The organism is Bacillus cereus group sp. BfR-BA-01316 (genome assembly GCF_022664195.1).
In the GTDB taxonomy this organism is placed as follows: Bacteria; Bacillota; Bacilli; order Bacillales; family Bacillaceae_G; genus Bacillus_A.
Genome location: NZ_JAKUGX010000021.1, coordinates 1 through 86,020 on the forward strand (window position 1 = coordinate 1; position 86,020 = coordinate 86,020).

Sequence of the window (86,020 nt, forward strand, 5' to 3'; positions counted from 1 at the left end):
AACGGGAGCAACGGGAGCAACAGGCCCAACAGGAGAAACGGGAGCAACGGGAGAAACAGGAGCAACGGGAGAAACAGGAGCAACGGGAGCAACAGGAGCAACGGGAGCAACTGGAGCAACGGGAGCAACGGGAGTAACAGGAGCAACGGGAGTAACGGGAGCGACAGGAATAACGGGAGAAACAGGGGCAACAGGAGCAACTGGCACAAGTATAACAGCAACATATGCGTTTGCGAATAATACGTCGGGTGCGGCAATATCGGTGCTTCTTGGTGGAACGAATGTCCCGCTTCCAAATAATCAGAATATCGGTCCAGGAATTACAGTGTCTGGAGGGAACACAGTATTTACGGCTGCAAATGCAGGGAATTATTATATTTCATATACAATTAATATAACGGCTTCATTATTAGTCAGTTCGCGAATTACAATTAATGGGGCACCGCTTGCTGGGACTATCAATTCCCCTGCATTAGCAACGACATCATTTAGTGCAACAATTATTACGACTCTTGCGGCGGGGAGTGCAATTAGTTTGCAGTTGTTTGGATTGTTAGCTGTTGCAACATTATCAACGACTACACCTGGTGCAGTTTTAACGATTATAAGATTAAGCTAAGTAACGTGAACTCTCTTATTCTTTTAAAATTAAGAGAGTTTATACATATAATAAGAAGTTAATGAAGTAAAGCATAGTTATATAAAAGTCAGAATATTATGATTGTAACGCTGTTATGACTATAATATAATGAAAACAACCATCATGAATGAACATTCATTTATTTTCACAAGTATTGGAAGGGGGAATGAGAGTGGAAAAACCTTGGCTGCAGAGTTATCCAGATGAAATTCCAGGGACAATTTCTTATGATATTCAGCCACTTCATGGATATTTAGAGAAAATGGCTGCTCGTTATCCAGAAAAGAAAGCGCTTCACTTTTTAGGTAAAGATGTTACATTTTCAGATTTCCATGACAAGGTAAAGAAATTTGCGAATTACCTTCAAAGGCTTGGTATTGAAAAAGGCGATAGAGTTGCGATTATGCTACCGAATTGTCCGCAATCTGTAATTGGTTATTATGGTACTTTGCTTGCGGGAGGGATTGTCGTACAAACGAATCCTCTTTATACAGAAAGAGAGCTTGAGTACCAACTTCATGACTCAGGGGCAAAAGTTATTCTGTGCCTTGATTTAGTGTTTCCGAGAGTTACTAACGTTCAAACTGCAACAAAGCTTGAGCACATTATCGTAACCCGTATTGCAGATTTTTTACCATTTCCTAAAAATTTACTTTATCCATTTGTACAAAAAAAGCAGGCAAATCTTGTTGTGAATGTGTCGGAAAGCGAAACGATTCATCTTTGGAAATCGGTAGAAAGGGAAAGTAGTACTAATGTTGAAGTTCCATGTGATCCTGAAAATGATCTAGCCCTTTTGCAGTATACAGGGGGAACGACAGGGTTTCCAAAAGGGGTTATGTTAACGCATAAAAATCTGGTTTCGAACACTTTAATGGGAGCGCATTGGTTATATAATTGTAAAGAAGGAGAAGAGGTAATTCTTGGTGTTCTTCCGTTTTTTCATGTGTACGGGATGACAGCTGTAATGAATTTAAGTATTATGCAAGGATATAAAATGGTGCTTATTCCGAAGTTTGATATGAAAATGGTTTTTGAAGCAATTAAGAAACATAAAGTTACACTATTTCCAGGAGCACCAACCATTTATATTGCTCTATTAAATAGTCCTCTTTTAAAAGAATATGATATTTCTTCAATTCAGGCTTGTATTAGTGGTTCTGCACCGCTTCCTGTAGAAGTGCAGGAGGAGTTTGAGAGAGTTACAGGTGGTAAATTAGTAGAAGGTTATGGATTAACGGAGTCATCACCAGTTACACATGGGAATTTTTTGTGGGAAAAGCGTGTGCCGGGAAGTATTGGGGTACCGTGGCCGGATACAGAGGCAATCATCATGTCACTTGAAACAGGAGAGTCATTACCTCCAGGTGAAATTGGTGAAATTGTTGTAAAGGGCCCACAAATTATGAAAGGGTATTGGAATAAGCCAGAAGAAACGGCAGCTGTACTGCAAGATGGCTGGCTCCATACAGGTGATGTAGGATACATGGATGAGGATGGCTTTTTCTATGTGAAAGATCGTAAGAAAGATATGATCGTTGCTAGTGGTTTTAACGTATATCCTCGTGAAGTAGAAGAAGTGTTATATGAACACGAAAAGGTGCAAGAAGTAGTAACAATCGGTGTTCCTGATCCGTATCGAGGGGAAACTGTAAAAGCGTTTGTTGTTTTGAAAGAAGGCGCCGAATGTTCTGAAGAAGAATTAGATCAGTTTGCACGTAAATATTTAGCAGCTTACAAAGTCCCGAAAGTATATGAGTTTAGAAGTGAGTTGCCAAAGACGACAGTCGGGAAAATTTTACGCCGCGTCCTAATAGATGAAGAGAAGAGAAAGAATGAAGATGAGCAAACGGGCTAAGGCCCTTTCTTTTTGAAAAAATAGGATTGACACTTTTCTAAATAGTCAGTATTATAAGAATATGAATGACTATTCATTCAGTCATCTTCTTGAAGGGGACAGTAAAGTGAAGAAAAATAGACCGAAATACAATCAAATTATTGATGCAGCAGTCATTGTGATTGCGGAGAATGGATACCATCAAGCGCAAGTTTCTAAAATTGCAAAGCAAGCTGGGGTAGCTGATGGCACGATTTATTTATATTTTAAAAATAAAGAAGATATATTAATATCCTTATTCCAAGAGAAGATGGGAGAATTTGTTGAAACAATTCGTCAAAAAATAGCAGGAATTGAAAGCGCTGTAGCGAAGTTATTCATGTTGGTAGAAACGCACTTCTTGCTGTTGTCACAAAATGATCCTCTTGCTATCGTTACGCAATTAGAACTAAGGCAGTCCAATCAAGACTTGCGCCTTAAAATAAATGAAGTATTAAAAGGCTACTTACAAGTTATGGATGAGATTTTAGAGACAGGTATAAAGCAAGGTGAATTTCAGGCGGATTTAAATGTTCGCGTGGCAAGACAAATGATCTTTGGAACAGTAGATGAAGTTGTGACCAATTGGGTAATGAGCGATCATAAGTATGATCTGGTCGCACTTTCAAAAACGGTACATGGGCTACTTATTGCAGCTTGTGGTTATCGTAAATAATGGGAGGGATCATGTTGAAATTCCTATCTGTAAAAGTTGAAGATCATATCGCGGTGGCGACGTTAAATCATGCTCCAGCTAATGCGATGTCTTCACAAGTTATGCATGACGTTACTGAATTAATCGATCAAGTGGAAAAGGATGATAACATTCGTGTTGTTGTTCTACATGGTGAAGGACGCTTCTTCTCAGCGGGGGCAGATATTAAAGAATTTACATCTGTTACTGAAGCGAAGCAAGCAACAGAGTTAGCACAGCTTGGACAAGTTACGTTTGAGCGTGTTGAAAAATGCTCAAAACCAGTTATTGCGGCAATTCATGGAGCGGCACTTGGCGGCGGCCTGGAGTTTGCTATGTCTTGCCACATGCGCTTTGTAACTGAAAGTACAAAGCTTGGTTTACCTGAATTAACACTTGGATTAATTCCTGGTTTTGCAGGTACACAGCGCTTACCACGTTATGTTGGTAAAGCGAAAGCTTGTGAAATGATGTTAACAAGTACACCAATTACTGGTGCAGAAGCATTACAATGGGGACTTGTTAACGGAGTGTTTTCTGAAGAATCTATTTTAGAAGATACGCTTAAAATTGCAAAACAGATTGCTGGAAAAAGCCCAGCAACAACTCGTGCTGTGCTAGAGTTATTACAAACGACAAAATCGTCTCATTATTATGAAGGTGTACAGCGTGAATCACAGATTTTTGGTGAAGTATTTACGAGTGAAGATGGAAGGGAAGGCGTAGCAGCGTTTTTAGAAAAACGTAAGCCTTCATTTAGTGGTAGGTAATCCAATTATTTTTTAATAAAAATTAACAGAATTTTAAAATTGATAGAATCTTTCTGAAAAATAAGGGGGTAAATGGAATGAACATCTACGTACTCATGAAACGAACATTTGATACAGAAGAAAAAATCGTAATTAAAAACGGTGCAATTTACGATGGCGAAGCGGAATTCATCATCAACCCTTACGATGAATATGCGATTGAAGAAGCGATTCAAGTAAGAGATGCACAAGGTGGAGAAGTTACTGTTATAACAGTTGGTGGCGAGGATAGTGAAAAAGAACTTCGCACAGCATTAGCGATGGGCTGCGATAAAGCGGTACTAATTAACATTGAAGATGATGTTGAGAATGGTGACCAATTTACAACAGCAAAAGTACTTGCTGAATATTTAAAAGATAAAGAAATAGATTTAATTTTAGGCGGGAACGTTGCGATTGACGGTGCATCTGGACAAGTTGGTCCACGAGTAGCAGAAGCGTTAAATATCCCATACGTAACGACGATTACGAAGCTTGAAATTGATGGTACAAATGTGAAGATTGAGCGTGATGTTGAAGGGGATACAGAAGTAATTGAAACATCGCTACCAGTTTTAGTAACAGCGCAACAAGGTTTAAACGAACCGCGTTATCCATCGCTTCCAGGTATTATGAAAGCGAAGAAAAAGCCACTAGAAGAAGTAGAATTAGATGATTTAGATTTAGAAGAAGATGATGTGGAAGCAAAAACAAAAACAATTGAAATCTATTTGCCTCCTAAGAAAGATGCAGGAAAAGTGTTACAAGGCGAGCTGCAAGATCAAGTAAAAGAGCTTGTATCGTTGCTCCATACAGAAGCGAAAGTAATCTAATAAAATACGAAATTATATATGCAGGAGGGAAAATCTATGGCTCGTAAAGTATTAGTAATGGGTGAAGTTCGTGATGGATCGCTACGTAACGTTTCGTTTGAAGCGGTAGCAGCAGCAAAAACAATTGCAGAAGGCGGTGAAGTGGTAGGTCTTCTAGTTGGAGACAGCGTTGCCTCTTTTGCAAATGAATTGATTCATTACGGTGCAGATCGCGTTGTGACAGTTGAAAATGATAAATTAAAATCATATACATCTGATGGCTATGCACAAGCGTTTTTAGCTGTATATGCTGAAGAAAATCCAGAAAGCATTGTATTTGGACATACAGCACTTGGTAAAGATTTATCACCAAAATTAGCAGCGAAGCTTGAAGCTGGTTTAATTTCTGACGTAACTGCTTTAGAAATTGAAGGTGGCAATGTTATCTTTACTCGTCCAATCTATTCTGGTAAAGCATTTGAGAAGAAGATTGTAACAGATGGTATATTATTTGCGACAGTGCGTCCAAATAATATCGCAACTCTTGAAAAAGATGAATCTCGCATCGGTGATGTGTCTTCTATTACAGTTGATGTGAAAGATCTACGTACAATCATTCAAGATGTTGTCCGTAAAACTGCAGAAGGTGTTGATCTTTCTGAAGCGAAAGTTATTATCGCTGGCGGACGCGGTGTGAAGAGTGAAGAAGGATTTAAACCGTTAAAAGAATTAGCTGACGTACTAGGCGGCGCTGTTGGAGCATCTCGTGGTGCTTGTGATGCTGAGTACTGTGATTATTCATTACAAATTGGTCAAACAGGTAAAGTTGTTACACCAGACCTATACATTGCATGCGGAATTTCTGGTGCGATTCAGCATTTAGCTGGTATGTCTAATTCAAAAATAATTGTTGCGATTAATAAAGATCCAGAAGCTAGTATCTTCAAAGTAGCTGACTATGGTATTGTCGGTGATCTATTTGAAGTATTACCTCTTTTAACAGAAGAGTTTAAAAAGTTAAAAGTACATTCATGATTTGAGTACCCTTGAGTTCCAAGTGAAGTACCCCTATATATAGAAAAAGGTGAGAGATCCCCTGTCTCTCATCTTTTTAGTATTTCATCCATATTTTTATATAGTATAAAGGAACATTTTTTTGTTACAATACATAACGATACATAATATTCGCCACGTATAAAAGTTAATGATATACTCTTGGTAGAATATACTTGAAGGAGGAAATAAAATGGCAATTATAAATGCAAATGACCAAAGCTTCGCAGCTGAAACTAGCGAAGGTGTTGTATTATTAGATTTCTGGGCGCCTTGGTGCGGACCTTGTAAAATGATCGCTCCTGTATTAGAGGAAATCGATTCAGAGTTAGGCGAGAAAGTAAAAGTAGTAAAAGTGGACGTTGATGAAAACCAAGAAACTGCTCGTCAATTCGAAGTAATGAGTATTCCAGCTCTTTTCGTATTAAAAGACGGTAAAGTAGTTGATCAAGCGTTAGGATATAAACCGAAAGAAGCGTTAGTAGAATTAGTTTCTAAACACTTCTAAAATAAAGAAGCTACCATTTGGTAGCTTCTTTTATTTTCTTTTTTACAGCCTTTCCGTTACAATAAAGGAACGTATGTTGGGTGTTTTGATATAGTATGTTTTCGTGTGAAAATAAAAATGATAAGCATGTAGAAATGGAGGGAGACGAGTGCACGAGCATTTAAAAGAGAAGTTAGCAATTTTGCCCGATCAACCTGGTTGTTATTTAATGAAGGATAAGCAGGGAACGGTTATATACGTCGGAAAAGCAAAGGTACTCAAAAATCGTGTGCGCTCGTACTTTACTGGTTCGCATGATGGGAAAACACTTCGGCTTGTTGGAGAAATTGTTGATTTTGAATACATTGTGACTTCCTCAAATTTGGAAGCTCTCATTTTAGAGTTGAATTTAATTAAAAAATACGATCCGAAATATAATATTCAATTAAAAGATGATAAAACATATCCTTTTATTAAAATTACAGCTGAAAAACAGCCGCGCTTACTCATTACGCGAAATGTAAAAAAGGATAAAGGAAAGTACTTTGGGCCTTATCCAAATGCGCAATCGGCACATGAAACAAAGAAATTATTAGATCGTATGTATCCGCTTCGTAAATGTTCAAATATGCCAGATAAAGTTTGCTTGTATTATCATATGGGCCAATGTTTAGCACCTTGTGTGAAAGAAGTAACGGATGAGCAAAACAAAGAAATTGTTGATGAAATTATTAAATTCTTAAACGGTGGGCATAAAGAAATTCGTTCAGAATTAGAAACGAAGATGTATGAGGCTTCAGAGAAACTAGAATTTGAACGGGCGAAAGAGTTGCGAGATCAAATTGCTCATATTGATGCAATTATGGAAAAGCAAAAGATGATTATGAGTGATTTAGTGGATCGTGATGTGTTTGGATATGCAGTTGATAAAGGGTGGATGTGTGTTCAAGTTTTCTTCGTTCGAAAAGGAAAGCTAATTGAACGTGATGTTTCTATGTTCCCGATTTATGATGAACCAGAAGAGGGATTTTTAACTTTTATCGGTCAATTTTATGAAAACAGTAGTCATTTCAAGCCGAAGGAAATTGTTGTTCCAGGAAGTATAGATTCAGAATTAGTAGAGCGCTTTTTAGAAGTTGAAGCGACACAGCCGAAGCGTGGGAAGAAAAAAGATCTTGTGGAATTAGCAAATAAAAATGCAAAAATTGCACTAGAAGAGAAATTTCACTTAATTGAACGTGATGAAGAACGGACGATTAAAGCTGTTGATAATCTAGGGAAGCAACTAGGGATTGAAACGCCATATCGTATTGAAGCGTTTGATAATTCAAATATTCAAGGGACAAATCCTGTTTCAGCAATGATTGCTTTTATCGATGGGAAACCAGCGAAGAAAGAATATCGGAAATATAAAATTAAAACGGTCCAAGGGCCAGATGATTACGAGTCTATGAGGGAAGTTGTGAGACGCCGTTATACGAGAGCATTAAAGGAAAATTCACCTTTGCCAGATTTAATAATTATCGATGGGGGAAAAGGACATCTCACGGCTACAAGTGATGTTCTTGAAAACGAGCTTGGATTATATATTCCAATGGCAGGGCTTGTAAAAGATGAAAAACATAAAACATCACATTTAATTATTGGGGATCCGCCTGAGCCTGTTATGCTTGCGAGGAATAGCCAAGAATTTTATTTATTGCAGCGCATTCAAGATGAAGTACATCGATTTGCAATTACATTCCATCGTCAATTACACGGGAAATCTGTTATTCAATCCGCGTTGGATGAAATTCCGGGAATCGGTGATAAACGAAAAAAGGTATTGCTAAAACATTTTGGTTCATTAAAAAAGATGAAAGAAGCTTCCATATCGGAATTTGTCGAAGCAGGTATGCCGAAAAATGTAGCGGAGACAATTTATACTTATTTAACAGATAAGAAGACGTTGTAGTTTACAACGTCTTCTGTTTTTTGTTATAATTTCTGAAGATTTAAAATAAACATGCCTAAATGAATATACAAAAAAGTCAACTAAACTTATATGTCTAGTTGACTGTAAGTAGATGCTACACTTCAATGAGATCTTTTATATCCCATTTAACAAGAAATGTAATAGAGTCTGAACGTTTTTTCTGTTCCTCATAGGACTCTGCAACGACGTTTCTTTGTCTTTGAATTTGCTCGGCGATAAATCCAGCTTCTAATTGATAAGATGAATGTCTTTTTTGTTTTTGACGCTCAGTAATAAGTGTACCTTTAAGTTGAAACTGCATTTCACGACGTTTATGTTCAATGATGCTTAAAGTGCCCCAACCAGCTTTTTCAAAAAACTGAATGACTTCTTCAATTGTTTCTAGCGGATATTTTCTCGCAAGGTTTCTACCGGCCCAGTATAAAATACCATCTAAATCGTTACCAATTAAATCAGGTAGTAATTCTTCACGTAGCAATTCATAAGCGAAGGCGTTCAATGAAACATCTTCTAAAGATGTTATATCGATTGTATTTTTGCTCACAATATTCCCCTCTTTCTATAGGGATTATTATATAACATTTTTCATTTATAAAAACAGATTTTTCTTTGGGGAAATCTGAATATATAAGAAGACAAAAAGAATTGGCAAATTATATGCAAATTATGTATACGTTTTCTTGACGCTTCGACAAAAATAGGAGTAAAATGAACTTGGTATCAAATTATGCTGAAATATTTCGAATAATTTTTTCAGTTTTTCTTATGCCAATAGTGAAAAAACATTATTGTTGTAAATTAATCTGAAAACAGCAGTCAAACATTCAAGGGGGTAATGGGGACATGAAAGGCCGCGAGTATACGTTTCGTAAGTGGCACTCATTAATGGGGGTCATTCCGGTTGGTGTCTTTTTGACGCAACATTTAATTGTAAACAACTTTGCAACAAGAGGAGCAGAGGCTTTTAACAAAGCTGCAGGCTTTATGGAGCTCCTTCCATTCCGGTATGCGCTAGAAATTTTCATCATCTTTTTACCTATACTGTACCATGCCATATATGGATTATATATTGCATTTACAGCTAAGAACAATGCGGTATCTTACGGCTATTTCCGTAACTGGATGTTCGTCTTCCAACGAATTTCAGGTATCGTTACGCTGATCTTCATTTCTTGGCACGTCTGGGAAACTCGTATTCAAGCATTGTTAGGTAAAGAGGTAAACTATGATATGATGGCAGATATTTTAAACAACCCATTTATGTTTGGTTTCTATTTAGTTGGTGTTGTTTCAACAATTTTCCACTTTGCAAATGGACTATGGACATTCTGTATAAGCTGGGGAATTACAGTATCTCCACGTTCACAAAGAATCTCTACTTATGTAACATTAGCTATTTTCTTAGGTCTATCTTATGTAGGTGTGAGTGCATTATTAGCGTTCATCGATCCACAGCTAGCAAACCAGTAAGGAGTGGGAGAGCATGAAAGGGAAACTTATAGTAGTCGGCGGTGGCTTGGCCGGCTTAATGGCAACGATTAAAGCGGCAGAAGCAGGAGTAAATGTTGAACTATTTTCTTTAGTACCAGTAAAACGTTCACATTCTGTATGTGCCCAAGGTGGAATTAACGGTGCCGTAAATACAAAAGGTGAAGGGGATTCTCCATGGATCCACTTTGACGATACAATTTATGGTGGGGACTTCTTAGCGAACCAACCACCAGTTAAAGCGATGTGTGATGCAGCACCTGGTATTATTCATTTAATGGACCGCATGGGTGTTATGTTCAACCGTACGGAAGAAGGACTTCTGGATTTCCGTCGTTTCGGTGGAACACAACATCACCGTACAGCATTTGCTGGTGCAACAACTGGTCAACAATTACTATATGCATTAGATGAGCAAGTACGTCGTCATGAAGTAGCAGGACTTGTAACGAAATATGAAGGTTGGGATTTCTTACGAGCTGTTGTAGATGATGAAGGTGTGTGCCGAGGAATCGTCGCGCAAGACTTACAAACTATGGAGATAAAAAGTTTCCAAGCTGATGCCGTGATTATGGCAACAGGGGGCCCTGGTATCATCTTTGGAAAATCAACAAACTCTATTATTAATACAGGTACAGCAGCGTCTGCTGTATATCAACAAGGTGCATATTATGCGAACGGTGAGTTCATTCAAATCCATCCAACGGCAATTCCTGGAGACGATAAGTTACGTCTTATGAGTGAATCTGCACGTGGTGAAGGTGGACGTGTTTGGACGTATAAAGATGGTAAGCCATGGTACTTCTTAGAAGAAAAATATCCAGCTTACGGAAACCTTGTACCTCGTGATATTGCAACGCGTGAAATCTTTGATGTTTGCGTAGAGCAAAAACTAGGTATTAACGGTGAAAACATGGTGTACTTAGATCTTTCTCATAAAGATCCGAAAGAACTAGATATTAAACTTGGTGGAATTATTGAAATCTATGAGAAATTTACAGGTGATGATCCTCGTAAACTACCAATGAAAATCTTCCCAGCGGTTCACTATTCAATGGGCGGATTATGGGTTGATTATAAGCAAATGACAAGTATTCCAGGTTTATTTGCAGCAGGTGAGTGTGATTATTCTATGCACGGTGGTAACCGCCTTGGTGCGAACTCATTATTATCAGCAATTTACGGTGGTATGGTAGCAGGACCGAACGCAATTGAGTATATGAAAGGTCTTTCTAAATCATCTGATGCTGTTTCATCTACTGTATATGAGCAAAATGAATTAATCGAAACAGAGAAATTTAACAATATTTTAACGCTTGATGGTAACGAAAATGCATATGTTCTTCATAAAGAGCTTGGAGAATGGATGACAGATAACGTTACAGTAGTTCGTGAAAATAAAAAGTTAATAGAAACTGATGCGAAAATTGAAGAGTTAATGGCGCGTTACAAACGCATTAACATTAACGATACAGCAAGATGGAGTAATCAAGGTGCTTCATTTACACGCCAACTTGCAAATATGTTCGAGTTAGCACGTGTTATTACAATTGGCGCATATAACCGTAATGAAAGCCGCGGAGCGCATTACAAACCAGAATTCCCAAATCGTGATGATGCAAACTTCTTAAAAACTACGATGGCGAAATTTGAGGGAGAAGGAAATGCACCAGCATTCCATTACGAAGAAGTGGATGTTTCATTAATTAAACCACGTAAACGTGACTATTCCTCAAAACATGATGTAGCTGCTAAGGGTGAAGAGAAGGGGGATAAACAACATGTCTGAGAAAACAATCCGCCTCATCATTACGAGACAAGATGGACCAGATGCACAAGAGTTTGACCAAGAGTTTGAAATTCCATATCGTCCTAATATGAATATTATTTCGGCGCTTATGGAAATTCGCCGTAATCCTGTCGACTCAAAAGGGAACCAAACAACGCCGATTGCATGGGATATGAACTGCTTAGAGGAAGTATGTGGAGCATGTTCGATGGTGATTAACGGAAAACCACGTCAATCATGTACAGCTCTTATTGACCAGTTAGAACAACCAATTCGCTTAAAGCCGATGAAGACATTCCCGATTGTACGTGATTTACAAGTTGACCGTAGCCGTATGTTTAACGCGTTAAAACGTGTTAAAGCTTGGATTCCAATAGACGGTACGTACGACCTAGGACCAGGTCCAAGAATGCCAGAGAAAAAGCGTCAATGGGCATATGAACTTTCGAAATGTATGACATGTGGTGTTTGCTTAGAGTCATGTCCGAACGTAAACAGTAAGTCTGACTTTATTGGACCAGCACCGCTTTCACAAGCGCGTTTATTTAACTCGCATCCAACTGGTGAAATGCATAAAGCAGATCGCTTACGTGCAATTATGGGTGATGGAGGACTTGCAAACTGTGGTAACTCTCAAAACTGTGTGCAATCATGTCCGAAAGGTATTCCATTAACAACTTCAATTGCAGCATTAAACCGTGATACAACAATTCAATCGTTCAAAGATTTCTTTGGTAGTGACAATAACTATTAATAAATATTGCCTCTTCATGTTGAAGAGGCAATATTTATAAGTTTATTTTTCTGTTTATTCTGTTTATTTTAAGGGCGAAAAGGAGAGGGAACAATGAAGAGAATTTCTTATATTGAAGACTTTGAGCAATGGGAAAGTGGTTTTTCATTTTATAATCCTGTCAAAGTTCGTTTTGGTGAAGTAGATATGTTTGGACATGTAAATAATGTCGTTGCTTTTACATATTTTGAAGAAGCACGTATCGCATTGTTTAAAGAACTCGGATTTATGCAAGAATGGACACATGAATCTTCAGAAACGATGATAGTCGTCGCAGATTTACAATGTAATTTTATTAAACAAATTTATTTTGATGAGCAGTTGAAAGTATATGTAAAGGCAGGAGCAGTTGGGAATTCTTCTTTAGATCTGCATTATATGGTGAAAAATGCAGAAGGAGAAGTTTGTTTAGTTGGACGCGGTATGATGGTCCAAGCATCGAAAAAAACTGGAAGAGGCGAACCGTGGTCTGAGGAATGGAAGGAATTACTACAACAATAGAATAAAAGAAAAATAAGAGAGCGAATTGCTCTCTTATTTTTTGTCCTTCGTTGCCTCTTCTAATGTTAGGTGGTGCTTATGTATGTATGTGGCATATGGATTGCCAACGTAGCGTAAGTGCCACGGTTCGTATGAATACTCTGTTGTCTCTGTTTTATCCTCTAAATAACGAATGACAAATCCGAACTCATGGGCATGTTCTGCAACCCATTTTCCTTCTGCTGTCTCTCCGAAGATTGGTTCTAATTGGAATTTAGCAGATTTTGAGCTAATATCCATTGCTAGACCAGTTTGATGCTCACTTGTTCCAGGAATTGCACTTACCGAATCAGCCTCAGCTTTTCCTTGGCGTTTAATATATGTATTATGTAATGACTGTTGGCGTTTGTAAGAACGGTAACCTGAAACTGCTGTAAGTTCTAAACCTTCTTCTTTCGCTGCTTGGAACATTTTTTCAAGAGCGTCTGCAGCATCTTTGCGAAGTAATGTTTTCTCTTTATCTTTTGGACTAGTAAATGGTACGTTCGGTTTCGTTAAATCTTCTGGAATGTACCCATCTGGTAATTTACGATGTTTATTGACTAATACAAGAGCAGAATCTGGATTTGTTACAACGGAAAAATTATCATCTAGTTTCTTTGCATTATGATCAGCTTTTGGAAAAGCAGGAATTTCTTCTTTTGGATGGTTACTATGTTTTTGACTTTCTACAGCTTTCGCCTCATTTTGCAGTGGTGATTTAGAACCAAAGTAAGCGAAAGATGTGATACCGATTACAATAGTAGCGGCAGAAATAATTATTATCTTTTTCATGATACCTTGCAATCACTGTCCTTTCTTAATAAAATATGTATCGTTTTTATTATAAGTCTAGTTTATTGAAAAAGAAATATAAGAGTCATAACGTAATAGAAATGCAAAGAAAATGTCAGAAAATGTGTGAAATTGTAGTATTTTTTTATATAATTCATTTCCTATCTTTCATGTAATTCATTTTTTATGTAATATATATACATAAGGAGATGTAGCGATTATCGAGAATGAAGGACTTCTTGTATAGACTAGGAGTGAATGGGAATGGATTTTGCAACAATTATTGGAATCATTTTAGGAGTGTTGGCGGTAGTAGTAGGAATGGTCGTCAAGGGTGCTGACGTAATGGCCTTAGTTAATCCTGCAGCAGCATTAATTATTTTTGTTGGTACATTTGCTGCAGTATGTATCGCATTTCCAATGAATCAACTAAAAAGGATTCCAAAATTATTTAAAGTTCTTTTTGGTTCAAATAAAAAAGATTTAAGTTATGAACAGTTACTAGAATTATTTGCTCATTGGACATCTGAGAGTAGGAAATACGGTATTTTGTCTTTAGAACAACAATTAGATAAAATTCAAGATGAATTTCTCTTGCGTGGTATGAAGTTTGTGATTGACGGTGTATCTGCAGAAGACTTAGAACAAATTTTAGAAGCTGAATTAGAAGCAATTGAAGAAAGACATGCAAAAGGATCTACTATTTTTTCGCAAGCTGGTACATATGCACCTACATTAGGGGCTTTAGGTGCTGTTATCGGTCTTGTAGCTGCACTTGGAAATTTAACTGATATTGAAAAGCTAGGACATGCTATTTCAGGTGCGTTTATTGCAACGATTTTCGGTATTTTTTCAGGTTACGTATTATGGCATCCATTTGCAAATAAATTAAAGCAAAAGTCTGCTGCTGAATTAGAGAAGAAACGTTTAATTATTGATTGTTTATTAATGTTACAAGAAGGTACCATATCCATTTATTATGAAAAACCGCATTTTAGGTGCGCTTTCTGCAACTGAGCGTAAAAAGCTAGAAAAAGGAGCGGAAAAAAATGCGGAGTAGGAAGAATAGAAGAAGTAAAAAGAAAAAGCATGACGAGCATATCGATGAAACTTGGTTAATTCCGTATTCTGATATGCTAACGTTGTTGTTTGCACTGTTTATTGTTTTATTTGCAATGAGTAGTATAGATGCTGCGAAATTTAAACAGATGGCAGTAGCTTTTCGAAGTGAACTAGCAGGTGGAACAGGAAATAAAGAGTTTTTAAGTGATCAAAAACCAAAAGAAGAAAAAGAGCTATCGGCAAGTGGTTTGGAATCTGAGAAAATCAAAAAAGATGCTGAAGCTGAAGTGAAGCAGCAAGAAATGAATGAATTAAAAGCAGTACAACAAAGTATTGACAAGTATATTGAGGAAAAGCAATTATCTTCTTCTTTTAAAACGGATTTAACTGAAAAAGGATTAATGGTAACGATATTAGAAAATGTATTATTTGACTCAGGGAAAGCAGATGTGAAGTTGGAATCGTTAGGGATTGCAAAAGAGATGTCTAACCTACTTGTTTCGGCATCACCTCGTGAGATTACAGTGTCGGGTCATACAGATACGGTTCCTATCGCAAATGCACAGTTTGCATCAAACTGGGAGTTAAGTACACAGCGTGCAGTTAATTTTATGCAGGTGTTACTCCAAAATAAAGAATTGCAACCAGAAAAATTTAGTGCAGTTGGTTACGGAGAATACCGTTCAATTGCACCAAATGATACGCCAGAAGGAAAAGCGAAAAATAGACGTGTTGAAGTGTTTATCTTGCCTTTAACAAGAAATATGCAATAAAAGAGGATGGCGCAAGCCATCCTCTTTGTTATTTTGCATCAAATGATTTTAAGTTGTCATGACGAATTTTGTCTTTTTCTGCATCTGATTTTTTGAAATTATAATCGTATAAAGCACCTTCCCAGTCACCGTACATTGGGTTAGGGAAAATGATGAATTTTTCACCAAATTGTGCTTTTGATTCTGCTACTGTTTCATTGCGATCTTTTACAGATTTTCCATCAAAACCAGTGAAATCAGATAAGTTGTCACCGAAGAATAGGACGATGTCATGTGTTTGAGAAACAAGTTCACGACGCTTTTCTTTCCCTTTTTCTTTCGGGTCCTGTAGTAATATATGTTCTTTCGTTGCTTGAGGAGCCCCTACGCGTTCAAGGTTTTTAATTGTTGCATCTAGTTGATTCGTTTTGCGATTTGAGATGTAGTAAATATCTACACCTTTAGACTCTGCATATTTTAAGAAATCAATAGCGCCTGGAAGAGCGGCAGCTTCAGCCTTATTAATCCAATCGTCCCATTTATAAGGATAGCCTTTTCCTGTTTTTACGCTCATTGCTTGATGAGGACTATTATCTAAAACAGTTTCATCCAAATCAAGTACGATAGCAGGTTTTTTGCCTGTCCCTTTTGCAAGAGCTGCATCAAGCTTCAATTGACCAATATTATATCCTTGGTAGTATAGTGCTTTCGTTTCGCCAGCTGTTTGATACCATAAATCAGCCATCAATTGCTGGTCTGTTAATTTTACTTTTTCTTCTTTCGCCACTGTTTTCTCAGCTGTTCCTGAACATGCTACAAGCGATGTGGAAAGAACGGCTACAGATAATAAAGTGGTAATACCCCTCTTCATCTTCATATGTATCCTCCTTGATGTTAGAAAATCATTTTATATTATATATTAAAATATGATAATTTTTTTATGAATATTTGCATATTGTCTTTTGTATATGTAGTAGTTTGTCCTATATTAGAAAGATGAGTTAAATAATAATAATTGTTTTGACAAGTTTTATTGTCGTAATGACAATTATAATTGACAAAAACAGGATTTTTATTTACAATTTTAACTAAATGAAACAAATGATGGGTTAGGTGTAGTGATACATATAAGAGAATGAAATATAGTACCATACTTCATTCTGAACAATCATAGGCTTTAACAGAGGGTACGAATGATACTAAAGGGGAGGCTTTATACATTGAGTTTACAAATTCAAAAATTAACAAAAATATTCGGAGAATCTAAAGCAGTTAATGGTTTGCAAATCTCGTTACCGAAAGGTGAAGTGTTAGGGTTACTTGGCCGAAATGGTGCAGGGAAAACAACGACAATTAAAATGTTACTAGGTTTATTAACGCCAAATGAAGGTTCTATTACGTGGGATGGAAAATCATTTGGTGATAGCGGGGTAACAATTGGATATTTACCAGAAGAAAGAGGATTATATACAAAAAGTAGAGTAATAGATCAGTTGCGATATTTTGGTAGATTAGAAGGAATGACGAAAAAAGAAGTGGATCTTGCAATTGATCACTGGTTAGAGCGCTTAGCAATTCCAGAATATAAATTTAAAACGGCGGGAGAACTTTCAAAAGGGAATCAGCAAAAAATTCAATTGATTGCTGCTCTTCTTCACAATCCAGAACTCCTTATTTTGGATGAACCATTTAGCGGACTTGATCCAGTTAATGCTGGAATGCTAGCTAGTATTATTGGAGAACAAGTACAGGACGGAAAGACAATTATTTTATCAAGTCACCGTATGGAGCAAGTAGAGGCTTTTTGCCAACATGTATGTATTTTGAAAAAGGGTGAAGCAGTTGTAGAAGGACAGTTAAGTGATATTAAGAAGGAATACGGTTTTCGTAATTTAACGATTGAAGATATAGCAGAGAATGAAAAGGGATTAGAAGCTATACATGTTCCGTATGAAAAACAACAAGGTCTTCTTTATGTAAAAGTACAAGATGATGCAGAAGCTCTAAAGATTTTGCAACAATTGCAAGAACAAGGTGTTAGCTTACGACAATTTAAAATGCTAGAGCCAACGTTGAACGAAATCTTTGTAGAGAGGGCGAAATAAAGATGCGTAAATTTTCTCATGTATTTTCATTTTATTTTAGGGAAGCGTTTTTATCTAAAAAATCATTAATTACGAGTGCGATTTTATTTTTGGTTGTGTTTGGGATTTTTGCATTTAATCATTTTACTTCAGGCGATGATAAAAATAAGGATAAAGATAAAATTGCAGTTGTAGTAGAGAGTTCCACATACAAAGTACAAAAGGAAGAGCTAAATAAGCTATTGCCATCAGCAAAAATAACGGTCGGTTCAAAGGGTGATTTTGATAAACTGCATAAGCAAGTAGAAGAGGGAGATTTAGACGGTCTATTCCATGTGACGGAAAAGGGTGGGGCTCCAGCAGTTACATATATGTATAATGGATTTCCAAGCCAAGCAACTTCTGCGATTATGGCGGGTTATTTAAAACAACAATATACGATGGTGACGATTGCAAAAAATAATGTTTCATCAGAAATTGCGCAGCAATTACAGGCAGAAATTCAAGTGAAGCAAGAAGCGATAAAAGATCGCACATCTTCTTTCGGAATTGCGTATTTCTTTACATTTGCTTTGTATATGTTTATTGTAGCTTTCGGAAATACAATCGCAATGAATATTGCATCTGAAAAGGCGTCACGCGTAATGGAAGTAATGCTTCCGAAAGTAAAGCCTCTTACGATGATGTATGCGAAAATTTTGGCGGTTGTTTCAACGGCGTTATTACAACTTGTAATATTGGCGTGTGGTTATCTTATTCCTTATTTGTTAGGTTGGGTCGATTTAGAAAGTGCTTCATTATTTGGTGTTCCCATTGACTTTACAAAATTAGATGCAAAGGTTATAAGTATGTTTCTTGTTTATTTCATTACGGGGTATTTACTTTATGCGATGATGTACGCTGCGGCTGGAGCTGTTGTGTCTAAGACAGAGGATTTACAAGCTGTATCTTTCCCGGTAATGATTTTGATCATGGCTGCATTCTTCATTAGTATTAAATCATTAAGTGATCCGAATAGTACTATTGTTGTTGTAAGTTCGTATGTTCCGTTTTTCACACCGATGGTTACCTTCTCGCGGATTGTAGCTGGTGAAGCAGGTATGTTAGAGATTACGATAACATTAGTATTTTTATTGGCGACGATTGGTATATTAAATGCTATTACAAGCCGTATCTACGTAAACGGTGTAATGAATTACTCCGACAAAGTGAAGTTTAAAGATTTAGCGAAATTTATAAAGCGTCAATAATGGGAGAAAAGCATGATTTTCTAGTGGAATCATGCTTTTTCTTTATGTATAAATTAAAAATAGTATATAATAATAAGAGTCGTCTTTTAATAGAATGAATAAAAAGGAGGGTGTGCAGATGGGAATTAGTAGTCGTTTTACAGTAGGTGTTCATATGTTAACGTTACTTGCAATAGATCGAAACTCTCGCTGTACCTCTGAATGGATTGCTGGTAGTGTGAATACAAATCCAGTTGTGATTCGTCGCATTACAGGAATGTTGAAGAGAGCAGGACTTGTTGATGTACAAGCTGGTAAAGGTGGTACGACACTTGCTCGTGATTTAGATGAAATTACATTACTTGATGTATATAAAGCTGTGGAAGTTGTAGAAGAAGGACATCTATTTTCTTTCCATGAAAATCCCAACATTGAATGTCCAGTAGGAGCTAATATTCAATCGGTATTAGAGATTGTTTTAATACAATCGCAAGAAGCGATGGAAAACGTACTTGCAAATGTAACGGTGCAGCAATTAGTTTCAAATTTAAAGTCGAAAATTAAAGAATAAAAAAAGCGAGCTTCCTCATGATGAGGGCTCGCCTTTTTTTATTCGGAAATATTGAAAATTCTATTTTTCAGTATTTAAAATAAACTTTCCTACAACAGCTGCTACGATACCACCAATAATTGGGGCAACGATGAACACCCATAGTTGAGAAATTGCTTCTCCGCCAGCGAATAGAGCTGGTGCGATACTACGAGCTGGATTAACAGATGTTCCAGTTAACGGAATACCTAATAAGTGAATTAATACTAATGTGAAACCAATTACTAGTCCAGCTAAAGAAGAACTTCCCTTTTTACCTGTTACAGCAACGATAACTAAAACAAATACGAAAGTTAAAATGAATTCAACTAAAAATGCTCCAGATAAACCAAGAGTTCCAAAACTATTTTGTCCTAAATTATCTAAAGGTAATTTAGCAGATCGTAAAATTGTTACTAACGTTGCAGTTCCTAATAAACCACCTAAAATTTGAGCTAATAAATAATAGCTAAGTTCCATAGCGTTCATTCTTTTATTGAAGAACATAGCGATTGATACTGCGGGGTTAATATGACACCCAGAAATTGTTCCAATACTATATGCCATAGCCACGATAGATAATCCGAAAGCCATAGCGATACCTAACGTTCCAATTCCTTCAATTCCGCCACCAATGACAGCTACTCCAGTTCCGAATAATACAAGTACAAATGTACCAATAAATTCAGCAATTGCTTTTTTTAACATAATTTACCTCCTATTAATGCACATGAAACGTATTATAACATAGGTTTTAGTATAAATAGCTAATGAAATACTATTCTGATAAGGCGAAATAGGGAGACAATAAAAATAGATATGGTTCTATGAAGAAGAACCATATCTATTTTTATGCTGATTTTTTTTGTTTAATGACTGGAACAGAACGGTTTAAAACACTATTTACGATCATTCCTAACATTATAATAATCATCCCAATCAGTGACAGACCGCTAGGGAATGAACCATTTAAGAAAACAATCTCACCAAGCACAGTGAAGACCATCGTTCCAGCTTGTGTTGCTTCAACAGCTCCAAGTAAAGCGAGATTGTCTTTTGCTAAGTCGGTAGCAAAGAAAAATGTCATCGTCGCAATAACTCCGGAACATAATGCTAATAAAAATCCTTGCATCATTTGACTTGATGATGGAATACCGGTAGTGGAAAATCCGTATATACCAAGTAGAATTGTAATAGGGAGACTTCCGATTGCCATTCCTAATACACGTTGGAATGTATCAAGACGCCCGCCAACAAGTTCCATCATTTTTCGGTTACCGAAGGGATATAAGAAAGCTGCTAAAACGACAGGTAAAAAACCAGAAATGAATTGAGTCATTGTAATATGACCTGCTTCAGTAGCTTGCATACAAAGTACACCAAGTAAAATAAATAAAGCGACGTATAAACTGCGCAGTGGAATTTTTCCACGTACAAGTTTTGTACCTGATTTTGTTTCTATTTTAATGAAGAATAATGGCGATAAATGTAAACCTGCTAATATCGTAACTTGCCAAGTTCCAGCAACGAGCCAAGCTGGAGAAAAAACAGCTGCGAAACTTAATAAAGAATAGAAGCCGATGCCAGCGACAGAGCCCCACCCGATCCATACAAATGGATGTTTTTTTAATTCTTCCCATAAAGCTCCTAAGTTTTTGCGAAATAAAACGATAAGGAATAAAATAGGGAGAGCAAATAGAAAACGGAAGGAAGCAGTCCAAGCCCAGCTTGTTCCAGATACATTCATTGCTCTGTTAATAATAAAGGTTGCAGAAAAAAAGGCCGATGATAAAAGACCTAGTAGTATTGCGCGCATGAAGTATGGCACTCCTTTCGGAATTGAGTATTTATGTATAGTATAATATACTTAAAGTGAATAAAAGTAAACTATTTTATATTTTAAGGTGGTTTTTATATATGAAAGAAAATGAAGATATGCAAACGAAAGAAGTAATTCAGCAAGTAGGTCAGTTATTAAGACAAATTCGAAATGAACAAAAATTAAGTTTAGAAGATTTAGCCCAAAAGACAGGTGTTAGTAAATTAACGCTAGGAAAAATTGAAAGAGGTGAAACGAATCCGACATTAGCTGTCATCTGGAAAATTACAAAAGGGTTATCAATCCCTTTATCGAGATTGATGGTTGTTGGAGAGCCTGTAGCTGTTGCGCGCTGCGGAGAAGGCTTTGCAGTAGATGTAGGACAAACGTGGCACTTAGAAACGATGTTCCGTTACACGAAAGAAACGGGGATGGAAATGCACCGAGCTTGTTTAAGAGCGAATAGTATATATGAACCTGAAGCTCATCATGAAGGAGCAATCGAGCTTGTAACAGTAATGAAAGGGAAAGTTTCTATTCAAGTGGAGAACGATGTGTACGTGCTAAATGAGTTTGATTCGATTCAATTTGAAGCGAATAAGAAACATAGTTATAAAAATGAAGAAGATGAAGTGGCGGTATTACATTTAACGATGAAATATTCTTCATGAAAAAATCACCTATAGAAAAGAATTCTATAGGTGATTTTTTATATGTTCTTCTTAAGTATATGGAATGATACCAGTTAGTACGCGCGTGGCATAAGTAATAAACAAATAAAATAAACTAAAAATCCAGTTCCGAAGCATAAAACGGCAATAAGCCAAATGATACGAATGAGAGTAGAGTTAATATCAAAATATTCTCCTAAACCACCACATATACCAAATAACATTTTATCAGTTTCGGATTTATATAACCTCTTCGACATATTATGATCCTCTCCTTTTTATATCACCGCTGTTATGTATGAGTGATACAGTGTACTTTTATTCTATATGGAAATTTATGAGAAGACCATTAGGTTATATTACATTTTTTTTGTGAAGGGGCAATGTAGTATATTAATTGTCTTAATTTTCAGTTGATATTAAAATGAAAATGAGGGTGTGACGTATTTTCTAATATAAGGTGGGGAAGTGGTAATGACATTGTATTGGTTGACTAATGTAAAGCTTGAAACAGGTTATACATATGAAGAAGCGAAAATTTCACAAACGGAAACTGAGATATGCAGTCTTCTTATTGAAGATGGGCGAATTAAAAGAATTATATCGGGAATCGTTCACGAGGAAGGAACGTTAACTTTTGATGCTAATCGTTTATTAGTTTTACCAGCTTTTGAAGAGATGCATATTCATATTGATAAAACATATTATAGTGGGCCTTGGAAAGCTTGTATGCCAGCAGAAAATATTTTTACACGTTTTAATGAAGAAAAAACGATTTTACCAAAGCAATTAGCAACTGCTCAAGACAGGGCGGAAAATATGCTAGAGTTATTGCTTCGAAATGGCGCAACAAATATTAGAACGCATTGTAATGTTGATCCAATTATTGGACTTAGTAATTTGGAGGCAACGTTAGCGGCTTTAGAAACATATAAAGATCGGTTGTCTGGTAGAATCGTCGCATTTCCGCAACATGGATTATTGCACAGTAATTCTGTACAACTTGTGAAAGATGCGATGCGTATGGGAGCACAATTAGTTGGCGGAGTGGACCCAGCTACAGTAGATAATGACATCGAAAAATCATTACATACGATTATGGATATTGCGGTAGAGTTTAATGTGGATGTTGATATTCATTTGCATGATGCGAATAACCTTGGAACGTTTACGATGAAGAGATTGGCAAGCCTAACAGAGGAAGCAGGATGGCAAGGGCGTGTAACAATTAGTCATGCACTTGGACTTGGAGGCGTTACTGATAAAGAAGTTGAAGAAGTGGCAGAAAGACTAGCAGCGTTAAAGATTGATATTACTTCGACGGTTCCAATCGGTAAACAAGTAATCCCAATTCCATTATTAGATCGAAAAGGAGTTAAAGTTTCATTAGGAAATGATAGTATTACAGATCATTGGTCTCCGTTCGGAACGGGAGATATGCTGCAAAAAGCAAATCGACTGGCGGAACGATTTGGTTGGAGTGATGAAAGATCTTTAGGGAAAGCTCTTCGCTTTATTACAGGAGGGAAAGAGACGTTAAATAATGAAGGGAAGCGAGTATGGCCAAATGTAGGAGATGAGGCAAGCTTTGTTTTAACGAACGCAACATGCGTCGCTGAAGCAGTAGCCCGCCAAACGGAGAAGTGTGTAGTTATGCATAAAGGGAATGTTGTTATAGGGAATTTAGAGCAAGTGAAATCAGATAATCTTGTATAGAAGAATCGTTTAAGTGTTTTGAGAAGGGTTCTAATTGTAAAAATAGAACTCTTCTTTGCTGTTTAGTAGAAATAGGGTAACGTTATACTTCCTTATAGGGAAGCTAGAAGGGATAAAAAGTTTGGACAATCAACATAATCAAAATCATATTATGGGAACTTTGCAATGGTTTATTTTTTTATTAGCAAACTCAATCGCGCTACCAATTGTCGTTGGCGGATTATTTCATCTTACGACGGAAGAAGTATTTTATTTAATGCAGCGTACGTTTTTCGTAGTTGGTATATCTTCTTTTTTACAAGGATGGCTTGGACATAAGCTTCCGATTGCGGATGGGCCAGCTGGATCATGGGTTGGTGTATTTACCGTACTTGCTTATGCAACTGTAGGGCAGGATCAATTACATAGTACGTTGCAAATTTTAGAATTAGGAATGATGGTTGCGGGAGTTGTTTTAATAGGACTAGGAGTAACGGGGTTTATCGGGCGTATTTTATTTTTATTTACGCCGCTCGTGACAGGGACGTTCTTACTTCTATTATGCTTGCAATTAAGTGGTGTGTTTTTAAAAGGGATGTTAGGAATTACAGCTACTGTTTCTCAAATCGATGAATTTACAGCGTTGATCGCTTTTGGCATATTTTTGTTCGTTGTCATACTCTCCAATTTTGGAAAAGGTTTTGTTAAAAGTTATGCGGTTTTAATAGGATTGGTTAGTGGTTGGATTATTTTTCTTATTGCAGGAAAAGTGACGATCCCATCTCAAGTAACTCATTTTGTGCAACTTCCACATATATTCGCGTGGGGAATTCCAAAATGGAATACAGGTATGGCGGTATCAAGTTTCGTTATGGTATGTATTTTAGTTTCAAATACAGTGGCAGCTATTATAGCAATCAATCAAGCTACGATTCATAAAGCGACTGTTGAACAAAAACAGTTGAGAAATGGTACGTGGGTCGGAGGGATTTCGCATATGATTTCCTCTTTATTTTCAACTGTAGGTGTCGTTCCGTTACCAGCAACGGCAGGTTTCATACGTTTAACAAATCAAAAGTACATGCGTTCATTCTTATTTGCATGTGTACTATTAGTCGGTATGTCGCTGTTTCCAAGTATTATCCGCTACTTAGCCTCTCTGCCATCCGCGGTCGCATCTGCGGTTTTAATGGCTTCGTTCGTGCAACTTATTGGGATTGGATTTCATAATATAAAACAAGTGCCACTTAGCGAACGAAATGTAACTATTTTAGGGGTTGCGGTATTATTTGGCTGCGGCGTTATGTTTTTACCGTCTGTAGCACTCCAATCATTGCCTTCTGTTATGCAATATATATTTGGTAATGGTTTGTTTGTAGGTACTGTTGTAAGTATATTGCTAGAACAAATATGGCGTACTGAAAAATAAATGTATAAAACAAGTTCATGCAACGTATAAAAGTCTAAAATAACATAAGAAATAAAGCCTATTTTCATTCACCACCTGCACATTTCGTTCATACAATATCTTGACTAAATAAACACCCAACTTACACATACACAGCTCTGGCTTAAGCAAGGAGGGTTATACCAGTTGAAGGAAAAAGCGTATCAATCTAAACCTTTACTCACAAAGAGAGAGAGAGAAGTATTTGAACTACTCGTTCAAGATAAAACGACGAAGGAAATTGCAGGTGAACTTTTTATAAGTGAAAAAACAGTACGCAACCACATCTCAAATGCAATGCAAAAGCTAGGGGTTAAAGGACGTTCACAAGCAGTTGTTGAGCTTCTTCGTATGGGAGAACTCGAACTATAATAAAGAAGCCGACTTTTATACAAGAGGTCGGCTATTTTTCTGTTTATTTATATATGAATGATAAGGATGTTTCATACATAAATAGGTAGTAAGGAGGGGATATGTTGAAAAGGGTATTATTAGTTTCAACAAGCGCTCATGATATGCGTGGACATCCTACTGGATTATGGCTTGAGGAGTTAGCAGCGCCATATAATTTGTTTAAAAAGGCTAAGTTCGATGTTGACCTTGTATCTATAAAAGGTGGAAGGGTACCTATAGATAGAGTATCTATTCCAAATGGCATACCCCGTGAATTTAGGCATGTAGCTACGATATTGCAAAATACGAAGCCGATCTCAACTGTTCATTTTTCGGATTATGATGCAGTATTATTTGGCGGTGGGCACGGGGCGATTGTAGATTTTCCGGGTAATCCATATGTAGCACCTAATTTCACGCCGCATGTTGTAGTAGATGGACATTTAATTACAGGATAAAATCCACAATCAAGTTTGAAAATAGGTAAGGCTATAAAGAACGCGATAAATAAGATATAGAAATAAAACTCCCGCTATTAATAAAGGTAGCGGGAGTTTTATTTTGAATGAGCATTTTATATAGAAGAAACTGACTTTCATATAGAAGGTCGGTTATTTTTCTGTCTTGCAAATTATGAAAAAAAGGAGCAAAATAAAAAAGGTCCTGATCTATACAGGTACAAATGAAAAGTTTTATACAGGGGCATTTTAAGTTAGCGAACTTAAAGTGTGTAAAATATACTGATAAAATAAGATGATGAATGAGAAAACGGGTGATTAAGTTGAATAGAGCGATCGGTGTTATTGATTCAGGAGTGGGCGGTTTAACAGTAGCGAAGGAATTAATTCGTCAGTTGCCGAAAGAGCGTATTATATATTTAGGAGATACAGCACGTTGCCCTTATGGTCCGCGTTCTCGTGAAGAAGTGCGTCAATTTACGTGGGAAATGACGGAGCATTTATTAGATTTAAATATTAAAATGTTAGTTATTGCGTGTAATACAGCAACTGCCGTTGTATTAGAAGAAATGCAGAAACAATTACCAATTCCAGTAGTTGGAGTTATTCATCCAGGATCACGTACAGCTTTAAAAGTGACAAATACGTATCATGTTGGGATTATTGGAACGATTGGAACAGTAAAAAGTGGCGCCTATGAAGAGGCGCTAAAGTCTATTAATAATCGTGTTATGGTAGAAAGTTTAGCGTGCCCACCTTTCGTTGAGCTTGTAGAGAGTGGGAATTTCGAAAGTGAAATGGCGTATGAAGTTGTAAGAGAAACATTGCAACCGTTGAAAAGTACTGACATTGATACGCTTATTTTAGGATGTACACATTATCCGATTTTAGGTCCTGTTATTAAAAAGGTAATGGGGGATCAAGTGCAATTAATTAGTTCGGGTGATGAAACAGCGCGTGAGGTAAGCACGATTTTATACCATAGTAAGATGTTAAATGAGGGAGAAGAACAAAGTGATCACCTCTTCTTAACGACTGGTAAAATAAGTCTGTTTAAAGAAATTGCATCAAAGTGGTTCGGTCAGCCGATTGAAAATGTGAAGCATATTAATTTAGATACAGAATAATAGTAGATTCATATAAGAGAACTCCTGAGAAATCAGGGGTTTTTTCTGTGTAAGTGGCTATAGCTTGTTCTAAAATATGAAACAGCTCGTATACATAATAGTACAAACTTAGATTTTAGGGGGGAATGGCATGCCTAAATCCACTTTTAAATGGGTTGTTGGTGCTACTGTGAGTGCGATTTTATTATCAGGGTGTGGCTTGTTAAATCAAGAGAAAGCGACAGAACAAATTGATCCGCCAAAAAAAGTTACGTATACAGAAGGTGAAAAGAAAGAAACTGCTAAAAAAGATAAACAAGGGCAAACAGTAAATAGAGAGTTATACCTCGTTGATAAAAATGGATATGTCGTACCGCAAACTATTGCAATGCCTACTCCGAAAGCGAATGAAGTTGTACAGCAAACGTTAGAGTATCTCGTGAAAGATGGACCAGTCACAAATTTATTGCCAAATGGATTTCGAGCAGTCCTTCCAGCGAATACGACGATGACCTTGAATTTGAAAAAAGGCGGGACAGCAGTAATTGATTTCTCTAAAGAAATGAAAAATTATTCAAAAGAAGAAGAACGTCAAATTGTTGAATCAGTAGCGTGGACTTTGACTCAATTTACAGAAATAAAACAAGTGCAGTTCCAAATAAATGGTGAAAAGTTAGCGAAGATGCCTGTTGCGGGTACACCGCTTGGTGAAGGGGTAAGTCGTGCGAATGGAATTAATTTTGATGATGAACAAGTAGCAGATGTGACGCATACAAAACCGGTTACACTTTACTTTATGGCGCAAAATAATAATAAGCAGCAATATTACGTACCGGTAACAAGACGCGTTGCAGAAGGAAAAGAAAATGATTACGCGACAATTGTGGATGAGCTTGTAAAAGGTCCGATTCAAGGATCGCTACTAAATGATTTTAATCCAGGAGCTAAGCTTATTACGAATCCGAAAGTGCAGGACGGAAATATTACATTAAACTTTAACGAAAATATATTTGTGAACCCAGACAAAAATATGATTTCAAATTATGTGTTGAAATCGTTAGTCTTATCTTTAACGGAAAAACAAGGTGTGAAAAATGTTTCTATTGAAGTGAATGGGAAAGCAAATCTTATGGATGAGAAAGGTGAAAAGTTAATAAAACCTGTTGATCGTCCACAAAACGTGAATACAGGTAGTTTTTAATCGCGAACAATTTGATATACTTATGTAAGAAAGGGGAATTGCTTTTTGAGTTCCCCTTCTTTTATTGTTATACATATCGTACATTTAAATTTGGCTATACTAATGAGAGTATTTATGAGGGGGTTATTTTTATGCGAGTAGATGGTAGAGGAAAAGCAGAGCTACGCCATATACATATTCATACAAATTATTTAAAACATCCAGAGGGATCAGTACTAATTGAAGTTGGGGATACAAAGGTAATTTGTTCAGCGACAATTGAAGAGCGTGTACCGCCGTTTATGCGCGGAGAAGGAAAAGGCTGGGTAACAGCAGAATACTCAATGATTCCACGTGCGACAGAGCAACGTACAATTCGAGAGTCAAGTAAAGGGAAAGTAACAGGGCGCACAATGGAAATCCAGCGTTTAATTGGACGAGCATTACGTGCGGTTGTTGATTTAGAAGCGCTTGGCGAAAGAACGGTTTGGATTGACTGTGATGTAATTCAAGCGGATGGCGGAACGAGAACAGCTTCTATTACAGGTGCTTATGTAGCGATGGTATTAGCTTTTGAAAAATTATTGCAAGCAGACAAAGTATCTAAAATTCCGGTGAAAGATTATTTAGCGGCAACGTCAGTAGGCATTGTTGAAGAACAAGGTGTCGTTTTAGATTTAAATTATGCTGAAGATTCTAAAGCAGACGTTGATATGAACGTTATTATGACTGGAAAAGGTCAGTTTGTTGAAGTGCAAGGAACTGGAGAAGAAGCGACGTTTAGCAGAGCTGAATTAAATGAATTACTTGATGCTGCTGAACAAGGGATTTTCCAACTTGTTGAAAAGCAAAAAGAAGCGTTAGGTGACATCGTATCTCATATAGAGTAGAGGTGGAAAATATGAAGCAAGTTGTTGTAGCGACGAAAAATCTTGGGAAAGTACGTGAGTTTGCTGAGTTATTTGAGAGATTTGACTTAGAAGTGAAATCTTTACACGATTTTCCTCATATTGAAGAAGTCGAAGAAACTGGTGAAACATTTGAAGAAAACGCAATTTTAAAAGCGGACAGTCTTAGTAGACAGTTGAATTCCATCGTAATTGCAGATGACTCTGGTCTTATTGTAGATGCCTTAAACGGGAAACCAGGTGTATATTCAGCTCGTTTTGCTGGAGAGCCGAAAGATGATCAGGCGAATATAGATAAGGTGTTACAAGGGCTAACCGACGTCGATTTAGAAAAACGTACAGCTCGTTTTTACTGTGCGCTAGCAGTTGCTTTCCCTGAAGCTGATAAAGAGCCGGTTATTGTAAACGGAACGTGCGAAGGAAAAATCTTAGAACAGCGCCGCGGGGAAAATGGTTTTGGATACGATCCGATTTTTTATGTAGAAGAATATAAAAAAGCGATGGCGGAGCTAAGCTCAGATGAGAAAAATGCGATTAGTCACCGCGGGCGTGCTCTTCGTAAATTAGAAGAAAAAATCCCAGAATGGTTTTTAGAAGAATAAGGGAGAGAGATTGATGAAAGCTTTAATCGTAAGCGATAGTCATAGCTCTGTGAAGGAATTACAGCAGTTAAAAGAGAATTACGAAGGGAAAGTAGATGTCATGATTCATTGTGGTGATTCAGAGCTAACGCCTGCTTACGAAGAACTGCAAGGTTTCCATGTTGTAAAAGGGAATTGTGATTATGCTAACTTTCAAGATGAAATTGTAACTGATGTAGATGGAATTCGTTTCTTAGTTGTACACGGTCATCGTCATAATGTGAAAATGACGTTGCAAACGTTAGCGTATCATGCAGAAGAAGTAGGAGCGCAAGTAGCATGCTTTGGACATTCTCATGTATTAGGGGCAGAATTAATTGATGGGATTTTATTTATTAATCCAGGAAGTATTTTGCTCCCACGCTCTCGTGTGGAAAAAACATTCGCTTTATTAGAAATGGATGAAAATCATATAGAAGTTCGTTTTGAAACATTAGACGGACAGCTGGTGGAACAAGCAATTTTTAAAAGAGGATAAGAAAAATTATCCTCTTTTAAAAAAGTGTTGACTTTATAAGTAGTTATGAATATAATAAATATTGTCGATAGGGCAACGGCGCTAACGAAGAAAAATAAAATAACATATGCGGGTGTAGTTTAGTGGTAAAACAAGAGCCTTCCAAGCTCTGGTCGAGAGTTCGATTCTCTTCACCCGCTCCATGTCCCAGTAGCTCAGCAGGATAGAGCAACGGCCTTCAAGAAAATAGGAGCCTTTATAGGGAAACAAGAACCTATAAAGTGGACGACACTATATCGGTGAAGCCTTAACAGTTCGGCTGATGGTAATACCGAGGAAACTTACGATCTTCTAAAGGAGATTAAGGAGTTTTGAATGATTAAGTTAATCTTAATGGTAAAGACTCTGAAGTATGATGCAAATCATCGTGAGGTTCCGTAGAGACTACACGTGTCGCACCTGAAATGGTGAAGATATAGTCCAGACTACAAACAGTAATTGCTGGTAGCGAAAGCTATGGTGGTAAGCTAAGCCGTCGGTCGGGAGTTCGAATCTCTCCTGGGACGCTAAGAAAACCTTGTTATCTTTTGATAACAAGGTTTTTTGTTTGTTTTAAATTAGTTATTAATAAATTTTTCAAAGACAAAACCATAATCTTTTACGTTATATTGCTTTTTCGTATCAACGAGCCAGTTGAAGGCGATCTCATTCATCTCTTTAAATTGCTCTGCCAGATTCACTTGTGCATTTGTAATGCGGCTAAAAGTGTTAGAAGCCATATCTAAACTTTTATGTGCATACTGCAATGTAATATCGTTGTCGTATGAAATTTCTTCGATTTTAAGAAGAGCCTTATATAAATCTTTTAATTCTTCAATATGTTTTTTATGAACATCAATTGAGTAATGCTCATCTCCCATATGAAACTTAATTTCTACATCTAAATCAATCGTGCCTGCAGTTTCGAGTGCTACGTTTTTAATTTGATATTTACTATAGCTATAGCGGCGCAATGTACGCTTTTTGCTTGTGGCGCTTGTACCATCTAGATGAATTAATCCTTTGTTTGTGAAACAATATTCATCCGATTTTGATTTAATAAGAAAATATATTTTCTCCCCATCTTCATGCATGACGTAATCATCAGCATCGACCTTATCGTAATCTTTCGGTGTGATAACGGAACCTACATCGCTTAGTCCTAAAACGTCAGCTGCCATTTTTTTAAACATGTGTAATCCCCCTTGTAAAATAAATTCTTAATTGTACAAAAATATAGTATCATGATTTTAATAAATTGTTTTCTTGTAATCCGAAAATATTTGAAGGTAAGTTAAGAAAAGTAACGAATATTATTTTGAAAATATGTAAAAAGGTGTTGAGTAAAAGTGCACCATCATACAAAAACAAAAGGAGATTTAGCGGTTTTAAAGGCTCAAGTTGACTTGTATGAAAAAGGATATATGATTTTAACACCACAAACAGAGCATTCTTCATTTGATCTTGTAGTGTACAAAGATGGATTGTTTAAGAGGGTGCAAGTTAAATATAGAGAATTGAATTCACGGGGGATACTTGAAGTTAGATTCCGCTCTAGTTATTCTACGGCAAATGGGGTGACCACAAAAGAAGTGAACAAAGAAGAAATAGATGTGTATTGCGTATATTGTCCACAAACTAATTCATGTTATTATTTCGATCCTAAAGTATTTAATAAATCCATTAGTTTGAGAGTGGATTCTCCAAAAAATCATCAAGAGAAAAAAGTTAATTTTGCAAATGATTATAGAGAAATTCCGTGAATTCGCCTCTAGTTACATGAGGTGTTTTTTATGTTTTTTGAAATCTTACAATTCTGTAAGGTAAGTGTAAGGAAGTTCGATGGTAACAAATTACTAATCCTCTATAATGAAGATAACAACGATAAATGAGGAGGAAGAGATGATGAAAGGATTAATCGTAACGGGCTTAACCGTAGCTTTTGGATTTGTAGCGTATGAGAAATTAACGTATGTAGTTGATGTTGTGAAACATTTAATAGCTTAGAAAAAACTGCCATGAGAGGGAAAGGGAATGAGTGAATGAATGGAATGGTTATTTGGAATTATAGGTACTTGTAGTGTAGTTTTATTGTTCTTTGTCCCGAGTGGTATACTTAGTTCGACAACAAGTTTGTTCTTTTTAAGTTTGTTTGCTTGTACGATGCTTATTATTATGTTTTTAATGAAGCGAAGTAAACCGATCTTCTATTTTAGCATGATTGTTATGGCAATTATTGTTCTCCAAATTATTACCCTTGTTATATACCCCACGATTATAAAAGCTTTCCATTAATGATAAATCCTCTGCGTCTGTTGCTGAGGGTTTTTGTTTGTGAAAAATGAATTTTATTTAAAAGTTTGTTGCTTTTTCGTTATAAAAATAGAATATTCCTATATTTCAAATAAATAATTTTGGAGTGTTGTGTTCTCATTACGCATTTGATATATTTACTTTGAAGATCATTAAAATCTAGAAAAAGAGGCGGACGTATGGATAAAAAAGAAAATACGGTCGTATTGTTTCCGCAACTATCAGAACGCTATATTGATAAAGGTTTTTTAGCGTTGAAAGAGCGGGAATTCGAAGATGCATTGCGCTGCTTTGAAGTATTACGTCAGTATAATGCAGAAACGGAACAAACAGAATTAGCTTCAGTTATTTGTTTGCTAGAATTAAAACGTATGGAAGAAGCGAAAGAAAAATGTGAGCAGTTGCTTGAAACGGGAGCTGTATTATTTGGTGATATTCTTGAAACGTATGTAACTATTTTAGTTCAAACAAATGATTATGAAGGTGTCATCGAAACTGTTGAGGAAGTTTTGCAAACGAAAGATATAATTCCTGAGCAAAAGGAAAAATTGGCTCAGCTTGCTTTGTTTGCGCAAGGGATGCTGAATGAAGAAGATATACCGCTAGTGGATTCGAATTTTGAATTAGAAAAATTTACCGATGGGCTTTTTGGAGAAAACTTTGGTCAAAAGCTAAGAGTGATCCAGAAACTTTCGTTAAAAGACCTGGATCTCGCACTTCCTACTTTAAAGAAATTTTTAATAGACGAAGAGCAGCACCCTTATTTAAAAACTTCTATTTTGTATAAAATGGTAGAAAATCAAATAGAAGAAGAGATAGAGGTAGAGAAGTTTGGAAATACGATAAAGGTGATTCCAGCATTTACGGGTCATAATGAGGAGCAATCCGATAAAATTATACATAAATTCTCAAACCGATTAGAGCAAAATTATCCAGATATATTTGATGCGATGGTTACATACTGGAAAGAATTACAAATTAGCATTTTCCCATTCCCTCTATTAATGGACAAAGTAGAAATTTGGGCTGCCGTCTTAGAGAGAATTGGAAGAAAGCGTTTCGGATTGGCTATTGATGAAGAAGAACTTATGACAGCATACAATATTGAGTTTGAGGAATTTCATATTGCCTATCAATGGTTACTGCGAATTGAAAGAGAAGGGTATTTGCCCGTATAATTATGAAAAAGAATCGTTCAGTTATTGAAACGAGCACATTCTATGTTATAATGTAAGGGTTGCAAAAGGCAGAAATCTGCCTGTTTGTAAGAGAAGAGGAGTATAATTCTCTTACTTAATATGTTTCATATTAGTCTCGAACAAAATATACCGTAGTTGTCTTTTAGACAATTAGTAGATTGGAACATTGTATCTGAAAGCTTTTTGCTAGAGGGTTATTTGTACATTTGTTATTTCAAGAAAGAGATAATAAAAATCTTAATCTATAGAGGTATGTGCATACATTATTATAGTTGGAGGGAAAGAATAAATGTCTACAAAATGGGAAAAATTAGAAGGTAACGTTGGCGTTTTAACAATCGAAGTTGATGCTAAAGAAGTAAATAACTCTATCGACGCTGCATTCAAAAAAGTAGTAAAAACAATTAATGTACCAGGTTTCCGTAAAGGAAAAATGCCTCGTCCATTATTCGAACAACGCTTTGGTATTGAATCTTTATACCAAGATGCTTTAGATATCATCTTACCAAAAGCATACGGTGAAGCAATCGATGAAGCTGGTATCTTCCCAGTTGCTCATCCTGAGATTGACATCGAGAAATTCGAAAAAGGCCAAAACTTAATTTTCACTGCAAAAGTTACTGTAAAACCTGAAGTTAAATTAGGTGATTACAAAGGTTTAGCAGTAGAAAAAGTTGAAACAACTGTAACTGACGAGGATGTAGAGAACGAAGTAAAAGCTTTACAAGAGCGTCAAGCTGAACTAGTTGTTAAAGAAGAAGGAACTGTTGCAGATGGTGATACAGCTGTAATCGACTTCGAAGGTTTCGTTGATGGCGAAGCATTTGAAGGCGGAAAAGGCGAAAACTATTCTCTTGCAATCGGTTCTGGTACTTTCATCCCAGGTTTCGAAGAGCAAGTAATTGGTCTTAAATCTGGTGATTCTAAAGAAGTTGAAGTATCATTCCCAGAAGAGTACCATGCTGCTGAATTAGCTGGTAAACCAGCAACATTCAAAGTAACAATTCACGAAATCAAAACAAAAGAACTTCCTGAGTTAAACGACGAGTTCGCTAAAGATGCTGACGAAGAAGTTGCAACTCTTGATGAATTAAAAACAAAACTTCGTACAAACTTAGAAGAAGGCAAAAAGCACGAAGCTGAGCACAAAGTACGTGACGAAGTAGTAGAATTAGCTGCTGCTAACGCTGAAATCGACATTCCAGAAGCTATGATCGACACTGAGTTAGATCGTATGGTTCGTGAATTCGAGCAACGTTTAAGCCAACAAGGTATGAACCTTGAGCTTTACTACCAATTCACAGGTACTGACGCTGACAAATTAAAAGAGCAAATGAAAGAGGATGCACAAAAACGTGTAAGAATCAATCTTGTTCTTGAAGCTATCATTGAAGCTGAAAACATCGAAGTTACTGAAGAAGAAGTAACTGAAGAAGTTGAAAAAATGGCTGAAATGTACGGTATGCCAGTAGACGCTATCAAGCAAGCTCTTGGAAGCGTAGACGCTTTATCTGAAGATCTTAAAGTGCGTAAAGCTGTAGACTTCTTAGTAGAAAACGCTGCATAATAAAATAACAAGGCGCGATTTTAATCGTGCCTTGTTTTATAAATATAGAAATATATTTATAAAACTTTTCGATGAAGAAGGAAAAGTTCCTTTGTAAGTCGAATATACATATTTCAAAAGTTTTAAAATTTTTTATTTGTACATAACTAGTCATATTATTTGTATTTCTCGCCACGTAGTGACATAATATGTATTTACATACGATACATTTATCGTGTACATACGAAGGCAAGAGATTAGCACTTTGTAAGGGGTGTGAAAATATGTTTAAATTTAATGATGAAAAAGGTCAATTAAAATGTTCTTTCTGTGGTAAAACACAAACGCAAGTTCGAAAGCTAGTTGCAGGTCCAGGTGTTTACATTTGTGACGAGTGTATCGAGCTTTGTACTGAAATTGTACAAGAGGAGCTTGCGAAGGACGAAGAAGTAGAATTCAAAGATGTACCGAAACCGGTAGAAATTCGTGAAATCTTAGATGAGTATGTCATCGGACAAGATAACGCGAAAAAAGCACTAGCGGTAGCGGTATATAACCATTACAAACGCATTAATTCTAACAGCAAAATTGATGATGTAGAATTGGCGAAGAGTAATATTTCACTTATTGGGCCAACTGGTAGTGGTAAAACATTATTGGCACAAACATTAGCGCGTATTTTAAATGTTCCATTTGCGATCGCGGACGCAACATCTTTAACAGAAGCTGGATATGTAGGGGAAGATGTAGAAAACATCTTACTAAAATTAATCCAAGCAGCTGATTATGATGTAGAGAAAGCGGAAAAAGGAATCATTTATATTGATGAGATTGATAAAGTGGCACGTAAGTCCGAAAATCCATCAATTACACGTGATGTATCTGGTGAAGGCGTACAGCAGGCACTTCTGAAAATTTTAGAAGGTACTGTAGCAAGCGTTCCACCTCAAGGTGGTCGTAAGCACCCGCATCAAGAGTTTATTCAAATTGATACAACGAACATCCTATTCATTTGTGGTGGAGCGTTTGATGGCATCGAGCCTATTATTAAACGTCGCCTTGGTGAGAAAGTAATTGGATTTGGTGCTGAGAAGAAAAATGCTGATGTAAATGAGAAGCATGTTTTATCTCACGTTTTACCAGAGGATCTTTTAAGATTCGGTTTAATTCCGGAGTTTATCGGTCGTCTTCCAGTTATTGCGAACCTAGAGCCGCTTGATGAAGATGCTCTTGTAGATATTTTAACTAAACCGAAAAATGCACTTGTTAAGCAATTCCAAAAACTATTGGAGCTTGACGATGTTGAGTTAGAGTTTGAAGAAGGTGCACTAGTTGAGATTGCGAAAAAAGCAATTGAACGTAAAACAGGTGCTCGTGGACTTCGTTCTATTATTGAAGGCTTGATGCTTGATGTAATGTTCGAACTTCCATCTCGCAAAGATATCGAGAAGTGTATTCTTACGAAAGAAACAGTAGCTGATAATGAACCGCCGAAATTGGTGTTACAAGACGGTACTGTACTTGATACAAAAACATCTGCATAATGCGAAGAAGAAACAGCAATTTTTATAATTGCTGTTTTTCTTTATGTTTAGCACTATTCCTCCCAGGAAATACTAAAAGGTAAAACATAGCGGGAGGAAATGAATTATGAGCTGGACAAATATATTTTTACTTGTTCAACTTGTTTTTGGCGTAATTGTCGGATTGTATTTTTGGCATTTACTTCGAAATCAGCGAACACAAAAAGTTTCAATTGATCGAGAATCGAAAAAAGAATTAGAGCAGCTTCGTAAAATGCGTGAGGTTTCTTTAACAGAGCCACTTGCGGAAAAGGTACGTCCTACATCCTTTGTAGACATTGTAGGGCAAGAAGACGGGATTAAGTCGTTAAAAGCGGCTCTTTGTGGTCCTAATCCGCAACATGTGATCATATATGGTCCGCCAGGTGTCGGAAAGACAGCGGCAGCACGCCTTGTATTAGAAGAAGCGAAACGAAATCCGAAATCTCCATTTCGTACAAATGCAACATTTATTGAACTTGATGCAACGACAGCTAGGTTTGATGAGCGTGGTATTGCGGATCCATTAATTGGTTCAGTGCATGATCCGATTTATCAAGGAGCAGGTGCAATGGGGCAAGCGGGTATCCCGCAACCGAAAAAAGGGGCTGTAACAGATGCGCATGGTGGTATTTTGTTCATTGATGAGATTGGTGAATTACATCCAATTCAAATGAATAAAATGCTAAAGGTGTTAGAAGATCGGAAAGTGTTTTTGGAAAGTGCGTATTATAGTGAAGAAAATTCGATGATTCCAACGTATATACATGATATTTTTCAAAAAGGTTTACCGGCAGATTTTCGCTTAGTTGGTGCAACGACGCGTTCACCAGAGGAAATTCCTCCTGCAATTAGGTCGCGGTGTTTAGAAGTGTTCTTCCGTGAGTTAGATACAGAAGAAATTCAAAAAGTAGCGAAAAATGCAGCTGACAAAGTGGAGATGCAAGTAGGTGAGAACGGTATCGAAATGATTGGAATGTATGCAAGAAATGGACGAGAAGCAATTAATCTCGTGCAAATTTCTGCTGGTATGGCGATAAATGAAGAACGACCTTTCATTAAAGATGAAGATATTGAGTGGGTTGTTCATTCTAGTCAGCTTACACCAAAGTACGAAAAACGTATTTATCCAATTCCAAGAATCGGTCTTGTGAACGGGCTTGCTGTATATGGGCCGAATACAGGTGCGTTATTAGAAATTGAGGTAACAGCTATTCCTGCGAAAGATAAAGGGTCAGTAAATGTCACTGGAATTGTAGAAGAGGAAAGTATTGGCAACCAAACGAAATCGATTCGTCGAAAAAGTATGGCGAAAGGTTCTGTTGATAATGTGTTAACAGTACTTCGTTCTCTAGATGTGTTGCCAGAAGGGTATGATATACATATTAATTTTCCTGGTGGTATCCCCATTGATGGTCCTTCAGCAGGTATTGCTATGGCAACAGGTGTCTATTCAGCAGTGCATCGTACGTATGTGAATAATGAAGTAGCGATGACAGGTGAGATAAGTATCCACGGAGAAGTGAAGCCTATTGGTGGTGTGTACGCAAAAATAAAAGCTGCGAAAAAAGCGGGAGCTAAGAAAGTCATCATTCCGGCTGAAAACATGCAACCATTTTTGTATACAATAAAGGGAATTGAGATCATTCCTGTTCGCAAATTAAAAGAAGTGTTTGAATTAACATTTATGCAGGAAAATATTCATCGTGAGCTTGATGCACATACTGCTTTGGACGAAACAGATGCACAATCAATGTGAGAATATACAATAATAAAATTTGCCAGACTTCGTTTAAGTTTGTATGCTTAAGCGGAGTCTTTTTTCTTTTCGTGAGGCACAAAAAAACAGGGGATTTACAATTGCGAAGAATCTCTGCAATTGCATCTAGATGTATTGTAATATAAAATAGTTGAACAGGAGTTTAATTTGTTATGGAGGTGCTATGTCTAGTATGAATACGAATGAAAGAATTGTGCCCCTCCTACCATTAAGAGGCATTCTCGTATATCCAACGATGGTTCTGCATCTTGATGTAGGACGTGATAAATCGATACAAGCACTAGAGCAGGCGGCAATGGATGAAAATATCATCTTTTTAGCGATGCAAAAAGAAATGAATATCGACGATCCGAAAGAAGATGACATATATAGTGTAGGTACAGTGGCGAAAGTGAAGCAAATGTTAAAATTGCCGAATGGTACGCTTCGTGTCCTTGTAGAAGGTTTACATAGAGCAGAAGTAGTAGAGTTTATCGAAGAAGAAAATGTGGTACAAGTTTCTATTAGAACAGTAACTGAAGAAGTAGAAGATGATTTGGAAGAGAAGGCTCTTATGCGTACGTTACTGGAGCATTTCGAACAATATATTAAAGTTTCGAAAAAAGTTTCAAATGAAACATTTGCAACGGTAGCTGATGTAGAAGAACCCGGAAGACTAGCTGATTTAATTGCTTCTCACTTACCGATTAAAACGAAGCAGAAACAAGAGATTTTAGAGATTGTATCTGTGAAAGAACGACTACATACACTTATTTCAATTATTCAAGATGAACAAGAGTTACTTAACCTAGAAAAGAAAATTGGACAAAAAGTGAAACATTCAATGGAGCGCACGCAAAAAGAATATTTCTTACGTGAGCAAATGAAGGCGATTCAAACTGAACTTGGTGATAAAGAAGGCAAGGGCGGGGAAGTTGAAGAACTTCGTGAGAAAATTGAACAGTCGGGAATGCCTGAAGAAACAATGAAGGCTGCACTGAAAGAATTAGATCGTTATGAAAAGTTACCTGTAAGTTCTGCTGAGAGTGGTGTCATTCGTAATTATATTGATTGGTTATTAGCTCTCCCGTGGACAACAGCAACAGAGGATATGATTGACCTCGCTCATTCGGAAGAAATTTTAAATAAAGATCATTACGGTCTTGAAAAAGTGAAAGAGCGAGTACTTGAATATTTAGCTGTACAGAAGTTAACGAATTCATTAAAAGGACCAATTCTTTGTCTAGTAGGACCTCCTGGGGTTGGAAAAACTTCGTTAGCACGTTCTATTGCAACATCGTTAAATCGTAATTTTGTACGTGTTTCTCTTGGTGGTGTGCGTGATGAATCTGAAATTCGTGGTCACCGTCGTACATATGTAGGAGCGATGCCAGGACGTATTATTCAAGGTATGAAAAAGGCGAAAACAGTTAATCCAGTCTTCTTATTAGATGAGATTGATAAAATGTCTAACGATTTCAGGGGAGATCCATCAGCGGCGTTACTTGAAGTGTTAGATCCAGAACAAAACCATAACTTCAGTGATCATTACATTGAAGAGCCATATGATTTATCGAAAGTTATGTTCGTTGCAACTGCTAATACACTTGCAAGTGTTCCGGGCCCATTGCTTGACCGTATGGAAATCATTTCGATTGCTGGTTATACAGAACTTGAAAAGGTGCACATTGCTCGTGAGCATTTATTGCCGAAACAATTAAAAGAGCACGGTTTGCGAAAAGGTAATTTGCAAGTGCGTGATGAAGCGCTTCTTGAAATTATTCGTTATTATACACGCGAGGCTGGTGTTCGTACGTTAGAGCGTCAAATTGCAAAAGTTTGTCGTAAAGCAGCAAAAATTATCGTTACAGCAGAACGCAAGCGCATTGTTGTAACAGAGAAAAATATTGTTGATTTACTTGGTAAGCATATATTCCGTTATGGTCAAGCTGAAAAAACAGACCAAGTTGGTATGGCAACAGGTTTAGCTTACACAGCAGCGGGCGGCGATACACTTGCAATTGAAGTGTCTGTAGCGCCAGGAAAAGGGAAATTAATTTTAACAGGGAAACTTGGGGATGTTATGAAAGAATCCGCACAAGCAGCGTTTAGCTATATTCGTTCTCGTGCAGAAGAACTTCATATTGATCCGGATTTCCATGAGAAAAACGATATTCATATTCATGTTCCAGAAGGAGCAGTTCCAAAAGATGGACCGTCAGCAGGTATTACGATGGCAACTGCACTTATTTCTGCACTAACAGGTATTCCTGTAAGTAAAGAAGTTGGTATGACAGGTGAAATTACACTTCGTGGTCGTGTATTACCAATTGGTGGTTTGAAAGAAAAAACATTAAGTGCTCACCGTGCGGGATTAACAAAAATTATTTTACCGGCGGAAAATGAGAAAGATTTAGATGATATTCCAGAGAGCGTAAAAGAAAACCTTACGTTTGTGCTTGCATCTCATTTAGACGAAGTATTGGAGCACGCATTAGTAGGAGTGAAACAATGAAAGTAACAAAAGCAGATATTGTAATTAGTGCCGTTAAACCGGAACAATATCCAGACAGTGATTTACCAGAAATCGCCTTAGCAGGTCGTTCTAATGTCGGGAAGTCTTCCTTTATTAATAAAATTTTAAATCGTAAAAAGTTAGTACGTATTTCTTCTAAACCAGGAAAAACGCAAACGCTGAACTTTTTCTTAATCAATGAAATGATGCATTTTGTTGACGTTCCAGGTTATGGATATGCGAAAGTATCTAAAACGGAGCGCGCGGCATGGGGCAGAATGATTGAGACTTACTTTACAACACGTGAGCAATTAGACGCAGCTGTATTAGTAGTTGATTTACGTCACCAACCAACAAAAGATGACGTGATGATGTATGATTTCTTAAAGCATTATGAAATCCCAACAATTATTATTGCAACGAAAGCCGATAAAATTCCGAAAGGGAAATGGCAAAAGCATTTAAAAGTTGTAAAAGAAACGCTTGCTGTTGAAATTGGGGATGAAATCGTTCTATTCTCTTCTGAAACAGGACTTGGAAAAGAAGAAGCATGGAAAGCAATTCATAAAATGACAAAAACAAAAAACGCGTGACGAATGTCGCGCGTTTTTTTTATTTACTAAAATTTTAGCGTACGTTTAATGTAACTTCAATATTTCCTCTTGTTGCTTTAGAGTAAGGACATACACCGTGAGCGGCTTCTACAAGTTCTTGTGCTTCGGCATGAGAAACACCAGCAACATGTATGTCAAGTACAGCAGATAGTCCGAAACCACCATCTGTATCTTTACCGATAGAAACCTGTGCAGTCACTTCTGTACTTTCCACTTTCACACGTTTTGTACGAATTACAAGTTGCAATGCGCTATCAAAGCAAGCTGCATAACCAGCTGCAAATAATTGTTCTGGATTTGTTGCCTCTCCGCCTGCGCCACCTAGTGCTTTTGGCATTTTTACATCAAGATTTAATATGCCATCATCTGAAACTACCTTACCGTTTCTTCCGCCTGTTGCTGTTACTGAAGCAGTATATAATTTATTCATGTTTATTCCCCTTTTCAATCATTAATTTTTTTCATTGTTCCAATTAATGTGTTTAATTGGATTAATAAAGAATGATATTCTTGCTCTGTAATTCCTAATTTTGTAGCCATCGTTGTCGGTAATGAACAAGCTATTTCTTTTAAATCTTTACCTTGTTCTGTTAATTCAATACAAACTTTTCGCTCGTCTTCTTTTGAACGAACACGTTGTACAAGTTTTAATGATTCCATCCGTTTTAACATAGGTGTTAAAGTACCAGAATCTAAAAATAGACGTTCCCCAATTTCTTTTACTGTTAGTCCGTCTTGTTCCCAGAGTACGAGTAAAGTAATGTACTGGGGATACGTAATGCCCATTTCTTCTAAATAGGGGCGGTAAAAACGGGTAACCTCTCTAGAACAAGCGTAAATAGAAAAACAAAGTTGGTTATCTAGATGCAAAGGATTTTCTTTCATAAGCAACTCCTTGTGTTTTTTAATTTTGCGCAATTTAATTTTGTAAAATCAATATAACGAAAAAGAAATACAATGTCAAATGCATTGCATTGAGAAAGTGAATACTATATTTTGGAACAATCATACATATTTTCCTTCATGATGAAAGAAGATAGAAAAGATGATGTTATAATTAATATGGAATAGTTTCCATCACTTGATTATGAGGACTTTTTTTGGTAACGTACAAATAGAGTTGTTATTTTATAATCATTATAAAGTAGAGAGTTCTTTATTAATCTTACTGAAGCTCCTTTATTACATATGGAGAATAAATAAAAAATAATCAGTTGTTCACACGATTGTCAGATTTATAAGAGGAAAGTTGTATTATGATAGTAGATAAAGTGATAAAACGGGTGAAGGGGGACATGCTGCGTGCATATTCTTGTTGTTAGTGTAAATTATCGAACAGCCCCTGTAGAATTTCGTGAGAAACTCACATTTCAGGCAGCAGAGCTAGAGCAAGCAATGACTACATTACAAAACCAAAAGAGCGTGCTAGAAAATGTCATTGTATCAACTTGTAATCGCACTGAGATTTACGCTGTTGTCGATCAATTACACACGGGACGGTATTACATTAAGAAGTTTTTAGCTGATTGGTTTCAGCTTGAAATAGAAGAAGTCGCACCATACTTGTCTATTTTTGAACAAGATGGCGCAATAGATCATTTATTCCGCGTAACGTGTGGTTTAGATTCTATGGTTGTTGGAGAGACACAAATTTTAGGTCAAATAAAAGATAGCTTTTTAGAAGCACAACAAGTAAAAGCGACAGGTACAATTTTTAATGAGTTGTTTAAGCAAGTGGTTACGTTAGCAAAACGTGCGCACTCAGAAACAACGATTGGTGAAAGTGCGATGTCTGTTAGTTATGCTGCTGTTGAGCTCGGAAAGAAAATATTTGGCGATTTAACAGATTGTCATGTACTTATTCTTGGTGCGGGTAAGATGGGTGAACTTGCACTGCAAAACTTATACGGAAGTGGAGCTCGTAAAGTAACAGTTATGAATAGGACGCTTACGAAAGCGGAAGTGATGGCTGAGAAATATATGGGACATGCAAAGCCTTTAAGTGAATTGCAATGTGCATTATTAGAAGCGGATATTTTAATTAGTTCAACGGGTGCATCAGAATATGTCATTACGAAAGAAATGATGACAAAAGTAGAGAGAATGCGCTCTGGTCGTCCGTTATTTATGGTTGATATTGCAGTACCACGTGATATTGATCCTGCGATTGATGAATTAGAAGGCTCTTTCTTATATGATATCGACGATCTGCAAGGTGTAGTTGAAGCAAACCGTGCTGAACGTTTAAAAGAAGCAGAGAAAATTCAATTTATGATTGAAGAGGAAATGGTTTTATTTAAAACGTGGTTAAGTACGCTTGGTGTTGTGCCGTTAATATCGGCTCTTCGTGATAAAGCGCTAGCAATTCAAAGTGATACGATGGAAAGTCTTGAGCGAAAAATACCAAACCTTAGTGATCGTGAGAAAAAAGTAATTAGTAAACATACGAAAAGTATTATTAATCAATTGTTAAAAGACCCAATTTTAGTAGCTAAAGAACTAGCTGTTGAAGAGGGAGCTGGCGAAAAATTAGCTTTATTTGCGAAGATTTTTGATTTAGAAGTGGAAGAAGCGGGAAATACGGAAGAAGTAGAACATAAAAGAGCGTGGACACCATCCGTTCCATCTTTATAACTTGGAAGGATGATCGGATGAGTTTTTTAAATAACAGTATTATTTATCATATTGCAATTATTTTATATGCTTGTAGCATTAGTTTATATTTTATAGATTATTTTCAAAGTAACCGAAAGGCGAACCGATTTGCTTTTTGGTTACTTTCGATTGTATGGGTATTGCAGTCTATCTTTATGTTGCTGAGGGCTACAGATTCAGAAACGAATCCTATTTTAACTTTATTGTCAGGGATTTATTTTTATGTTTGGTTATTGATTACGATGTCATTAGTCATTAATCGATTTATGCGCATTGACTTTTTAGTCTTTTTTACAAATGTTGTAGCATTTGGCGTAAGCGCTTTTTCTATTTTTACACCGCTCGGAAAGATGTCGCCAGTACTTGCAGAGCAATTAGTTTCAGAACTTGTATACGTGCATGTCGGTATGGCGATTATTTCTTATGCAACGTTTACTGTATCGTTTATTTTTTCTATTATGTATTTATTGCAATATCGGCTATTAAAAAAGAAAAAATGGAATGCGAGATTAAGAAGATTAGGAAATTTACCGAAGCTTGAATCTATGTCTTACGGATTAAATTTATTTTCTGTTCCATTTTTCTTATTAGCAATTATATTAGGATGCATATGGGGATATACAAAATTGGATAATTTCCATTGGTATGATACGAAAGTAATCGGGTCTTTTGTCGTTCTATTTGTATATTGTGCAGGCTTATATTTACGAGCGGCAGATGTGTTGCAAGGTAAGAAAATTGTGCAGTGGAATATCGGGGCATTTCTCGTAATGCTAGTTAACATTTTTCTATTAAGCAGTTTATCTAATTTCCACTTTTGGTATTTATAATGAGGAGAGAGAATTATGCGCAAAATTATTGTAGGTTCACGAAAGAGTAAACTAGCATTAACACAAACAAATTGGTTTATCGATCAATTAAAAGCGCTTGGTTTACCATATGAATTTGAAGTGAAAGAAATCGTCACAAAAGGTGATGTTATTTTAGATGTTACTCTTTCAAAAGTAGGCGGAAAAGGTTTATTTGTAAAGGAAATTGAACACGCGTTACTTACGAAAGAAATTGATATGGCTGTACATAGTATGAAAGATATGCCAGCTGTACTTCCAGATGGATTAACGATTGGTTGTACACCAAAGCGCGTTGACCCTCGTGATGCTTTTATTTCTAAAAACGGAGAATCGTTTAAAGACTTAGCAGAAGGCGCGATCTTAGGGACTAGTAGTTTGAGACGTAGTGCACAACTACTAGCTGCGAGACCAGATTTACAAGTGAAATGGATTCGCGGGAATATCGATACACGCTTACGTAAGTTAAAAGATGAAGATTACGATGCAATTATTTTAGCGACAGCTGGATTACAGAGAATGGGCTGGGACGGAGAAGTTATTACAGAACATTTAGATGAAACGTTATGTGTACCAGCCGTAGGACAAGGTGCATTAGCGATTGAATGTCGTGAGGATGATAAGGATTTACTTCAGTTGTTAGCACATATTAATGATGCAGTAACAGAAAGAACAGTGGCTGCTGAACGAGTATTTCTTCATAAACTTGAAGGTGGATGCCAAGTTCCAATCGCTGGATATGCAACTCTTAAAGAAAATGATGCAATCGAATTAACAGCGCTTGTCGGTTCTATGGACGGTTCTGTTTTATTGAAAGAGATAGTAGTAGGCATTGATCCGAAGCAAGTTGGATTAGAGGCTGCGGACCGTTTAATTAAACAAGGAGCAAAAGAGCTCATCCTTGCTGCAAATAAGGAGCAACAATAAATATGGATGCTCTCGCTGGCAAAATAGTATTGATTACACGTGCCCAGCATCAAGCGAAACAAATGAGTGTAGCAGTGAAAGAAAGGAGCGGAATTCCATTGGAAATTCCGCTTTTGCGTATGGAAGGCACATCTCATAGGCAAATTCAACGTATAACAAGGCAACTACATTCGTATGACTGGGTTATTTTTACGAGTAAAAATGGTGTAGCTTTTTTTATAGATGGTTTGAAAAAGAAAATACCATTAACTATTAAAATCGCTGCGGTAGGCGTGAAAACAAAATTAGAGTTAGAAAAAAGGGGCTATCAAGTTCATTTTGTTCCGACCTCATTTGTTGCAGAAGCATTTGCCGAAGAGTTTCTAAAAGAATTAAGTGGAAACGAGCGTATTTTATTTCCGAAAGGGAATTTAGCAAGAGATGTAATCCCGGTTAAACTTAGGGAGTTTGGTGTTTTTCTAGATGAGCTAATCGTATATGGTACGAAGGTGAATGTAGAGAAAAAACAAGAACTTATAGCAGCATTGAAATTAGGGGAAGTAAATATTATTACATTTACGAGCCCGTCAACTGTTGATAGTTTTGTTCGTTTACTTGAGGGTACAAACTGGAGAGAATGGACGAAAAAATGTACAATTGCTTGTATAGGACCTATTACGGAAAAAGAGGCGAACCTTTATTTTCCACATGTTATTGTGCCGAAAGAGTACACTGTAGAAGCATTACTACAATGCATTTGTGAATCTATAAAGTGAAACTTTAATTAGTGGGGGGGGTTCATCCCCACTAATTATTAGCCTTCACCAATCGGGCGTTTACGGGCAGCAGGGCTTCCACCTAACTTCTTTGCTCCAGCTGAATTTTGAGGTGGGTGTTTTACTGCCCGTTAACGCGGGATAAAATAAAAGAATGGGGATAGAAATCTATGAATTCTTTACAATTTAATCGTCATCGTCGTCTAAGACAAGGCGGGGGCATGCGTGCACTTGTGCGTGAAACATTTTTACATACAGAAGATTTTATTTACCCTATTTTTGTATTAGAAGGAGAAAATACTCGTAATGAAGTTCCTTCTATGCCAGGCGTATATCAAATGTCTTTAGATTTATTGCAAGCTGAAATGCAAGAGGTCGTTGATTTAGGTATTCGTTCTGTTATTGTATTTGGTTTACCTGCTGAAAAGGACGAAGTTGGATCATCGGCATATTGTGAGCATGGAATTGTACAGCGTGCAATTAAGCAAATTAAGGATGAGTTCCCAGAGCTAGTAGTAGTTGCAGATACATGTTTATGTCAATTCACAAGCCATGGTCATTGCGGTGTTATTGAAGATGGCGTTATTTTAAATGATGAGTCTCTTGCAGCTCTTGCAAAAACAGCTGTAAGTCAAGCGAAAGCAGGGGCGGACATTATTGCACCATCTAACATGATGGACGGATTCGTAACAGCAATTCGCCATGCATTAGATGAAAATGGTTTCGCGCACGTACCAGTTATGTCGTACGCTGTGAAATATTCATCAGCATTTTACGGACCGTTCCGTGATGCAGCACACGGTGCACCGCAGTTTGGTGACCGTAAAACATATCAAATGGACCCAGCGAACCGTATGGAAGCATTCCGTGAAGCAGAATCAGATGTAATGGAAGGGGCCGACTTCTTAATTGTAAAGCCAGCTCTTTCTTATTTAGATATCGTTCGTGATGTGAAAAATAACTTTAACTTACCAGTCGTTGCTTATAACGTAAGTGGTGAATATTCGATGATTAAAGCAGCGGCGCAAAATGGTTGGATTAATGAAAAAGAAGTTGTACTTGAGAAATTAATTAGCATGAAACGCGCAGGAGCAGACTTGATTATTACGTATCATGCAAAAGATGCAGCAAGATGGTTACAAGAAGGAGGCGCTAAATAATGAAAAAGTTTGATAAGTCGATTGCGGCGTTTGAAGAGGCTCAAGATTTAATGCCTGGAGGCGTAAATAGCCCTGTTCGTGCTTTTAAGTCTGTTGGTATGAATCCGCTGTTTATGGAGCGCGGAAAAGGCTCTAAAGTATATGATATCGATGGGAATGAATACATCGATTACGTATTATCGTGGGGACCTTTAATTCATGGTCATGCGAACGATCGTGTTGTTGAGGCTTTAAAAGCTGTTGCTGAAAAAGGAACAAGCTTTGGTGCACCAACAGAAATTGAAAATAAATTAGCGCAGCTTGTTATCGAGCGTGTACCATCAATTGAGATTGTGCGTATGGTTAACTCTGGAACAGAGGCGACAATGAGTGCACTACGTTTAGCTCGTGGTTACACTGGACGTAACAAAATTTTGAAATTCATTGGTTGTTATCACGGCCATGGTGATTCTTTATTGATTAAAGCAGGTTCGGGTGTAGCGACGCTAGGTTTACCAGATAGTCCTGGTGTACCAGAGGGTGTAGCGAAAAATACGATTACAGTAGCGTACAACGATTTAGAAAGTGTAAAATATGCTTTCGAACAATTCGGTGATGACATCGCTTGTATAATTGTAGAACCAGTGGCAGGGAATATGGGTGTTGTTCCTCCACAACCAGGATTTTTAGAAGGACTTCGTGAAGTGACAGAGCAAAACGGTGCACTACTTATTTTTGATGAAGTAATGACAGGATTCCGTGTTGCTTATAATTGTGGACAAGGTTACTACGGTGTAACTCCTGACTTAACTTGTTTAGGTAAAGTAATCGGTGGTGGTCTACCGGTAGGAGCATACGGTGGTAAGGCAGAGATTATGCGTCAAGTTGCACCAAGCGGACCGATTTATCAAGCTGGAACATTATCGGGTAATCCACTTGCAATGACAGCAGGTTATGAAACGTTAGTGCAGTTAACGCCAGAATCATATGTGGAATTTGAGCGTAAAGCAGAAATGTTAGAAGCTGGACTACGTAAGGCGGCTGAAAAGCATAATATCCCGCATCACATTAATCGTGCAGGTTCTATGATTGGTATTTTCTTTACAGATGAGCAGGTTATTAATTATGATGCAGCAAAATCTTCAAACTTAGAATTCTTTGCAGCTTACTATCGTGAAATGGTAGAACAAGGTGTATTTTTACCACCTTCTCAATTTGAAGGTTTATTCTTATCGACAGCACATAGTGATGCAGATATTGAGGCGACAATTGCGGCGGCCGAAATTGCAATGTCAAAATTAAAAGCATAATTTCTTAGAGAAAATCGCTCTCCATAAGGGGAGTGATTTTTTTTATTCATAAAGTAGGCCGTAGATACATAAATCTGTAATGACATATAGTTTGGGAGGGGGAAAAGAAGTGGCAACAGATCATTCATTACGATTTTCGTTAAAAGAATCTGTTTGGTTCCAAAAGGGACAGGAAGTCGAAGAACTTTTGTCAATTTCGTTAGATCCAGACGTTGAGATAGAAGAGCTCGATCATGAAGTTATCGTGAGAGGGCAATTAGATTTAACGGGAGAGTACGTTGCAAGGCAAGATGATTCAGCTTATTCATTAAGAGAGCTATCACCAGCAAAGGCAATTGATTATGTAGAAACAAGGGAAGACGGGGTTAATGAGCTTGTCCATTCCTTTCCGCTCGAAATATCAATTCCAAGAAATCGAGTGAAAGTAATTGAAGAATTATATGTATCAATCGAGGAATTTGATTATGAATTAAAGGAAACTGGTTGCTTACAACTGTTAGCGGATATATCTATTACAGGTTTATGTGACGAGGAAAGAACCGAGGATGAAGAGGAAGAGACGGTTTATGCCGAGTTGGAAGCTGATTCGGCTGAAGAGGATGAAAGTAGACCTGCGCCGCACGAAGAGGTACCAGCCTATAAAGAATCAGATGGATGGGAAGATTATGCATTTGAACCGTTTCAGCTAGAAGAAAGAAAAGAGCAAGAAATAGAAGAAGAGGCATTAGAAGAACATGAACTTGTGGAGCGTGAAGAGGAGAAAGAAACGACGCCGCAATTTGAATTGTTCGGGCGGAAAAATTTCAAGAAAGAAAAAGCGAAAAAGCAGGAAGAGCCAGAGGAAGAAGCATATTCACAGCGAGATGAAAATGCACTTTATTTAACGAAATTATTTACGAAAGAACCAGAAGAAGAATTTACGAAGTTAAGAATGTACTTCGTACAAGAAGGAGATACAATTGAATCGGTTGCAGAACGTTATGAAACGACTGTACAAAACTTATATCGTGTAAATCAATCAGAAGATATATATTTAACTACAGGGCAAATTATATATATTCCTGTTTCGAAAGCAACGGCGAAATAAGTGAGTGAGTTTTTTCACTCACCTCTTTTCTTTTCCTAGAAGCTATGTTTTGAATAAGAAAGGGTTATTCGTATGGATATTGAATTACGAAATCGCTATGAACCCATTGTGAGGCAATATAGATTGGACACTCAGCATATGGAAGAGCACGGAAGTGTAATGAAAATTTATACGAATCAAGGTCCGTATGCGTTAAAGAAAATACAAGATAGAAAATTAGAGCGGAATAATTTTTTGCACCATATTCAATATTTGAAGGAGAAAGGTTTTTCGAATTATGTACCTATCTATCATACGACGGACGGGAATTATGTTTTAAGTGATGGGACGTATAGTTATTATTTAATGCCTTGGTTAGAACGTGCGGAAGGAAATGGCGAAGATAATGATCAATACCATAAGATGTTTCAAACGCTCGGGACGTTGCATCAAAAAACGGTGAAAGAGGAGACTTATACAGAAGAAGATTTAGAAAAACATTATACAAATATATCCGACCGTTGGGAGAATGATGGTGAGATATTAGAAGAGTTTCTTTTAGAATCTGAAGCGAAGTGGTATATGTCCCCATTTGAATTACAATATTGTACGTATTATCACCATGTTATGAGAGCGCGTGAGTTTGCAACGAAACAATTAAGTGAATGGCATGATGCAATGAAAGAAAAGGAAAAAACACGTACTACTTTCGTTCATGGAAATGTATCGCTTAATCACTTTTTATTTGATTATGAACGAAACGGTTATTTTATTAGTTTAGAAAAGTCTCAGTTTGCTACACCGGTACAGGATATCGTCAGCTTTTATTCAAGGTCTTTGAACACATATCCAATTGCGCGGAGTGACCGCTTTGAATGGTATCAAATGTATCAAAAAAATTTTCCATTTACGAAAGAGGAGCAGCTTCTTATGTTTGCGTATATGACGTACCCGTCGCATTTTATTCGGCAAATTCAGTCGTATACGAAAAGAAGAAAGAGTCGTAATGAAGAAAATGAGCTTCGCGGGGTGAAAATTCTGCAGCAATCGCATTGGCTCATTAGTAATACAGAATATTTCCTTTCGCAATTACAAGCTGCCCAGCAAGGGAACGGATAAAGAAGATAAGTAGGGAGAACCCTGCTTATCTTTTTTTATTAGTTCCATAAAGAGATAAAGGTCGTAGTTTCAAATTTATCTTGACGAATAAGGTTTCGTTTTTTACACTATTGTATATAATAATTAACAATCACATAAATGCATTGAAGGGGAAGAGTATAACATGAAACGTCTTCAGAGAGGGGAACCATTGGCTGGGAGGTTCTCTAGATAGTTATGTTAGAAGGTAGCCCTGGAGCATCTTTTCTGAACGGAATGATTCTTATTAGGAAAAGACGGATTTGTCCGTTATCAAATTAAGAGTATAAGCAAATTCTGAATTTGTTTGTAAATAAAGGTGGTACCGCGATGTCCCTCGTCCTTTTTTGGATGAGGGGCATTTTTTATTTCAAGGAGGGAAAATAATGTCAAACACGGAAAAGAATTTACCAACTAAATATGATCATATGTCCGTTGAGGAAGGCCTTTACAAGTGGTGGCTTGAAGGCAAATATTTCGAAGCAACAGGAGATGAGAAGAAACAACCATATACAATTGTAATTCCACCTCCGAACGTAACTGGTAAGTTACACTTAGGTCATGCTTGGGATACGACGCTTCAAGATATTTTAACTCGTACAAAGCGTATGCAAGGTTACGATGTATTATGGCTTCCAGGAATGGACCATGCCGGTATCGCAACGCAAGCGAAAGTAGAAGGAAAACTTCGTGAAGAAGGTATTTCACGTTACGATCTTGGCCGTGAGAAATTCCTTGAAAAAGCTTGGGAATGGAAAGAAGAATACGCTTCTCACATTCGTCAACAATGGGGGAAAGTTGGTTTAGGACTAGACTATTCTCGTGAACGCTTCACATTAGACGAAGGTTTATCTAACGCTGTTAATAAAGTATTCGTTCAATTATATGAAAAAGGCTTAATTTACCGCGGTGAGTATATCATCAACTGGGATCCAGCAACACGCACAGCTCTTTCTGATATTGAAGTAATTCATAAAGAAGTTCAAGGTGCATTCTACCATATGAACTATCCGTTAACAGACGGTTCTGGTCACATTCGCCTTGCAACTACTCGTCCAGAAACAATGCTTGGTGATACAGCGGTAGCAGTTCATCCAGAAGATGATCGCTACAAACATTTAATCGGAAAAACAGTTACACTTCCAATCGTAGGCCGTGAGATTCCGATTATTGCTGATGAATACGTAGAAAAAGACTTTGGAACAGGCGTTGTAAAAATTACACCAGCTCATGACCCGAATGACTTTGAAGTAGGTAACCGTCATGACTTACCACGTATCTTAGTAATGAACGAAAATGGAACGATGAACGAAAAAGCTGGTAAGTATAACGGTATGGATCGTTTCGAATGCCGTAAAGAGTTAGTGAAAGACTTACAAGAAGCTGGCGTATTAGTAGAAATCGAGCCTCATATGCACTCAGTAGGTCATAGTGAGCGTAGCGGTGCAGTTGTTGAGCCTTATTTATCAACACAATGGTTCGTAAAAATGGCTCCACTTGCTGAAAAAGCAGTAGAGCTTCAACAAAAAGAAGAAGAAAAAGTAACGTTCGTACCAGAGCGTTTTGAAAACACATACTTACGCTGGATGGAAAACATTCATGACTGGTGTATTTCTCGTCAGTTATGGTGGGGACACCGCATTCCAGCTTGGTATCATAAAGAAACTGGTGAAGTATACGTAGGTACAGAAGCGCCAGTAGATCTTGAAAACTGGAATCAAGATAATGACGTGCTTGATACATGGTTTAGTTCAGCATTATGGCCATTCTCAACACTTGGCTGGCCGAATGAAGATGCAGCAGACTTTAAAAAGTTCTATTCAACAGATGCTTTAGTAACTGGTTATGACATCATCTTCTTCTGGGTATCTCGTATGATTTTCCAAGGTTTAGAGTTTACAGGAGAGCGTCCATTTAAAGATGTATTAATTCACGGTTTAGTTCGTGATGAGCAAGGACGTAAAATGAGTAAATCTCTTGGTAACGGTATTGATCCGATGGATGTTATCGAGAAGTACGGTGCAGATGCGATGCGTTACTTCTTATCAACAGGAAGTGCACCAGGTCAAGATTTACGTTTCAGCATGGAAAAAGTAGAATCTACTTGGAACTTCATTAATAAAATTTGGAACGCATCACGTTTCGTATTAATGAACATGGATGACATGAAGTATGAAGAAATCGATTTAACTGGTGAAAAATCAGTTGCGGATAAGTGGATTTTAACTCGCTTAAACGAAACAATCGAAAGCGTAACACGTAACATGGATAAATATGAGTTCGGTGAAGCTGGTCGTTCATTATACAACTTCATTTGGGATGATTTCTGTGACTGGTACATTGAAATGGCGAAACTTCCACTATACGGTGAAGATGAAGCAGCTAAGAAAACAACTCGTTCTATTTTAGCTTACGTATTAGACCAAACAATGCGTCTATTACATCCATTCATGCCATTTGTAACAGAGAAAATTTGGCAGCATTTACCGCATGAAGGCGAGTCTATTACAGTAGCAGCATGGCCAACAGTTCGCGAAGATTTACAAGATAAAGAAGCGGCAGCAGAAATGCACCTTCTAGTTGATATCATTCGCTCTGTTCGTAACATCCGTGCGGAAGTAAATACGCCAATGAGCAAAAAAGTTCAAATGCAAATTAAAGCAAAAGACGAGGTAGTACTAGCTCAGCTTACGAAAAACAGCTCTTACATTGAGCGTTTCTGTAACCCAAGTGAACTAACAATTAAGATTGATTTACAAGCGCCAGAAAAAGCGATGACTGCAATCGTATCAGGTGCAGAGTTATTCTTACCATTAGCTGATCTTATCAATCTTGATGAAGAGAAAGCGCGTCTTGAAAAAGAACTTGAGAAGTTCGATAAAGAAGTAGAACGTGTACAGAAGAAACTTTCAAACCAAGGATTCGTAGCGAAAGCTCCTGCAGAAGTTATTGACGGAGAGCGTGCGAAAGAGCAAGATTATCTAGAAAAACGCGAAGCAGTTCGTCAACGTCTAGCTGATCTTGAAAAATAAAGTGAAACTTTAATCAGTGGGGGTTTTGTTCATCCCCCACTGATTATTAGCCTTCACCAATCGGGCGTTTACGGGAAGCACGACTCCCGCCCAACTTCTTTGCTCTAGCTGAATTTTGAGGTGGGAGTCTTACTGCCCGGCAAATAGCGGGATAAAAATATTTTTCAGAGACTCACTATATTGGTGAGTCTCTTTTCTTTGCGTATAATAGAATTACGAAGTTTGTCTTTTGAAAGGGGAATAGCAAACGTGATACATACATACGAAGAAGCGATAAGCTGGATTCATAGCCGATTGAAATTTGGGATAAAACCAGGACTAGAAAGAATGCAATGGATGTTAGAAGAACTCGGAAATCCAGAGCGTCATATAAAATGTGTTCATCTTGCGGGCACAAATGGAAAAGGTTCAACTTTAACATATATGCGCTACATGCTAGAAGACGCGAAATATAAAGTAGGATCGTTTACATCGCCTTACATAGAAACATTCAATGAACGTATTAGTGTAAACGGAATACCGATTGCAGATGAAGAGATTGCAGAACTTGTAAATATGGTAAAGCCAGTCGTTGAAAAATTAGATGAGACGGACTTAGGAGAAGCGACTGAGTTTGAAATTATTACAGTAATGGCAATTTGTTATTTCGGTAAAGTTAATTTCTGTGATGTTGTTTTATTTGAAACGGGGCTTGGGGGAAGATTTGATTCTACAAATGTTATTCATCCGGTTCTCACGATTATTACGAATATCGGTCACGATCATATGCATATTTTAGGCAATACACTAGGAGAAATTGCATATGAAAAGGCAGGGATTATTAAGTCTGGTGTTCCAGTTATTACTGGTGTGAAAAATGAAGAAGCATTACAAGTAATTCAAAAGGTTGCTAAGGAAAATCATGCAAGCTTATATGAACTTGGAAAACAGTTTACAACACTACATAAACATTCTAATGAAGAGGGGGAACACTTTGATTTTGCTTGTCCATTCGCCTCGTTTGAAAATGTTCGGATTTCAATGAAAGGTATTCATCAAGTAGGCAATGCAGCACTAGCGCTTATGGCAGTAATGTATTTAAAAACATATTTATCATTTTTAATTGATGAAGAGGAAATAAAAGCTGGCTTACAAGAAGCATACTGGATTGGTCGATTTGAAAAGTTACAAAGTAATCCAGATATTATAATAGATGGTGCTCATAATCCAGAAGGTATTGAAAGTCTTGTAAAAACAGTAGAGGCACATTATAAAAAGAAGAATGTAATAGTTTTATTTACTGCTCTTGGTGACAAACAGTTACATAACATGGTAGGGCAATTAGAAAAAGTTGCTGATGAAATAATATTTACAACGTTTGCCTTTGATCGTGCCATTTCTGCTGACAAGCTTGCATCGTATTCGCAACAAGAGTCAAAATTAGTTTTTGAAGATTGGAAAGAGGCAATTGATACAAAGGTTGAAATGATAGGAGAACATGATGTTTTTATCATAACAGGTTCTCTGTATTTCATTTCCGAAGTTAGAAAATATATTCGCGAGAAAAACTAGATAGTCTTTGCTATCTAGTTTTTTGTTCTACAAATGAAGTCAAATGCATACATATAAGATAATAATATAGGGTTATTTGACGAATTCCTCTGACAAATATCTCGTTTTTTTGTGGAATGAATATGATATGATGCGGACAACGACAAGAGGTGAGGTGTGAGTGTATGGACAAGCAATCACGAACGATCTCGGTGAAAGTAAATGGAACAGAAGCGAAGTATGAGGAAAAAAAGAAGGATGAGTTTGACTGGATGGTAGCAGAAAGTGAAAGGTCACAAAATGTTGTGCCTTTTAAAAAAACAAAGACTCTGCCTATGGAACAGTACAGAAAGAAATGGAGCAATACAATAATCGCAATCGTTGCAACTGCAATTATTATTGGTACGGCGTTTGGAATGGGAATGCTGCATGTACTTAAAGGACAAGGGACGACGGGGGGAAGCGAAGTAACAGCTTCGAGGCAGACGGGGAATGAAGAACTAAAGGTGGGTGGAACGGCAGAACAAACACCAACACCGAAAGAGGAAAAACAAAAAGCACAAGTAGGAGCTGCATTAGAACCAATGAAACTATTTTTCGTTCAAGGAGGGCTTTATTCCTCTGAAGAAAAAGGACAGGCTGCTATTGAAGAGTGGAAAAGTAATGGGGGCGTGGCTACTTTGAAACCGAGTGGTGATAAGTATGCGTTAGTTGTTGCTATTACGAGCGATGAACAGGCTGTTAATCAATTAATAGATCAGTATAAGCAAGATGGTGTTTCAGTTTTGAAAAAAAATTGGGATATTACAGATAAAGTATTGCTCAAAAATGATAAAGAAGTAGGAATGTTTTTAGCGAAAGTGCAGCCATTATATACTCATTTAGCAAAATATGTGTCCAGCGTACAAACTAGTGGAAAAAGTAATCCAAAAGATGTAGAAGCGATTCAAAAAGAGTGGAAAGCTATTGAAAAGGAAGGCAAGAGTATGAAGCGTGAAGATGCGAAGAAGCTTTATACGTATACGTCAGTAGCGGTGCAAACGATTAAGGAAGGGAAGAGCGATAAGGAATCTGTAGCTAAATTAAATCAAGTTATTATTGATGGATTACTTTCGTACGAAAAAATGGTTTCACAAAAAGTAAAATAATAAGATAATGAGATGAAGGGGAAAGAAGTACATATACTTCTTTCTTTTCTTTTGAATTTAGAGCAAAGTGCTTTCTGTATGGGCAGCATATAATCGTATTTAAAAAGAACTATTATTTTGTTTAGAGAAAATGATATTTCTAGAATTTGTGGGGAAACTATTCCTTTGATACGATTGATTTGAATTATTCTGCTTCATGTGAGAAGGGAAGGAGAAAATATGAGGGAAATTATTTTAGCTTCAGGATCACCAAGGAGGAAGGAACTGCTTGAATTAGCAGATGTGCCATTTGAAATCGTTGTTAGTGAAGTAGAAGAGACGATTGGTGCATATTCATCACCTTCTGATATTGTTATGTCGCTTGCTTTGCAAAAAGCATCTGCTGTGGCAGAAAACCATAGTGATCACGTTGTACTAGGTGCAGATACAATTGTTACATATGATTCGCGTATTCTTGGAAAGCCGTCTAATGAGGCTGAGGCGAAAGAAATGTTACGATTATTATCGGGGAAAACACACGAAGTATACACAGGTGTTGCAATTATATCGAAAGAAAAAACGGTAACTTTTTATGAACGTACAGAAGTAACATTTTGGGAATTAACAGAAGAGGAAATAGACGTATACGTTGCATCGAAGGAACCACTTGATAAAGCAGGAAGCTATGGAATTCAAGGTAAAGGGTCTATTTTTGTTCAACATATTCAAGGGGACTACTACAGTGTAGTTGGCTTGCCAATTGCGCGTCTTGTCCGTGAATTAAAACAGTTTGATAGCGATGTAACCCATGCGTAAAATTGCATGGGGTTTTCTTTAGGAGAAATCGTAAAAAAAGGGGTGGAGAGATGAACGGTATTCGTGATGTTGTGAGAGAAGAACAGCCACGGGAGCGTTTATTGTTAGAAGGAGCAGGAAGTTTATCGAATCGAGAACTTCTTGCAGTTTTACTCAGAACGGGTTCTAAAGAAGAAACGGTGTTAACGTTATCAGATAATATTCTACATCATTTTGACGGCTTACGAATGTTAAAGGATGCAACGTTAGAAGAGATGATGAGCATTCATGGTGTTGGGATTGCAAAAGCGTCGCAGCTTATGGCTGCTTTTGAATTAGGTAGAAGAATGGTACGTTTAGAATATCAAAATAGATATAGTATTCGAAGTCCAGAAGATTGTGCGAGTTATATGATGGAAGAGATGCGTTTTTTGCAACAGGAGCATTTTGTTTGTTTATATTTGAATACGAAAAATCAAGTTATACATAGGCAAACGATTTTTATTGGAAGTTTAAATACGTCGATTGTGCACCCAAGGGAAGTTGTGCGCCCATAAGGGCATTTAGAAAATCTGCTTTGGCAAAGCAGTAGGGAAATATCATAATCTTTACCCTATCATCAGCCAGCTTATCCGTAAGGGAAACCGAGCGGGGAGTGTAGCATGCTGGCAAAGCCATAAGTTGTCTAGTTACCAAGACACGACTGAATGGCGAGATGAAACTCATAGACAAGGATGAAAGCTGGATTGCTTAAATGATAGCTCAAGGGGGACTACTGGGACCTTCAGCGGGAGGTAACGATAAACGCTGAATAGAATAAGCAGGTTCCTTAAAGGTTTCGAGGAACCTGAAATGATACTATTCTAACCAACTTCTGTATGGAAGTAACGAGCGAAAGTCACATCCGAAACTATGAATGCCTAAGTTTCTAAATGACTAAATGGGGATTGCCTAAGTTGGAACGCCACAAAGGCTATGACAAATGTGTCTTAATATCCAATAAGGCAACGGAACTCTCGTAGTAGTCCGAGGTAGGGAAAGCCTATTACATGGCGAAGGAGAGTAGTTTATCTAGTTTAATGCAAAATTGGGAAGGAGCGTGAGGCTCTATGAGAAATCCAAAAGTAGTATTAAGCAGTCTAACTTCCAAGGCGATTGAAGAAAATTACACATTTAAGCGATTATATCGGAATCTATATAACATTGAATTTTTCTTAGACGCATATGCCAAAATCTATCCTAATAAAGGAAGTAACACCAAAGGTGTAAATGAAGATACTATAGACGGCATGAGTGTAAAAAGAATAGATACTCTTATTGAAAAGCTTAGAAATCAAACATATCAACCTAATCCCGCAAGAAGAACTTATATTCCAAAAAAGAATGGGAAACTAAGACCTTTAGGATTACCAACCTTTGAGGATAAATTAGTTCAAGAAGTAGCTAGAAAAATTCTTGAAAGTATCTACGAACCTGCATTCTCTGAAAACTCACATGCTTTCAGACCAAACAGAAGTTGTCATACGGCTCTTAAGCAAATTAAACATACCTTTACTGGCACTCGCTGGTTTATCGAAGGTGACATAAAGGGATTCTTTGATAATATTGACCATCACACTCTTATCAACATCTTGAGAAGAAGAATCGAGGATGAAAAATTTATCAACTTGATTTGGAAATTTCTACGTGCTGGTTATGTGGAAGACTGGGTATTTCATAAAACATTCAGTGGAACTCCACAAGGTGGTATCATTAGCCCAACTCTCTCTAATATTTACCTTAATGAATTGGATAAATACATTGAAGAATATACATCGATATTCAATAAAGGTGATAAACGCAGACATAATCTAACCTACCATAATCTAGCATCGAAAATAACTTATCATAAACATAAGAATAAACGTGAATGGTCAAATTTAAACAAAGAAACTAGAGCTGTAAGAGCCAATGAATTGAAAGAACTCTACAAAAAGTTAATCAAACATGACAGTAAGGATCTGTTTGACCCGAATTATCGTAGAATGAAATATGTGAGATATGCAGATGATTTTCTTATTGGTGTTATAGCAAGCAAAGAAGAGGTAGAAGAAATCAAGAAGGATTTAACGATTTTTCTAGCTGATAAACTAAAACTTGAACTAAGTGCGGAAAAGACGCTGATTACACATAGCAAAAAGAATGCGAGATTTCTTGGGTATGATATAAGAGTAGCTAGGGATTGGCAAACAATGAAAATGCCTAACGGCACACAAAAAAGGAAATTTAATTTTCAAGCCAAACTCTTTGTACCTCACGAAAAATACATCAAAAAACTCATTGACCTTGGTGCATTAAGCCTCGGGAAAAATAATCAATGGAAACCGATTCATAGACCGTATTTACTCCGTAATGATGACATAGAAATCATAAGACAATACAATGCCGAAATAAGAGGACTGTACAATTATTATCGACTAGCTAGTAATGTGCATGTTCTGCAATCTTTCCGTCAAACCATGAAATACAGCATGATAAAAACTTATGCTAATAAATATAAAAGTACCGTTAGCAAGATAATCAATAAATTTTCTATAAACGGAAACTTTGGTATTCGCTACAAGACGAAAGATGGGCAACGTATTGCATACTTCATAGAACAAAAAATGGAAAATAATACAAAGACTAATAATGAAGAGGTTGATATAGAACCGATTACAGTTCAATTTGGTGGCAAAACAAGTCTCATTGAGCGCCTTTTAGCTGAAAAATGTGAATGGTGTGGTATAGATAATGTTCCATTAGAAATGCACCATGTCAACAAACTTAAGAATCTAAAAGGAAAAAAACGATGGGAACAAACCATGATTGCAAGAAATCGAAAAACAATCGCAATGTGTGTGAAATGCCACTATGACTTACACAATGGGAAGTTAGATTGATAAATGGAAAGCCGTATACTCTGAGAGGAGTACGTACGGTTTGGAGGGGAGTTCTTGGAAACCTGCTTAAGAAACTAAGTAAGGCGCCGGGTTCTTACCCTACTTTAAAGAAGCGTTCCGTCGGGCAGCAGCCTCTATTATATGTCTTCATAACCATCCCTCAGGAGATCCGGCGCCGAGCCGTGAAGATATTGAAGTTACAAAACGATTAGTAGAGTGTGGTCGAATTATCGGAATTGAAGTACTTGATCATATCATAATAGGTGACCATCAGTTCGTGAGTTTAAAGGAAAAAGGTCATATTTAAGACTATTCTTTTTACTTATTTTGTTTTATAATGTGATTTATGAGTTTTTTGTAGAAAATTATCTACAAAAAGGATGCAGATATAAAAAAAACGTACTGTTTTTATAAATATAAAGTAAGAAAAATGAGTCCGTGAAAATAAGAAGGGAAGATAAATGATATGTTTGGATTTGGTGGATTTACTCGCGATCTTGGAATAGACTTAGGAACAGCGAACACGCTTGTATATGTGAAAGGGAAAGGTGTAGTTTTACGTGAACCTTCAGTAGTAGCATTACAAACTGATACGAAACAAATCGTTGCGGTAGGTAGCGATGCAAAACAAATGATTGGTCGTACACCAGGAAACGTAGTGGCACTTCGCCCTATGAAAGATGGTGTAATTGCTGATTACGAAACAACAGCAACAATGATGAAATACTACATTCAACAAGCTCAAAAATCAAATGGATTCTTCTCACGTAAACCATACGTAATGGTATGTGTACCATCTGGTATTACAGCTGTAGAAAGACGTGCGGTAATCGATGCGACTCGTCAAGCTGGTGCTCGTGATGCTTATCCAATCGAAGAGCCATTTGCAGCAGCAATTGGTGCAAACTTACCTGTTTGGGAGCCGACTGGTAGTATGGTTGTTGATATCGGTGGTGGTACAACAGAAGTTGCAATTATTTCTTTAGGTGGTATTGTAACAAGTCAATCAGTTCGTGTTGCTGGTGATGATATGGACGACTCAATCATTCAGTACATTAAGAAGAGCTATAACTTAATGATCGGTGAAAGAACAGCAGAAGCATTAAAATTAGAAATCGGTTCTGCAGGCGAGCCAGAAGGTATCGAGCCTATGGAAATTCGCGGTCGTGATTTAGTAAGTGGTTTACCAAAAACAGTACTAATTCAACCAGAAGAAATTGCAGATGCATTAAAAGATACAGTAGATGCAATTGTAGAATCAGTTAAAAATACGTTAGAAAAAACTCCACCTGAATTAGCAGCGGATATTATGGACCGTGGTATCGTATTAACAGGTGGTGGGGCATTACTACGTAACTTAGATAAAGTGATTAGTGAAGAAACAAATATGCCAGTTCTTGTTGCAGAAAATCCATTAGATTGCGTAGCAATTGGAACGGGTAAAGCATTAGATAATATCGACCTTTTCAAAACTGCTGCTCGATAATATTGCAAAATAAAAATCAATGAAATTAAGAGGGTGTGAACGTGCCACAGTTTTTCTTAAACAAAAGATTAATTGTTTTGTTAGTTAGTATTATTCTTCTCGTGGCATTGATTGGAATCTCATTGAAAGAACGGAACAGTTTATCATGGCCAGAGCAGTTTATAAAAGATACTGTCGGTGTTGTAGAACGTGTATTCCAAAAGCCAGCGAATTATGTTGCCGGATTCTTCGAGAACGTAGAAGATGTAAAGCGCACGTATGAAGAGAATAAAGAATTAAAAGCAAAATTAGATAACTATGCAAAGTTATCAGGTGAAGTAAAGCAATTAGAGGATGATAAAAAGAAATTACAAGAGTTAACTGGTAAAAAAGAGTTGCCTAGCGATTATACTGAAATTCCAGCTACTGTTGTTTCTCGTAATCCAGATAAATGGTACGATTTAATTGGAATTGATAAAGGGGCACAGCAAGGAATTAAAAAAGATATGGCTGTAGTAACTTCACAAGGTTTAGTTGGACGTGTGAAAAGTGTATCGCAGTTTACATCATCAGTAGAGTTGTTAAGTTCTATGAGCCGAACAAATCGTGTTTCTGCTATTGTAAAAGGGCAAGAAAATATCTTTGGTTTAATCGAAGGTTATGACAAAGAAAAACAATTGCTTCTTTTCACAAAGATTGGTTCTGATGCAAAAGTAGCTAAAGATCAACTAGTTGTAACGTCTGGACTTGGGGATATTTTCCCGAAAGGGCTTGTGATCGGAACAATCGTTGATGTTCAGCCAGATCCATACGGTTTAACAAAGACTGCTTATGTAAAACCTGCAGCTGATTTAAATGACGTGGAGCATATTACGGTTGCCAAACGCCATATGCCTTCGGCGCCGTTAGAATAGGAGGGGAAGAAGAGATGATGAAGATTTTAAAAAGAGCAGCTCTTCCTCTTTTGCTCCTTTTTGTTTTTTTATTTGAAAATATGTTCTCTACTGTTGTTCCAACAGACGTCTTTTGGAAAGAGAGTATAGCAGCACCTCATTTCTTTATAATTGTGTTATGTTTTATTACGGTGTACTATAGTCCGGTTCAAGGGATTTACTACGGACTATTATTTGGTTTCTTATTTGATACCGTATACACAGAACTTGTCGGTATATATATATTTGCTTATCCGATTTTAGCTTATTTAGTTTATAGTGTGATGAAGGTATTACAATTGAATTTATTTATTGTCGCTTCTATCGTACTGGCTGGCATTGCAGCATTAGAGTATTATGTGTATGGGTTTTTAACTTTGTTAGGACGTACTCACATGTCAGCATCTGTCTTTTTCACAGATCGTCTCCTTGCTACTTTATTGCTAAATGGAATTTTCCTATTAATAGTTTGTTTCCCACTGAGACGATATTTAGTGCGTCTTTCAAAAGCGATAGAAGAAAAAGAAAAAAGGATTTTCTAATTTTATGTCGAATTGAATCGGTGGGGTGAACTTTAGTGGAAGAAAAAAAGCAACAAAATGTAACGATAAAAGGGACAAAAGATGGAATAACACTTCATTTAGATGATTGCTGTTCATTCTCTGAACTACTAAAAGAATTGGATGAAAAGCTTTCTACACATTACTATGAGGGTGACGGACGTTCTTTAATTGAAGTGCGTGTTAAAGTAGGAAATCGCTATTTAACAGAAGTACAACAAGAAGGGATTCGTACGTTAATTCGCAATAAGAAGAACCTTGTTGTAGAATCAATCGAAAGTGATGTTATAACAAAAGCAGAAGCAATATCTTGGAAAGAAGAAACAGAAATTGTCCCTATTTCCAAAATTGTTCGCTCTGGACAAGTGTTACATGTAAAAGGAAATTTATTATTAATTGGAGATGTTAATCCAGGCGGAACGGTTATCGCTGGGGGGAATATTTTTGTCGTGGGATCATTAAGAGGAATTGCACATGCGGGGTATGATGGAGATTCAGAAGCTGTTATTGCTGCATCTATTATGAACCCTATGCAACTCCGAATTAGTGATGTGACAATGCGGGCTCCGGAAGAGAAAGAAGACGGAGCAGAGGCGGCAGAATGTGCGTACATTAATGAGAACAATCACATTGTTGTCGATCGCCTGCAACTTCTCACTCATCTTAGACCTAATTTAACAAAGTTAGAAAGGGGAATTGTATAGCTGTGGGAGAGGCAATAGTAATTACATCTGGAAAAGGCGGAGTAGGTAAAACTACAACGTCTGCGAACATTGGTACAGCCCTTGCGTTATCTGGAAAAAAAGTGTGTTTAATTGATACAGATATCGGTTTACGCAATTTAGACGTAGTAATGGGGCTGGAAAATCGTATTGTATTTGATCTTGTTGATGTCGTTGAAGGGCGTTGTCGTTTACCTCAGGCTCTTATTAAAGATAAGCGTTTTGATGATCTTTATTTATTACCTGCAGCACAAACGAGCGACAAATCGGCGGTAACACCTGAACAAATGGATGAATTAATACAAGTATTACGTCAAGATTATGATTACATATTAATTGATTGTCCTGCGGGGATTGAGCAGGGATTTAAAAATGCTGTAGCAGGTGCGGATAAAGCAATCGTTGTAACAACACCAGAAGTATCCTCAATGCGTGATGCGGATCGTATTATCGGGCTTTTAGAGAAAGAGGATATTGAACCACCGAAACTTGTCATTAACCGTGTGCGTAGTCATATGCTTCATGAACAGGATATGTTAGATGTTGATGAAATCGTACGTACACTGTCAATCGAGCTTCTTGGGGTTGTCGAGGATGATGATGAAGTTATTCGTGCTACGAATACAGGTGAACCTGTAGCACTGCAACCTAGTGGGAAAGCAGCAATAGCTTATCGTAATATTGCAAGACGCTTATTAGGTGAGAATGTACCATTACAAGCATTTGAACAAGAAAAAGTATCGGTATTTACAAAGATGAAAAATTTCTTTGGAATCCGTTAAAAGCACTTCGCATAAATGCGGAGTGCTTTCTTTTTTCTTCGCATGAATATCTTCCTTCTATAACTCATACATATGTACAAACTGTATATAACTGTTTCTATTTGAATAAGGCTAACGAAAGAAAGGAGACCGTATGAAGAATAGAAGAGTGGAAGAAATTAAAAAGCGGATTGCGAAAAGGAAAGCAGAGCAAGAATTGCTAGAAGAAGAGCGGTATTTTGCGGGAGGAGATTTTGATAGCGAAACGGTCTTTATTGAAGAGGGGGAGAAGGAATTTCATCCTCTATTTCGAAAAGAAGTTTTTCTCTTCAAAGTTTTGCTATCAGCAATATTAGTTCTTTCAGTTGCTATTTTATTTAAGAACGCACCTTCTTCTTTTGATGGTACTAGAGCTGTTACAGAAAAAGTTATGCAAGAAGAATTTCAATTTGCTACTATATCGAAATGGTATGAAAATCAGTTTGGAAAACCTCTCGTGTTCTTTTCTCCAAATGAGAAAAAAGAAGAGGCTATTCAGCAAAAGGATTATGCGATTCCTGCCTCTGGAAAGGTGATGCAAGGATTTCAAAAAAACGGCCAGGGTGTATTTGTTCAAACGGCTACAAATGCAACTGTGGAGTCAGTAAATGAAGGTATAGTTGTTTTTGCGGGCAAGAAAGAGGAACTTGGAAATACAGTTCAAATTCAGCACGCTGATGGCACGGAGTCTTGGTACGGAAATTTAAACGATATGTCAGTGAAGTTATATGATTACGTTTCGAAAAAACAAAAAATCGGAACGGTGAATAGTGACGAAAATAATAAAAACGGTAAATTTTATTTTGCGATGAAAAAGAATGAAAAATTTATTGATCCTATTCAGGTGATTTCATTTGATTAAATATAGAGATGTTTTCACGAAAATTTCTGTGCATCCGTTGTTTTGGGTTATTATTGTCATTGGTATTTTTACGGCGCGTTTTAAAGAGTTACTATTGTTATTTTGTATCGTTCTCATTCATGAACTTGGGCATGCTTTTGCCGCAGCGTATTATAATTGGCGTATTAAACAAATTCAGCTTTTGCCGTTTGGTGGCGTAGTTGAGATGGAGGAACATGGGAATAAATCGTTAAAAGAAGAATTAATTGTCGTTATGGCGGGGCCAATTCAGCATATATGGATGATTGCGGTCGCTTACATTTTGTATCAAGCAGGCTGGGTAACTGATGATTTGTACCATTTCTTTGTATGGAATAATGTCATTATTTTAGGGTTTAATTTATTGCCTATTTGGCCACTTGATGGCGGAAAAGTATTATTTAATGTATTATCATATCGTTTTCCCTATTTACAAGCACATGAAAAGATGATGAAATTGTCATGTGTTTTTTTTAGTGTAATATTAGGATGGCAGTTACTTTGGAATAGTAATAACATTATGATGTGGGTATTACTCGTTTTTCTAGCGATTTCTTTATATCAAGAATGGAAACAAAGACGGTACGCATTTATGCGTTTTTTATTAGAACGTTATTATGGGAATAAAAGAGATATTGAAAAAATAGCACCTATTGAGGTGAAAACGGAAGATCATTTATATACGATTTTCACAAAATTTCGCAGAGGATATAAGCACTCTATTATCGTCCATGGAAAATATAAAGAGCATTACACATTGGACGAAAATGAATTGTTGTATGCGTATTTTGCTGAAAAACGAACAACTTCATCTATTGAAGAATTAATTGGTTAGTGTTGACGACGACACTAACCTTTTATATTGTAAGGAAAAGAAGTGAAAAGTGAGGAAATAATTTTGAAGACGTTATATATTAATTACACTGGTTTGGAAAAGCGTGTTGCGATAGAAGAGAAACAAAAAATTGTCGAGCTTTTATGGAAACGGAATGAAGAGCAGGAGATTGTCGGACATATTTATGTTGGGCGTATCGTAAGAACAATTGCTGGGATGAACGCAGCCTTTGTAAATATCGGATTAGAAAAACATGCATATCTTTCGTATGATGATGTACCATCTTCATATCGCATACATGAAGGGCAGGCGATACTTGTACAAGTTGTGAAAGAGGCAATTGATACGAAAGGGCCAAAATTAACAGCGAATATAGAATTTACCGGAAAATATGTCGTTTACATGCCGTATGATGACATGCGCGCTGTTTCTCGGAAAATAAAAAATAATAAAAGAAGACAACAGTTACTCGAAATTGAAGTAGAAGGAACGGGTGGATACATTTTCCGTTCTGCTTCTGAAAAAGGAGAAATTGAAGAAATACAAGCCGAAATGCAAGGGTTGCAGCAGTTATATGAAGAGTTAAAAAGAAAAGAAGATCAAGGGAAGGCGCCCTTACTACTTCATCAACCAGCGACGTTTTTAGATCGTGTATTTCAGGAGAACCCAATTGAAACGATTGAAAAAGTAGTTGTAGATACGAGAAGTATAGTAAAAGAATTAGAAGAAAAAGTAGGGAAAGAAAGAGTATCCTTTTATAATGAAAAATCTTCGATGTTTAACCATTTTGGAATAGATCGTGAAATCGAGAAAGCACTTCAAAAAATTGTGTGGCTACCAAATGGTGCCTATCTAATTGTAGAACAAATGGAGACGATGACTGTAATTGATGTGAATACAGGTAAATTTACTGGAAAACAAAATTTACAAGATACCGTATTTCGCACAAATGAAATGGCTGCTGAAGAGATTGCTCGTCAATTAAGACTTCGTGATATTGGCGGGATGATATTAATTGATTTTATTAATATGAAAAGACGGGAAGATAAAGAGAAGGTAAGAGAACGCCTCATAGCTGCTATGCAAGATGATCGCACATATACAAGAGTGCTTGGGTTTACAGAGTTAGGTATTTTAGAGATGACGCGAAAACGTAAGAAGCATTCGTTACGTGACGTATTATTAGAAGAATGTGTACCTTGTAAAGCGACGGGGTATGTTATGTCTTATGAAACAATTGCATATGAGCTAGAGAGAGAGTTAATTACATATGGCAATATAGAAGATGAAGCAGTATTAATCGCTGCACCAAAAATTTTGCAAAAACATTTTTTACAAAAAGAATTACAAAAAAATATTCCAGTTGAAATTTATTTCAAAGATGATATTATCGAAAAGTACGCTATTATCCGTTTTGGAAGTAAGAAAGAAATTGTAGAACGGAAAAAATAGTTAGCAGAACATTCATTGACAATAGTCAATGATTCATGGTAACATCTTTATGTTATAGTTTATAGCACCTAAACTGCTATATGCTACAACCGCACAAGACAGGTTCCTTAAAGGCATTTTATGTCTACCTCGTTTTTGGCGAGTCTTAGTAATTAAGAGGAGGTGCAAGTATGTACGCAATTATCGAAACAGGTGGAAAACAAATTAAAGTTGAAGCTGGTCAAGCAATCTACATTGAAAAATTAGATGTTGAAGCTGGTGAAACTGTTACTTTTGACAAAGTTCTTTTCGTTGGTGGCGAAAACGTGAAAGTTGGTAGCCCAGTTGTAGAAGGTGCAACAGTTACTGCGAAAGTTGAAAAACAAGGTCGCGCTAAGAAAATCATCGTTTTCAAATACAAAGCGAAAAAGAACAATCGTAAGAAACAAGGTCATCGTCAACCTTACACTAAGCTAGTAGTTGAAGCTATCAACGCTTAATTCTGGTTAAGATGATTAAGATTACGATAAGTCGCACGAAACTAGGAAGTATCCAATCATTTAAAATGACTGGACATGCCAATTATGCGCCACATGGACAAGACCTTGTCTGTGCTGGAACTACAGCGGTCGTGTTTGGTTCTATAAATGCAGTGGAAGAACTTTGTAAAGTGCAGGCAACTATTGAACTCGGAAGTGATGGCGGATTCTTAACGTATGAATTGCCTAATGATTTAGACGTTCATGCAGCAGAAAAAGCACAGATACTTTTAGAAGGATTGGTTGTTTCGCTTAAGACGATTGAACTTGATTACGGAAAGTATATCCGTTTAATAGAAAAAGTGCAGGAGGTGTAACGTATGTTAAGATTAGATCTTCAGTTTTTCGCATCTAAGAAAGGTGTAGGTAGTACAAAGAACGGTCGTGACTCTCAGTCAAAACGTCTTGGTGCTAAACGCGCAGATGGTCAAACGGTTTCAGGTGGTTCAATTCTTTACCGTCAACGCGGTACAAAAATTTATCCAGGTGTTAACGTTGGTCGTGGTGGCGATGACACTTTATACGCGAAAGTTGACGGCGTAGTACGCTTTGAGCGTCTTGGTCGTGACCGCAAACAAGTGAGCGTATATCCTGTTGCTCAAGAAGCATAAGAACTCACGGAAAACTCTAACCTGAGTGCAGGTTAGAGTTTTTCTATATTAAGGGGTATCTAAATGAATGAAAAATGGACAATTATAGATGCGTTGCGCCATTCAAGACATGATTGGCTCAATCGTTTGCAGATGGTTAAAGGAAATCTTTCCCTTGGAAAAGTGGAAGAGATTCATAGGCTCATCGATCGTTTTGTCCAAGAAGCCAGACAAGAATCCAATCTGATAGGGCTATCAATGCCTTTATTTTCAGAGTGGATTTTAACATATAATTGGAAACAGCAACCGTGCTTATTGGAGTACGAAGTATTAGGAGAATTACATAACTTATCTCATATCGATGAGACTGTATGTACATGGACGAATCAATTTTTCTTAATGCTTCAGCATAGTTTAGACGTATATGTTGAAAATTATGTTTGTATCACAATTGAATGTGACGCGGATAATGCTCGTTTCTTTTTTGATTTTCGTGGAAAGCTAACGAATGTAGAAGAACTACAGAACTGGCTTGCGAACCAAAACAATAAATGGTATTCCATTTCTTATGCAGTACGAGACGAAGAAGTCTCGGTTGTATTACAACTAATCGAAAAAAGTGTGGTGAGATAATGTTTGTAGATCAGGTCAAGATATATGTAAAAGGCGGCGACGGTGGTAACGGAATGGTTGCGTATCGTCGTGAGAAGTATGTTCCAAAAGGTGGCCCAGCAGGTGGCGACGGTGGTAAAGGTGCAGATGTTGTTTTTGTTGTTGAGGAAGGCTTACGTACATTAATGGACTTCCGCTACCAACGTCATTTCAAAGCTGATCGCGGTCAGCACGGAATGAGTAAAGGTCAGCACGGTCGTAAATCTGAAGATTTAATCGTAAAGGTTCCACCAGGAACAATAGTGAAAGATGAAAAAACAGGTCAAATTCTTGCCGATTTAGTAACACATGAACAAACAGCTGTAATCGCAAGAGGTGGCCGTGGTGGCCGTGGTAACTCACGTTTCGCAACAGCAACGAATCCAGCGCCTGAAATCGCTGAGAACGGGGAACCAGGTCAAGAACGTGATGTCATTCTAGAACTTAAAGTGCTAGCAGATGTTGGACTTGTTGGATTCCCAAGTGTAGGTAAATCTACATTATTATCTGTTGTATCATCAGCGCGTCCGAAAATTGCAGAATATCACTTTACAACAATCGTTCCGAATCTTGGTGTTGTTGAAACTAGTGATAACCGCAGTTTCGTTATGGCTGACCTTCCTGGACTAATTGAGGGGGCACATTCCGGTGTCGGACTTGGACACCAATTCTTACGTCATATCGAGCGTACACGTGTTATTGTGCATGTTATTGATATGTCTGGTTTAGAAGGACGTGACCCATATGAAGATTATGTCACAATCAATAATGAACTAAAAGAATACAATATGCGTTTAACTGAGCGTCCACAAGTTGTTGTTGCAAACAAAATGGATATGCCAGATGCAGAAGAAAACTTACAAGGATTTAAAGAGAAAGTGGGAGACGAAGTAAAAATCTTCCCAATCTCAGCTGTAGCGAAACAAGGTGTTCGTGACTTGCTATTTGAAGTAGCGAACTTGTTAGAAACAACACCAGAATTCCCAATGTACGATGATGTAGAAGAATCTGAAGCAAGTGTAATGTACAAATTTGAATCTGAAGCTAATTTTGAAATTACACGCGAAAGTGATGGTACATTTGTCATTTCTGGTTATGACATTGAGAAAACATTCAAGATGACAGACTTCTCACGTGATGAATCTGTACGTCGATTTGCTCGTCAAATGCGTGGTATGGGTATCGATGAAGCCCTTCGTGCACGTGGTGCTCAAGATGGAGATATTGTAAAAATTCTTGAATATCAATTTGAATTTATCGATTAAGACTGCCGAAATATGGCGGTCTTTTTTTTTCGCTATTTGAGTCCAGTAAAGATCCGATTCGCATAGGTGAACCATAAGTCGATATAGGAAAAAATCCCCATTGATTAAAGTTTCAATTTATAATAGAAAAAGAAGTGATTTTAGGAGAATATTTTATGGGGAGAAAAGGAACATGTATAAAATATTAATTGTAGAAGATGATGAAAAAATTGCAGAAATATTAGAGGAGCATTTAGAAAGGTATGGATATCAATCTTTCAGAGTAAGCGATTTACGGCATATAAAAGATGAGTTTGTAAAAGTAAGTCCTCATCTTGTGTTACTTGATATTAATTTACCATACTTTGATGGCTTCTACTGGTGCCGCCAAATCCGCATTGTATCGAATGCGCCAATTATTTTCGTTTCTGCAAGGACAGGGGAAATGGATCAAGTGATGGCGATTGAGAATGGCGGGGATGATTATATTACAAAGCCGTTCCATTTAGATATCGTAATGGCAAAGGTGAAGAGTGCACTTCGCCGCGGGTATGGTGAGTATGCTTTGGCCGCGGAAAGTGATTGTTTAGGTGTTAATGGATTGTTATTATTTCCATCACAGCACACAGTAGAGTGGAAAGGGCAACAAACTGAACTTACAAAAAATGAATTTTATTTATTAGAATGTTTAATGAAACAAGCGAATCAATACGTGACACGTGAAGAGCTGTTAGAGGCCTTATGGGATGAAGTAGCTTTTGTTGATGATAATACATTAACTGTGAATGTAAAGCGTGTAAGGAAGAAATTAGAGGAGTTAGGTATTAAAAATGCAATTGTAACGAAACGTGGATACGGTTATGCGCTTCTTACAGAGTGGGGCGAAGGGCATGAAGGCTAAAAGTTACCTCATAGACCGCTTTTCTTTAATTCTTTCTTATATTGTAAGCCTTTGTTTATTTGGACTCGTATTGCAGTTACAAAGTCTTTTAGAAAAAAGATCAATTGATTGGAGTACGTGGTTATACGGACTGTTATTAGGGACAGTTGTGTTTACTGTATACCTCATTTACGATTACCGAAAACGAAGTGTGTTTTTAAAGAGAATCGAAAAATATGTTGCTGGCGGAAATACATTACATGATTCTTTACTTATTGATACTTCGTATACGGTAGAGCAAGAGATGGTCGTTGAGTCTTTTACGTTGCTAAGACAGCAATATATGAATGAAGTTCATAAACAGCATGCAAAAGAACAACAGCAAATGATATTTATGAACCAATGGATTCATCAAATGAAAACACCAGTATCCGTTATTGAATTATTGTTACAGAAATATGGTAAGGAACACCGTGAAGCAAGGAGAACGATTGAAAGTATTCGTGAAGAAAATAACCGTATTTTAAATGGGTTAGATTTAGCGTTACATATGGCGAGGTTAGATCAGTTTTCAAAAGACTATAAAGTAGAAGTAGTAAATGTTATAGATGTCATTCGAGATATTATTAATGAAAATAGAAAGTCTTTCATTCAATCTTCTGTATTTCCGAAAGTGATGTTTGAAGAAGATACTTGTATGGTTGCATCTGATAGAAAATGGCTGAGTATTGCTATAGGTCAAATTGTTGTAAATGCAATTAAGTATACAAAAATTTCAGAAGCAGAGAAAAAAGAAATTCAATTTCAAATTGAAGAGAAGGATCAAAAGGTGTTACTGCATATTCGAGATAATGGAATTGGTATTCCAGAGCAAGATGTAAAGCGTATATTTGATCCGTTCTTTACGGGAGTAAACGGCCGTAAAACGAGGGAAGCAACTGGAATGGGTTTATATATTACGAAGGAAATTTGCGGTAATTTACATCATGGAATTTATGTACAATCAACAGAAGATGAAGGGACAACATTTACGTTCCAATTTGCAAAAGATGAAGAATATCATACATTAATGAGAAAAATGACAAAATTGTAAGATAACAAAACGTTTTGTAAGGGAAATCACTCGTTTCTTTTTCTTATTTTTCTTATAGTAAATGTAAGAAGAAAACACATAGGGGGATTAGAAATGAGTGTTCTTGAAGTAAAAGGGTTAACGAAGGTGTACCAATCGAAAGGTTCAGTAGCGACGACTGCTTTAAATGATATAAATTTTAAAATTGAAGAAGGCGAATTTGTAGGAATTATGGGGCCTTCAGGGAGTGGTAAAACAACGCTTTTAAATTTATTAGCGACAATTGATAAGCAAACTTCAGGTCATGTACTTGTAAATGGTGAAGAAATTAATCAAATGCGTGCTGCAAAATTGGCGGAATTTCGCCGTACACATTTAGGATTCATTTTCCAAGATTTCAACTTACTTGATACGTTATCCATTAAAGAAAATATTATTTTGCCGCTTGTAATGGCGAAGAAATCTGTAAAAGAAATTGATGCGAAAGTACTTGAAATTGCGAGGTTTTTAAACATCGAAGAAATTTTAAATAAAAAAGTATACGAAGTATCAGGCGGACAACAACAACGTGCAGCTGCTGCAAGGGCGATTATTCATGAACCAACGTTAATTTTAGCAGATGAGCCAACTGGAAACTTAGATTCTAAGTCAGCTAAATCATTAATGGGAGCACTTCAAGATTTACATGAGCAAAAGAAAGTGACAATTGCAATGGTAACGCACGATCCGGTAGCAGCTAGCTATTGCGAACGTATTCTTTTCATACGCGATGGAGAAATTTTCTCGGAAATCCATAAAGGGAGAACGAAGCAAGCCTTTTTCCAAGAAATTTTAGACGTACTTGCGATGTTAGGAGGAGAATATCATGAACTTTCGCCAGCTCGCGCTTAATAACGTAAAAGGAAATTGGCGTAATTATAAAGCATTCCTTATTAGTAGTTGTTTATCGATCGTAGTATTTTTCATGTATGCTTCCTTCATTTATCATCCAGATGTCGTAAGCGGTAATATTAGTATGAGGACGATGATTACAAAAGGATTAGAATCGATGAATTATATTGTAGTCATCTTCTCAGCACTCTTTATTTTATATGCAAATTCAACGTTTTTACGAGCAAGAAAAAAAGAATTCGGTTTATTAACATTAATAGGTGGAACGAAGGCACAACTTGGCCGAATGATTATATTAGAGCAACTGATGTTAGGTAGTATTGCAATTGTAGTAGGTATTGGGATTGGAATGCTTTGTTCAAAACTTTTCTTCCAAGCACTCAGTGTCTTACTAAAAATTGATAAAACACTGCCGCTTGTGTGGAATGGAAAAGCAGTTCTTATTACAGCTGGCGTATATTTTATCCTCTTTTTAATCCTATCATTGTTTAGTGTTTGGACAGTAGGGCGCTTGCAAATTATTGATTTATTAAGAGAAGCAAGAAAACAAAAAGTAGAGCCTTTTGCATTTACATGGTTAGGTGTAGTCGGTATAGGCTGTATTATTGCGCCGTATATACTCTGTTTCCAAGTAACAATTATGAATTTTATTATGTATTTCTTACCAATTGTAGGACTGACGATTGGCGGAACGTATTTACTATTTACGCAAGGTAGTACAGTCGTATTAAAAGCATTGCAAAAAAGAAAACAATCTTTTTATACGTATCCAAATATGTTTGTACTTAGCAATCTTATTTATAAAATGAAAGATAATGCTCGTTTTCTATTTGTCATTTCTATCATTACAGCAGTTGTTTCTTCAGCAGTTGGTACGCTTTATGTATATTTTGAAAATATGAGTGCGAAAACGGTAGACCTTACGCCACATGCTATTTCATATGAAGAAAAGGGTATAAATACGCATACCATTATTGACGAGGAAAAAGTACAAGGATTATTAAAAAAGAATGGGTTTGAAGATGCACGAAAAATAAACTACGTAAAACTACCTGCAACGCAGAAAATAACGTTCTTTAACAGTGAACATGAAGTGCCAACAGCGATTGTTTCAGAGAAAGAATATAATGCGGAAGTACGCAAACAAAAAAGGGAAGAAGTTAGAGAAGTTCATAATGCACCAGGTAGTGCGACGATGATCATGAGTGATATGACAAATGATCTAGTGAAGATAGATCGTACGAAGCCATATGAAATTGCAATTAATGGGCAAAAACAGTCTGTGCAGTTAAATGAACCAACTTCATATTCTGTTTTTAATGATGACGAATATCTTATTGTGAATGATCAAGATTTTGAGAAATATGCAAAGCTCGTACCAGACGGAGAAAAGACGAAATATTATGGTTATTATATTGAAGATTGGAAAAGTACCGAAAATCTTGTGCTAGATTTAAAAAAGGAAATTGCGCCAGAAAAGCAAGGAGAACTGAAAAATTCAGTGTTTGCTTATAAAGATATAAGAGAATCCGGAGCGATTACAATGTTCATCGGTTTCTTCGTAGCAGTACTGTTCTTCTTCTTCGCTTGTAGCATGACATACTTTAAATGGTTTAATGATAAAGAACAAGATCGTATTCAATTTAAGTCATTAAAAAGAATTGGTATGACAGATAAAGAAATTCGTAAAATTGCAATTCGACAAATGGGTGTTATCTTCTTTATCCCAATTTTAATCGGTACAATTCATAGTGGATTTGCCCTTCATACGTTAGGGAAAATGCTTTATATTGATTTATGGAAATCAGGTGCGATTGTAATTGGAGCATATATTTTAGCTTCTGCCATTTACTTTATGATCGCTCAAAGAGGATATTTAAAACACGTAAAAAGCTAGGGAAACCTCTAGCTTTTTACCTATGTAGTAAGTTACAGGAGGACGGTAGATGAACATTAGGCAACTAGCGATGCAAAATATAAAGGGGAATTGGCGTAATTATAAAGTGTTTTTCTTAAGTAGTTGTTTTGCAATATTTGCGTCTTTTGCATACATGTCTGTTATTGTACATCCGTATATGCAAGAGACAATGTGGTATCAAAATGTACGCTGGGGACTTATCATATGTAACATTATAATTATTTCTTTTTTCGTCGTATTTATTTTGTATGCTACTTCTATTTTCATAGAAGCACGTAAGAAAGAATTAGGACTATATATGTTAATGGGAGCAACGAAATCTAACGTAATAGGAGTGATTATGACCGAGCAAATATTAATTGGGATTTTCGCTAATATTTTCGGTATTGGGCTTGGAATGATCTTTTTGAAACTCTTTTTTATGGTATTTAGCATGTTACTTCGCCTTCCGAAAGAACTCCCTGTCATATTTGACGTGAGAGCGATTGGTGTGACTTTTGTTACATATATGGTCGTATTTATTTTCTTATCTTTTATAAGTGCTTTACGTATATGGAATATAAAAATCATTCGGTTATTAAAAGAATTTCGTACGGATAAAAGAGAAGCGAAAACATCAAAGTGGCTTTGTTTATTTGGTTTTGTTTGTTTAGGGGTGGGGTATACGCTAGCGCTACAAGTGACGATGCCAACGATAGCATTATACTTTTTTCCTGTTGTTATATTAATTTCTTTTGGAACGTATTTCTCATTTACACACGGCGTTACACAAATATTAGAAATGATAAAACGAAATAAAAAGATTATGTATACATATCCGTATTTGTTTATAGTGAATCAATTATCACATCGAATGAAGGAAAATGGTCGCTTTTTCTTCATGCTGTCTATGGCAACGACGTTTGTAGTTACTGCAACAGGTACAGTGTTCTTATATTTTTCTAGTATGCAAGATATGTGGCGGGACGGAGGAGTACACTCATTTTCGTACATAGAAAAAGGTACTTCTACTCATGAAGTCTTTGAGGAAGGTGCGGTTGAAAAATTACTGCATCAATATGGATATGATGATTTTCAATATATGAGTTTTGTTGGAGTGTATGCATCTTTTCAGTCCAATAAGGGAGAAACAGAAGTGGCACCGCTTATGAAGGAAAGTGAATACAATCAAGAGGCGCGAAAACAAAAACAGAAAACGTATCATCCTAAAAAAGGAACAGTTACGCTTGTTTATTATAATAAACGCAATCATCCAAATGTATATAATCAAAAAGAGATTCAATTACAAGTAATGAATCAAACGTATCCATTCGCATTTAACGGTCAGAAAGAAGGGGTACAATTTAACTATCACCCCGCGTACATTAATGGTCTGTTTTTCGTCATGAATGATGAAGATTTTGACAGTATAGCAAATACAATTCCGGATTCTGAAAAAATGATATATAGAGGCTACACATTGCCAAATATCGAAAATACGAAAGGATTAAATGCAGATTTACGGAAACATATGAAACAAGATACGAATGATGCGTTTCGAAGTAATATGGAGTTATATGTGAATATGAAAGAGTTCGGTGATATAACTCTATTTGTAGGCTCATTCATTAGTATATTATTCTTCCTTACTTCATGTAGCATCGTATATTTTAAATGGTTTCATAATATTGCATCGGATCGTAAGCAGTACGGGGCACTCTCTAAACTTGGAATGACGAAGGAAGAAGTGTGGAAGATTTCTCGTTGGCAATTGTGTATGCTATTTTTTGCGCCAATTATAGTAGGGAGTATGCATAGTGCTGTTGCGTTATATACGTTTCATAATACTGTCTTTATGGACGGTTCATTAAGAAAAGTAGGCTTGTTCATTCTGTTTTATATTTCTGCATGTATCATCTATTTCTTCTTCGCTCAAAGAGAATATAGAAAACATATAGACTAGTGAAGACTAGTATTTTTTAAATATTCGAAATTTACATAGAAGAATATAAAAAATTATGGTATAACAGTAAGAAAACGAAAAAGAGGGGAAAAGACGATGATTCGAGTAGGATATTTAGGACCAGAGGCAACATTTACAAATATGGCGGTGAGTCGTTTTTTTCCGGAAGCAGAGCATGTACCGTATCGAACGATTCCTGATTGTATTGATGCAGCTGCAAATGAAAATGTAGATTTCGCAGTTGTACCATTAGAAAACGCCATAGAAGGTTCAGTTAATATAACAGTTGACTATCTCGTACATGAGCAACCACTTTCCATTGTAGGAGAAATTACGGTACCAATTCAGCAACATTTACTTGTACACCCACAGTACGAAGAAGTGTGGAAAGAAGTATACGCTGTACATTCTCATCCGCATGCCATTGCACAGTGTCATAAATTTTTAAATGAGGAATTAAAAGGCGTAACAGTTCGAGATATGACATCAACAAGCGCTGCTGCGCAATATGTGAAAGAACATTCTGAAGAAAAAGTTGCCGCCATTGCAAATGAAGCAGCGGCAGAAAAGTACGGATTAACAGTTGTAAGACGTGACATTCATACGCATAAAAACAACCATACGCGTTTCCTTGTTCTGCATAAGAAAAAGAAAGCAGTACTCCCAAACAACGGAGAAAATCGCGGAGAGAAAACGACGCTTATGATAACGTTACCTGCGGATTATGCAGGAGCGCTATATCAAGTGTTATCAGCTTTCGCATGGAGAAAATTAAACTTATCAAAAATCGAATCTCGCCCTATGAAAACAGGTCTTGGAAATTACTTTTTCTTAATCGATGTCGATAAAGCATACGATGACGTATTATTGCCAGGTGTAACGATGGAACTTGAAGCACTCGGTTTTTCTGTTACTGTTCTGGGGAGTTATTCTTCTTATTGGTTGTAGTGATAAATAAAATCCCACCTGCAAAGGGTGGGATTTTTTATTTTAACTTCGCAAGACGATCCGCTAACTGCCCACGCCAAACATCAGCTAGTTCTGGAACCTCAAGAATTTTTTCAAGGCCAACTTTATCTTTTCTATTATGAAAATATATTTCGTTAGAGAAAAGAACAGATACATTGCTTGGATGACGCTCTAATAATGTGATTTTAGAATCTTTACGCACGGTACCTTCTTGTAGAACTCGGCATAAGTATCCAGTATATCCAGTTGCTACAATACGTGGCAAAATACCAGGAATGCCAAGACGTTTTGAAATCGTACTACAAGGTACTCGAGCTTGTGTTACTTGAATGATCGCGTCGCCTAATTGATATGTATCTCCGATGCAAATATCACGTTCTAACATATTTGTTACTGTAATGTTTTCGCCAAATGTGGAAGCTGGAAGTGTTGTTTGAAATTCTTCTTCCCATAGTGAGTAATGTTCATACGGATAAATACAAACAGCGCGGTCAGGTCCACCGTGATGTTTTAAATCGGCTACATCATCACCAAGGAATCCATCCTTTGAGAGGAAAGCTTCTTCTGTAGGCTCTTTACATATACCAGTGATCATTTCTTTATCTTCGTTATATTTCATTTGTTTCGGTTTACCGGTGCTAAAGTGAACGAGTTCAATTCCCATATTTGATCTCCTTTACAATTGATTACAATATTATATCATTAAAAAAGCACAGAGAATGATGAAAACCTCTGTGCTTTACATTAATAAACGAGAAATCCAGCGCGGTCTAGTGCATCACAAGCCGCATCTAATTTCTCCTTAGAATCTGCTTCAATTGTATGTAAGTGAATACCATCTGTTAGTTGCGAAAGATAGGAAGCATTTGTGTTTTCGATTTTTTGTAAATATTGCTCTACATCAAAGCGATTACTTACCATAATCGATGCTGTTAAGTCGCCGTATACAGGATGCTCAACTTTTACGTCTTTAATCGTAACGCCGTGGTCAACTAACATGGTAAGCTCTTGACGTACTTCTGCCGGTTTATGTTGGCATACGATTACGCGTTCGAAAGCTTGTTGTCTTGTTTGTGGTTTTAAATATAAATACCCTTGTGCAGTCGCAATAATTGGTTCATTTCGTGCTTTTAGTAAGGAAATGTCTTGAACGATAACTTGCCTACTTACGTTTGTCTTTTTAGATAGCTCATTCCCAGATAACGGATCATTTGCAGCAAGAAGCCACTTGAGGATGAGTTGTCGTCTTTCTTCGCCTAAAATCTTTTTTTGATCATTTTGTTTCATTATGATTTAACACCTCTATAAAATTGATTTCCAATTGTGTGTAGTGCATGAATAGTTGTATCAATTTGTTCTTTCGTTGTTTGATGTCCAAATGAAAAGCGGACATATTGTTTTGCCTCTTCATACGTTTTTCCAATTGCAAGCATTGTTTTTGAAGGGTCTTGATTACCGACTTGGCAAGCACTTCCAGTTGAAATGGCTATACCATGACGGTTACATTCTAACATTGTATACTGACCTTCTATTCCTTTTATTGTAACCCCAATAATATGTGGTAAACAAGAAGTAGAATGTCCTTTCACTTCAATTTCTAGAGGAAGTGTTTGTAATTGCTCTAAAAAATAGGATCGTAATTGTTTAAAACGAAAGCTCTCTTCCTTTTGATTCTTTAATATATGCTCTGCGGCTGTTAAAAAAGCAGCGATTCCAGGAACGTTCACTGTACCAGGGCGAAAGCCTTTTTCATGAGAAGTTCCCGGAAATACTTGTTCCCAGCGAACTTGTGGATTTATATAACAAGCTCCAACTCCTTTTGGTCCGTATATTTTATGGGCTGAAACAGAGAGACTATCGATCTCCATCGCTGTAACGTCTATTGGAAGTTTACCAAATGTTTGAACACAATCCGAATGAAATAAAACATTATATTTTTTTAAAAGTGCTCCGATTTCTGCAATGTTTTGAACGGTCCCGATTTCAGAGTTTCCGTGCTGTATACTTGCTAGAGCAGTATCTTCTGTAATAGCTGCTTCTAAATCTATTAAATGAATTATCCCACTTTTATCAACAGGAATCTCAGTAATAGTATAACCTTGCGATTGTAAGGATTGAAAATAACTTCGAATCGATGCGTGTTCCATAGGTGTCGTAATAATGTGCTTTCCATTTCTAGCATTTAGAAGGGATTGAATCGCAAGGTAGTTAGATTCTGAACCGCCGCTTGTAAAGAATACACCTTGTTCCTTACCCCTAATCATTTCTGCAAATGTTTCCCTACAAACTTGTAATAAAGATGATGCACTTCCGCCGATATCGTGTAAACTTTGTTCATTTCCGAAATATGTTTTTGTTGCTTGTATATATGTTTCTAAAGCTTCTTCGCTCATAGGTGTTGTCGCTGCATAATCTAGATATATCATCATGTAATTTCCTCTCTTCAGTAAGAGTGACATTTGTTTTCGTTTTTAGAAGGGTAGTGAAAATAAGAATTGTAAAAAAACTCTTGTCATTATTTTAAAACTATGTAAATATAGGTGTCAAGACAGTTGAAAAGTGTAAAGTAGGAGGCAACAATTATGCCAAGTGCAGATGTCTTGATTATCGGGAGCGGCGTTGCAGCGCTTCGTGTTGCGAAAGAGCTTTGTCACGAAAAGAATGTGATGATTATCACAAAAAAAACAGGACGTAATAACAATACACATTTAGCTCAAGGAGGAATTGCAGCAGCTGTTGCTACATATGACGATCCGAGTGGGCATTTTGAAGATACATTAGTGGCAGGTTGCCATTATAACAACGAAGAAGCAGTTCGTTATTTAGTTGAAGAGGGGCCGAAAGAAATAAGTAAGCTTATTACAAATGGAATGAAATTTGATGGGGATGAAAAAGGGCTCCACCTTGGCAAAGAAGGAGCGCATCGAAAACGACGTATTTTACATGCGGGAGGAGATGCAACTGGTAAAAATCTATTAGAGCATTTAATACAAGAAGTAGTTCCGAACGTTACTGTCGTTGAGCATGAAATGGTGCTCGATTTTATTATAGAAAATAATAAATGTATAGGGGCTTTAACGCGAAATAGTGAAGGGAAGCTGAAGCGTTACTATGCTGATAATACGGTGTTAGCATCAGGAGGAATAGGTGGTTTGTACGCCTTTACATCGAATGATGAGACAATTACAGGCGATGGACTTGCGATGATATATCGAGCTGGGGGAGAACTTGTTGATTTAGAATTTATACAATTTCATCCGACGATGTTATACGTGGACGGGCGATGTTGTGGTCTCGTTTCTGAAGCAGTCCGTGGTGAAGGAGCTGTCCTTATAAATGGAAAAGGACAGCGTTTTATGATGGATATACATCCCGGGAAAGATCTCGCACCGCGTGATGTAGTGGCAAGGGCTATTCATGAACAACTTCTTGCGGGTGAAAAAGTGTACTTAAACATCGAAACCATTCAAAACTTTGAACAACGTTTTCCGACCGTCTCATCATTATGTAAAAAGAATGGTATTGATATAAAAGAAAATTCTATTCCGGTCGTACCGGGTGCTCATTTTCATATGGGCGGCGTGAAGACGAATTGTGACGGAGAGACGTCCATTTCAAACTTATATGCGGTCGGTGAAGTGGCTTGTAATGGAGTTCATGGTGCGAATAGATTGGCGAGTAATTCATTATTAGAAGGTCTTGTGTTTGGAAGACGAATAGGAAAACACATTTTAGCTAAACCAGCAGAGGAAAGAAAAAATGTTCTGGAAGAGAGAGGGAAAAGTTTTATAGCTCTTAATGATTTACCGTTGAAAGAAGAAATACAAGAATACATGATGAAGCATGTTGGGATTGTGCGAACTGAGAAAAATTTATCATATGTTAAGAGATGGTTTAGTAGGTACGGTGTGCTAAATATGATATTACAATATGATGCACTTACAAATGAAGAGATAACGCTTATTAATATGTTAACAGTTTGTGAGCTTATAACAGTATCAGCTTTGCAAAGAGAAGACAGTATTGGTGGTCATTATCGCATTGATTATCCAGAAAGAAACAGCGTGGAAAAAGAGATTATTCGAGTGAGAAGAAAACTACAACTTGTTTAATAAGGGGAAGAGGGGTTTTATGAATACGTTAAAAGTTAAGGAAGCATTAAATCGATTTTTTCTAGAAGATATAGGAGAAAGAGATGTAACATCTCAGCTTATCTTTCCCGATAATGCACTTGCGAAAGGAACGTTTCTTGTAAAGGATACAGGCGTATTTGCAGGACGCTTAGTAATTGAAGAAGGATTTAAATTAATTGATCAGAGAATTGAAGTTGAACTTCATAAAAAAGATGGGGATCTTGTAGAAAAAGGCGAAATAATTGCAACCGTGCAAGGCCCAATCGCATCATTATTAACGGCAGAGCGGGTTATATTAAACGTTATTCAGCGTATGAGCGGGATAGCGACGATGACACGTAAGGCGGTTTTTGCTTTAGATAGCAGTCATACACGCATTTGTGATACGAGAAAAACGATGCCAGGACTACGTATGTTTGATAAATATGCGGTAGTATGCGGGGGCGGATTTAACCACAGATTCGGTTTATATGATGGTGTCATGATTAAAGACAATCATATTGCTTTTGCTGGCTCGATTACAAAAGCTGTTACATCGGTGAAAGAAAGATTGGGACATATGGTGAAAGTAGAAGTCGAAACAGAGACAGAGGCGCAAGTAAGAGAAGCAGTAGAGGCCGGCGCAGATGTTATTATGTTCGATAATCGTACGCCAGAAGAGATTCGTGAGTTTTCAAAAATTGTACCAAGTGCCATCGTTACGGAGGCTTCAGGTGGTATTACAATTGAAGATTTATCAAGATACGGAAAAACCGGGGTAGATTATATTTCACTTGGAGTGTTAACACATTCAGTGAAGGCACTTGATATTAGTTTTAATATTGAGGCTTAATGAGAGTGGTTTAGAGGGGGAGAATCATAAATGGGTATTTTAGAGAAAGTTCAGCCAATCGAAGGAAGGTTACCAGAGCGTTATCAAACGATGTCTACATTAGAGATGGAAGAGCGTGTCCGTGAAATTAAAGAAAAAATGGGGGCATTACTATTTATTCCAGGACATCATTATCAAAAAGATGAAGTGGTGCAATTTTCAGATGCAGCAGGGGACTCACTTCAACTCGCGCAAGTTGCAGCGAGTAATAAAGAGGCAAAATATATTGTGTTTTGTGGTGTGCACTTTATGGCAGAAACGGCAGATATGTTAACGACAGATGATCAAATTGTCATCTTACCAGATATGCGTGCCGGCTGTTCTATGGCAGATATGGCAGATATTGAACAAACAGAAAGAGCGTGGAAAGAGCTCACGAAATTATTTGGGGATACGATGATTCCATTAACATATGTAAATTCAACAGCTGCGATCAAAGCGTTTTGTGGTCGTAATGGAGGGGCAACAGTAACTTCTTCTAATGCAAAACAAATGGTGTCTTGGGCGTTTACACAAAAAGAGCGTCTCGTCTTTTTACCAGACCAACATTTAGGAAGAAATACAGCGTATGATTTAGGTATTCCGTTAGAAAAAATGGCAGTGTGGAACCCGCATACAGATTCGTTAGAGTACGATGGAGATATAGAAGAAATTCAAGTGATTTTATGGAAAGGCCATTGTTCTGTTCATCAAAATTTCACTGTGAAAAATATCAAAAATGTGCGAAAAAATCATCCGGATATGAATATTATTGTTCACCCTGAATGTTGTTATGAAGTTGTTGCCGCTTCCGATTATGCAGGATCAACGAAATATATCATTGATATGATTGAAGCTGCTCCAGCGGGAAGTAAGTGGGCGATTGGTACAGAGATGAATTTAGTAAACCGAATTATTCAGCAACATCCTGATAAAGAAATTATTTCGCTAAATCCGTTTATGTGTCCTTGTTTAACAATGAACCGAATTGACTTACCTCACCTATTATGGGCACTTGAGAACATAGAAAGAGGAGAACAAATTAACGTTATTCGTGTAGAGAATCAAGTAACAGAAGAGGCAGTTCTTGCATTAAATCGTATGTTAGAGCGTGTTTAAAGCAGCGGAATTTCCGTTGCTTTTTTTCGTACATATAATCATAACAAGAATGAAAGAGGCATACATTGTGTTGAGGAAATCATTGCGATTTTTCTATGCTTATTCCACTTCAAATCATATTGAAAATAGAAGAAGTGATAAAAGTAAAAGAAGTTAATGTTGTTTAGAAAGTGTTACTTCAAAGTGTTTTTTACTTATAGATAAGTTATACAGGAGGGGGAAAATTTGAAAATTCATATCGTGCAAAAAGGGGAGACCCTTTGGAAAATTGCAAAAAAGTACGGAGTGGATTTTGAGACGCTAAAAAAAACAAATACACAGCTTAGCAATCCAGACCTAATTATGCCAGGGATGAAAATTAAAGTGCCATCGAATAGCGTTCATGTGAAACAACAGACTGGATCGGGTTCAGCGCCCCCGAAACAATATGTAAAAGAGGTACAGCAAAAAGAGTTTTCATCAACACCAACTCCACTTGGAATAGAAGATGAAGATGAAATTACGTACCAATCAGCACCTATTACACAGCAACCAGCTATGCAACAAACACAAAAAGAAATGCAGGTAAAGCCGCAAAAAGAAATGCAGGTAAAGCCGCAAAAAGAAAT

At 36.9% G+C, this 86,020-nt stretch carries 82 protein-coding genes, 1 tRNA gene, 3 pseudogenes and 2 other annotated features; of the genes and pseudogenes, 74 read left to right on the forward strand and 12 right to left on the reverse strand.

Going from position 1 to position 86,020, the window contains the following annotated elements; translation table 11 throughout:
* The 8 genes from MR071_RS16085 to uvrC all read left to right on the forward strand — a co-directional run.
* On the forward strand, window positions 1-619 hold a 619-nt coding region (locus tag MR071_RS16085), incomplete at its 5' end, for a BclA C-terminal domain-containing protein (protein ID WP_472926933.1).
* Window positions 620-812: 193 nt separating this feature from the next.
* Window positions 813-2,498 carry a long-chain-fatty-acid--CoA ligase gene (locus MR071_RS16090; protein ID WP_142395741.1) on the forward strand — a complete coding sequence of 562 codons (1,686 nt, stop codon included), beginning with the start codon at window positions 813-815 and terminating at the stop codon, window positions 2,496-2,498.
* Between the two features lie 106 nt (window positions 2,499-2,604).
* Entirely contained in the window at window positions 2,605-3,192 is a 588-nt protein-coding gene (locus tag MR071_RS16095; protein ID WP_087945806.1) for a TetR/AcrR family transcriptional regulator, read from the forward strand.
* 11 nt (window positions 3,193-3,203) lie between these two features.
* The gene (locus MR071_RS16100; RefSeq protein ID WP_002088868.1) at window positions 3,204-3,980 is read left to right on the forward strand and encodes an enoyl-CoA hydratase; all 777 of its coding nucleotides are present in this window, start codon (window positions 3,204-3,206) and stop codon (window positions 3,978-3,980) included.
* Window positions 3,981-4,057: 77 nt separating this feature from the next.
* Window positions 4,058-4,831 carry an electron transfer flavoprotein subunit beta gene (etfB, locus tag MR071_RS16105; RefSeq protein WP_002143293.1) on the forward strand — a complete coding sequence of 258 codons (774 nt, stop codon included), beginning with the start codon at window positions 4,058-4,060 and terminating at the stop codon, window positions 4,829-4,831.
* Between the two features lie 36 nt (window positions 4,832-4,867).
* Window positions 4,868-5,845, forward strand: a complete 978-nt coding sequence (gene etfA / locus MR071_RS16110; RefSeq protein ID WP_105584335.1) for an electron transfer flavoprotein subunit alpha — start codon at window positions 4,868-4,870, stop codon at window positions 5,843-5,845.
* A 211-nt stretch (window positions 5,846-6,056) separates the two neighbouring features.
* Window positions 6,057-6,371: a thioredoxin gene (gene trxA / locus MR071_RS16115; protein WP_000974757.1), complete on the forward strand. Its 315-nt coding sequence runs from the start codon at window positions 6,057-6,059 to the stop codon at window positions 6,369-6,371.
* A gap of 148 nt (window positions 6,372-6,519) precedes the next feature.
* Entirely contained in the window at window positions 6,520-8,304 is a 1,785-nt protein-coding gene (uvrC, locus tag MR071_RS16120; protein WP_105584336.1) for an excinuclease ABC subunit C, read from the forward strand.
* A 115-nt stretch (window positions 8,305-8,419) separates the two neighbouring features.
* On the opposite strand, the gene MR071_RS16125 is transcribed toward uvrC, so the two are convergent.
* Window positions 8,420-8,869 (reverse strand): YslB family protein, encoded by a 450-nt coding sequence (locus MR071_RS16125; protein ID WP_002015405.1) that lies wholly within the window; start codon window positions 8,867-8,869, stop codon window positions 8,420-8,422.
* Window positions 8,870-9,168: 299 nt separating this feature from the next.
* Here MR071_RS16125 and sdhC point away from each other — a divergent pair, with 299 nt between their 5' ends.
* From sdhC to MR071_RS16145, 4 genes are all read left to right on the forward strand, one after another.
* Window positions 9,169-9,795 (forward strand): succinate dehydrogenase cytochrome B558, encoded by a 627-nt coding sequence (gene sdhC / locus MR071_RS16130; protein ID WP_002015407.1) that lies wholly within the window; start codon window positions 9,169-9,171, stop codon window positions 9,793-9,795.
* 13 nt (window positions 9,796-9,808) lie between these two features.
* Window positions 9,809-11,602, forward strand: a complete 1,794-nt coding sequence (gene sdhA, locus MR071_RS16135) for a succinate dehydrogenase flavoprotein subunit (protein ID WP_070145028.1) — start codon at window positions 9,809-9,811, stop codon at window positions 11,600-11,602.
* Complete coding sequence (sdhB, locus tag MR071_RS16140) at window positions 11,595-12,356, forward strand: succinate dehydrogenase iron-sulfur subunit (RefSeq protein ID WP_002088861.1); 762 nt, start codon at window positions 11,595-11,597, stop codon at window positions 12,354-12,356. Before sdhA ends, sdhB begins: the two co-directional genes overlap by 8 nt.
* 93 nt (window positions 12,357-12,449) lie before the next feature.
* Window positions 12,450-12,896 carry an acyl-CoA thioesterase gene (locus tag MR071_RS16145; RefSeq protein WP_242236930.1) on the forward strand — a complete coding sequence of 149 codons (447 nt, stop codon included), beginning with the start codon at window positions 12,450-12,452 and terminating at the stop codon, window positions 12,894-12,896.
* Between the two features lie 33 nt (window positions 12,897-12,929).
* Here the strand turns inward: MR071_RS16145 and MR071_RS16150 are convergent, their stop codons facing one another.
* Window positions 12,930-13,709, reverse strand: a complete 780-nt coding sequence (locus MR071_RS16150; protein WP_105584755.1) for a M15 family metallopeptidase — start codon at window positions 13,707-13,709, stop codon at window positions 12,930-12,932.
* A gap of 264 nt (window positions 13,710-13,973) precedes the next feature.
* Here MR071_RS16150 and motA point away from each other — a divergent pair.
* Together motA and motB are read left to right on the forward strand one after the other, a co-directional pair.
* Window positions 13,974-14,769, forward strand: a pseudogene (motA, locus tag MR071_RS16155) (flagellar motor stator protein MotA).
* Window positions 14,759-15,544, forward strand: coding sequence for a flagellar motor protein MotB (motB, locus tag MR071_RS16160; protein ID WP_105584339.1), 786 nt, complete (start codon window positions 14,759-14,761; stop codon window positions 15,542-15,544). The pseudogene motA and the gene motB overlap by 11 nt, the downstream one beginning before the upstream one ends.
* Before the next feature lie 28 nt (window positions 15,545-15,572).
* On the opposite strand, the gene MR071_RS16165 is transcribed toward motB, so the two are convergent.
* Entirely contained in the window at window positions 15,573-16,400 is an 828-nt protein-coding gene (locus MR071_RS16165; protein ID WP_105584340.1) for a 5'-nucleotidase, lipoprotein e(P4) family, read from the reverse strand.
* A 343-nt stretch (window positions 16,401-16,743) separates the two neighbouring features.
* Between MR071_RS16165 and MR071_RS16170 the strand changes: the two genes are divergently transcribed.
* The 3 genes from MR071_RS16170 to MR071_RS16180 all read left to right on the forward strand — a co-directional run bounded on the left by MR071_RS16170 (window position 16,744) and on the right by MR071_RS16180 (window position 19,407).
* Entirely contained in the window at window positions 16,744-17,628 is an 885-nt protein-coding gene (locus MR071_RS16170; RefSeq protein ID WP_142395742.1) for an ABC transporter ATP-binding protein, read from the forward strand.
* Window positions 17,629-17,630: 2 nt separating this feature from the next.
* On the forward strand, window positions 17,631-18,857 hold the full coding sequence (locus tag MR071_RS16175) for an ABC transporter permease (RefSeq protein ID WP_105584342.1): 1,227 nt from the start codon (window positions 17,631-17,633) through the stop codon (window positions 18,855-18,857).
* 118 nt (window positions 18,858-18,975) lie between these two features.
* Entirely contained in the window at window positions 18,976-19,407 is a 432-nt protein-coding gene (locus MR071_RS16180; protein ID WP_142395743.1) for an Rrf2 family transcriptional regulator, read from the forward strand.
* Between the two features lie 60 nt (window positions 19,408-19,467).
* On the opposite strand, the gene MR071_RS16185 is transcribed toward MR071_RS16180, so the two are convergent.
* On the reverse strand, window positions 19,468-20,133 hold the full coding sequence (locus tag MR071_RS16185) for an MIP/aquaporin family protein (RefSeq protein ID WP_242236933.1): 666 nt from the start codon (window positions 20,131-20,133) through the stop codon (window positions 19,468-19,470).
* A 142-nt stretch (window positions 20,134-20,275) separates the two neighbouring features.
* Window positions 20,276-21,241, reverse strand: coding sequence for a DMT family transporter (locus MR071_RS16190; protein ID WP_242236936.1), 966 nt, complete (start codon window positions 21,239-21,241; stop codon window positions 20,276-20,278).
* A gap of 101 nt (window positions 21,242-21,342) precedes the next feature.
* Between MR071_RS16190 and MR071_RS16195 the strand changes: the two genes are divergently transcribed.
* On the forward strand, window positions 21,343-21,915 hold the full coding sequence (locus tag MR071_RS16195; protein ID WP_242236939.1) for a helix-turn-helix domain-containing protein: 573 nt from the start codon (window positions 21,343-21,345) through the stop codon (window positions 21,913-21,915).
* A 74-nt stretch (window positions 21,916-21,989) separates the two neighbouring features.
* On the opposite strand, the gene MR071_RS16200 is transcribed toward MR071_RS16195, so the two are convergent.
* On the reverse strand, window positions 21,990-22,175 hold the full coding sequence (locus tag MR071_RS16200) for a PspC domain-containing protein (protein ID WP_242236941.1): 186 nt from the start codon (window positions 22,173-22,175) through the stop codon (window positions 21,990-21,992).
* A gap of 214 nt (window positions 22,176-22,389) precedes the next feature.
* Here MR071_RS16200 and MR071_RS16205 point away from each other — a divergent pair, with 214 nt between their 5' ends.
* The 10 genes from MR071_RS16205 (at window position 22,390) to MR071_RS16250 (ending at window position 30,403) form a co-directional block, all read left to right on the forward strand.
* Window positions 22,390-23,631, forward strand: coding sequence for an amidohydrolase family protein (locus tag MR071_RS16205; protein WP_105584348.1), 1,242 nt, complete (start codon window positions 22,390-22,392; stop codon window positions 23,629-23,631).
* A gap of 112 nt (window positions 23,632-23,743) precedes the next feature.
* Entirely contained in the window at window positions 23,744-25,039 is a 1,296-nt protein-coding gene (locus MR071_RS16210; protein ID WP_105584349.1) for a purine/pyrimidine permease, read from the forward strand.
* Window positions 25,040-25,204: 165 nt separating this feature from the next.
* A complete protein-coding gene (gerE, locus tag MR071_RS16215; protein WP_000659484.1) occupies window positions 25,205-25,429 on the forward strand; it encodes a spore germination transcription factor GerE in 225 nt (74 codons plus the stop codon).
* A 101-nt stretch (window positions 25,430-25,530) separates the two neighbouring features.
* Window positions 25,531-25,908, forward strand: coding sequence for a type 1 glutamine amidotransferase family protein (locus MR071_RS16220; protein WP_105584350.1), 378 nt, complete (start codon window positions 25,531-25,533; stop codon window positions 25,906-25,908).
* Window positions 25,909-26,222: 314 nt separating this feature from the next.
* Entirely contained in the window at window positions 26,223-27,035 is an 813-nt protein-coding gene (racE, locus tag MR071_RS16225; protein ID WP_375337513.1) for a glutamate racemase, read from the forward strand.
* Window positions 27,036-27,165: 130 nt separating this feature from the next.
* Window positions 27,166-28,215 carry a GerMN domain-containing protein gene (locus MR071_RS16230; protein ID WP_105584351.1) on the forward strand — a complete coding sequence of 350 codons (1,050 nt, stop codon included), beginning with the start codon at window positions 27,166-27,168 and terminating at the stop codon, window positions 28,213-28,215.
* 131 nt (window positions 28,216-28,346) lie between these two features.
* Window positions 28,347-29,084: a ribonuclease PH gene (rph, locus tag MR071_RS16235; protein ID WP_002145515.1), complete on the forward strand. Its 738-nt coding sequence runs from the start codon at window positions 28,347-28,349 to the stop codon at window positions 29,082-29,084.
* An 11-nt stretch (window positions 29,085-29,095) separates the two neighbouring features.
* Window positions 29,096-29,704 carry an XTP/dITP diphosphatase gene (locus MR071_RS16240; protein ID WP_061674627.1) on the forward strand — a complete coding sequence of 203 codons (609 nt, stop codon included), beginning with the start codon at window positions 29,096-29,098 and terminating at the stop codon, window positions 29,702-29,704.
* Window positions 29,705-29,717: 13 nt separating this feature from the next.
* A complete protein-coding gene (locus MR071_RS16245; RefSeq protein ID WP_242236947.1) occupies window positions 29,718-30,221 on the forward strand; it encodes a metallophosphoesterase in 504 nt (167 codons plus the stop codon).
* Between the two features lie 108 nt (window positions 30,222-30,329).
* Window positions 30,330-30,403, forward strand: a tRNA-Gly gene (locus MR071_RS16250).
* A 414-nt stretch (window positions 30,404-30,817) separates the two neighbouring features.
* Here MR071_RS16250 and MR071_RS16255 read toward each other — a convergent pair.
* Entirely contained in the window at window positions 30,818-31,432 is a 615-nt protein-coding gene (locus MR071_RS16255) for a PH domain-containing protein (protein WP_002160347.1), read from the reverse strand.
* A 156-nt stretch (window positions 31,433-31,588) separates the two neighbouring features.
* Here MR071_RS16255 and MR071_RS16260 point away from each other — a divergent pair, with 156 nt between their 5' ends.
* The 8 genes from MR071_RS16260 to ysxC all read left to right on the forward strand — a co-directional run bounded on the left by MR071_RS16260 (window position 31,589) and on the right by ysxC (window position 41,726).
* Window positions 31,589-32,002: a group I intron-associated PD-(D/E)XK endonuclease gene (locus tag MR071_RS16260; RefSeq protein ID WP_105584353.1), complete on the forward strand. Its 414-nt coding sequence runs from the start codon at window positions 31,589-31,591 to the stop codon at window positions 32,000-32,002.
* Between the two features lie 283 nt (window positions 32,003-32,285).
* A complete protein-coding gene (locus MR071_RS16265; protein ID WP_001983650.1) occupies window positions 32,286-32,534 on the forward strand; it encodes a hypothetical protein in 249 nt (82 codons plus the stop codon).
* Between the two features lie 197 nt (window positions 32,535-32,731).
* Window positions 32,732-33,730 (forward strand): tetratricopeptide repeat protein, encoded by a 999-nt coding sequence (locus MR071_RS16270; protein WP_105584354.1) that lies wholly within the window; start codon window positions 32,732-32,734, stop codon window positions 33,728-33,730.
* Between the two features lie 310 nt (window positions 33,731-34,040).
* Window positions 34,041-35,318 carry a trigger factor gene (gene tig / locus MR071_RS16275; protein ID WP_105584355.1) on the forward strand — a complete coding sequence of 426 codons (1,278 nt, stop codon included), beginning with the start codon at window positions 34,041-34,043 and terminating at the stop codon, window positions 35,316-35,318.
* Between the two features lie 263 nt (window positions 35,319-35,581).
* Complete coding sequence (gene clpX, locus MR071_RS16280; RefSeq protein WP_000472285.1) at window positions 35,582-36,841, forward strand: ATP-dependent protease ATP-binding subunit ClpX; 1,260 nt, start codon at window positions 35,582-35,584, stop codon at window positions 36,839-36,841.
* Window positions 36,842-36,947: 106 nt separating this feature from the next.
* Complete coding sequence (gene lonB, locus MR071_RS16285) at window positions 36,948-38,618, forward strand: ATP-dependent protease LonB (RefSeq protein ID WP_142395745.1); 1,671 nt, start codon at window positions 36,948-36,950, stop codon at window positions 38,616-38,618.
* A 184-nt stretch (window positions 38,619-38,802) separates the two neighbouring features.
* Window positions 38,803-41,133: an endopeptidase La gene (lon, locus tag MR071_RS16290; RefSeq protein WP_242236950.1), complete on the forward strand. Its 2,331-nt coding sequence runs from the start codon at window positions 38,803-38,805 to the stop codon at window positions 41,131-41,133.
* Window positions 41,130-41,726, forward strand: a complete 597-nt coding sequence (gene ysxC / locus MR071_RS16295) for a ribosome biogenesis GTP-binding protein YsxC (RefSeq protein ID WP_105584358.1) — start codon at window positions 41,130-41,132, stop codon at window positions 41,724-41,726. Before lon ends, ysxC begins: the two co-directional genes overlap by 4 nt.
* A 34-nt stretch (window positions 41,727-41,760) precedes the next feature.
* Here ysxC and MR071_RS16300 read toward each other — a convergent pair whose 3' ends face one another.
* Both MR071_RS16300 and MR071_RS16305 read right to left on the reverse strand, forming a co-directional pair.
* A complete protein-coding gene (locus MR071_RS16300; protein WP_105584359.1) occupies window positions 41,761-42,177 on the reverse strand; it encodes an organic hydroperoxide resistance protein in 417 nt (138 codons plus the stop codon).
* Window positions 42,178-42,191: 14 nt separating this feature from the next.
* Window positions 42,192-42,632, reverse strand: coding sequence for a MarR family winged helix-turn-helix transcriptional regulator (locus MR071_RS16305; RefSeq protein ID WP_105584360.1), 441 nt, complete (start codon window positions 42,630-42,632; stop codon window positions 42,192-42,194).
* A 417-nt stretch (window positions 42,633-43,049) separates the two neighbouring features.
* On the opposite strand from MR071_RS16305, the gene hemA reads away from it, so the two are divergent.
* The 34 genes and pseudogenes from hemA to pheA all read left to right on the forward strand — a co-directional run bounded on the left by hemA (window position 43,050) and on the right by pheA (window position 79,289).
* On the forward strand, window positions 43,050-44,381 hold the full coding sequence (gene hemA, locus MR071_RS16310; protein ID WP_002034196.1) for a glutamyl-tRNA reductase: 1,332 nt from the start codon (window positions 43,050-43,052) through the stop codon (window positions 44,379-44,381).
* A gap of 17 nt (window positions 44,382-44,398) precedes the next feature.
* Window positions 44,399-45,232, forward strand: a complete 834-nt coding sequence (locus MR071_RS16315) for a cytochrome c biogenesis protein (RefSeq protein WP_105584361.1) — start codon at window positions 44,399-44,401, stop codon at window positions 45,230-45,232.
* Between the two features lie 15 nt (window positions 45,233-45,247).
* On the forward strand, window positions 45,248-46,177 hold the full coding sequence (hemC, locus tag MR071_RS16320) for a hydroxymethylbilane synthase (RefSeq protein ID WP_105584362.1): 930 nt from the start codon (window positions 45,248-45,250) through the stop codon (window positions 46,175-46,177).
* 2 nt (window positions 46,178-46,179) lie between these two features.
* A complete protein-coding gene (gene hemD / locus MR071_RS16325; protein WP_242236953.1) occupies window positions 46,180-46,932 on the forward strand; it encodes a uroporphyrinogen-III synthase in 753 nt (250 codons plus the stop codon).
* Between the two features lie 170 nt (window positions 46,933-47,102).
* Complete coding sequence (gene hemB / locus MR071_RS16330; RefSeq protein ID WP_242236956.1) at window positions 47,103-48,092, forward strand: porphobilinogen synthase; 990 nt, start codon at window positions 47,103-47,105, stop codon at window positions 48,090-48,092.
* Window positions 48,092-49,381, forward strand: a complete 1,290-nt coding sequence (gene hemL / locus MR071_RS16335; RefSeq protein WP_105584364.1) for a glutamate-1-semialdehyde 2,1-aminomutase — start codon at window positions 48,092-48,094, stop codon at window positions 49,379-49,381. Before hemB ends, hemL begins: the two co-directional genes overlap by 1 nt.
* Before the next feature lie 79 nt (window positions 49,382-49,460).
* Window positions 49,461-50,468: a stage VI sporulation protein D gene (spoVID, locus tag MR071_RS16340; RefSeq protein WP_181149431.1), complete on the forward strand. Its 1,008-nt coding sequence runs from the start codon at window positions 49,461-49,463 to the stop codon at window positions 50,466-50,468.
* A gap of 72 nt (window positions 50,469-50,540) precedes the next feature.
* Complete coding sequence (ysxE, locus tag MR071_RS16345) at window positions 50,541-51,566, forward strand: spore coat protein YsxE (RefSeq protein ID WP_105584366.1); 1,026 nt, start codon at window positions 50,541-50,543, stop codon at window positions 51,564-51,566.
* A 134-nt stretch (window positions 51,567-51,700) separates the two neighbouring features.
* Window positions 51,701-51,932, forward strand: a binding site (T-box leader).
* Window positions 51,933-51,970: 38 nt separating this feature from the next.
* Window positions 51,971-54,616, forward strand: coding sequence for a valine--tRNA ligase (locus tag MR071_RS16350; protein ID WP_105584367.1), 2,646 nt, complete (start codon window positions 51,971-51,973; stop codon window positions 54,614-54,616).
* A gap of 249 nt (window positions 54,617-54,865) precedes the next feature.
* A complete protein-coding gene (locus MR071_RS16355; protein WP_105584368.1) occupies window positions 54,866-56,167 on the forward strand; it encodes a bifunctional folylpolyglutamate synthase/dihydrofolate synthase in 1,302 nt (433 codons plus the stop codon).
* A 164-nt stretch (window positions 56,168-56,331) separates the two neighbouring features.
* Window positions 56,332-57,294 carry a stage II sporulation protein B gene (locus MR071_RS16360; protein WP_242236958.1) on the forward strand — a complete coding sequence of 321 codons (963 nt, stop codon included), beginning with the start codon at window positions 56,332-56,334 and terminating at the stop codon, window positions 57,292-57,294.
* 219 nt (window positions 57,295-57,513) lie between these two features.
* Window positions 57,514-58,089, forward strand: a complete 576-nt coding sequence (locus MR071_RS16365; RefSeq protein ID WP_242236960.1) for a Maf family protein — start codon at window positions 57,514-57,516, stop codon at window positions 58,087-58,089.
* 50 nt (window positions 58,090-58,139) lie between these two features.
* Window positions 58,140-58,619 (forward strand): annotated as a pseudogene (gene radC, locus MR071_RS16370) (RadC family protein); the annotation flags it as partial.
* 558 nt (window positions 58,620-59,177) lie between these two features.
* Entirely contained in the window at window positions 59,178-60,989 is a 1,812-nt protein-coding gene (locus MR071_RS16375) for a reverse transcriptase/maturase family protein (RefSeq protein WP_105584371.1), read from the forward strand.
* A gap of 103 nt (window positions 60,990-61,092) precedes the next feature.
* A pseudogene (gene radC / locus MR071_RS16380) lies at window positions 61,093-61,296 on the forward strand (DNA repair protein RadC); the annotation flags it as partial.
* A gap of 159 nt (window positions 61,297-61,455) precedes the next feature.
* Window positions 61,456-62,475 carry a cell shape-determining protein MreB gene (mreB, locus tag MR071_RS16385; RefSeq protein ID WP_000466738.1) on the forward strand — a complete coding sequence of 340 codons (1,020 nt, stop codon included), beginning with the start codon at window positions 61,456-61,458 and terminating at the stop codon, window positions 62,473-62,475.
* Window positions 62,476-62,516: 41 nt separating this feature from the next.
* The gene (mreC, locus tag MR071_RS16390; RefSeq protein ID WP_105584372.1) at window positions 62,517-63,368 is read left to right on the forward strand and encodes a rod shape-determining protein MreC; all 852 of its coding nucleotides are present in this window, start codon (window positions 62,517-62,519) and stop codon (window positions 63,366-63,368) included.
* A 14-nt stretch (window positions 63,369-63,382) separates the two neighbouring features.
* The gene (gene mreD, locus MR071_RS16395; protein WP_105584373.1) at window positions 63,383-63,928 is read left to right on the forward strand and encodes a rod shape-determining protein MreD; all 546 of its coding nucleotides are present in this window, start codon (window positions 63,383-63,385) and stop codon (window positions 63,926-63,928) included.
* Between the two features lie 35 nt (window positions 63,929-63,963).
* Entirely contained in the window at window positions 63,964-64,650 is a 687-nt protein-coding gene (minC, locus tag MR071_RS16400) for a septum site-determining protein MinC (RefSeq protein ID WP_105584374.1), read from the forward strand.
* 2 nt (window positions 64,651-64,652) lie between these two features.
* Window positions 64,653-65,450 (forward strand): septum site-determining protein MinD, encoded by a 798-nt coding sequence (gene minD, locus MR071_RS16405; RefSeq protein WP_000503308.1) that lies wholly within the window; start codon window positions 64,653-64,655, stop codon window positions 65,448-65,450.
* A 133-nt stretch (window positions 65,451-65,583) separates the two neighbouring features.
* On the forward strand, window positions 65,584-66,330 hold the full coding sequence (locus MR071_RS16410) for a M23 family metallopeptidase (RefSeq protein WP_105584375.1): 747 nt from the start codon (window positions 65,584-65,586) through the stop codon (window positions 66,328-66,330).
* On the forward strand, window positions 66,323-67,183 hold the full coding sequence (locus MR071_RS16415) for a M50 family metallopeptidase (protein ID WP_105584376.1): 861 nt from the start codon (window positions 66,323-66,325) through the stop codon (window positions 67,181-67,183). Before MR071_RS16410 ends, MR071_RS16415 begins: the two co-directional genes overlap by 8 nt.
* Window positions 67,184-67,246: 63 nt before the next feature.
* Window positions 67,247-68,635: an Rne/Rng family ribonuclease gene (locus MR071_RS16420; RefSeq protein ID WP_105584377.1), complete on the forward strand. Its 1,389-nt coding sequence runs from the start codon at window positions 67,247-67,249 to the stop codon at window positions 68,633-68,635.
* A gap of 77 nt (window positions 68,636-68,712) precedes the next feature.
* Window positions 68,713-68,791, forward strand: a sequence feature (ribosomal protein L21 leader region).
* A 14-nt stretch (window positions 68,792-68,805) separates the two neighbouring features.
* Complete coding sequence (gene rplU / locus MR071_RS16425; RefSeq protein ID WP_000270907.1) at window positions 68,806-69,114, forward strand: 50S ribosomal protein L21; 309 nt, start codon at window positions 68,806-68,808, stop codon at window positions 69,112-69,114.
* Window positions 69,115-69,125: 11 nt separating this feature from the next.
* Complete coding sequence (locus tag MR071_RS16430; RefSeq protein WP_070144990.1) at window positions 69,126-69,470, forward strand: ribosomal-processing cysteine protease Prp; 345 nt, start codon at window positions 69,126-69,128, stop codon at window positions 69,468-69,470.
* Window positions 69,471-69,473: 3 nt separating this feature from the next.
* Window positions 69,474-69,764, forward strand: a complete 291-nt coding sequence (rpmA, locus tag MR071_RS16435) for a 50S ribosomal protein L27 (RefSeq protein ID WP_000944957.1) — start codon at window positions 69,474-69,476, stop codon at window positions 69,762-69,764.
* A 63-nt stretch (window positions 69,765-69,827) separates the two neighbouring features.
* Complete coding sequence (locus MR071_RS16440; RefSeq protein ID WP_105584378.1) at window positions 69,828-70,376, forward strand: sporulation initiation phosphotransferase B; 549 nt, start codon at window positions 69,828-69,830, stop codon at window positions 70,374-70,376.
* The gene (gene obgE, locus MR071_RS16445) at window positions 70,376-71,659 is read left to right on the forward strand and encodes a GTPase ObgE (RefSeq protein WP_105584379.1); all 1,284 of its coding nucleotides are present in this window, start codon (window positions 70,376-70,378) and stop codon (window positions 71,657-71,659) included. The genes MR071_RS16440 and obgE overlap by 1 nt, the downstream gene beginning before the upstream one ends.
* 172 nt (window positions 71,660-71,831) lie before the next feature.
* Window positions 71,832-72,539: a response regulator transcription factor gene (locus MR071_RS16450; protein ID WP_002112034.1), complete on the forward strand. Its 708-nt coding sequence runs from the start codon at window positions 71,832-71,834 to the stop codon at window positions 72,537-72,539.
* Entirely contained in the window at window positions 72,529-73,611 is a 1,083-nt protein-coding gene (locus MR071_RS16455; protein ID WP_142395746.1) for a HAMP domain-containing histidine kinase, read from the forward strand. Before MR071_RS16450 ends, MR071_RS16455 begins: the two co-directional genes overlap by 11 nt.
* A 93-nt stretch (window positions 73,612-73,704) precedes the next feature.
* On the forward strand, window positions 73,705-74,481 hold the full coding sequence (locus tag MR071_RS16460; RefSeq protein ID WP_002015381.1) for an ABC transporter ATP-binding protein: 777 nt from the start codon (window positions 73,705-73,707) through the stop codon (window positions 74,479-74,481).
* The gene (locus tag MR071_RS16465) at window positions 74,456-76,378 is read left to right on the forward strand and encodes an ABC transporter permease (protein WP_242236962.1); all 1,923 of its coding nucleotides are present in this window, start codon (window positions 74,456-74,458) and stop codon (window positions 76,376-76,378) included. The genes MR071_RS16460 and MR071_RS16465 overlap by 26 nt, the downstream gene beginning before the upstream one ends.
* 49 nt (window positions 76,379-76,427) lie before the next feature.
* On the forward strand, window positions 76,428-78,341 hold the full coding sequence (locus tag MR071_RS16470) for an ABC transporter permease (RefSeq protein ID WP_105584382.1): 1,914 nt from the start codon (window positions 76,428-76,430) through the stop codon (window positions 78,339-78,341).
* 96 nt (window positions 78,342-78,437) lie between these two features.
* The gene (pheA, locus tag MR071_RS16475) at window positions 78,438-79,289 is read left to right on the forward strand and encodes a prephenate dehydratase (RefSeq protein ID WP_105584383.1); all 852 of its coding nucleotides are present in this window, start codon (window positions 78,438-78,440) and stop codon (window positions 79,287-79,289) included.
* A 37-nt stretch (window positions 79,290-79,326) separates the two neighbouring features.
* On the opposite strand, the gene MR071_RS16480 is transcribed toward pheA, so the two are convergent.
* The 3 genes from MR071_RS16480 to MR071_RS16490 all read right to left on the reverse strand — a co-directional run bounded on the left by MR071_RS16480 (window position 79,327) and on the right by MR071_RS16490 (window position 81,739).
* The gene (locus tag MR071_RS16480; protein ID WP_242236964.1) at window positions 79,327-79,974 is read right to left on the reverse strand and encodes an MOSC domain-containing protein; all 648 of its coding nucleotides are present in this window, start codon (window positions 79,972-79,974) and stop codon (window positions 79,327-79,329) included.
* An 80-nt stretch (window positions 79,975-80,054) separates the two neighbouring features.
* Entirely contained in the window at window positions 80,055-80,597 is a 543-nt protein-coding gene (locus MR071_RS16485) for a transcription repressor NadR (protein WP_105584385.1), read from the reverse strand.
* On the reverse strand, window positions 80,597-81,739 hold the full coding sequence (locus MR071_RS16490; protein ID WP_242236965.1) for an IscS subfamily cysteine desulfurase: 1,143 nt from the start codon (window positions 81,737-81,739) through the stop codon (window positions 80,597-80,599). The genes MR071_RS16485 and MR071_RS16490 overlap by 1 nt, the downstream gene beginning before the upstream one ends.
* A 153-nt stretch (window positions 81,740-81,892) precedes the next feature.
* Between MR071_RS16490 and nadB the strand changes: the two genes are divergently transcribed.
* The 4 genes from nadB to safA form a co-directional block, all read left to right on the forward strand.
* Window positions 81,893-83,422, forward strand: coding sequence for an L-aspartate oxidase (gene nadB, locus MR071_RS16495; RefSeq protein ID WP_242236967.1), 1,530 nt, complete (start codon window positions 81,893-81,895; stop codon window positions 83,420-83,422).
* A gap of 19 nt (window positions 83,423-83,441) precedes the next feature.
* The gene (nadC, locus tag MR071_RS16500; RefSeq protein ID WP_242236968.1) at window positions 83,442-84,275 is read left to right on the forward strand and encodes a carboxylating nicotinate-nucleotide diphosphorylase; all 834 of its coding nucleotides are present in this window, start codon (window positions 83,442-83,444) and stop codon (window positions 84,273-84,275) included.
* Between the two features lie 30 nt (window positions 84,276-84,305).
* A complete protein-coding gene (gene nadA / locus MR071_RS16505; protein ID WP_242236971.1) occupies window positions 84,306-85,412 on the forward strand; it encodes a quinolinate synthase NadA in 1,107 nt (368 codons plus the stop codon).
* Between the two features lie 225 nt (window positions 85,413-85,637).
* Window positions 85,638-86,020, forward strand: a 383-nt coding sequence (safA, locus tag MR071_RS16510; protein ID WP_242236973.1) for a SafA/ExsA family spore coat assembly protein, incomplete at its 3' end; no start/stop codon positions are given.

Bases quoted from the DNA above. Each gene is read 5' to 3' on its own strand.
- MR071_RS16100 (WP_002088868.1), top strand. From the start codon at position 3,204: ATGTTGAAATTCCTATCTGTAAAAGTTGAAGATCATATCGCGGTGGCG.
- etfB (WP_002143293.1), top strand. From the start codon at position 4,058: ATGAACATCTACGTACTCATGAAACGAACATTTGATACAGAAGAAAAA.
- etfA (WP_105584335.1), top strand. From the start codon at position 4,868: ATGGCTCGTAAAGTATTAGTAATGGGTGAAGTTCGTGATGGATCGCTA.
- trxA (WP_000974757.1), top strand. From the start codon at position 6,057: ATGGCAATTATAAATGCAAATGACCAAAGCTTCGCAGCTGAAACTAGC.
- sdhC (WP_002015407.1), top strand. From the start codon at position 9,169: ATGAAAGGCCGCGAGTATACGTTTCGTAAGTGGCACTCATTAATGGGG.
- sdhA (WP_070145028.1), top strand. From the start codon at position 9,809: ATGAAAGGGAAACTTATAGTAGTCGGCGGTGGCTTGGCCGGCTTAATG.
- sdhB (WP_002088861.1), top strand. From the start codon at position 11,595: ATGTCTGAGAAAACAATCCGCCTCATCATTACGAGACAAGATGGACCA.
- MR071_RS16145 (WP_242236930.1), top strand. From the start codon at position 12,450: ATGAAGAGAATTTCTTATATTGAAGACTTTGAGCAATGGGAAAGTGGT.
- MR071_RS16150 (WP_105584755.1), bottom strand. From the start codon at position 13,709: ATGAAAAAGATAATAATTATTTCTGCCGCTACTATTGTAATCGGTATC.
- motB (WP_105584339.1), top strand. From the start codon at position 14,759: ATGCGGAGTAGGAAGAATAGAAGAAGTAAAAAGAAAAAGCATGACGAG.
- MR071_RS16165 (WP_105584340.1), bottom strand. From the start codon at position 16,400: ATGAAGATGAAGAGGGGTATTACCACTTTATTATCTGTAGCCGTTCTT.
- MR071_RS16175 (WP_105584342.1), top strand. From the start codon at position 17,631: ATGCGTAAATTTTCTCATGTATTTTCATTTTATTTTAGGGAAGCGTTT.
- MR071_RS16180 (WP_142395743.1), top strand. From the start codon at position 18,976: ATGGGAATTAGTAGTCGTTTTACAGTAGGTGTTCATATGTTAACGTTA.
- MR071_RS16185 (WP_242236933.1), bottom strand. From the start codon at position 20,133: ATGTTAAAAAAAGCAATTGCTGAATTTATTGGTACATTTGTACTTGTA.
- MR071_RS16190 (WP_242236936.1), bottom strand. From the start codon at position 21,241: ATGCGCGCAATACTACTAGGTCTTTTATCATCGGCCTTTTTTTCTGCA.
- MR071_RS16195 (WP_242236939.1), top strand. From the start codon at position 21,343: ATGAAAGAAAATGAAGATATGCAAACGAAAGAAGTAATTCAGCAAGTA.
- MR071_RS16200 (WP_242236941.1), bottom strand. From the start codon at position 22,175: ATGTCGAAGAGGTTATATAAATCCGAAACTGATAAAATGTTATTTGGT.
- MR071_RS16205 (WP_105584348.1), top strand. From the start codon at position 22,390: ATGACATTGTATTGGTTGACTAATGTAAAGCTTGAAACAGGTTATACA.
- MR071_RS16220 (WP_105584350.1), top strand. From the start codon at position 25,531: ATGTTGAAAAGGGTATTATTAGTTTCAACAAGCGCTCATGATATGCGT.
- MR071_RS16230 (WP_105584351.1), top strand. From the start codon at position 27,166: ATGCCTAAATCCACTTTTAAATGGGTTGTTGGTGCTACTGTGAGTGCG.
- rph (WP_002145515.1), top strand. From the start codon at position 28,347: ATGCGAGTAGATGGTAGAGGAAAAGCAGAGCTACGCCATATACATATT.
- MR071_RS16240 (WP_061674627.1), top strand. From the start codon at position 29,096: ATGAAGCAAGTTGTTGTAGCGACGAAAAATCTTGGGAAAGTACGTGAG.
- MR071_RS16245 (WP_242236947.1), top strand. From the start codon at position 29,718: ATGAAAGCTTTAATCGTAAGCGATAGTCATAGCTCTGTGAAGGAATTA.
- MR071_RS16255 (WP_002160347.1), bottom strand. From the start codon at position 31,432: ATGTTTAAAAAAATGGCAGCTGACGTTTTAGGACTAAGCGATGTAGGT.
- MR071_RS16265 (WP_001983650.1), top strand. From the start codon at position 32,286: ATGGAATGGTTATTTGGAATTATAGGTACTTGTAGTGTAGTTTTATTG.
- MR071_RS16270 (WP_105584354.1), top strand. From the start codon at position 32,732: ATGGATAAAAAAGAAAATACGGTCGTATTGTTTCCGCAACTATCAGAA.
- tig (WP_105584355.1), top strand. From the start codon at position 34,041: ATGTCTACAAAATGGGAAAAATTAGAAGGTAACGTTGGCGTTTTAACA.
- clpX (WP_000472285.1), top strand. From the start codon at position 35,582: ATGTTTAAATTTAATGATGAAAAAGGTCAATTAAAATGTTCTTTCTGT.
- lonB (WP_142395745.1), top strand. From the start codon at position 36,948: ATGAGCTGGACAAATATATTTTTACTTGTTCAACTTGTTTTTGGCGTA.
- lon (WP_242236950.1), top strand. From the start codon at position 38,803: ATGTCTAGTATGAATACGAATGAAAGAATTGTGCCCCTCCTACCATTA.
- ysxC (WP_105584358.1), top strand. From the start codon at position 41,130: ATGAAAGTAACAAAAGCAGATATTGTAATTAGTGCCGTTAAACCGGAA.
- MR071_RS16300 (WP_105584359.1), bottom strand. From the start codon at position 42,177: ATGAATAAATTATATACTGCTTCAGTAACAGCAACAGGCGGAAGAAAC.
- MR071_RS16305 (WP_105584360.1), bottom strand. From the start codon at position 42,632: ATGAAAGAAAATCCTTTGCATCTAGATAACCAACTTTGTTTTTCTATT.
- MR071_RS16315 (WP_105584361.1), top strand. From the start codon at position 44,399: ATGAGTTTTTTAAATAACAGTATTATTTATCATATTGCAATTATTTTA.
- hemC (WP_105584362.1), top strand. From the start codon at position 45,248: ATGCGCAAAATTATTGTAGGTTCACGAAAGAGTAAACTAGCATTAACA.
- hemD (WP_242236953.1), top strand. From the start codon at position 46,180: ATGGATGCTCTCGCTGGCAAAATAGTATTGATTACACGTGCCCAGCAT.
- hemB (WP_242236956.1), top strand. From the start codon at position 47,103: ATGAATTCTTTACAATTTAATCGTCATCGTCGTCTAAGACAAGGCGGG.
- hemL (WP_105584364.1), top strand. From the start codon at position 48,092: ATGAAAAAGTTTGATAAGTCGATTGCGGCGTTTGAAGAGGCTCAAGAT.
- spoVID (WP_181149431.1), top strand. From the start codon at position 49,461: ATGACATATAGTTTGGGAGGGGGAAAAGAAGTGGCAACAGATCATTCA.
- ysxE (WP_105584366.1), top strand. From the start codon at position 50,541: ATGGATATTGAATTACGAAATCGCTATGAACCCATTGTGAGGCAATAT.
- MR071_RS16350 (WP_105584367.1), top strand. From the start codon at position 51,971: ATGTCAAACACGGAAAAGAATTTACCAACTAAATATGATCATATGTCC.
- MR071_RS16360 (WP_242236958.1), top strand. From the start codon at position 56,332: ATGGACAAGCAATCACGAACGATCTCGGTGAAAGTAAATGGAACAGAA.
- MR071_RS16365 (WP_242236960.1), top strand. From the start codon at position 57,514: ATGAGGGAAATTATTTTAGCTTCAGGATCACCAAGGAGGAAGGAACTG.
- MR071_RS16375 (WP_105584371.1), top strand. From the start codon at position 59,178: ATGAGAAATCCAAAAGTAGTATTAAGCAGTCTAACTTCCAAGGCGATT.
- mreB (WP_000466738.1), top strand. From the start codon at position 61,456: ATGTTTGGATTTGGTGGATTTACTCGCGATCTTGGAATAGACTTAGGA.
- mreD (WP_105584373.1), top strand. From the start codon at position 63,383: ATGATGAAGATTTTAAAAAGAGCAGCTCTTCCTCTTTTGCTCCTTTTT.
- MR071_RS16410 (WP_105584375.1), top strand. From the start codon at position 65,584: ATGAAGAATAGAAGAGTGGAAGAAATTAAAAAGCGGATTGCGAAAAGG.
- rplU (WP_000270907.1), top strand. From the start codon at position 68,806: ATGTACGCAATTATCGAAACAGGTGGAAAACAAATTAAAGTTGAAGCT.
- MR071_RS16430 (WP_070144990.1), top strand. From the start codon at position 69,126: ATGATTAAGATTACGATAAGTCGCACGAAACTAGGAAGTATCCAATCA.
- rpmA (WP_000944957.1), top strand. From the start codon at position 69,474: ATGTTAAGATTAGATCTTCAGTTTTTCGCATCTAAGAAAGGTGTAGGT.
- MR071_RS16440 (WP_105584378.1), top strand. From the start codon at position 69,828: ATGAATGAAAAATGGACAATTATAGATGCGTTGCGCCATTCAAGACAT.
- obgE (WP_105584379.1), top strand. From the start codon at position 70,376: ATGTTTGTAGATCAGGTCAAGATATATGTAAAAGGCGGCGACGGTGGT.
- MR071_RS16450 (WP_002112034.1), top strand. From the start codon at position 71,832: ATGTATAAAATATTAATTGTAGAAGATGATGAAAAAATTGCAGAAATA.
- MR071_RS16455 (WP_142395746.1), top strand. From the start codon at position 72,529: ATGAAGGCTAAAAGTTACCTCATAGACCGCTTTTCTTTAATTCTTTCT.
- MR071_RS16460 (WP_002015381.1), top strand. From the start codon at position 73,705: ATGAGTGTTCTTGAAGTAAAAGGGTTAACGAAGGTGTACCAATCGAAA.
- MR071_RS16465 (WP_242236962.1), top strand. From the start codon at position 74,456: ATGAACTTTCGCCAGCTCGCGCTTAATAACGTAAAAGGAAATTGGCGT.
- MR071_RS16470 (WP_105584382.1), top strand. From the start codon at position 76,428: ATGAACATTAGGCAACTAGCGATGCAAAATATAAAGGGGAATTGGCGT.
- pheA (WP_105584383.1), top strand. From the start codon at position 78,438: ATGATTCGAGTAGGATATTTAGGACCAGAGGCAACATTTACAAATATG.
- MR071_RS16480 (WP_242236964.1), bottom strand. From the start codon at position 79,974: ATGGGAATTGAACTCGTTCACTTTAGCACCGGTAAACCGAAACAAATG.
- MR071_RS16485 (WP_105584385.1), bottom strand. From the start codon at position 80,597: ATGAAACAAAATGATCAAAAAAAGATTTTAGGCGAAGAAAGACGACAA.
- MR071_RS16490 (WP_242236965.1), bottom strand. From the start codon at position 81,739: ATGATGATATATCTAGATTATGCAGCGACAACACCTATGAGCGAAGAA.
- nadB (WP_242236967.1), top strand. From the start codon at position 81,893: ATGCCAAGTGCAGATGTCTTGATTATCGGGAGCGGCGTTGCAGCGCTT.
- nadC (WP_242236968.1), top strand. From the start codon at position 83,442: ATGAATACGTTAAAAGTTAAGGAAGCATTAAATCGATTTTTTCTAGAA.
- nadA (WP_242236971.1), top strand. From the start codon at position 84,306: ATGGGTATTTTAGAGAAAGTTCAGCCAATCGAAGGAAGGTTACCAGAG.